This window comes from Bradyrhizobium sp. LTSPM299, from assembly GCF_000938235.1.
Classification (GTDB): Bacteria; Pseudomonadota; Alphaproteobacteria; order Rhizobiales; family Xanthobacteraceae; genus Bradyrhizobium.
In genome coordinates this window covers 1-115,343 of the sequence record NZ_JYMU01000059.1, presented here as the reverse complement: position 1 = coordinate 115,343, position 115,343 = coordinate 1, and the positions used below count along the sequence as shown (strand labels likewise).

The 115,343-nt window shown below is 63.4% G+C and carries 98 protein-coding genes (1 of these 98 running past the window's edge); 19 read left to right on the top strand and 79 right to left on the bottom strand.

The features are described 5' to 3' along the window. The 15 genes from UP10_RS30925 to UP10_RS30855 form a co-directional block, all read right to left on the bottom strand. Positions 1-563 carry the start of a nitric oxide reductase activation protein NorD gene (locus UP10_RS30925; RefSeq protein WP_050043855.1) on the bottom strand. Its footprint begins 1,729 nt before the window's first position, so 563 of the gene's 2,292 nt are visible here — the first part of the coding sequence; the start codon lies at positions 561-563; its stop codon lies beyond the left edge, outside the window. Positions 564-577: 14 nt separating this feature from the next. Further along, positions 578-1,390 (bottom strand): CbbQ/NirQ/NorQ/GpvN family protein, encoded by an 813-nt coding sequence (locus tag UP10_RS30920; protein WP_197086927.1) that lies wholly within the window; start codon positions 1,388-1,390, stop codon positions 578-580. 49 nt (positions 1,391-1,439) lie between these two features. Next, a complete protein-coding gene (locus tag UP10_RS30915; RefSeq protein WP_044590983.1) occupies positions 1,440-2,459 on the bottom strand; it encodes an alpha/beta fold hydrolase in 1,020 nt (339 codons plus the stop codon). A 34-nt stretch (positions 2,460-2,493) separates the two neighbouring features. Then, a complete protein-coding gene (locus UP10_RS30910) occupies positions 2,494-3,828 on the bottom strand; it encodes a purine-cytosine permease family protein (protein ID WP_044590982.1) in 1,335 nt (444 codons plus the stop codon). Between the two features lie 84 nt (positions 3,829-3,912). Then, positions 3,913-4,950, bottom strand: a complete 1,038-nt coding sequence (locus tag UP10_RS30905; protein WP_044591026.1) for an aliphatic amidase — start codon at positions 4,948-4,950, stop codon at positions 3,913-3,915. 80 nt (positions 4,951-5,030) lie between these two features. Continuing rightward, on the bottom strand, positions 5,031-5,726 hold the full coding sequence (urtE, locus tag UP10_RS30900) for an urea ABC transporter ATP-binding subunit UrtE (RefSeq protein ID WP_044590981.1): 696 nt from the start codon (positions 5,724-5,726) through the stop codon (positions 5,031-5,033). Continuing rightward, positions 5,726-6,475, bottom strand: a complete 750-nt coding sequence (urtD, locus tag UP10_RS30895; protein WP_044590980.1) for an urea ABC transporter ATP-binding protein UrtD — start codon at positions 6,473-6,475, stop codon at positions 5,726-5,728. The genes urtE and urtD overlap by 1 nt, the downstream gene beginning before the upstream one ends. Positions 6,476-6,478: 3 nt before the next feature. Then, the gene (urtC, locus tag UP10_RS30890; RefSeq protein WP_156164679.1) at positions 6,479-7,570 is read right to left on the bottom strand and encodes an urea ABC transporter permease subunit UrtC; all 1,092 of its coding nucleotides are present in this window, start codon (positions 7,568-7,570) and stop codon (positions 6,479-6,481) included. Positions 7,571-7,632: 62 nt separating this feature from the next. After that, positions 7,633-8,526 (bottom strand): urea ABC transporter permease subunit UrtB, encoded by an 894-nt coding sequence (gene urtB, locus UP10_RS30885; RefSeq protein ID WP_044539784.1) that lies wholly within the window; start codon positions 8,524-8,526, stop codon positions 7,633-7,635. Between the two features lie 58 nt (positions 8,527-8,584). After that, entirely contained in the window at positions 8,585-9,856 is a 1,272-nt protein-coding gene (locus tag UP10_RS30880; RefSeq protein ID WP_044590979.1) for an ABC transporter substrate-binding protein, read from the bottom strand. A 126-nt stretch (positions 9,857-9,982) separates the two neighbouring features. After that, positions 9,983-10,624 carry an ANTAR domain-containing response regulator gene (locus tag UP10_RS30875; RefSeq protein WP_044590978.1) on the bottom strand — a complete coding sequence of 214 codons (642 nt, stop codon included), beginning with the start codon at positions 10,622-10,624 and terminating at the stop codon, positions 9,983-9,985. Continuing rightward, the gene (locus UP10_RS30870) at positions 10,621-11,775 is read right to left on the bottom strand and encodes a transporter substrate-binding domain-containing protein (RefSeq protein WP_044590977.1); all 1,155 of its coding nucleotides are present in this window, start codon (positions 11,773-11,775) and stop codon (positions 10,621-10,623) included. Before UP10_RS30870 ends, UP10_RS30875 begins: the two co-directional genes overlap by 4 nt. A gap of 342 nt (positions 11,776-12,117) precedes the next feature. After that, a complete protein-coding gene (locus UP10_RS30865; protein ID WP_044590976.1) occupies positions 12,118-13,137 on the bottom strand; it encodes a glycoside hydrolase family 5 protein in 1,020 nt (339 codons plus the stop codon). Beyond that, entirely contained in the window at positions 13,134-14,435 is a 1,302-nt protein-coding gene (locus UP10_RS30860; RefSeq protein WP_044590975.1) for an O-antigen ligase family protein, read from the bottom strand. Before UP10_RS30860 ends, UP10_RS30865 begins: the two co-directional genes overlap by 4 nt. A gap of 91 nt (positions 14,436-14,526) precedes the next feature. Then, a complete protein-coding gene (locus UP10_RS30855; protein WP_044591024.1) occupies positions 14,527-15,342 on the bottom strand; it encodes a WecB/TagA/CpsF family glycosyltransferase in 816 nt (271 codons plus the stop codon). A gap of 532 nt (positions 15,343-15,874) precedes the next feature. On the opposite strand from UP10_RS30855, the gene UP10_RS30850 reads away from it, so the two are divergent. Beyond that, entirely contained in the window at positions 15,875-17,011 is a 1,137-nt protein-coding gene (locus UP10_RS30850) for a GNAT family N-acetyltransferase (protein WP_044590974.1), read from the top strand. 29 nt (positions 17,012-17,040) lie between these two features. Here UP10_RS30850 and UP10_RS30845 read toward each other — a convergent pair whose 3' ends face one another. Next, positions 17,041-18,261 carry an FAD-dependent oxidoreductase gene (locus tag UP10_RS30845; RefSeq protein WP_044591023.1) on the bottom strand — a complete coding sequence of 407 codons (1,221 nt, stop codon included), beginning with the start codon at positions 18,259-18,261 and terminating at the stop codon, positions 17,041-17,043. 536 nt (positions 18,262-18,797) lie between these two features. Between UP10_RS30845 and UP10_RS30840 the strand changes: the two genes are divergently transcribed. Then, positions 18,798-20,144, top strand: a complete 1,347-nt coding sequence (locus UP10_RS30840) for a lipopolysaccharide biosynthesis protein (RefSeq protein WP_044590973.1) — start codon at positions 18,798-18,800, stop codon at positions 20,142-20,144. Between the two features lie 6 nt (positions 20,145-20,150). Here UP10_RS30840 and UP10_RS30835 read toward each other — a convergent pair whose 3' ends face one another. After that, positions 20,151-22,238 carry a GumC family protein gene (locus UP10_RS30835; protein WP_044590972.1) on the bottom strand — a complete coding sequence of 696 codons (2,088 nt, stop codon included), beginning with the start codon at positions 22,236-22,238 and terminating at the stop codon, positions 20,151-20,153. Positions 22,239-22,422: 184 nt separating this feature from the next. On the opposite strand from UP10_RS30835, the gene UP10_RS30830 reads away from it, so the two are divergent. Beyond that, positions 22,423-23,736 (top strand): glycosyltransferase family 4 protein, encoded by a 1,314-nt coding sequence (locus tag UP10_RS30830; RefSeq protein WP_245321964.1) that lies wholly within the window; start codon positions 22,423-22,425, stop codon positions 23,734-23,736. Between the two features lie 15 nt (positions 23,737-23,751). Then, positions 23,752-25,317 carry a glucosamine inositolphosphorylceramide transferase family protein gene (locus UP10_RS30825; RefSeq protein ID WP_044590970.1) on the top strand — a complete coding sequence of 522 codons (1,566 nt, stop codon included), beginning with the start codon at positions 23,752-23,754 and terminating at the stop codon, positions 25,315-25,317. Positions 25,318-25,352: 35 nt separating this feature from the next. On the opposite strand, the gene UP10_RS30820 is transcribed toward UP10_RS30825, so the two are convergent. The 10 genes from UP10_RS30820 to UP10_RS30775 all read right to left on the bottom strand — a co-directional run bounded on the left by UP10_RS30820 (position 25,353) and on the right by UP10_RS30775 (position 35,787). Continuing rightward, positions 25,353-26,054, bottom strand: coding sequence for an SDR family NAD(P)-dependent oxidoreductase (locus tag UP10_RS30820; protein WP_044590969.1), 702 nt, complete (start codon positions 26,052-26,054; stop codon positions 25,353-25,355). Positions 26,055-26,093: 39 nt separating this feature from the next. After that, positions 26,094-26,900 (bottom strand): glutathione S-transferase family protein, encoded by an 807-nt coding sequence (locus UP10_RS30815; protein WP_044590968.1) that lies wholly within the window; start codon positions 26,898-26,900, stop codon positions 26,094-26,096. A gap of 28 nt (positions 26,901-26,928) precedes the next feature. Then, entirely contained in the window at positions 26,929-28,089 is a 1,161-nt protein-coding gene (locus tag UP10_RS30810; RefSeq protein ID WP_044590967.1) for an iron-containing alcohol dehydrogenase, read from the bottom strand. Between the two features lie 83 nt (positions 28,090-28,172). After that, the gene (locus UP10_RS30805) at positions 28,173-29,183 is read right to left on the bottom strand and encodes an NAD(P)H-dependent flavin oxidoreductase (RefSeq protein ID WP_044590966.1); all 1,011 of its coding nucleotides are present in this window, start codon (positions 29,181-29,183) and stop codon (positions 28,173-28,175) included. A 21-nt stretch (positions 29,184-29,204) separates the two neighbouring features. Beyond that, positions 29,205-30,392 carry an acetyl-CoA C-acyltransferase gene (locus UP10_RS30800; protein WP_044590965.1) on the bottom strand — a complete coding sequence of 396 codons (1,188 nt, stop codon included), beginning with the start codon at positions 30,390-30,392 and terminating at the stop codon, positions 29,205-29,207. Between the two features lie 15 nt (positions 30,393-30,407). After that, complete coding sequence (locus tag UP10_RS30795) at positions 30,408-31,538, bottom strand: acyl-CoA dehydrogenase family protein (protein ID WP_044590964.1); 1,131 nt, start codon at positions 31,536-31,538, stop codon at positions 30,408-30,410. Positions 31,539-31,561: 23 nt separating this feature from the next. Beyond that, positions 31,562-32,743: an acyl-CoA dehydrogenase family protein gene (locus UP10_RS30790; RefSeq protein ID WP_044590963.1), complete on the bottom strand. Its 1,182-nt coding sequence runs from the start codon at positions 32,741-32,743 to the stop codon at positions 31,562-31,564. A 12-nt stretch (positions 32,744-32,755) separates the two neighbouring features. Further along, a complete protein-coding gene (locus tag UP10_RS30785; RefSeq protein ID WP_044590962.1) occupies positions 32,756-33,493 on the bottom strand; it encodes an SDR family oxidoreductase in 738 nt (245 codons plus the stop codon). Positions 33,494-33,542: 49 nt separating this feature from the next. After that, positions 33,543-35,093, bottom strand: coding sequence for a class I adenylate-forming enzyme family protein (locus tag UP10_RS30780; protein ID WP_044590961.1), 1,551 nt, complete (start codon positions 35,091-35,093; stop codon positions 33,543-33,545). A 55-nt stretch (positions 35,094-35,148) separates the two neighbouring features. Next, complete coding sequence (locus UP10_RS30775) at positions 35,149-35,787, bottom strand: 2-hydroxychromene-2-carboxylate isomerase (protein WP_044590960.1); 639 nt, start codon at positions 35,785-35,787, stop codon at positions 35,149-35,151. A gap of 196 nt (positions 35,788-35,983) precedes the next feature. Between UP10_RS30775 and UP10_RS30770 the strand changes: the two genes are divergently transcribed. After that, complete coding sequence (locus tag UP10_RS30770; protein ID WP_044590959.1) at positions 35,984-36,478, top strand: winged helix-turn-helix transcriptional regulator; 495 nt, start codon at positions 35,984-35,986, stop codon at positions 36,476-36,478. Between the two features lie 44 nt (positions 36,479-36,522). Here UP10_RS30770 and UP10_RS30765 read toward each other — a convergent pair whose 3' ends face one another. The 8 genes from UP10_RS30765 to deoC all read right to left on the bottom strand — a co-directional run bounded on the left by UP10_RS30765 (position 36,523) and on the right by deoC (position 45,885). Next, entirely contained in the window at positions 36,523-37,620 is a 1,098-nt protein-coding gene (locus UP10_RS30765; RefSeq protein ID WP_044590958.1) for an ABC transporter ATP-binding protein, read from the bottom strand. 81 nt (positions 37,621-37,701) lie between these two features. After that, positions 37,702-39,141: an extracellular solute-binding protein gene (locus UP10_RS30760; protein WP_502692275.1), complete on the bottom strand. Its 1,440-nt coding sequence runs from the start codon at positions 39,139-39,141 to the stop codon at positions 37,702-37,704. A 48-nt stretch (positions 39,142-39,189) separates the two neighbouring features. Further along, on the bottom strand, positions 39,190-40,227 hold the full coding sequence (locus tag UP10_RS30755; RefSeq protein WP_044590956.1) for a carbohydrate ABC transporter permease: 1,038 nt from the start codon (positions 40,225-40,227) through the stop codon (positions 39,190-39,192). Beyond that, positions 40,224-41,099, bottom strand: coding sequence for a carbohydrate ABC transporter permease (locus UP10_RS30750; RefSeq protein WP_044590955.1), 876 nt, complete (start codon positions 41,097-41,099; stop codon positions 40,224-40,226). The genes UP10_RS30755 and UP10_RS30750 overlap by 4 nt, the downstream gene beginning before the upstream one ends. After that, positions 41,096-42,031 (bottom strand): ribokinase, encoded by a 936-nt coding sequence (gene rbsK, locus UP10_RS30745; RefSeq protein WP_044590954.1) that lies wholly within the window; start codon positions 42,029-42,031, stop codon positions 41,096-41,098. The genes UP10_RS30750 and rbsK overlap by 4 nt, the downstream gene beginning before the upstream one ends. A gap of 5 nt (positions 42,032-42,036) precedes the next feature. Then, positions 42,037-42,492 (bottom strand): RbsD/FucU family protein, encoded by a 456-nt coding sequence (locus UP10_RS30740; RefSeq protein ID WP_044590953.1) that lies wholly within the window; start codon positions 42,490-42,492, stop codon positions 42,037-42,039. An 81-nt stretch (positions 42,493-42,573) separates the two neighbouring features. Beyond that, positions 42,574-44,961, bottom strand: coding sequence for an aldehyde dehydrogenase family protein (locus tag UP10_RS30735; protein WP_044590952.1), 2,388 nt, complete (start codon positions 44,959-44,961; stop codon positions 42,574-42,576). 6 nt (positions 44,962-44,967) lie between these two features. Further along, positions 44,968-45,885 (bottom strand): deoxyribose-phosphate aldolase, encoded by a 918-nt coding sequence (gene deoC, locus UP10_RS30730; protein WP_197086928.1) that lies wholly within the window; start codon positions 45,883-45,885, stop codon positions 44,968-44,970. Positions 45,886-46,214: 329 nt separating this feature from the next. Here deoC and UP10_RS30725 point away from each other — a divergent pair, with 329 nt between their 5' ends. After that, positions 46,215-47,009 carry a DeoR/GlpR family DNA-binding transcription regulator gene (locus tag UP10_RS30725; protein WP_044590951.1) on the top strand — a complete coding sequence of 265 codons (795 nt, stop codon included), beginning with the start codon at positions 46,215-46,217 and terminating at the stop codon, positions 47,007-47,009. Between the two features lie 82 nt (positions 47,010-47,091). Here the strand turns inward: UP10_RS30725 and UP10_RS30720 are convergent, their stop codons facing one another. The 7 genes from UP10_RS30720 to UP10_RS30690 all read right to left on the bottom strand — a co-directional run bounded on the left by UP10_RS30720 (position 47,092) and on the right by UP10_RS30690 (position 55,588). Then, the gene (locus UP10_RS30720) at positions 47,092-48,243 is read right to left on the bottom strand and encodes a substrate-binding domain-containing protein (protein WP_044590950.1); all 1,152 of its coding nucleotides are present in this window, start codon (positions 48,241-48,243) and stop codon (positions 47,092-47,094) included. Between the two features lie 67 nt (positions 48,244-48,310). After that, the gene (locus tag UP10_RS30715) at positions 48,311-49,303 is read right to left on the bottom strand and encodes an ABC transporter permease (protein ID WP_044539814.1); all 993 of its coding nucleotides are present in this window, start codon (positions 49,301-49,303) and stop codon (positions 48,311-48,313) included. Beyond that, positions 49,300-50,892, bottom strand: coding sequence for a sugar ABC transporter ATP-binding protein (locus UP10_RS30710; RefSeq protein ID WP_156180382.1), 1,593 nt, complete (start codon positions 50,890-50,892; stop codon positions 49,300-49,302). The genes UP10_RS30715 and UP10_RS30710 overlap by 4 nt, the downstream gene beginning before the upstream one ends. 258 nt (positions 50,893-51,150) lie before the next feature. Continuing rightward, positions 51,151-51,921, bottom strand: coding sequence for an SDR family NAD(P)-dependent oxidoreductase (locus UP10_RS30705; protein WP_044590948.1), 771 nt, complete (start codon positions 51,919-51,921; stop codon positions 51,151-51,153). Next, positions 51,922-52,719, bottom strand: coding sequence for an SDR family oxidoreductase (locus UP10_RS30700; protein WP_044590947.1), 798 nt, complete (start codon positions 52,717-52,719; stop codon positions 51,922-51,924). After that, on the bottom strand, positions 52,719-54,107 hold the full coding sequence (locus UP10_RS30695; protein WP_044590946.1) for a transaminase: 1,389 nt from the start codon (positions 54,105-54,107) through the stop codon (positions 52,719-52,721). Before UP10_RS30695 ends, UP10_RS30700 begins: the two co-directional genes overlap by 1 nt. Continuing rightward, positions 54,104-55,588: an aldehyde dehydrogenase gene (locus UP10_RS30690; RefSeq protein ID WP_044590945.1), complete on the bottom strand. Its 1,485-nt coding sequence runs from the start codon at positions 55,586-55,588 to the stop codon at positions 54,104-54,106. The genes UP10_RS30695 and UP10_RS30690 overlap by 4 nt, the downstream gene beginning before the upstream one ends. Before the next feature lie 223 nt (positions 55,589-55,811). Here UP10_RS30690 and UP10_RS30685 point away from each other — a divergent pair, with 223 nt between their 5' ends. From UP10_RS30685 to UP10_RS30675, 3 genes are read left to right on the top strand one after another with little or no spacing between them, the layout of a single operon-like run. Then, positions 55,812-57,074 (top strand): Tm-1-like ATP-binding domain-containing protein, encoded by a 1,263-nt coding sequence (locus tag UP10_RS30685; protein ID WP_044590944.1) that lies wholly within the window; start codon positions 55,812-55,814, stop codon positions 57,072-57,074. 8 nt (positions 57,075-57,082) lie between these two features. Further along, positions 57,083-57,736, top strand: coding sequence for an HAD family hydrolase (locus tag UP10_RS30680; protein WP_044590943.1), 654 nt, complete (start codon positions 57,083-57,085; stop codon positions 57,734-57,736). A gap of 17 nt (positions 57,737-57,753) precedes the next feature. Then, entirely contained in the window at positions 57,754-59,106 is a 1,353-nt protein-coding gene (locus tag UP10_RS30675; RefSeq protein ID WP_044590942.1) for an aminotransferase class III-fold pyridoxal phosphate-dependent enzyme, read from the top strand. Here the strand turns inward: UP10_RS30675 and UP10_RS30670 are convergent. From UP10_RS30670 to UP10_RS30620, 11 genes are all read right to left on the bottom strand, one after another. After that, complete coding sequence (locus UP10_RS30670; protein WP_044590941.1) at positions 59,092-59,412, bottom strand: hypothetical protein; 321 nt, start codon at positions 59,410-59,412, stop codon at positions 59,092-59,094. The genes UP10_RS30675 and UP10_RS30670 overlap by 15 nt on opposite strands. Further along, complete coding sequence (locus tag UP10_RS30665; RefSeq protein WP_082077317.1) at positions 59,409-61,421, bottom strand: copper amine oxidase; 2,013 nt, start codon at positions 61,419-61,421, stop codon at positions 59,409-59,411. Before UP10_RS30665 ends, UP10_RS30670 begins: the two co-directional genes overlap by 4 nt. 76 nt (positions 61,422-61,497) lie before the next feature. Further along, positions 61,498-62,520, bottom strand: a complete 1,023-nt coding sequence (locus tag UP10_RS30660) for a branched-chain amino acid ABC transporter permease (protein WP_044590940.1) — start codon at positions 62,518-62,520, stop codon at positions 61,498-61,500. Then, complete coding sequence (locus tag UP10_RS30655) at positions 62,517-63,383, bottom strand: branched-chain amino acid ABC transporter permease (RefSeq protein ID WP_044590939.1); 867 nt, start codon at positions 63,381-63,383, stop codon at positions 62,517-62,519. Before UP10_RS30655 ends, UP10_RS30660 begins: the two co-directional genes overlap by 4 nt. A 20-nt stretch (positions 63,384-63,403) precedes the next feature. Next, entirely contained in the window at positions 63,404-64,102 is a 699-nt protein-coding gene (locus tag UP10_RS30650; protein ID WP_044590938.1) for an ABC transporter ATP-binding protein, read from the bottom strand. Continuing rightward, the gene (locus UP10_RS30645; RefSeq protein ID WP_044590937.1) at positions 64,089-64,820 is read right to left on the bottom strand and encodes an ABC transporter ATP-binding protein; all 732 of its coding nucleotides are present in this window, start codon (positions 64,818-64,820) and stop codon (positions 64,089-64,091) included. Before UP10_RS30645 ends, UP10_RS30650 begins: the two co-directional genes overlap by 14 nt. 1 nt (position 64,821) lies before the next feature. Then, positions 64,822-66,138, bottom strand: a complete 1,317-nt coding sequence (locus UP10_RS30640; RefSeq protein ID WP_044590936.1) for an ABC transporter substrate-binding protein — start codon at positions 66,136-66,138, stop codon at positions 64,822-64,824. A gap of 44 nt (positions 66,139-66,182) precedes the next feature. Next, entirely contained in the window at positions 66,183-67,274 is a 1,092-nt protein-coding gene (locus UP10_RS30635; RefSeq protein WP_044590935.1) for a CobW family GTP-binding protein, read from the bottom strand. Positions 67,275-67,277: 3 nt separating this feature from the next. Further along, positions 67,278-68,942: an amidohydrolase gene (locus UP10_RS30630; protein WP_044591020.1), complete on the bottom strand. Its 1,665-nt coding sequence runs from the start codon at positions 68,940-68,942 to the stop codon at positions 67,278-67,280. A gap of 186 nt (positions 68,943-69,128) precedes the next feature. Next, positions 69,129-70,709, bottom strand: a complete 1,581-nt coding sequence (locus tag UP10_RS30625; RefSeq protein ID WP_044590934.1) for a gamma-glutamyltransferase family protein — start codon at positions 70,707-70,709, stop codon at positions 69,129-69,131. Between the two features lie 223 nt (positions 70,710-70,932). Further along, positions 70,933-71,607, bottom strand: coding sequence for a helix-turn-helix transcriptional regulator (locus UP10_RS30620; RefSeq protein ID WP_044590933.1), 675 nt, complete (start codon positions 71,605-71,607; stop codon positions 70,933-70,935). A gap of 238 nt (positions 71,608-71,845) precedes the next feature. On the opposite strand from UP10_RS30620, the gene UP10_RS30615 reads away from it, so the two are divergent. Then, on the top strand, positions 71,846-73,048 hold the full coding sequence (locus tag UP10_RS30615; protein WP_044590932.1) for a serine hydrolase domain-containing protein: 1,203 nt from the start codon (positions 71,846-71,848) through the stop codon (positions 73,046-73,048). Positions 73,049-73,060: 12 nt separating this feature from the next. On the opposite strand, the gene UP10_RS30610 is transcribed toward UP10_RS30615, so the two are convergent. Beyond that, positions 73,061-73,888, bottom strand: a complete 828-nt coding sequence (locus UP10_RS30610; protein ID WP_044590931.1) for a dienelactone hydrolase family protein — start codon at positions 73,886-73,888, stop codon at positions 73,061-73,063. A 105-nt stretch (positions 73,889-73,993) separates the two neighbouring features. On the opposite strand from UP10_RS30610, the gene UP10_RS30605 reads away from it, so the two are divergent. Both UP10_RS30605 and UP10_RS30600 read left to right on the top strand, forming a co-directional pair. Beyond that, the gene (locus tag UP10_RS30605; RefSeq protein ID WP_044590930.1) at positions 73,994-74,920 is read left to right on the top strand and encodes a GlxA family transcriptional regulator; all 927 of its coding nucleotides are present in this window, start codon (positions 73,994-73,996) and stop codon (positions 74,918-74,920) included. A 75-nt stretch (positions 74,921-74,995) separates the two neighbouring features. Further along, the gene (locus tag UP10_RS30600; RefSeq protein ID WP_044590929.1) at positions 74,996-76,039 is read left to right on the top strand and encodes a LacI family DNA-binding transcriptional regulator; all 1,044 of its coding nucleotides are present in this window, start codon (positions 74,996-74,998) and stop codon (positions 76,037-76,039) included. A gap of 218 nt (positions 76,040-76,257) precedes the next feature. Here UP10_RS30600 and UP10_RS30590 read toward each other — a convergent pair whose 3' ends face one another. Continuing rightward, positions 76,258-77,898 carry a flavin-containing monooxygenase gene (locus UP10_RS30590; protein ID WP_044590927.1) on the bottom strand — a complete coding sequence of 547 codons (1,641 nt, stop codon included), beginning with the start codon at positions 77,896-77,898 and terminating at the stop codon, positions 76,258-76,260. 174 nt (positions 77,899-78,072) lie between these two features. On the opposite strand from UP10_RS30590, the gene UP10_RS30585 reads away from it, so the two are divergent. Beyond that, entirely contained in the window at positions 78,073-79,302 is a 1,230-nt protein-coding gene (locus tag UP10_RS30585) for an ABC transporter substrate-binding protein (RefSeq protein ID WP_044590926.1), read from the top strand. A 317-nt stretch (positions 79,303-79,619) separates the two neighbouring features. Here UP10_RS30585 and UP10_RS30580 read toward each other — a convergent pair whose 3' ends face one another. The 12 genes from UP10_RS30580 to UP10_RS30525 form a co-directional block, all read right to left on the bottom strand. After that, positions 79,620-80,453 carry an inositol monophosphatase family protein gene (locus UP10_RS30580; RefSeq protein WP_044590925.1) on the bottom strand — a complete coding sequence of 278 codons (834 nt, stop codon included), beginning with the start codon at positions 80,451-80,453 and terminating at the stop codon, positions 79,620-79,622. A gap of 57 nt (positions 80,454-80,510) precedes the next feature. Next, positions 80,511-81,701, bottom strand: coding sequence for a multiple monosaccharide ABC transporter permease (gene mmsB, locus UP10_RS30575; RefSeq protein ID WP_044590924.1), 1,191 nt, complete (start codon positions 81,699-81,701; stop codon positions 80,511-80,513). After that, the gene (gene mmsA / locus UP10_RS30570) at positions 81,698-83,293 is read right to left on the bottom strand and encodes a multiple monosaccharide ABC transporter ATP-binding protein (RefSeq protein ID WP_044590923.1); all 1,596 of its coding nucleotides are present in this window, start codon (positions 83,291-83,293) and stop codon (positions 81,698-81,700) included. Before mmsA ends, mmsB begins: the two co-directional genes overlap by 4 nt. Positions 83,294-83,359: 66 nt before the next feature. After that, entirely contained in the window at positions 83,360-84,433 is a 1,074-nt protein-coding gene (gene chvE, locus UP10_RS30565; RefSeq protein ID WP_044590922.1) for a multiple monosaccharide ABC transporter substrate-binding protein, read from the bottom strand. 453 nt (positions 84,434-84,886) lie between these two features. Next, a complete protein-coding gene (locus UP10_RS30560; protein ID WP_044590921.1) occupies positions 84,887-85,603 on the bottom strand; it encodes an HAD family hydrolase in 717 nt (238 codons plus the stop codon). Continuing rightward, positions 85,603-86,541: a CbbX protein gene (gene cbbX / locus UP10_RS30555; protein WP_044590920.1), complete on the bottom strand. Its 939-nt coding sequence runs from the start codon at positions 86,539-86,541 to the stop codon at positions 85,603-85,605. The genes UP10_RS30560 and cbbX overlap by 1 nt, the downstream gene beginning before the upstream one ends. 111 nt (positions 86,542-86,652) lie before the next feature. Next, a complete protein-coding gene (locus tag UP10_RS30550) occupies positions 86,653-87,078 on the bottom strand; it encodes a ribulose bisphosphate carboxylase small subunit (protein WP_044590919.1) in 426 nt (141 codons plus the stop codon). Between the two features lie 12 nt (positions 87,079-87,090). Continuing rightward, positions 87,091-88,554, bottom strand: a complete 1,464-nt coding sequence (locus UP10_RS30545) for a form I ribulose bisphosphate carboxylase large subunit (RefSeq protein WP_044590918.1) — start codon at positions 88,552-88,554, stop codon at positions 87,091-87,093. 33 nt (positions 88,555-88,587) lie between these two features. Further along, positions 88,588-89,670 (bottom strand): class II fructose-bisphosphate aldolase, encoded by a 1,083-nt coding sequence (fba, locus tag UP10_RS30540; RefSeq protein WP_044590917.1) that lies wholly within the window; start codon positions 89,668-89,670, stop codon positions 88,588-88,590. 15 nt (positions 89,671-89,685) lie between these two features. Then, complete coding sequence (gene tkt / locus UP10_RS30535) at positions 89,686-91,701, bottom strand: transketolase (RefSeq protein ID WP_044590916.1); 2,016 nt, start codon at positions 91,699-91,701, stop codon at positions 89,686-89,688. After that, positions 91,698-92,573 (bottom strand): phosphoribulokinase, encoded by an 876-nt coding sequence (locus tag UP10_RS30530; protein ID WP_044590915.1) that lies wholly within the window; start codon positions 92,571-92,573, stop codon positions 91,698-91,700. The genes tkt and UP10_RS30530 overlap by 4 nt, the downstream gene beginning before the upstream one ends. 11 nt (positions 92,574-92,584) lie before the next feature. Beyond that, positions 92,585-93,565 carry a class 1 fructose-bisphosphatase gene (locus UP10_RS30525; RefSeq protein WP_044591019.1) on the bottom strand — a complete coding sequence of 327 codons (981 nt, stop codon included), beginning with the start codon at positions 93,563-93,565 and terminating at the stop codon, positions 92,585-92,587. A 211-nt stretch (positions 93,566-93,776) separates the two neighbouring features. Here UP10_RS30525 and UP10_RS30520 point away from each other — a divergent pair, with 211 nt between their 5' ends. Further along, positions 93,777-94,703, top strand: coding sequence for a LysR family transcriptional regulator (locus UP10_RS30520; RefSeq protein ID WP_044591018.1), 927 nt, complete (start codon positions 93,777-93,779; stop codon positions 94,701-94,703). Here the strand turns inward: UP10_RS30520 and UP10_RS30515 are convergent. The 3 genes from UP10_RS30515 to UP10_RS30505 form a co-directional block, all read right to left on the bottom strand. Then, positions 94,682-94,894: a hypothetical protein gene (locus UP10_RS30515; RefSeq protein WP_044590914.1), complete on the bottom strand. Its 213-nt coding sequence runs from the start codon at positions 94,892-94,894 to the stop codon at positions 94,682-94,684. The two genes, UP10_RS30520 and UP10_RS30515, sit on opposite strands and share 22 nt — an antisense overlap. Then, entirely contained in the window at positions 94,891-95,946 is a 1,056-nt protein-coding gene (locus UP10_RS30510) for a PepSY-associated TM helix domain-containing protein (RefSeq protein WP_245321962.1), read from the bottom strand. Before UP10_RS30510 ends, UP10_RS30515 begins: the two co-directional genes overlap by 4 nt. Positions 95,947-96,048: 102 nt before the next feature. After that, positions 96,049-98,250 carry a TonB-dependent siderophore receptor gene (locus UP10_RS30505; RefSeq protein WP_245321961.1) on the bottom strand — a complete coding sequence of 734 codons (2,202 nt, stop codon included), beginning with the start codon at positions 98,248-98,250 and terminating at the stop codon, positions 96,049-96,051. Between the two features lie 662 nt (positions 98,251-98,912). Between UP10_RS30505 and UP10_RS30500 the strand changes: the two genes are divergently transcribed. Beyond that, positions 98,913-100,607, top strand: a complete 1,695-nt coding sequence (locus UP10_RS30500; RefSeq protein WP_156180378.1) for an ATP-binding protein — start codon at positions 98,913-98,915, stop codon at positions 100,605-100,607. Positions 100,608-100,623: 16 nt separating this feature from the next. Here the strand turns inward: UP10_RS30500 and UP10_RS30495 are convergent, their stop codons facing one another. Together UP10_RS30495 and UP10_RS30490 are read right to left on the bottom strand one after the other, a co-directional pair. Beyond that, positions 100,624-101,046, bottom strand: coding sequence for a DUF6841 family protein (locus UP10_RS30495; RefSeq protein ID WP_044590911.1), 423 nt, complete (start codon positions 101,044-101,046; stop codon positions 100,624-100,626). Continuing rightward, positions 101,046-101,759 (bottom strand): TetR/AcrR family transcriptional regulator, encoded by a 714-nt coding sequence (locus UP10_RS30490; RefSeq protein WP_044590910.1) that lies wholly within the window; start codon positions 101,757-101,759, stop codon positions 101,046-101,048. Before UP10_RS30490 ends, UP10_RS30495 begins: the two co-directional genes overlap by 1 nt. A 162-nt stretch (positions 101,760-101,921) precedes the next feature. Here UP10_RS30490 and UP10_RS30485 point away from each other — a divergent pair, with 162 nt between their 5' ends. Continuing rightward, positions 101,922-103,112: an HlyD family secretion protein gene (locus UP10_RS30485; protein WP_044590909.1), complete on the top strand. Its 1,191-nt coding sequence runs from the start codon at positions 101,922-101,924 to the stop codon at positions 103,110-103,112. A gap of 22 nt (positions 103,113-103,134) precedes the next feature. Then, positions 103,135-104,748, top strand: a complete 1,614-nt coding sequence (locus tag UP10_RS30480; protein ID WP_044590908.1) for a DHA2 family efflux MFS transporter permease subunit — start codon at positions 103,135-103,137, stop codon at positions 104,746-104,748. Positions 104,749-104,757: 9 nt separating this feature from the next. Here the strand turns inward: UP10_RS30480 and UP10_RS30475 are convergent, their stop codons facing one another. Continuing rightward, complete coding sequence (locus UP10_RS30475) at positions 104,758-106,401, bottom strand: AMP-binding protein (protein ID WP_044590907.1); 1,644 nt, start codon at positions 106,399-106,401, stop codon at positions 104,758-104,760. A gap of 159 nt (positions 106,402-106,560) precedes the next feature. Further along, positions 106,561-107,055, bottom strand: a complete 495-nt coding sequence (locus UP10_RS30470; RefSeq protein ID WP_044539854.1) for a MarR family winged helix-turn-helix transcriptional regulator — start codon at positions 107,053-107,055, stop codon at positions 106,561-106,563. A 275-nt stretch (positions 107,056-107,330) separates the two neighbouring features. Between UP10_RS30470 and UP10_RS30465 the strand changes: the two genes are divergently transcribed. Both UP10_RS30465 and UP10_RS30460 read left to right on the top strand, forming a co-directional pair. Then, complete coding sequence (locus UP10_RS30465) at positions 107,331-108,497, top strand: ABC transporter substrate-binding protein (protein ID WP_044590906.1); 1,167 nt, start codon at positions 107,331-107,333, stop codon at positions 108,495-108,497. A gap of 84 nt (positions 108,498-108,581) precedes the next feature. Then, positions 108,582-109,034, top strand: coding sequence for a cupin domain-containing protein (locus UP10_RS30460; RefSeq protein WP_044539961.1), 453 nt, complete (start codon positions 108,582-108,584; stop codon positions 109,032-109,034). A gap of 158 nt (positions 109,035-109,192) precedes the next feature. On the opposite strand, the gene UP10_RS30455 is transcribed toward UP10_RS30460, so the two are convergent. From UP10_RS30455 to UP10_RS30435, 5 genes are all read right to left on the bottom strand, one after another. Beyond that, the gene (locus UP10_RS30455; protein WP_044590905.1) at positions 109,193-110,434 is read right to left on the bottom strand and encodes a flavin-dependent oxidoreductase; all 1,242 of its coding nucleotides are present in this window, start codon (positions 110,432-110,434) and stop codon (positions 109,193-109,195) included. Between the two features lie 147 nt (positions 110,435-110,581). Beyond that, positions 110,582-110,977, bottom strand: a complete 396-nt coding sequence (locus UP10_RS30450; protein ID WP_044590904.1) for a RidA family protein — start codon at positions 110,975-110,977, stop codon at positions 110,582-110,584. A 1-nt stretch (position 110,978) separates the two neighbouring features. Further along, positions 110,979-111,818, bottom strand: a complete 840-nt coding sequence (locus tag UP10_RS30445; RefSeq protein ID WP_044590903.1) for an enoyl-CoA hydratase family protein — start codon at positions 111,816-111,818, stop codon at positions 110,979-110,981. 10 nt (positions 111,819-111,828) lie between these two features. Next, a complete protein-coding gene (locus UP10_RS30440; protein WP_044590902.1) occupies positions 111,829-112,608 on the bottom strand; it encodes an SDR family NAD(P)-dependent oxidoreductase in 780 nt (259 codons plus the stop codon). Then, complete coding sequence (locus tag UP10_RS30435; RefSeq protein WP_044590901.1) at positions 112,605-114,917, bottom strand: bifunctional salicylyl-CoA 5-hydroxylase/oxidoreductase; 2,313 nt, start codon at positions 114,915-114,917, stop codon at positions 112,605-112,607. Before UP10_RS30435 ends, UP10_RS30440 begins: the two co-directional genes overlap by 4 nt. Between the last annotated feature and the right edge of the window lie 426 nt (positions 114,918-115,343).

The following is a 115,343-nucleotide window of genomic DNA, read 5'->3' as shown; positions in this document are numbered from 1 at the left end:
AGCGCGAAATAAGCCCGCCGCCGCACGGCACGGCCGCCGGTCGCGCGCAGGCCGGCGGAAATCCAGGCTGAAAAATCCTCGGCACCGGAGTGTGCCAGCAGCTGCTCCAGCCGGCCGATGGCGAGACCGACAGATTCGGGTCCTGCGTCGGCGAGTTGGCACAGCGCGGCAAGAACGGCCGTCAAGTCTCCCGCGCCCGCGAGCCGCGGCAGCACCTTGGACAATTCGGTCAGCAACGCATGCGCGACGCGGCTTCCGGCGCTGCGGCCGATGTCCCTGACGCCACACCCGATCGCGATCAGATCTTCGGCTGATCGCTGCGCCGGCCATTGCTCCGATAGCCGTAGAAAGCCCAGGACCACGACCTCGCCGAGATTGGCCTCGAACAGGCCGTGCACGGTCTCGTCCCAGGCCGCGATGCGATCGAAGGGCGCAGGCCGGCGCTGCAATGCAGCCCGCACCGCCTGCACGGCCGAACCTACATCGTCGTGGCCGCGCAACAGCGCCGCAAGCCGGTGGCCGGATCTGATACTATCGAGCGAACTGATTTGCGCGACCGCCACAAGGAAGCATCCATTTACGCACAGGCCGAAATCACATCCCGCAACGTGTTCCTGGTGTCCGCATCATCGGTCAGGGGAACGACGATCGTGGTCTCGCAGGCTTTTTCGAGGCTGATACCGTTCCCGATCAGCCGGCCGGCATTGACCAGCATCCGGGTCGATGCCCCCTCGTCCAGCCCTTGCCCTTTCAGGTTGCGGCTATGCTGCGCGATCTTCACCAGCAGATCAGCAATCCTGGGATCGATGCTGGCCTCTCGCGATACCACCTCGGTTTCCGCCGAATGGTCGGGATAATCGAAATCGAGCGCCGCGAAGCGCTGCTTGGTGGATTCCTTGAGATCCTTGATCGCGCTCTGGTAGCCCGGATTGTAGGAGATCACGAGCTGGAAATCGGAATGGGCGTGGATCAACTCGCCGCGCTTTTCCAGCGGCAGCACGCGACGGTCGTCGGTCAGCGGATGGATCACAACGGTCGTATCCTGACGTGCTTCCACGATCTCATCCAGATAGCAAATCGCACCAAAGCGGACCGCCGTGGTGAGCGGCCCGTCACTCCACACCGTGCCCTGGGCATCGAGCAGCCAGCGTCCGACCAGATCCGCCGCCGTCATGTCCTCGTGACAGGCCACCGTGATGAGCGGACGCCCGAGCCGCCAGGCCATGTACTCGATGAAACGAGTCTTGCCACAGCCGGTGGGCCCCTTCAGCATCACCGGCATACGGCTGACATAGGCCGCGCCGAACAATTCGACCTCATCCCTGAGCGGCCGGTAGTATGGCTCATCAGGGATGCGGTATTGGTCGAGCAGCAGAGCGGGGTTGGACAAGCTCACGCCCCCCTTGATCGCGCAGGCAGCCATTCGCAACCGATCGACATCACGATGCGAGCAGCTCCTTGAGCTTGGCATCGATGAAGGCGACGTCAACCGGATTCGTCCCCGGCCCGCCGGCGAAATGCCCCCAGATCGACGGCACGGGCTCGAACTTTGCGTTCGGCATGTTCGCGACCTCGAACTTGCTGTCCTCGGGCGGGAAATAGAGATCGGTCTGTCCCGGCATGACATAGGCCTTGGCCTTGATGGCGCCGAGCGCCGCCTTGAAATTGCGGTTGTAGATCTCGTTGTCGCTGATGTCGCCGTTCTGCCAGGTCCACAGCATCGTCAGGAGGTTGTTGGGATCCTTCGGCAGGAAGAAGCCCTCCCAGAAGGCGACCAGAAAATCCTCCAGTGAGGAATAGCCCAGCGTCTTGATGTCGAGCTGCTCGCGGTAGAATGCCTGCGAGAAGCCCCAGCCGGCATAGACGCGTGCAGCGGCACGCAAGCCGCGCGCCGGCTTCTCGGTGTACCAGCCCTCCTTCCACGCCGCATCCGCGGTCAGCGCCGCCTTGACGCCTTCGAGGAACACGAAGTTGTGGCGCGAGCATTTGGCCGAACCGCAGAACGGCGCCAAGAGGTCCATCATATCAGGATAGAGCGCGCCCCAATGGAAGCTTTGCAGTGCGCCCATCGACCATCCGACCACCATGCGGATATGCTTGATGCCGAATTTTTCGGTGACCAGCCGATGCTGGGCGCGCACATTGTCGGTGGCCGTCACTTGCGGAAAGCGCGGCCCGTTATAGGGCTCCGGCGTATTGCTCGGCGACGACGACAGGCCGTTGCCGAACATATTGGGGATGATAATGAAGTATTTCGCGGGATCGAGCGCCATGCCCGGCCCGATCAGCCATTCATTGTCGTAGTGCTGACCGGAATACCAGGTCGGATAGACGATCACATTGTCCTTGGCCGCATTGAGCTGACCGAAGGTCTTGTAGGCGAGCTTGCAGTCACGAATGGTGGCGCCGCGCTGCAAGGCCAAATTACCGAGATCATAGATCTGATAGTCGACGCTCATCGATGCATCCCTCTTGCTTGATCGCAGCAGCTGCTCATGCGGCCCTCGCCACTTTCTCCGTCGAGCTGTCCACCCGTGCGATCGCGAGATAAACGACACCCGCGACCAGCGCCGCCGAAATCGCAGTGGAGAGCCCCGGCATCAGATTTTCAACCGCAAGCGCGCATAGCGATCCAATGCCCCAGGCAATGAATGGCTTCGCCCGCCAATCCACGTCCGCCCGTGCGTTGGTGCGCAACAGGTATTGATCGACCAGGATGATCGCCCCGATCGGCGGCACCAGCACGCCGAGCAGCGACAACCACTGGATAAAGAACGCCCAGACGTTGCCCGCTGCGACAACGATGCCGATGGCGCCGAGCACGACAGCCATCAACCGCATGTTGGTGCCGAGGATGCGCGACCAGCCGGTCGCCGCGTTGTACAGGCAGTGCGAGCAGACCGAGCCGAGATTGGCGTAAAGGAAGATGAACGCGAGAATGCTGAGCCAGGTCAGCTGCTTGCCGTTCATGTAGCCGAACATGTTGTCGACCCCGAACGGATTGGCGTTCGGCACGGCAAGTGCGGCGGTCATCACGCCACCCACCAGCATCGCAACCAGATTGGCGAACGGAAATGCGCTGAAGGTGGCGGCAAGCGAGGCCTGCGAACTCGGCGCCCAGCGATTGAAGTCCGCCGTCACCGTACCGGCGTCGATGAACAGCGCGAGCACCACCGTGAGCCCGACGCCCATCGACATCGTCGCGACGCCATTATTGCCGGCATAGCCGAACACCGCGGAAGCAGTCGTGGTCGAAGCCGCGTCGGCCGCGACCCAGATTCCCAGCACGACGAACAGCGGCACCGACGCCAACCCGATCCAGTGCAATCCCCTCACCCCGACAAAGGTGATCCCGATATAGAGCACGCCCGCGACGATGGTCATCGCCACGTAGTTCAGGCCGTAGGTCGAGGAGATCAGGGCCCCGGTGATACCGGTCTGCACCGCGTACCAGCCGAGCAGCAGGGTCGACAGCAGGCCGGACGCCAGCACATAGCCTTTCCTGCCGAACACGATGCTCGCGATCAGCGCGAAGTTCATGCCGCGCCTTGAACCGATCAGGCCGAGCGCGCCGACATAGGCGAACATGATCAAATTGCCGATGATCATCGCCGCGAGCGCGTTCTTGAAGCCCATGCCCAGCACCAGCAGCGATCCGGTCATCGCGCCGGTGATGATCATGGGAAAGCCCAGCCACACCATGGTGACCGAGAAGGCACTGCGCCGGGCACTGATCGGCACCGGCTCGTGTTCGAACTCATGGCCGAGAAGTTCCTCGATCTGCCCCTCGGCCTGGTGAACGATACTGCTGTTCGCTTCGCTGCTCATGGTAATCCCCAATTCCCCGTGTGTGAAATCATCCAGGCTGCGCCGACGCGGCACAACGCGTCGGCGCAGGTCGCCCCTTTCGGATCAGCGATGCGCGGCTTTCTGGTTCGGAATGCCCTCGATCGGACATTCGTCGGTTCCGACGGTCGGACGGGTCATGGCTTCGACCATTTCCCGCGTGCCCTCGGGGTCCGCGATCCAGTTCTTGTAGAAGGTGTAGGGACAGACGGCATGGCCGCGATCCCCTTCGCCGGAGTTGATCAGGCCGGTGTAGCCGCGATGGACCAGCTTGAAGAGATGGTTCTGCGATTGCATGTTGCGGCGCGCGTCGCGGATCAGCGACACCGAGAGCTGCGCATACTGGATGCCGTTGTCCTCCGTGCCGCACTCGCCGAGCGTCCGGCCGTCGAAGCCGATGATCGCCGAGTGGCCGAAGTAGGAATAGACACCGTCGAAGCCTGAGGCGTTGGCAACCGCCACATAGCAATTGTTCGCCCACGCCATCGACTTCGATATCTGGATCTGCTGCTCCTTGGCCGGATACATGTAGCCCTGGCAGCGGACGATCAGCTCGGCGCCGCGCATTGCGCAGTCACGCCAGATCTCCGGATAGTTGCCGTCGTCGCAGATGATCAGGCTGATCTTCAGGCCCTTCGGCCCCTCCGAGACATAGGTGCAATCGCCGGGATACCAGCCCTCGATCGGCACCCAGGGCATGATCTTGCGATACTTCTGGACGATCTCACCCTTGTCGTTCATCAGGATCAGCGTGTTGTACGGCGCCTTGTTGGGGTGCTCCTCGTGACGCTCGCCGGTCAGCGAGAACACGCCCCAGACCCGTGACTTGCGGCAGGCGTCGGCGAAGATGCGGGTCTCCTCACCCGGCACCGACGACGCCGTCTCGTACATCTCCTTGGAGTCGTACATGATGCCATGGGTCGAGTATTCCGGGAAGATCACGAGATCCATGCCCGGCAGGCCGAGCTTCATGCCCTCGACCATCTTGGCGATGTTGCGCGCATTATCCAGCACCTCGGCCTTGGTGTGCAGGCGCGGCATCTTGTAATTGACCACGGCAACGCCGACCGTGTCCTTGCTGGAAGAAATATCACCGTGCAGCATATCGCTCTCCTTGTTTTTCGTCACAAACTCCCGGTGCCACTCCTCATGCACCGCTACTTACTGCTCTTCGATGCCGTTGGTCACACCGCCATGTGACGATGAACCAGCGCATCGCTGAGCTCGCCAATATCCCCCGATGCCACGACGCGTCCCTTCTCCATCATGGCGAAGCGATGAGCTGCACGGCGAACAAACGAGACATTTTGCTCGACCAGAATAACGGTGATCCCGAAATCGCGGTTGAGCCGAATGATGACGTTCTCGATATCCTCGACGATCGACGGCTGGATGCCTTCGTTCGGCTCGTCGAGCAGGACGATCTTCGGATCCGCGGCAAGTGCCCGGGCAATCGCCAGCTGCTGCTGCTGGCCGCCGGAGAGCACGCCACCATTGCGGTTGAGATTGTTCATCAAATACGGGAACAGCTCGGCGACCAGAGGCGGAATCTCGCGCCCGCCGTCGGCCCGCGCGAACGAGCCCATCAGGATGTTCTCGCGAATCGAGAAATCCGGGATGATCTCGCGCCCCTGCGGCACATAGGCGATACCGGCCCGCGCGCGCCGGAACGTCGGCAGCTCGCCGAGATCCATCGCGTCGAGGCGGATCTCGCCCTTCATGCGGTCGGTCAAGCCCATCAACGTCTTGAGCAGCGTCGTCTTACCGGTGCCGTTACGACCGAGCACCGCGGTGATCCTGCCTTCAGGCACGTCGAGACAGACGTCGTGAAGGATGTGGCTGCGGTCATAGAAGCTGTCGACATGCGCGAAGGCCAGCATCAGGAAATCCCCTTCGATCCCAGATAGGCCTCACGGACCTTTGGATTCTTCTCGATCTCCTCGACATTGCCCTCAGCCAACACCTGTCCGAGATGCAGAACCGTGATCCGCTCGGCGATTTCGCGCACGAAGGCCATGTCGTGCTCAACCACCACGATGGTGTGCCGGCCCTTGAGGTTGTTGACGATCAGCGAGGTCTTGTGCGTCTCGGCCTGCGTCATCCCGGCGGTCGGCTCATCAAGCAGGATGATCTTCGGGTTCTGAGTAATCAGCAGCCCAAGCTCGAGCCACTGAGTCTGGCCATGGCTGAGATAGGCTGCAACATGGTCGGCCTCCTCGGTCAGACCGACCAGCTCGATCACCTCGTCAACGATGCATTCGGCTTCCGCGCCGAAGCCGAAGCGCAGATTGGCGAACACCCCCGGATTCCTGCAGCTCGCGACCTCGAGATTGCGGCGAACCGTGAGCTCCTTGAACACGCTCGGAATCTGGAACTTGCGGCCGATTCCCGCACGCGCGATCTTGTGCTCTTCCCAGTTGGTGATGTCGGTATCGTGCAGGAATACGCGACCGGAGGTCGACCTGGTCTTGCCTGAAATCAGATCCATCAGCGTGGTCTTGCCGGCGCCATTGGCGCCGAGCAACACGCGCAATTCGCCTTCGTCGATCGTCATGGTCACGCCATTGACGGCCTTGAAACCTTCGAAATCGACGCCAAGTCCATCGACCGTGAGAGCTACCTGTCCCATCGCCTACTCCGCCAACTGCGAGGACGTATCGCCCACCCGCGTCGGGTTGGGCGAAGTCCTGGACTTCCACGCCAGCACACGATCGACCAGGTCGTGGGCGAGGCCGCCGAGGCCCCGGGGCAGGTAAAGCACGACCAGCACGAAGATCAGGCCGATGATGGCCTTCCAGGCTTCGGCGAATCCTTCGGTTTCGCTGACAGTCGCGGAGATGGTGTTGATCAGGATCGCGCCAATGCAGGCGCCGAGAATCGAGGAGCGTCCGCCAACCGCAGCCCAAACCACCATGGTGATGGAGAAGGAGAGGTCCATGAAGGTCGGCGAGGCGAACTCCGACACGATCACGTAGAGCATGCCGGCAAACCCCGTGATCGCCGCCGAGACCGCGAAGAAGAAGGTCTGGTAGGCTGTCACGTCGAAGCCGAGGTAGCGCGCCCGGTTCTGATCGTCCCGCACCGCCTGCAGGATCAGGCCTGCGCGGGTGTCGATCAGGAGCCGTGCGCCGATAAGCACGAGGCTGAGCGACACCGCGACGAGGTAATAGGTGGGAACGATATAGGGGTCGAATTCGAAGCCCGCGACCTTGAACCAGCCGAGGTCCGTCAGGCCATTGAAACCGTTGGTGACCGGCTGGGCATCGATCACAACAAGACGCACGAGCAGTACCAGCGCCAGCGTGATGATGGACACGAACACGCCGGAGATCCGCTTGCGGAACACGATGGTGCCAAGGAGCAGCGCAAGCAGCACCGGAAGGATCAGGCCCATCGCTACGCCGAACCACTGGCTCTGGAACGGCAGCCAGAGGAAGGACGCCTTGGTGATGCAGCACAGTTCGGTTCGCGCGCCCGGCTCGGCGTTCCACAGCATGAAATCGGGCACCGGCTTGTCGGAACCTTGCTGCAGACTGGTGGGGCTCGCAAGCTTCAGCGACATCGCGAGCATGTAGGCGCCGGCGCCGAAGAACAGCCCCTGCCCCAGATTGAGAATGCCGGCATAACCCCAGGACAGCGCCACCGCGACGCCGACTATCCCGTACACGAGATATTTGGCGGCGCGATTGAGCCAGAACGCATCCATGACAAGCGGCAGGATCATCAACAGAACGACGAACGTAGCGTAGATCGCCCAGTCGATACGGCGCCTCGGTGTCAGCCTCATCACCGGCCTTTCAGGGCGAACAGGCCCTTCGGCCTGAGTACGATGATGGCGATGACGACGCCGAAGACCACGGCACGCGCCAGGATGTCGTTGGTCGCCGCGGCGACCAGTCCGTTGATCTCGCCGAGGATGCCGGCGGAGAGCACCGACCCGAGCAGACTGCCGACGCCGCCCATCACGACGACCAGGAAGCCGTCAACCACCATCGACGTGCCCATGTCGGGAAACACCGTCTTGAAGCCGGACATCATGACGCCGGCAACCCCGGCAAGCCCCGAGCCGAACGCAAAGGTTAGCGCGTTGACGCGGCTTACATCGATGCCGCAGGCCGCTGCCATCTTCGGATTTCGGATGATCGCGCGCACCTGCATGCCGATCGCGGTTCGGTAGATGATAAACCACGTCATGAGCGCAAGGATCGCGGTGACCAGAATGATGAAGGTGCGGTAGCGGTTGATATCGGCGCCGAGGATCGAAAACGTACCCTGGAGGAACGACGGTACGCTGACGTTCTGCAGGCCGGGACCGAGGCCCTGAACGTGGATGCCGAGGAAGGACAGGCCGAATTCGAGCCGCACCGCCTGCTGGATCAGGATCGCGATCCCCCACGTCGCCAGCAACGTGTCGAGCAGGCGGCCGTACAGCTTGCGTACCACCACGCGCTCGATCAGGAGTCCGAGCAGAGCCGTGACAATGAACGCCAGCGGAATAGCGACGAAGATGTTGGTGCCGAGCCAGATGCCCGAGAGCACCGTGACATAGGCGCCGACCATCACCATCTCGCCATGCGCCATGTTGATGACGCCCATGGCACCATAGGTGATCGCAAGACCAAGGGCGACCAGAAGGAGGATCGACCCCAGGCTTAAACCGATGAATAGGACTTCGAGCATGATGTCGTCCCGTCATCCACCGCGCGGGAGATGGCGCGGTGGATGATCTTTGCCGCCGTCAGGTTTTCAGCTTGACCGTATCGAGCCCCTTGCCTGTGCAGAACAGGTTGGTCGGGGTCTCGCCATAGGCGACATAGGGCAACGGGATCGTCGGCTCCTTGTAGGCGTCGATGATCTTGCCTTGCCCATCGGGGAGCCACTGCGCGATGCGAGGCGTCAGGTAGGTGTGGAGGTTGTCCGGATCGATCTTGACGTGGCCGTTCGGGGCGTCGAATTCCTGCCCTTTCACCGCATCGCGGATCGCAACCGGCGTGATCTCGGCCGCCTTCTCTACCGCCTGTTTCCAGAGGAATACCTGGAAGTAGGACGATTCCAGCGCGTGATGGGTGACGGCCTTCGGGTCCTTGACGAAGGCGCGGTAACGCTCGACGAAGGCCCTGTTACGGTCGGTGTCGATCGCCTGGAAGTATGGGAACGAAGTGTAGCTGCCGACGGCATATTCAGCGCCCATCGCGGCAATTTCGATCTCGGAGGTCACAGTCGCGCAGATCGGCAGCTTGTCGTGGGTCAGGCCCTGGTTTTTATATTCGCGGTAGAACGCCACCACGGAGTCGCCGACCACGTTAGACAACACGACATCGCAACCGGAGCCCTTGATCTTGTTGACCATCGAGCCCCACTCGGAATGGCCAAGTTCGAGATACTCGTCAGCGATCCATTCGCCGCCGTTCTTCTCGATCAGGATCTTCGACACCTTGGCCATCTCGCGCGGATAGATGTAGTTCGATCCGACGATGAAGAACTTCTTCTTGCCCAGCGTCTTGATGATCCACGGGATGAAGTTGGAAAGCTGCTGGTTCGGAACGGCACCGGTGTAGACGACGTTCTTGGAACACTCGAAGCCTTCGTAATAGGTTGGATAGAAATAGAGATTGTTGCGCTTCTCGAACACCGGCAGCACCGCCTTGCGGCTCGCCGACGTGTAGGAGCCAAACACGGTCGGCACCTTGTCCTGGATGACGAGTTTCGATGCCTTTTCGTTGTAGGTCTTCGGATCGGACGCGCCGTCCTCGGCGATCGCGGAGATCTTCATCCCTTTGACGCCGCCGGCGGCGTTGATCTCGCTGATCGCCATCATGGTGGCGTCGTGCAGCGATTTCTCGATGATCGAGAGACCGCCAGTCAGCGAGAACAGTACGCCGACCTTGATGTCACCGCCGGCGGCATAAGTGAGATCGGCGTTCTTGTTCCAGATGTGCGGCAATCCGGCGCCGGCAAAAGCGCCAAACGCTGCCGTATTCCTCAGCAAAGTCCGCCTCGATATGCTCATCCCTTAGTCCTCCAGGATCAGAAAAACAAAAAGCCCTCCCGATGCGCGCTGACGCGAGCATTGGGAGGGCTTTGTTGCCGGTTATGTCGTAGGCGGCTCTGTCGCCGCCGGCCCCGCTATTGGGGCTTACTGTTGATGATCGTAACCAAGCAATTCAAACGAGTCAACAATCGCCGCGGCGACTGCACTCGCCGACACCCGGCGGTCCATCGCTTGCCGCCGGATAAAACCATAGGCTTCGGTTTCCGGCATCTGCCGCGTCGCCATCAGGATGGCCTTGGCGCGCTCCACCGTGCGCATCGAGCGCAGATTGTCATCAAGCTTTTCGATCTTGCTGCGAAGCCGCCGCTCGTAGCCGAACTGGCTGCGCGCCAACACGAGGCTCGACAGCACCGCGTTAGGCGTGAACGGCCGCGGCAGGATCGCGTTCGGTGTCGCATGACACAGCGCGTCGGCGTGCACGGGCTCCGTCGCCGGCAGGATGATGACAAGCGCCGAACGCGCGTCGCCGGGAATCCACGGCAGGCGGCGCGCCAGATCCGGCGAATACTCGCAGTACACCACGTCCGCATCGGCAGGTACGCTTTCCGGCATTGGCCAGACCTGCCGAACGCGCATCCTGAACCGCTGCAATTCGCGGAGCAACATGCCGACCTGATCGTCGACCGGGGCGACCACGACAGCCGACAGATCGGCGAGCTCCTGCACCATGGACTTGCGTCCGCCGAGGTCCCGGTTGACGGACGGTTTACGCGACATTTCGTTCATTGGACGCTTCCTGTTTGCGTTGCGCGACCATACCCGATCAGGAACGGATCCGCATGCACCGGCGCTTTCGACTGGCTGACAACATCGAACTGTCCATGGTGGTTGGCACAGCCGATGCGGCTCCACAGGTCGGTGTGGCCCGACGTCGGGTTGACCGTGACCGCGCCCTGGGGCGCGTCGAAGCTGCTGCCGAACACCATTGAGCGAAGGATTTCCGTATCGAGCGTATTGACCTGCTCGAGCGCTTTCGCAAAAAGATGCAGTTGAAAATATGAGGCCTCGGCGCACATGTTGGTCGAGATATCAGAGCCGAATCGCTTCTTGAAGCGCTGCACGAACGCGTTGTTGGCGCTGCCCTCGACGCCCTGAAAGTAGGATGCCGCCGTGATGTGCCCCTCGCCGACGTCGAATCCCATGGCCGCGATCTCGGCTTCAGTCGTCGTCAGGCTCGCAATCGGCATCTGCTTCGGATCGAGCCCGACATTCGCATAGGCCTGATAGAGAAAGGATGTCCCTTCTCCGACGACGGTCGAAAAGATCACGTCGGGCTTGACTCGCTTGATGTCCTGAATGATCGGCAGGAAATCCTGCCAGCGCGCATGAACATTGACATAGCGCTCGCCGACCACAGAACCCGCATTGGCCTTGAGCAATTCGCGCATCACGCGATTGGACTCGCGCGGGTAGATATAGTCCGACCCGACGAAGTAGAACCGCGTCCCAAACGTATCCATCAGGTAACGGCACAGCGCGAGGCTGTTCTGGTTGGGCGATGCACCGGTATAGATGACGTTTGGCGACGCCTCGAAACCTTCGTAGAGCGTCGGATACCAGAGCAGGCCGTTCAGCCGCTCGACGACCGGCAGCACCGCCTTGCGGCTCGACGAGGTGTAGCAGCCGAAGATCGTGCTGACCTGATCCTCGATCATCAGCCGCTTGGCGTAATGGCCATACGCGACCGAATCCGAACCCGGATCGTAGGCGACAGGAACCAGCTCACGGCCGCAGACCCCGCCCGCGCCATTGACCTCCTCGATCGCGAGCTGCGTGCCCTGATATTGGGTTTCTTCGATGACCGACATGAAGCCGGTCCGCGAAAACAACACCCCGATCCGCCACGGGGCAGAAGTTGTTTGCTTAAGGTTCGACATGATCTAGCCCTCAACACCGCAGGAGGGACGAGAGTGATTGTTGTTCTTGTTGCTCTCGAACAGGATTGCCGGCGGCACAGAATTGCATGTCATCTGCCACGAGACAAGGACTGAGGCAACCAATGTCGGTGACGAAATTGATGCAACCGAACGAAATATAGGCAACGACCAGGTCACGCCCACAGCGCTTCACAAACTGCCCATCGCCTTTAGACGAGCCATTCGTTTCCCGTACCGAGAGCATACCCGGCTGCCAAATCTACTTCAGATGGCGCCCGAGACGGAGATAGCGCTTGGCGTTCTACCGACGCTCGGACGCCCCGTGCAAACTCGACAACAGCCTCAGTGCAAAGGAACTATCGCTTGCAGGACGTCCCGCTTCCACGTTTGACGGGCACTGTCGAAAGCTGCGAAATCATGGTCGAACTGCCAGTAGGCCCACGCCCAGCCAAATTTGTCGGCGCAACGCGTCACGAAAGACAGGTATCTCAGACGGCTGTCGGCTGGAGCACGCTCATAAACCCCGAACTCACCAAGGTAAACCGGACGCTTCTCCCGCTCCGACCAGAGGCGGATTCTGCTGAAATCAGCGATCACTTTCGCCTCATCCTCCGGCGTGCCCCAATCCAGCGGCCCGATCTTCGAGAACGTCGAAGACCACGGCGCACCTTGATGGGTAAACCGTATGGGCGCGTAGTAGTGAAATGTCACGATGAGCCTTCTGTCGTCGGTCGGCAACGTCAGATCGTCGATCGATGCAACCTCTGTGTTGAGCGCGGCGACAATGACAGGCCGTTCGGGATTCGTGTTCCGGATGATACCAAGACATTCACTGAGCAGTGAATTCCACTCAGCCGAGGTCATATGCCCTCCTGGTTCATTAAGAATCTCAAACACCAGCGCAGGATATTTCCCCGCATAGCGTGACGCGACCTGCCTCCAGAACGATCTGAGCTTCTCCATGCACCCTGGAACATCGCGTTGGCAAAGATCCGTATCATGCTCATCGAGGATGGGAGTGAGGCGCCGCACGAGAGCCGCCTCGATAATCGCATCGAGGCGCTTCAGAACGGCTTCGTCCAGAACGTTCTCGGCATTCATGAACTTGAAGCCGAAGAAATTGATCCTGACATGCGAGAAGCCGGCATTCCGGATTGCGGTCAGGTTGTCGAGGCGGAACGGCGCATTCGCGGCGCCTTCCCAAATGCCGTCGTATCCGAGAATGTTGATGCCGCGACCCAATGCCGCCACGTCCCGGGACGGGCGCAGCTCAGCCCCCTGAACCGGAGAGACCAGCACGGCAACGAGGAACGTCAGAACCAGATTGAACGCTCTTGGCCAGCCGGCGTGGACCGTCTTCATTGCGGCTCCAACTCCCGACCTGCCGACGGCACCGGCCTGCAAACCGCGAGGAAGAAAGCGACGAACAGCACCGATGTAAACATCGTCGACCGGAGAAATGTCGTCTCGGTAAAGTTCGTCTGACAGACAAGAAAGACAAACCCGATGATGAGAGCACAGTGGGCACGGTCAATTGCCCGCGTGGAAATCAGGTAGAGCACCTTGTTCGAAAAGAGAACGACGCTTGCCGTGAAGATGAGATAACCCAGAAACCCCGTTTCGACGAGAATGGCGATGTAGCCATTGTGGTAGTTATCGAGCACCCAACCATGGTTCTGTTCGAAATAATCGTAGATCGCCGGGTTCGTCCAGAATCCGTTGATTCCGAAGCCGAGCAAGGGCGCATCGTCGAAATGGCCGATTGCGTACTGCCAGATGTAGGTTCTCTCGGTGAAGTCGATCGTCGCGTCAAACAGATGAATCGCGTCGTATCCGGTCGCGTAAAAATACAGGATCAGGAGGCCCGCCATGACGCACATGACGACCGGCAACACCGCATAGACCTTCATGCACCTGATCGACCACAGGGACGTGAAGAGCAGGCAGCAAGCGACCAATGCCAGGGCGCCAGCGCCTCGCGATTCCGACGCGATGACGCAGGCCGAGGCGAGCAGGAAGGTAAAGAGAAAGGCCAACCAGCCCTGTCCGGTTAGCTTTCGATAACACGAAAAGAACATCAGATACGCCCCGGCAAAGCCCAGCGTTTGTTTAGATTCGAAGACGCCTTGCCATTGGCCATTGTGCATCCAGCTCTGGTCGACTCCGATATCGGGCACGAACACTGCACAAAGAGCAGATGCGGCAACCAGCACAAACAGGCCCTGCGTGGTCGATTTGACGATGTCATCGATATCGGCGCGGGTGATAAGGCAGAACGCGCCGAAGGTCGTTACCGCAAGCGCCGCAGCTTTCATGATCGCGGCAAGGCCGAGGTTGGTCCAAAGCACGGAAATCGTGGCAAGGACGTAGAATGCAACGACCGCGATCGAGTCAGGGTTGAAGGCCAGCCGCAGCCCGGGCCGCACAAACGCGCTTGCGTAGATCAGCAAGCCCCACATCAACATGGCAACGGCTTGCTGCAGATAGGTCTGCTCCGCCGGAAGCAGCGCGGCGTTGAAGGTCCCCATCGACATGATCACGTTGATGGTGATCGAGCAATTGATGAGAGCCTTTGCGACGCGTTGCGTTTCGATCCCGCGCGTTGGCGAGGTCGCGCCGTCAAAGGCGCCCCAATCCGTCTCGGTCTGTGTTCTGGTCATTGAACGAGCTTCGTGAAGTACGGTTTGATCTTACTGACACTCCGGCCAGTTGGACCGGGGTGCGTACCTCGCACTCAACCCCACGCGGCGCTCAGTCCCGCTTGGTCAGCGAGGGCCGGGTTCGGTTGAACAGCAGATAGAGGGCACGCGGATTTGTGGTCAGGTAGCGCCAGAGCAACCGGCGCGGTTCGAGCCAGACGCGCCAGGCCCATTCCAGTCCGACGTTCTGCATCCAGTTCGGCGCGCGCGGCCGGCTGCCCGACAGGAAGTTGAACAATCCTCCCGAGGTCTTGATGACGCCGACATTGCAGAGCCGCGGCATGAACTCCTCGACGAAGGCCTGCTCGTAGGGCACGCCAAGCGCGACCCAGAGATAGTCCGGCGCCAGCGCGTTGATTTCGTCCACCTTGGACCGCAGCGCCTCGCCGCGGAGATAGCCATGTGAATAGCCGACGATCTTCAGCTTCGGATACAGGCTGCGGACATTGGCGACCGCCGCTTCGTTTTCTGCCTCGTCGGCGCCAAACATGTAGAAGGTCAGCCCGACGGCTTGCGCCTTGCGCGCCACGATGTGGAACAGATCGGTGGTCGCGACACGTTCTGGAAGCGGCTCCAGCAATTTGAGCTTCGACATCGTGACCAGCGGCTGGCCATCGGCGTTGATCAGATCGGCGGTGCGAAACAGCCGGTCGGTCCGCGGCTCGGTCGAGCAGCGCGACAGCACTTCGCCATTGGCCGAGGTCAAGTAGAGCGGCCGACTGATGCGCCGGCGCGGATACACCACGTCGATCATGAAGTCCGCCGTCTGCTCGAGATCGAGCACGGCGAGCCGCAGCCCGCCCACGGTCGCCCGGGAAACTCCGGCGGTAGCGGCTCTGCCGAGAGGATTGGCGCGACGTTCGTGGATGTCGGCGGCACCAACCGGCGTTGACGACGGTGCGGTGGTCTCCGGCGCTGATGTCGGCGGCGTGCCACGCGATGTGTCGTAAATCCGGACAGGTGGAACAGCCGTGTCGGAATCGAGACGCCGAATGCGTGCGCCGTCGTGTCCCGGCAGCGAAATCGGGTCGGAAACGCGGGCTTTTTGACGATGGCTCAACATGTTCACCAGAATTCCAATGTTACGCATCTCAAATTGCAATATCCGGTCCAGATCCGGCGTCGGTTCTTGCCGCAACAATTAGCTTGCGGCTGTAAGAGTTCCTTAACCATCGCGATGTCGGTCCCCCCTGTCGAATTCAAATCGAACGACATGTCAGGCTGGTACCCACGGCAACCCATCTCGGCTCGACGCGGGAGTTATGGGGATTCGTGGAGCATTGGAGGAAATGCGTTAATCCAAATCCCATTCCGCCGCTGCCGCAACCGGCCCGCCTCTGCTACAAGAGTGCCGCGCCGGCTTGACCGGCGCTCCGAAACTGCCCGGTTGTTGGTTTCAAATGAACAAGAATGATGACGCGTTCGATGTCAGCATCGACGACGCATTCGATTTTCTGTCACAAGAATACGCGGAATTGTTCGATGGCTCGGACGCGACCGCGTTTCAGCATCCGCTGTGGCTCGACAGTCTCTATCGCAGGCTCGCTCCGTCAGTGGCGGCGAAACCTCTGGTCATCGTCGTCCGCAATCGCGCAACCGGAGCGCTTGCGGCGGTACTGCCCTTGCTGCGGGTGCGACGCGGACCGATGCGGACGATTGAATTCGCGGATCTCCGTGTTTCCGACTACCTTGCGCCCGTCTGTACCGCCAAAACATTTGCTGACCTGCTTCAGGATGAGGATGCCTGTCTGAAGCTGCGGCAGCTGGTCAGGCCGTTCGATCTGTTGCGGATACCCAAGCTGCTCGACGCAAGGATGCCGATCGAGAGCCTTCTGGCCGCGTCGCGCCGTGCCTCCATGAATACGAATGCGTACGCGACGGTCCTGACCTCGCCGTTTGAGCAATGGCAGGCCAATGCGCTGGGACGGTCCTATCAAAAGGAACTCGCAAAGAAGTGGCGCCAGATTCAAAAAAAGGGCGCGCTGACGTTTTCATGTTGCGACGACAGCACGTCCATCCGCGAGGCAATGGAGGTGATGAAGAAGTTTCGCGGCCCGCGGTTTGAGGCGCAAGGCGACGGCGATCTGCTGCAGCGCCCCGAATATTTCGATTTTTACTCTGATGTCGCGCTCCGCGGTCTCGGTTCCTTCGTGCGGCTCTATGCCATGAAGATGGACGGCGATGTGATCGCGACCGTGCTGGGACTACACCAGCGTGACAGTCTCCTCGTCGTCATGACCGGGTTCGACATCGCGGGATACAAGAGCCAGTCGATCGGCGCGCTGATGTTTGAACGGGTTGCCAGGGATTGTATCGAGCGTGGCGATCAGGTCCTGGATTTCACCATTGGCGACGAGCCGTACAAGATGGCGTTCGGAGCACAGCCCACGCCGATGTCGAGCGTGACACAAGCCGGCAGCGCGGCAGGCTCGATCGCCTTGTTCGCTCTGAATCAGGCGCCCTGGATCAAACAGGCGGCCAAGCGGGTGGCCGACTTCAGGCTTCCGCCGATCCGCACCTCAACCGGCGCGCGCTAGCCGCGGAGCTCGACGGGGCTTCCACCAAGCTATCTGAGCGCACCACGGAAGCGCGCGATCCATCCCGGATGAATCCGGTCTACCCGGTAAGTGACGCTGCGGCGCAGGAAGTGCAGCCTACGTCGGACCGTCCACTCCACGTCGTTGCTCGATGTCAGGGCTCGACGAAAGCGCGCCATACGCAGCGAACGTTGGTCGGCTGCGATTTTGTCTCGATCGGAATAGAACTGGGATATCTTTTCGACACCCATGCCTTCGGTTTCGAGCCAGTGTGGCGCGTAATGTGTGCAAAGACGCTCGACATCCACCAGCAGGCGGCTCACGCCGGTTCCGGCGGCGGGACAGTTGGTTTGAAACGCGTCACCGATCAGCACGACCCCCGGCTGCAGATGTCCTTCGACCACGGACAGGTCCATCACCCAGTTCTGCACGCGATCGACAATTCTGAAATCATCGAGATAAGGCCGCAATCCGGGCATCAGGCGAAGCAGCGTCGATTTCGTGTCCCGGCGCAGCTCACGCATGATCGGATCGGTCGGATCACGGAACATGAACAGGTTTGCCCGCATGCCGGCCGGCACGGGAAACAGGCTGAGATAATCGACGCCATCGGTGGTCCGTTCGCCGTAGCAGGTCAACGCCTCGAAATCGAACGGCGCATTATCCGGACGTGCGATCGTGAAGCCGAATGTCACCGAATGACGCGCGGCGAGCACCCGACGCTTCATTCCAAGATTGTAGCCAAGAGCTCCCGCCATACCCGTCGCTAGGACGACCAGGCGCGAAATGACGCGCCTTCCGGAAGCCAGCACCAGATGTTGGCGGTCATCGCTGCTGTCTATGCCGGTCACCTGATCGACCATGAAGCTGGAAGGGTCGGGCATCAGGCGTCGGGCCATCGCAACGAGGTCCGCATAGGGAAGTCCGTACGCCTGGCCGATACTGATATCGACCAATCTGCCATCCCTGATATTGAGGACGCGATCGTAAGAGGACGCGACAGCTTCGACTTCGCCGATGAAGCCCAGCCGGCGAAGAATTTCGACCTGTTGACCGGCAATCTTCTCGACGCGAAATTCGTCCGGCTGGATCGCACGTTTCTCGATCACGACAACCCGGTACCCTGCCCGCGCGAGCACAGCCCCTGCCAATGAGCCCGCCAGCCCGCCGCCGACGATGGCGATATCGGCTTCGATTGCTTGAGGCTCGCTTGCCGCAACCGGTCTTGTCACGCTCTCGTTGACGATCATGATGTCCACTCCGACGGCCACTGGCACCGGAACTGCAATATTCTTGCCTGTTATGCGCTTCCCCGAGCCGGCACGGTTCATTCCGGAATTGAGGTTAACCGCAGCAACCGGAACCCAACCGGCGACATCCCGGCACATGCCTTGCACTATCAACGTTATGAAAACCCGTTTTCCGGTCGCCCGGCGGCAGAATGGGTGGTTGATGACTGCCCGATCGATGGCTCAAGACCAATTCCCGGAGCACCACTCCAACGCGAACGTGTTGTTGATGCGCAGATGCAGCTTCCACAAGCCTTGGTCACGCGGTCACGTCGACGGCGGGGAAAAGCCCGCGCCTGCCCCGTTTAGGGACAGTGAGGACGGCACCGTTCCAGGTTGGAGCAAGGCGGCGGGTTCGGCTGACTCGCATTTTCGCGGAACTGAAGCCGGCCAGGACGAACGAAATCTTAGCAACGGATCATTAACATTTCCGACGCGAACGAATCCGGCACCCGAACGGACTGCACTAACCTGACAAGAGAGAGTTCCCTCGTTTCATGCTTGGCTCCATTCTCCAATTGATGCGGCGTGATGTGACGCGCGGCGTTGCCGGGACCATTCTTCTCAAGGTCGGCAGCGGCGGGCTTGCGTTCGTGCTGTTCTCGTTGGCTGCGCGAGCAATGTCGCCTGAGGCGTTTGGAGATTTTGCGACATGGCTGTCCGTCGCCCAGATCGCTTCCGTCGTGGGGTTGGCCGGCCAGGAGCTGCTTCTTGTTCGGTTCCTCAACGAGTACCAGGTGCGAGGTCAGGCCGACCTCACCAAGGGTGTCCTGTTTTCCAGCCTGAAGATCTGCGCAGTCGCCATGCTGATTTCAATCGCAGCGATCGCAGCGATCGCGGGCATTCGCGGCGAGTGGTGGCTCCTGATCGTATCCGTCGCTGCCTTCACGGCCGTGAACGCCGGCCTCATGCTCGGCAGCCAGATCGCACGATCGCTGGTCAGTATTCTGATGGGAGAAGGCAATCGGGAGCTCTTCTGGCGGGTCGCAGTTGTCCTGTTCTTGATCGCGGCGCTGTTCGGTCACTGGCAGCTCGATCCCGCCGAGCTTTTCACTGTGATGACGGTCGCCATGGCCCTCGGCCTGGTCGTGCAGGTCGTTTCAATCGCGCGCGTGCTTCCGATTCTGCGCAGCGTATCGGCCCGCTCCGAGACATCCCGCTGGAGGTCGAGTGCGCTCCGCTTCTGGCTTGCCTCCATTCTTGAAGCCGCAAACCAGTATTTCGACGTCATTCTCGTCTACTGGATGCTCGATCCGGTAACCGCCGGCGTCTATTTCGCGGCTTCGCGTCTTGCGAACATCTTCGCCATGCTCTCGGCCGCCCTGTATACGTTCGGGGCGCGCCGGCTCCCCTCGCTGTACTTCAGCAAGAATCGCCGGGAATTCGAGCACACGCTGCAGCTCATGGCGGAGGTAACCGCGCTTTGCGTCCTCGGCGGGCTCGTCCTTGTCTGGATCGGCGCGCCCTATCTTCTCGGCCTGTTCGGGCCGCATTTCGCCGCGCAACAGTGGGTACTGATCGTGCTCGCGCTCGGGACGGCCATTCAGGCGGCGGGAGGCCCGGCTGCCGCCATATTGCAGCTCACCGGCCATGAGGGCGAGTATGTTCCCGTGATCGCGGCGAACGTGGTGTTGCGGCTGGTCGGGTTTCTCGTTCTGATCCCGTGGCTGGGCGTGCTCGGCGCAGCCATTTCTGCCACCGCTTCGCTGACACTCGCGACCATCGCACTCAACGTGCTTTGCCGTCGGCGTGCCGGCGTTGACCCATCAATTCTGGCGCTCTCTCGCCTCCTGTCGCCCAAGGCCGGCGCTTACGCGGTTCGCGCCACCGAATCGAAGGAGTAAGCGAGTTCAACTCGCCAATCCCAGCACTTCGCCTCGAGAACCACGAACCACGGAATTGGCGGGTACCCGATTGACGATGAACGTCACCGGAGCGGCACCGAACTTCGCCAGCGCCGTCCTTGCCTTGTGTACCGCGGATGGCTGGGCCATGCCGTCGCGAACCACAAGGATGACCAGATCGGCAACGCCGGCCAGCGCCGCCGCGTCCGGTTGCGCGTCAAGGGATGACGCGTCGACGATGATCAGATCAAATTCAGAACGAATATCGTCGTCGGGCAACGGATGGGTTTTCCTGCTGGCCCTCAGCAGTTCATCGATGGAATGAAGGTCTGCCTTGATGGTCCCGGCGCCTTGCTCCGCAGGCGTGGCATCAGCGGCCTTCGATTCCAGCTCGATCAGGACACTGAGCATTCCGTTCTTCACGATCGACCGATTCAGCGAGCGTGCAACGGTGCTGCCGCCTGCACCGGCCTCAACCGACATCAGCAGCACGACCTTGCCATGAGGTCCCGGGATCCGCTTGATCTTCTCGATCAGCGGGCGCAGATGCGGACCCAAATCTGGCTCCGCCGCTGCGGGAATCGGATTCTGCCAGACGCTTCTGACGGAACCCGGTGACGCCAGGTTGGGAATGCGGGCCAGGACCGGCAAATCCGGCGGCGACTCGGGCTGCAGCGAAGGCGAATCCGTATCACGAAGCTCCGGACCGACCTTGGTTGGACTCCACGCCATGCCGGGTATGGCAACAATAGCGGTCGATATCAGCATTGAGGCGATCGCGAGCGCGACAAGGAGCAAAGGAAGCGGCGGGAGGGTCGAGCGAACCGGTGGAGTGGCTGATGACGCGACCTTGGTCTGCGAGCTTTGCAGAAGGCGCTGCTCATCGGTCGTCTTGTACCGTGACAGAAACTGTTCGTAGATATTCTTGTTGGCATCCGCGTCGCGCTGCAATTCCTGCAGTTTGACCAGCGCCTGACCGTCGACCAGTATTTGCGACTCGGCCGCCTTCAACTGGTCTTCCAGCGATTTCTGCTGCTCGCGCTGGGCCTCGTATTCCGACTTCGCGGTCTCGATGTTCTTCTTCCGCTCGAGCTCGATCTGCCGGTTGAGATCGTTCAACTGGCTATACGACATAACGAGGTCGGGGTGGCGGTCGCCAAGCACCGCACGTTTCTGCGCGATCTGGTCGTTGAGTGCCGAGCGCTGGGCTCGCAACGTGCTCAGGAGATCCTGCTTGACCGGTCCGTCGACATTCGTCTTCAGGTCGCGCTGCGCCTGCTCATAACGTGCCCTTGCCTCCTCGATACGCGCACGAGCGGCGGAGACTTGCTGCGTCAGGTCGGTGACGCGCAACTGCTGCGTCGTTGCATCCTTGCCGGCATTCACGATCCGGTGCTCGAGTCTGAAGGCGGCAACGGCATCCTCAGATGCCCTCAACCGATCGTTCATGCTCTTGAGTCGGCTCTTGAGCCAATCGGCCGCTTCATCGGTTGCGACGCTGCGGGTGCCACGCTGGCCGGCAACGAATGACTCGGCCACGGCGTTGGCGTAGAACGCGGCGCGCTGCGGATTGTTGGACGTGAACTTGACGGCGATAACATAGGTCAATCCACGCCGCGAAATATCGAGCCGATTGCGAAATCGCTCGAGCAGGCGCTCGGTATCGGTTTTGCCACCGGCGATGTCGTCATCCTCGGCGACCTTAAGCTGCTCGATCAGCGGCCGGAGAAACCCGTCGGATTTGGCGATCTCAACAACGCTCTGAAGTGCGGCGGCATCCTGGCCGATCCCCGGCAACACGTCCTGGTCCGTCGTCACGCGCTGCTCACGCGGGTCGACGACGACCAGCGCGGTCGCCGCGTATCGAGCCGGAATCAGCAACAGGACGATGATACCGATCGCGAAGATCAACGACGCGAGCGCTAAAATCCGTCGGCCGTTGTCGCGCAGGAAAGAAACCGTGCCGGAGAGGGTCAGTGTTCCCTTGACGGATTCGGCAGTGGACTGACCGGTTGGCACAGCGGGAACCTCCCACGACGCCGCGGGTTCCGTCGGACCGGACCTTCTCGGGCCTGCGCGGCCACCGAACAACATGGGTTCTGACTCGAATTCAACGACTGGCAGACACAGTTTCAGTGCCTGCTCCAACGTAAATATCTATGGTTAATTGGCAGTTACCCTCTCTTTGCAGGGCCGTAACCAATTAGTTAACGAGCCGCCTGTACCCTGTTCATGAGACAATGGCTCTCGTCGTCCAAGAAACGTCCGGTCGCACTAAATGGGCAGTAACCTCAACACGCACTACGCGATGTACGAGCGATCCTCGCGTGATAAGTACAAGCGCAAAAATGAAGGACACGAATCCCCTCCTTCAGCGGGTGAGGAATCCGTGCTCCGTTACACGTCAGCCACAGAATTGCATGCGGCACCGCTCCCGTCATCGACCGCGCCACAGGACCGACCGAGCCAGATCAAGCCTAAGCTGCGCGTCGTCCTGGTGCAGACCCAGGCGGAGAATGCCGGCGCTCAGGAGATATCTAGGTTGCTCGGCGCCGGCCTGACCGCGCGCGGCTATGACGTCTCCAATCTGTTCTTCTTCCGCAAGTCGGACTCTTTCGACGAGCCACCCAATACGTTTTATTGCGCGCCGAGCCGTCCAGGAAGTCCGTTGGCACTGTTGCGGATGCTGCGAAAGCTCGCCAGCCATTTGGGGAACATCAGGCCCGATGTTGTCCTGACATTTCAGCATTTCGGCAATGTCATCGGCGGCGGCGTGTCTCGCTTCGTCAGTCCCGCCCCTGTTATCGCCAACCAGGTGTCTTCGGCGATGTCCATGAGCTGGCCGGTCCGCGCCGCCGACATCATCATGGGCAGCCTCGGCTTCTTCAAATGCATCACGTTGAATTCGCAGGCCATGGAGCGCGAATATGCGCGGTATCCAGCGCCCTATCGATCGCGAATGAAGCATGTCCCGCACGGCTTCGACGACAAATCGCACAGCCTGCCGAAGGAGATTGCGCGGCAACAGTTCGAGCTGCCGCCGGATCGCATCCTGCTCGGTTGCGCTGCAAGGTTGCACCCTCACAAGCGGCTAGATGCGGCGATCCGCCTGCTGGTCCGCGATCCGTCCTGGCACCTTGCGCTCGCCGGCCAAGGGGCGGACGAGGAACGGCTGCGGCTCCTGGCAGATGAGCTGAAAGTATCCGACCGGCTGCACTTCATCGGCGAGATTCCGCCGCGGCGGATGGCGGATTTTCTGGCCTGCCTGGACGTGTTCGTGTTCCCCTCGCAGGCCGAAACGTTCGGTCTTGCCGCCGTCGAAGCCGCAAGCGCGGGCGTTCCTTGCGTCGTGACCGATCTCCCGGTTCTGCGGGAGGTATTGTCATTCGAAGGAAAGCCGACCGCTCTCTTTGTCGATGCTTCGGATGATGCCGAACTGTCAGCCGCGGTATCCAGAATCCTGACGGATACGACCCTGAGCGACGAACTGCGACAAAGCGCCAGAGGTCTGAGGTCGCGCTATTCGGTAGATACCATGGTGGAGGAATACGTCCACATCCTCAGCGAGGCCGCACAAGCGAGCGGGCGTTAAACAGATGGGCCGGACATGATCATCGAGTTTCGCTGCGAACGTGAGCCTGCCCGGCTCTGGATGTGCCGCGAGACGCTGCCCGTCAACGGCAAGGATGTTCCAATTCGAATCACGTGGATCCCGACGGCGGAGCCTCGACCTGCGGGCCTGGAGGCACTGTTCGAGCTTGAACGGATGGTGCTGCGCCATGGCCAAAGCGGCGGCGCCGACAGGCTGAAGGACATCCCGGAGCACTCACAGGCCCCCGCAGGCGACGCCGACGTGATCGTCGATTTTACGCGCGCCGAACGAAATCCGGACTGTTCTGCGCGGCTCTATCTCCGTCCGCTATTCAACGGGGCAGCAGGAGAAAACGCCGCGCTCGCGGCCATTCGCGCCGGTGACTTGCCGGTTGTCGAAATCGTCAATGAGCTCGACGGTACGGTCATCGACCGCGGTCATCCGTCCGGAGAGATTGCAACCGGCCTGAGCGGTGCGCTCGAAGCGGTCATGACGCGAACCCTGACCATGCTGACGGCGATTCTGTCGGGAGCACCAAGGATACTGCCGCAGCTGACGCCGGCGGCCAGCGGCGGCACCGCGCGAGGTTCCGCCGCATATGTCGCGCACGGCCTGGCCGCTTCGATCGCGAAGGAAATCTATCGCCTCTGCTGCTACGCGCCCCATTGGCACGTCGGGTGGCGCTACAGCGAAACCGCGGATGTCTGGCGGACCGGTGATTTATCCGGGCCGGACTGGAAAGTGCTGAGAGATCCCGGATACCGCTTCTACGCCGATCCCTTCCCGATCAAATGGCAGGGAAGAACCTTCGTCTTCTTTGAAGAGCTCGACCACCGGGTCGGCAAGGGCATCATTTCCGCCGTCGAATTCGACTGCAATGGGCCGGTCGGAAACGTCCAACCCGTGCTCGAGGAGCCCTGGCATCTGTCCTATCCATTTCTGATCGAAGACAATGGCGAACTCTGGATGATCCCGGAGAGCACCGCGCAGCGGGACGTCGCCATCTACAAATGCATTCGGTTTCCAGACAAATGGGAGCGTCACTACACGCTGTTCTCGGGGTTCGAACTCGCCGACGTGACCATCACGCAGCACAACGGCCTATACTATCTGTTCGGAGCCTGGCGCGACGGGACCGGCGGTTATTCCGATACATTGGCGATATTTTACGCCGAGAATCTATTCGGCCCCTGGCTGCCCCACGCGAGCAATCCGGTACTGATCGATCGCGCAAGTGCACGGCCGGCGGGCAACTTCGTGACCATCAATGGAAAGCTGTGGCGGCCTGTCCAGGACTGCTCCAACGGATATGGCGCGGCACTCGGACTTGCGGAAGTTCTCGAACTGTCTCCGACGACGTTCAGGCAAGTCGTTCGACACTTGCTCAAGCCTGGGCCGGCGTGGACCGGACGGAAACTGCACACGCTCAACCGCTGCGGCCAGCTCGAGGTGATCGACGGGTCGCGGGTTCAACCGAAGACAACGCCTTTCCTGAGCAGACTTTTGTCGACCGCCGGGTCGCCACAGTGGGAATGGCACAACGCAGCGGCGGCGAAGCCGATCGCAAGGCGCGTCCAATAGCGCGCTCTGCAGCGTCACCAGCGAGAATGCTACGACTACCAGGCTTCTCCGAACGGCCGCAGCTCAATGTTGAATGACCAGGCGCTACGGTCCTGGTGAACGGCATGCCAAATCTCGCCAGCGATCGCGCGAGGCTTGATGAAGAAATCGTCCGGCCGCTCCGGCCACCGCTTCCGCGTCCATTCCAGATCGATCACGGCATCGATGACGACATAGGCGACGTGAACGCCTTGCGGCCCGAGGTCGCGCGCCATTGCTTCCGCCAGGATCCGTTGCGCCGCTTTGGTCGGCGCAAAACCGGCGAAGCCGGCCTTGCCGCGCAGCGCGGACGTGTTGCCGGTCGCAACGATGGCACCCTTGCCTGCACTCACCATCGCCGGTGCAAATCGCCGGGCCAGGTGCAACAGCCCCATCGTGTTGACCTGGAAGTTACGATTAAGCATGGCAGGATCGATCTCCCGGAACGTGCCGAATCCGCCGCCGACAGCATTGTGAATCACGACGCCGGGGCTGCCGAGATCACGCTCGACGGCAGACGCGACCGCCTCGATCTGCGCGGCGTCAGACACATCGCATCGATAGCCCTTGGCGTTCGGCAGCTCCTTTTCGAGCGCGGCCAGCCGCTCCTCGTTCCTGGCGAGCATGGCGACGCGATACCCGCCCTCGGAAAATCTTCTCGCGAGTGCCGAGCCCGTGCCGGGTCCGACACCAGTGATCAGGCAAACCTGCGCGCTCATGCGATCAATCCTCCGGGTTGAGAGAGGCTGCCCTGACGGTCAGGCCGCCGCCTTTGACAACAATTTCTCGACATATGGCTTGAGGTCCGGCTTGAAGTGTTCGTGCGCGATCAGCCGGGCAAAATGCGCGAACACCAGCGGGTAGTCGTTCTCGACGCCGGTGTGCAGAATCTTGTCCAGGCCACGCTCCTTCAGCAGCGCCGCCCGCGCATGCTCGTTCATGAACAGCGCGAGCTCGGCGGCAAAGCAGATGTCGGCGAGCGAGAGCCGGTCTCCCACCAGCACCTCGCGCCGCGGCGACAGTGCCTGCTCCAGTCCCGAGGCATAGATCGCGAAGGCCTGTTTGGCCTGGGCGTGAATCGCCGCGTCGACCGTACCGTCCGAGAGCGCGAGCAGGTAGATCTGCGAATCCCGCGCAAACACCAGGCTGACATCCAGGAAGCTGTCGATGCGGGACGCCTCGTAGGCGTCACGTCCGTAAAGCCGATATGTCGCTTCGCCCAGCCGCGCCACCGCACGCATGATGCTGTTCGACTCGAAGATCCCGATATGACCGTCCGGTCCGAACGCGGCGGGCACGTTGCCGAACGGCTGGGCTTCGAGAAAAGCATCGGTCTTGAAGAGTTGTGCGCCGGTCAATCCGACGCGCCCGGTCCGCGCGAGGCCCGACAGCGATTGATGCTCACCTTCGGCGAGCGGGCGCGCGTCGTAATCCCACAACCAGTCCCGCAATTCCTTGCCGGAGGCGCCTCTGACCTCGACAGCGACGCCGCAGAAGCGGGCAGCAATGGTCGCCTTCCACACGCGCGGATTCGGCAGGTAGGAGAATATTCGCAAGCCAGCCATCGTGGAACACTCCGGATACGGGCGCGCCTCAAGCCGCCAGCTTGAGGATCTTGACGACGTCATCAGCCTCACGGATCGGCTGCGGGTTTGCCCTTGTAAAGATCGAGAGCATTGCGTTTTTGCCGATCAGTTCAAAGCGGTCCTCGGCGACGCCGACGTCGGCGAGCCGTCGCGGCAGGCCGAGCTCCGCGATAAACGCTGCGAAGGCCTCGCTGGCGTCGCGCTCCGGTGCACCGAGCGCGGCTGCGATCGATTTCTGGGCGGTTTCGGTGGCGGGACGATTGTAGCGAAGCACGCTCGGCATCATCACGGCCGTGCAGAAATAATGCGGGACATCGCAGGTGCCGCCGAGCACATGGCCGATGGCGTGGCTCGCGCCCATCGGTACCCGCGACTGCAATCCGAAGGCCGAAAGCCACGAGCCCAACTGGCAATTCAGCCGCGCCGCCTCGTCGTCAGGATTATCCCTGGTGCGCAGCAGGCCGTCATGCAAATAGCGTAGCCCCTGCTGGCACACGGCGTCGACCAGCACGTTGGGACGGCTGGAGCAAATCGCTTCGATACCGTGATCCATCGCGCGCGTGCCGGAGCCCAGCCAGAGTTTCTCCGGCGTATATCTGGTGATCGCAGGATCGAGGATGATGCTGCGCGGCATCATCATCGGGTGATTGAAAATCTGCTTCAGCTTGCGGCTGGTGTCGGTAACCAGCGCGCCGGAATTGTACTCGCCGCCGGAAAGCGTGCTCGGGATGGCGATCATCCGCACCTTTGGCGTCCGGAATTGCCCGAAGCGGCGCTCCGGCGTGGTCTCGAAGCCATCGAGCCCCGCCGGTTCAAAGATCTCATGCTCCATGCACATCAGCACGATCTTCGCCGCATCGACCACCGAGCCGCCGCCGATAGCGACCACCAGATCGGCCTTGGCCTCGCTGGCCTGCCGCGCAATCCGTGTCACCACGTCACGCGTCGTGTGCTGCGGCACGCCATCGAAGGTCGCGGCATGACGCTCGCCGAGCGCTTTGCGGATCTTCTCGATCTCGTCGGTTGTGGTGTTCAGCGTGCGGCTGGCGATCAAATAGACCCGTTTGGCACCCAGCCGTTCGGTCTCGTCGCGCAGCGCGTCGGCCGCCGGCTTACCGTAGATCACGGATTCCATGGTGGGGTATTGATGGCTGCCCGCGATGCCCATGCTCTTCACTCCCTTGATGTGTCCGTGAATAACCCAAGCCAATCGCGCCGGCGGTTTGGAAAAGTTCGGTGGCGCACTCTCCGTCAGGCGACCGCGCGGGCCGGTTTGGTCTCGAAGGTGCCGTCGAGGAAGCCGGTCAGCCGCTGCCGGATGATCTGCTCGGCCTCCCCCATGATGCGGTCGACCAGTTCCTTGACCGTCGGGATGTCGTGGATCAGGCCGACCACCATGCCGCAGCTCCACGCGCCGGCATCCATCTCGCCATCCAGCATCACCTTGGGGTAGACCCCGGCGACCTGCTCGAGGATGTCCTCGATCTTCATGGTGGCGCCCTTCTCCCGCTCGATCTCAAGCAGCTGGTCGACGCCCTTGTTCTTCAGCACGCGCTCGGTGTTGCGCAGCGCGCGCATCACCAGACGGGTGTCGAGCTCATTCGCCTCCACCAGCGCTTGCTTCACATTGGGATGAACCGGCGCTTCCTTTGTGGCAATGAAGCGGGTGCCCATGTTCATGCCCGCCGCGCCCATCGCGAGTGCTGCGACCAGACTGCGCGCATCCGCCATGCCCCCGGAGGCCACGAACGGGATCTTCAACTCGTCCGCCGCGCGCGGCAGCAGGATCATGTTCGGGATATCGTCCTCGCCGGGATGGCCGCCGCATTCGAAGCCGTCGACGCTGACCGCATCGCAGCCAATCTTCTCGGCCTTCAGCGAATGCCGCACCGAGGTGCATTTGTGGATCACCTTGATGCTGGCAGCCTTCAGCGCCGGCATGTACTGCTCGGGGCTGCGGCCTGCGGTCTCGACAGCCTTGACGCCGCCTTCCTTGATGGCCGCGATATACTCGGGATACGGCGGCGCGGTGAAGCTCGGCAGGAAGGTGAGGTTCACGCCGAACGGCTTGTCGGTCATGTCGCGGCACCGCGCGATTTCCTTTGCCAGCAATTCAGGCGTCTTCTGCGTCAGCCCCGTGATGATGCCGAGTCCACCGGCGTTCGATACCGCCGCGGCGAGTTCGGCGAAGCCGACATAATGCATGCCGCCCTGGATGATCGGATGCTGGATACTGAACAGTTCAGTGATCGCTGTCTTCACGAATCTCTCCTGCGTTTCCGATCAGTGGACGATTTCAAACAGGCCCGCCGCGCCCATGCCGCCACCGATGCACATGGTCACCACGCCGTATTTCGCCTTGCGCCGCCGGCCCTCGATCAGGAGGTGGCCGGTCAGCCGCGCGCCGGTCATGCCGTAGGGATGGCCGATCGCGATCGAGCCACCATTGACGTTCAGCCTGTCTGGATCGATGCCGAGCTTGTCGCGGCAATAGATCACCTGCACCGCGTAGGCTTCATTGAGCTCCCAGAGATCGATGTCGTCAATCCGCAGGTTGTGGCGCTTCAGGAGCCGCGGGATCGCGGCGACCGGGCCGACACCCATCTCGTCCGGCTCGACGCCGGCGGCGACGAAGCCGCGGAAGATGCCGAGCGGCTTCACGCCTTTTTGCGCGGCGATCCTGTCGCTCATGATCACGCAGGCCGAGGCGCCGTCCGAGAGTTGGCTGGCGTTGCCGGCGCTGATCGACCTGCCCTCGAACACCGGCTTGATCTTCGCAAGTCGCTCAGCCGTGGTGTCGGGACGTGGACCTTCGTCCTTGGTCAGCGTCACCTGCTGATAGCTGACCTCTTTGGTATCCTCGTCGAGCACGGCCATTTTGGTCGTGAACGGCACGATCTCGTCATTGAAGCGGCCGCCTTGCAACGCGGCACCGACGCGGCGCTGGCACTCCAGGCTGTATTCATCCTGTTTGTCGCGGCCAATCTTGTAGCGCTCGGCGACGATTTCGGCCGTCTCCAGCATCGACATGTACATCTCCGGCTTCAACGCCATCAATTCATCGTCGACGGCATGGAACCTGTTCATGTGCTCGTTTTGAACCAGGCTGATCGATTCGATGCCGCCACCGATCGCAATCTCGACACCGTCATGCATCACCGAGCGCGCGGCCACCGCGATCGCCTGCAGGCCAGAGGCGCATTGCCGGTCGATGGTGGTACCAGCAACCGTAACCGGCAGGCCGGCGCGGATCGCGCCCTTGCGCGCGACATTCATCACCATGGTGCCCTGCTGCATCGCGCAACCCATCACCACATCCTCGACCTCGCCAGGCGCGATGCCGGCGCGCTTGACCGCCTCGGCCATGACGTGACCGGCCAGGGTCGGGCCGTCGGTGTTGTTAAGCGCGCCGCGATAGGCCTTGCCGACGCCGGTGCGCGCGGTGGATACGATGACTGCTTCGGTTGTCATGCTGGCCTCTCTGCCTTAAGCGGCGGTATCGAGCTGCGCAAAGCGCAGCACGTGGTAGGCGGGATCGCCGAACTGGATGTTGATAGAGGAAATCCGCTTGAAGTAGTGGCCGACATTGAGCTCGTCGGTCATGCCCATGCCGCCATGAAGCTGCACGGCCTGGTCGGCCACGAACTTGCCGGCATAGCCGATCCTGGACTTGGCGCCGGAAGCAAGCCGGGAGAGGCCGGCCTCGGTCGACTCAAGACTAAGGCTCAGATGCTGCATCAAGGACAGCGCCTCCTGATGGGCGATGAACATGTCGACCATCCGGTGCTGCAGCACCTGGAAGCTGCCGATCGTGGTGCCGAACTGCTTTCGCGTCTTGGAATATTCCAGCGTCGCCGCGTTCAATTCACCCATCGCACCGACCGTTTCGGCGCAGAGCGCCCCGATGGCCCGGTCGCGGCAAGATTCGAGCGCACCTACGCCCTCGCCTTCCTTGCCCAAGAGCTGCCCGCGAACCTCGCGCAGGCTGATTTCGGCGGCGCGGCGGCCATCGATCGTCCTGAAGCTTTGCAGATCGAGGTTGGCAGCATGGCGATCGACCACGAACAGGCTGACGCCGCCGCGATCGTGGCGATGGCCCGAGGTGCGGGCGGAGACGATCAGATAGTCCGCCCACGGTGTAGCGATCACCGCTGTCTTCTCGCCGGTGAGGATATAATCGTTGCCGCCCCGACGCGCGGTGGTGGTGACCGTGGCGGGATCGAAGCGCGAGCCTTTTTCTGTCCAGGCCAGCGCCCAGATCTTGGTTCCCGCGACGATGTCAGGGATGAAGGACTGCTTCTGCTGGTCGGACCCTATCTGCTCGATCAGGCCGCCGGCAACGACCACCGTTTCCACGAATGGCTCGACGACGAGATGGCGGCCGAACTCCTGCATGATGATCATCGTCGACAACGGCCCGCCACCGAGCCCACCGACGGCTTCAGTGAACGGTGCAGCAAGCAGACCCAACTCGGCGAAGGCTGCCCATTGCTTACGGCTAAAACCCTCTTCGTTCGCGACGATCTTGCGGCGGGCGTCGAAATCATACTGATCGCGCAGCAGCCGCTGGATGCTGGATCGCAACAATTCCTGCTCTTCCGTGAACTGGATATCCATCCGATCCTCTCGTGCCGCGCGTGCTAGAGACCAAGCACCGCTTTGGCGATGATGTTGCGCTGGATCTCGTTCGACCCGCCATAGATCGAGAGCTTGCGCGAGTTCAGGTATTTTTCCGACGCCGTGTGGCCGTAGTCAGGGCCCGGCATGAAATGGTTGGCGCTGACGGGATGCTCGCGGATCGCGAGCCCATAATTGCCGATCGCGCGATGGGTCAGCTCGGTGATATCCTGGAATATCTCGGTGCCGCGGATCTTGAACAGCGACGCTGCCGGCCCCGGATCGATGCCGCGTGCCATCTGGGCGACGACGCGAAGCTCGGTCGCTTCCAGCGCCAGCACGTCGAGCTCGACACGGGCGATATCCCTGATGAACTCCAGATGTGTCGGATCGTCCTCCGGGATCTCCGCCTTCACGATTGTCTTCAACCGCGCAATGTACCGCGTGGAGCGGCCGATTCCGGCCATGCTGGTGCGCTCATTGCCGAGCAGGAATTTCGCGTAGGTCCAGCCCTTGTTCTCCTCGCCGATCAGGTTCTCGACGGGCACGCGGACGTCCTCGAGGAAGACGTCGTTGACCTCGTGGGAACCGTCGATCGTGATGATCGGTCGCACGGTGACGCCGGGCGATTTCATGTCGATCAGCAGGAACGAGATGCCAGACTGCGGCTTGGCCGCCGGATCGGTCCGGACCAGGCAGAAGATCCAGTCGGCATGCTGCGCCAGCGTGGTCCAGGTCTTGTGACCGTTGACGATGTAATGGTCGCCATCGCGCACCGCCTTGGTACGCACGGTGGCGAGATCGGAACCGGAGCCGGGCTCGGAATAGCCCTGGCACCACCAATCTTCGCCGGACAGGATCCGCGGCAAGAACGTCTTCTTCTGCACGTCGTTGCCAAACGTGTAGATGACGGGGCCGACCATGGTGACGCTGAACGCCAGAGGCGGTAGCGTGCCGGCGCGCGCCGTCTCCTGCTCGAAGATGAAGCGGCGGGTGATCGACCAGCCGGGCCCGCCATAATCCTTCGGCCACAGCGGCGCGATCCAGCCCTTCTTGGCGAGGATGCGATGCCACAGCAGCATCTGCGCCTTGGAGAGGTCGGTCTCCGGATTGGGGACGCGCATCTCCGCCGGATAGTTGCCCTTGATGAAGGCGCGGACCTCGTCGCGAAACGCCGCATCTTCAGGGGACAGCGCGAGCTCCATCGGACCAGCTCCCTACCACTTCTCGCCGAAGGGCCGGATTTCCAACTCGAACGTCCAGGCGCTCTTCGGCTGCTGGTAGAGTTGCCAGTAGGACGAGGCGACCGATGCCGGCGGCATCAGCAAGTCCGGATTGTCGAGCGCATCCGGGCCAAGCGCCTCGATGCGGCGCTGCCGCACCCATTCGGTGTCGACGCCGGAATCAATAATAAGGTGCGCGACATGGATGTTCTTCGGTCCAAGTTCGCGCGCCATCGCCTGCGCCACCGCGCGCAAGCCGAACTTGGCGCTGGCAAACGCCGCATAGCCGCTGCCGCCGCGCAAGGAAGCGGTGGCGCCGGTGAAGAAGATGTTGCCGCCACCGCGCGGCAGCATCAGCCGTGTTGCTTCGCGCCCTGCCAGGAAGCCGGAGTAGCAGGCCATCTCCCAGACCTTGCGGAACACACGCTCCGTGGTCTCGAGGATCGGGAAGTTGACGTTGGCGCCGATGTTGAAGATGCACACTTCAAGCGGCGCGTGCTTGTCGGCGTCGTTGAGGAAGGCGGTGATCTCCTCTTCCTTGCGCGCATCGAGCGAGCGGGCGTGGATTTCACCGCCGGCCGCCTCGATGTCCTTGACCAGCGGCGCGAGCTTGTCGCCGTTGCGGCGGCCGGCAAATACCGTAAAGCCTTCGGAGGCGAACTTCTTGGCGATCTCACCGCCGATGAAATCACCGGCACCAATGACGGCGACCGTCTTGTTTCTCTTCTGCATGGTGTTCTCCGGCCTCTGCTTGAGTGAACGTTCTGCTGACGATGCGTCACTATTGAGTGCGCAACGACTCCGCCAGCTTGTGCTTCAGGAGCTTGCCCGTCGATGTCGCGGGCAGAGCGTCCATGAGGATAATCTCTGACGGACGCTTGTACGAGGTGAGTTGTGGGGCAACATGGGCCATCAGGTCCTGCGCGGTCGCGGTCGAACCCTTGATCAGCTGCACAAAGGCCACAACCTCTTCATTGCCCACAACCTGCCGCCCGACCACGGCACACTGGACCACCGCGTCATGCGTGCTCAGCACCGCCTCGATCTCGGCGGGATAGACATTGAATCCGGAGCGGATAATCATTTCCTTGGTCCGCCCGACGATATAGAGGGCGTCATCCTCGAAACGGGCCAGATCGCCGGTGTTGAACCATCCGTCGGGATCGATCACCTTCGCGGTCAAGTCGGGCGCGCGGTAATAGCCGAGCATCACGTTCGGGCCACGAACATGAAGCTCGCCAACCTCGCCGTCACCAACCGGTTTGCCGTCGTGGCCGACCAGCTTAGCTTCAAGACCCGGCATGACCGACCCGACCGCATGATCGGCTCTCGGCGCGTCGGGCCGGACCCCGGAGATTCCCGGCGAACATTCGGTGATGCCATAGCCATTGAGCAGCGGCAGGCCGAGCTCCTCCTCGACCCGCGACTTGAGTTCGAGGTCGAGCGGCGCGCCGGCCACCGAGATGACACGAAGCCTGCCGCGATCGAACTTCGGCAGGCCGGCGTTGCGCCGGTATTCGAGCAGGCGCTGATAGGTCGCGGGCACCCCATTGAGAATGGTGATGCCCTCGTCCGCCATCGCCTTTACGAGAGCGGCCGGATCATATTTCGCGACCAGGCGCACGGTGGCACCGACCATCAGCGTCATCGTGAGCAGCGAGATGCCGACAATGTGCGAGACCGGCAACACGCAATACTGCACATCATCCGGGGTCATCTTGCGAAACTCGGCAGTCCCCCGAGCGCTGAACAACAGATTGCGGTGGGTCAGCATCACGCCTTTCGGCGTCCCCGTGGTGCCCGACGTATAGATGAGAACGACGACTTGTTTGGCGCTGTCCGCCTCGACCGGCTCCGCCAAAGTATCCTCGTTCAGTGCGGTGACGCCGATGCCGTGGAGCGGCCCGACATCCTGCACGGTCGCGCCATAGCGGGCGGTATGAGCGGCTGCCTCCGGCGAGACATCAGCAGTCAGGAACACGCGGCGAGCGCCGCTGTGATCCTTGATCTGATCGACCTCGCGCGGCGACAACCGCGGATTGACCACAATCGCCCAGACGTCCAGCCGGCTTGCCGCCAGCAGCAGACAAGCGAGCGGAATGGAGTTCTCGCTCACGATCACCATGCGATCCCCGGCGCGGATACTCAACGCTTGGAGCACCTCGGCAACGCGGCCGACCGTTCGATCGAGCTCGCGATAGGTCAGGCTCGTCTTGTCGTCGATCAGCGCCAGATGATCCGGCGTCGCCTCGACATGCCGATCCATCACCTCGTGGAGGCGGCCCGGTAAGCCTTCAACACTTCCTTCGGTCACCTGCGTCGACGCCTGCACTGAAACCTCCCTGTGGCAGCCCTTAGGGCTTGATTATTTCTTGAGAATTTCCCGGTCAGGCAATCATGCGCCGCCCGGCAGCCAGCTGAGCGACGATCTCTTCCTCGACCTCACGCACGCGGTCTTTGCCGAAGAATATCTCATCGCCGACATAGAACGTCGGCGATCCGAACGAGCCTCGGGACACCGCATTGCCTGTGTTCTCGATCAGCTTCTTCTTCACCTCATCCTGCTGCGCGCGGGCGATGATGCGATCGATATCGAGTCCGGAGGACAGGAACGCATCGCGAAATACCTGCGAATCGTCCATCTTCTTCGGCTCGACCCACATATGATGATAGGCGGCACGGAAATAGGGTTCGAACAGCCCCTCGAATTGAGCAGCGACAACGCCCCGCATCAGCGTCAGCGTGTTGACCGGAAAGAACGGGTTCGATTTGAATTTCGTGATGTTGTGGCGGCGCAGGAAGCGCTCGGTCTCGAGCGCGTTGTATTCGGGCTTGTTCCTGATCCCGTGCAGGGATTCGGCGGGTGAAAGATTACCGGTCGCCTTGTAGACGCCGCCTAGCAGCACCGGAACGTAATCGAACTTGACGCCGGTGCGCTGTTCGATCTCCGGCAACACGAGTTCGGCGAGATAGGCGTTGGGACTCCCGAAATCGAAGTGAAATTCGACCTTGAGCGGAGCAACCATGGAACGCCCTCCCCTTCGATTGTCGGCGGCCGTTTACCGCCGGGTTGATCGTCGCCGACGACCATAAGTTCTATTTTAGTACTGTCAATATGATAATTATCATGCAATAGCTTTGCTAATGCCATCCTGTTGAAATATTGTTAGTTCTGATTTAGAATTAAGTCCGTATTTTCGTCGCAGACCGCTGGAGACGTTGATGAAATGGGATGCTCTCGAGGAGGAGCCGTGCTCGGTGGCCCGCACCGTCGCGGTGATTGGTGACCGCTGGAGCCTCTTGATCCTGCGCGAATGCTTCCTTCGCATTCGCAGATTCGACGAATTCCAGGCGTCGCTTGGAATCACCCGCCATCTGCTTGCCGATCGGCTCAAGAAGCTGGTGCGCTTCGGCGTGCTGCGCAAGATTCCCTATCAGGAAGCGCCGAAGCGCTACGAATATATCCTGACGCAGAAGGGCCTCGATCTTTATCCGATCATCATGTCGATTGTGCACTGGGGCAACATCCACATGGTCGACTCGCGTGGCCGGCCGATGCTGCATGAGCACAAGAACTGCAAGAAGATGTTCGACCCCGTCATGGTCTGTTCGGAATGCGGTGAGCCGTTGTCGGCCAAGGCTGTCCACGTACATCGGGGCCCCGGCGCGCGACAATCCTCGCCGGTGCATGCGAGGGCGCAAGCGCGCGCCAAGTGATTCGGGTGCCGATAGGCCAAACGTCGGGATAACCGGACGACAAATCAGGCGGCGCGGATCGCCTGTCCTGACGCACGGTCGAACAGATGCGCGCGCTCCAGATCGAGACTCACGTCAAAGGGCAGATCCGGTTGCGCAGCAACGCCGACCGGCATCTGCGCGGTGAACGGAAACGCCCCGACGCTGCCGATCACCAGCGTGTGCGGCCCGAGCGGCTCGACGTCCTTCACGATCATGCGGATGGAGCTGCCCGCAGGCGCCCCCTGGTGCAGGACATGATCCGGCCGCACACCAAGCACCGCCGGTTTGCCGACGCTGCCGGCATAGATGGCCTCGCGGGATTTCGGCAACGTCAACGCCGCGCCCGACGGTTCCGTGAAGACCAGCGCGCCGTCGCGAGCGGCAATCTCGCCATGGATGAAATTCATGCTGGGCGCGCCGATGAAGCCCGCGACAAAGAGATTGCTGGGCTTCTCGTAGATCGTGATCGGATCGGCCGCCTGCTCGATCCGGCCGCGGTTCATCACCACGACGCGGTCGGCCATGGTCATGGCCTCGACCTGATCGTGCGTCACATAGACGATCGTCTTGGCGAGCCGACGATGCAACGCCTTGATCTCGGTACGCATCTCGATCCGGAGCTTGGCATCGAGATTGGACAGCGGCTCGTCGAACAGGAAAACATCAGGACTGCGCACGATGGCACGGCCGATCGCCACCCGCTGGCGCTGACCGCCCGACAGCTGCTTGGGGCGGCGGTCGAGATATGGCTCGAGGTCGAGAATCTTTGCCACGTCTTTGACGGCTTTCTCGATCGTGGCGCGCGATTCACCCCGCACCTTCATGCCATAGCCGATGTTTTCGCCGACCGTCATATGCGGATAAAGCGCGTAGTTCTGGAACACCATCGCGCAATTGCGCAGGCCCGGACGCAGCTGCGTCACGTCGCGGTCGCCGATCCGGATCGTGCCGCTGCTGACGCTCTCCAATCCCGCGATCATCCGCAATGTCGTCGTCTTGCCGCAGCCGGACGGGCCGACAAGCACGACGAACTCCTCGTCGGCCACGTTGAGATCGAGCCCCTCGATGATCTTGTAAGGCCCGTATGCCTTGCTGACGTTCTCGATCTCGACGTGCGCCATAAAATTCCGTTCCGTCCCTGGCCAGAGGCCATCAAGCACCGGATGACGCTCACGCGTCATCCGGTGAGTGTCGTTAGTATGCTAGTTCTTGGGCGGCAGGCCCATTGCCGCACGATAGGCGGCAAGCTGCTTGGCACGGCCGAACTCGTCGGTCAGCCGGTTCCACTCCTTCGCCACCGCATCGAGCGCCGCTTGCGGCGTGGTCTGGCCGGCAACCGCCTTGCCGAGCTCGATCTCCACGACCTCGGTGTAGGAGAAATAGCCGGGCAGACGCATGTCGAGCGCGACGTTCTTGGCATTGATGGAGTCGGCCTGTGCGCCAAGATATTCCTTGGCCTCCTCAGGCGTGAAGATCTTGCTCCACAGTTGCAGATTGGCGGTGTGCGATTTGCGGTAGGGATTGACGCCGCTGCCACCGGTGATCGCCGCCTGGCCTGATACCTCCGGGCCAGTCAGCGTCTTGACGAAGTCCCAGGCCGCCTGCTGGTTCTTGCCGGCTTTCGGCACCGCGACCTGCCAGCCACCGAACGCCATGAACGGGCCCGGCAGGACGGACGGGAATTTGTCCCATGTCTTGGTCTTTGCATTCCAGATCGCATCCGAACCGGGGAGCATCGCCGAGCCGACCTTGCCCGAGATCTTCGACTGCTTGGGATCGGCCGCGATGACACCGGTATCGCCCCAGCCGATCGACTCCGCGACCTGGCCGCCGGCCACCGCCGCGTTCACCTCGCCGAACGAGAAGTTCAACGCATTGGGCGGACCGAGCTTCGACGCCCGAATGTATTCCTCCAGTCCCTTCACCCAGCCCGGATTGTTGATCTGGGCGTCCATCGTCTCGGGGTCGAAGAACATCGCGCCCGGATAGTTCGGGTTGTTGGTATAGGCCGCTGCATGACTGAAGAAGAACCAGAACTGCTGGCCGCCGCGGCGGAAGGCTTCCGCCGTTCCCCACAGTCCCTTGTCCGGACGCTGGAAGAACTCCGCGATGTCGAGATACTGCTTCCAGGTCTTCGGCGGCGCGAGGTCGTAGCCATATTTGGCCTTGAAGGCGTCCTTCTCCTTGGGATCGCTGAACAGGTCCATGCGGTAGGTGTAGGTGTGGACGTCGCCGTCCATCGACTGCGAATAGATCTTGCCCTCCCAGACCATCAGGCGCTCGCGATAGGCGGGCTCGATATCGTCCCAATCCTTGCCGGACTGCATCTCCTTCGGCATTTCGCTGAGATAGGGTACGAAATCCGGCAGCCAAGCCGGCGCGAAGCTGACCAGATCGAACGTCGCATCGGACTGCGTGAGCGACGTCGCGATCTTCGGATAGAGCTCCGACCACGGAAACTCGACGACGTTGACCTTGCCGCAGGTCTTCTTCGTCCATTCGTCCGCACCGAGCTTGAGCGCGGATGCGATATAGGGCCCGGTCTGCGACGCCACCGTGAGCGTGACGCCGGTATAGTCCGGACTGCAGGCAGCGTTGACCTGGCTCGCGGCACAGGCCGTCGCGAGTGAGGTGGCAAGCATCAGGAACGTTCGTCGCAGCATGGTCTAGTCCTCCCTTTCAACGTTTTCTTACTTGATGGCTCCGAGCAGCAGGCCTGACCGCATCATCCGGCTGAGCAGGCCTGCCATGATCATCATGGGAACGATGGCAACGAGGGCCGCGGCCGAAATCGCCCACCATTCGTCACCGCGCTGGCTGTTCTGTCCCGCCACCAGAATGGGAAGCGTCTGCCACCTGGAATTGGTCAGGAACAGCGCAAACAGAAACTCATTCCAGACAAAGGCCAGCGTGATCATGAAGGTCGCCAACAGGCCGTTCATCGACATCGGCACCACGATGCCGAGGAAGATGCGCCAGCTCGGCACGTTGTCGACCATCGCCGCCTCTTCGACCTCGATCGGCACGGCCTCGAAGAAATCCCGCATCAGCCAGACCACGATCGGCAGCGAGAACGCGACGTAGCACAGCGTCAGGCCGACAAAGCTGTCGATCAGCTGGAAACCGAGGCGGCCGATCTCGCTGTAGAGCAGATACAGCGCAAAGGCCGTGACGATCGGCGGGAACATGCGCTGGCTGACGAACCAGAACAGGATGTCCTCATTGCCGAGGATCGGCCCCGGCAATGGCAGACGATTGGCGAGGATCGCAGCCGCGAGCGCGACGGGGAACGCGAGCAGCAGCGCCTGCGGCCGGGTAAATCCGAGCGTGACGTTGAAAAGCAGGTAGCCACCGAGTGCAAGCAGGAAGAAGGCGAGGCCCGCCCCCAGGCGCACCCTGAATTCGAAGCGCACCAGCGCATAGGCGGCCATTGCACCGATCGCGGTCGCGATGGCCGCCGCCGACAGCCCCACGATGGTTGAGTTCAGGAACGTGTGGAAGAATGCGCCGCGGATCCCCTGATAGAGATCGATGAAGGGCTGCAAGGTCGGCGTGAAGTCGATGAACGGCAGATAGGTCGGGCCGCCGACGACGCCTGGCGGCGTCTTGAACGCCGTCACGATCACCCAATAGAGCGGAAATATGCTGATCAGGCACCAGACGAGACAGGCAGCGGTCACCAGGCGGCGGCCCCAGGGCGACAGTCCGGTCAAGCCGCGGCCGCTCATCGGAGCTTCTCCAGATGCGGTCGCAGCAGCGCCAGATAAGTCACGCCGATAATCGTGATCGCAATCAGGAACAGAAAGCTGAGCGCCGATGTGTAGCCGAGATTGAACTTCTTGAAGCCCTCCTGATAGGCGAACAACGTCAGGGTCTCCGTGTCCACACCCGGTCCGCCGCCCGTCATCACGAAGACGGTGTCCATGATCTTGTAGCTCTCGATCAGCCGGATGAAGACGACCGCAGCCGAGATCGGCAGCAGCATCGGAAACGTGATCCCCCAGAATTGCTGCCACGCGCTGGCATTCTCGAGCTCCGCCGCCTCGTAGACATCTTCGGGCAGCGTCTGCAGGCCGGCGAGCATCATCAGAACCACGAACGGCGTCCATTGCCAGATTTCGACCGCGATGATGCAGCCGAGCGCCCAATGGCCATTGGTGAGGAACGGCAGGTTGACCAGACCGAACTTCCCCAGAAGCTGGTTGAGCGGTCCCATGGTCGGGTTGAAGATCATGCGCGCCACGAGTGCAACAGCGACCGGCGCAAGCAGCATCGGCAACAGCAAGGCGACGCGAAACAGCCGCTCGCCCGGCACCCGCGCGTTCAGCGCCAGGGCCACCGCGAATCCGATGGCGTATTGCAGCCCGACAGCGATGAAGGCGATCAGCGTCGTCGTGTAGATCGCATTCCAGAAGCGCGGCTCCTGCAGCAGCGATACGTAATTGCCGAACCAGACGACCCGGGGTGGGATCGGGGGAATCAGGCGATAGCTGAGGAAGCTTGTGGTCAACGAATAGATCAGCGGAAAGATCGAGATCGCCAGCACGACGAGCACCGCCGGCCAGATAAAGACATGCTTGATCGGATCATTCCGCATCATGGAGCGGATTGCTCCCTCAAGAGCGCCTCGATCTCCGCGCGACGCGGCATGGAAGGGGCGGTCCCGGGCCGCGTCACCGAAATCCCCGCCGTCGCCGAACCGAAGCGCGCTGCCTCGAGCGGGTCCGAGCCGTCGGCCAGCGCCGCCGCGAAGCCGCCGACGAATGCATCGCCCGCACCTGTGGTTTCGACCACCTTGCCGGCGGCAAACGGCGGCACATGCAGCGAGCGATCCCGCGTATGGAACAGCGCCCCGCGCTCGCCGAGCGTGATCAGCGCCGTCCCGGCCCCCTTGGCTAATAGCGCGTCGCCGGCGCGGCGGGCGCCCGCAAGATCGCTCACGGCGATCCCGGTCAACGCCTCGGCCTCGGTCTCATTCGGGACGACATAGTCGCAGAGCGCAAACAGGCCAGAATCGAACTTGATCGCCGGCGCAGGGTTGAACACCGTGATGCTTCCAGCGGCGCGCGCGATCTCGAGCCCTCGCATCGCGGCATCGACCGGCTGCTCGAGCTGGGTCACGAACACGCGGCTGGTGCGAATGGCGTCCGCCGCTGCGTCGATGTCAGCCGGGCTGATACCTCCGGCTGCCCCAGGCACCACAATGATCGCGTTGTCACCCCGCGTCTCGTGAACATAGATGAACGCCGCACCGGTCGGCGCCTCCGTGGTCCTGGCGACGCGCGGCCGGATCCCCTCGGCTTCCCAAGTCTTGATCGCGAGTTCGCCAAAGGCATCGCTGCCGATCCGGGAGATGAAGATCACGCTGGCACCCGCGCGCGCGGCGGCCACGGCCTGGTTCGATCCCTTGCCGCCGGGACCCATCGCGAATCCGGAGCCTGCGATCGTCTCGCCGATCGCAGGCATTTTGCCGGCGCGGAAGGCGAGATCGACGACGAAGACGCCAAGAACGGCGACGCCACTCTTGCTCATGGCCGTCACTCTCCGTCCGGCGCGATGACGCCCTTGGAGAACAGGAAGCAGCCGTAGAAGCGGCGCTCGCCGGTCGCGATCACGCAATAGGCCGTCTTGGCTTTTTCATAGAAGGCGTGGCGTTCGACGCCGACCAGCGGCCAGGAACGTCCCTCCGCGCGATCGATCGCGGTTTGCACCTCGCGCTGCACCGGCGGCACTTCCTGCGGCTGGCCGACGATCTCCATGCGAATAGCCGCATCGTCGATAAACGTATCGAGCGGCATGACCGAGAGAATGGCCTCAATCGCCTTTGCGGTGCTGACATTGTCGATGCGCAGCAACCGGCCAAGCACCGTCTGGCGCGCGATCGAGTCGGCCGGAAAATTGGTATCGCAGACCACCAAGCGATCCCCGTGCCCCATCGCCCGCAAGGCATAGAGCACGTCGGCATTGAGCAGTGGGTTGATGCTCTTGAGCATGTTGCGTCCCTCCCTTGTCTTCAAAATTGCCCGGACTCTGACGGTCCGGATCCCTATCCGTATCACCCCAAGATGACGGCTCTAGTCTCCATAGGGGATCCAGATGTTCTTCACCTGCACGGCATGGCGGAGCAGGATCGGGCCTTCACATGCAGACTTGTCGTACCAATCCAGTAGCAGGCCATGATCGACCAGTGTGCGCTTGAGATTGCCTGTCGACAGCCGTTCCGCGACCGCTGAAGCCTCCTGCGAGCCGAAAGCCCAGAGTGCGTCGACGTCGTCATGCTCGGCAAGGACCTTCACAAGATCGTCGCGGCCGCCGGTGACGATATTGACGACGCCTGCCGGCACGTCCGACGTCTCCAGCACCTGGTAGAAATCGGTCGCAGCGAGCGGGTGCTTCTCGCTCGGTACGGCCACCACCCGGTTGCCCATCGCAATCAAAGGTGCGACCAGGCTGACGAAGCCAAGCAGCGGCGCCTCGTCGGGACAGGCAACACCGACCACACCGATCGGCTCATGCATCGCAAGCGCGACGCCGCGCAATGGTGGCGCATGGATGGTCCCCTCGAATTTGTCGGCCCAGGCCCCATAGCTGAACAGCCGTTCGATACTCGCATCGACCTCCGCGCGTGCCTTGGCACCCGAGACGCCCGTCATCTCGGCGATGCGCCCAGCGAACTCGTCACCACGCGCGGAGAGATTCTCGGCAAGATAATAGAGGATTTGGGCGCGATTATGCGCCGTCGCCCGCGCCCATCCTTCGGCGGAGCGCGCGGCGGCCACGGCATTGCGGATGTCCTTGCGGTTGCCCTCGCCGGCCTCGCCGAGGTGCCGGCCCTTTGGCGACAGCACGGCGCGCGAATAATTGCCGTCGGGGCGAACCTGCTTGCCACCGACGAACAGTTTTGCTGTCCGGTCGATTGGCGGCACGCCGAATCCGCTATTGTTGGCGACTGGGGCTGGCGGCGGCGAAGCCTTCGCGCGCGCCTTGCGCCCGCTCCATGCCTTGGGTTTCAGGTATTCGTACATGCCTTCACGGCCGCCCTCGCGGCCGAACCCGGACTCGCGATAGCCGCCAAAGCCGACACTGGCGTCGAACAGATTGGTCGCGTTGATCCAGACCACACCGGCCAGCAGTTTCGGCGCGATATCCAGCGCAAGCCCGATCGTCTCGCTCCACACGCTGGCGGCGAGCCCATAACGTGTATTATTGGCGAGCATCACGGCCTCGTCAGGCGTGCGGAAGGTCATCGCCACCGCCACGGGGCCGAAGATCTCCTCGATCGCCACCGTCGACGACGGATGCACGTTCCAGAGCAGGGTCGGCGGATAGAAGCACCCCTCCGTCGGGATCGCGCCGGGCGCCTGGTATTTCTCGGCGCCCTCCTTCACTCCGATTTCGACCAGCGCCTTGATCCGTTCGAGCTGGACCGGTGCAACCACCGCACCCATGTCGATCGCCTTGTCGAGCGGCGGGCCGACGCGCAGCGTTTCCATGCGGCGGATCAGGCGCCTGCGGAAGGTTTCCGCGATCCCCTCCTGAAGCAGCAGGCGCGAGCCGGCGCAGCAAACCTGGCCTTGATTGAACCAGATGGCATCGACCACGCCTTCCACGGCACCGTCGATGTCGGCATCGTCGAACACGATGAACGGCGATTTGCCGCCGAGCTCGAGCGTCAGCGACTTGCCGGTGCCTGCGGTCGACTGCCGGATCAGCCGCCCGACCTCCGTCGATCCCGTGAAGGCGATCTTGTCGACGCCTTGATTCTCAACCAGCAGCGCCCCGGTCGTACCATCGCCCGTGAGCACATTCAACACGCCCGGCGGCAAACCTGCCTCCGTGGCAAGCTCGGCGAACAGCAACGCGGTGAGCGAGGTGTATTCGGCCGGCTTCAGCACCACCGTATTGCCTGCGGCCAGTGCGGGCGCGATCTTCCATGCCAGCATCAGCAGTGGGAAATTCCAGGGGATGATCTGCCCGATGACGCCGATCGGCACCTGATCGGCGAATTCGCGCTCCTGCAATTGCGCCCAGCCGGCGTGATACAGGAAATGCCGCGCGGCCAACGGCACGTCGAGATCGCGGGTCTCGCGGATCGGCTTGCCGTTGTCGATCGCTTCCAGCACCGCAAACAACCGCGCGTGACGCTGCAGCATCCGCGCCAGTGCGTAGAGATGCCGCGCGCGGCCATGACCGCCGAGCTTTGCCCACAGCGGCTGCGCGGTGCGCGCGGCGTTGACCGCCGCCTCCACGTCGGTGGAAGAACCCTGCGCGATCTTCGCCAGCGCCTTGCCGGTCGCAGGCTCGCTTGTCGTGAGGTGCTTACCGGAATGCGGCGCGACGAACTTGCCGCCGATGAAGTGCCCGAACACGGCGCCGTACTGCTTCAGCCAGGCGCGCGCCTCGCCGTCCGCTTCGGGAGCGGGACCGTACTCCATGGTTTCAAAGTAGTGTGCGACGGTCACAGAATCTCATCCCACAGGGTGGCGGTTGAAGGCCGAGTAGCGGCCGGTGACATGATGCTCGAGCTGGCGCTCGATGTCGGCGAGCAGGCTCGAGGCGCCGATCCGGAACAGGCCCGGCTCGAGCCAGTCGCGTCCCAATTCCTCCTTCATCAGGAATTGATAGTTGAGCACGTCCTTGGCCGTCGAGATTCCGCCGGCCGGCTTGAAGCCGATCTGGTAGCCGGTGCGCTCCTGATACACCCTGATCATCCGCAGCATCGCCAGCGTCACCGGCAGCGTCGCATTGACGCCCTCCTTGCCGGTGGAGGTCTTGATGAAGTCGGCACCGGCCATCATGCAGACCATCGATGCCTTGGCGACGTTGCGCAGCGTCTTGAGATCGCCGGTCGCCAGAATCGTTTTCAGATGCGCGTTGCCGCAGGCGGCACGGAAATCCCTGACCTCGGCGTAAAGCGCGCGCCAATCGCCGGTCAGCACATGCTCGCGGGTGATGACGATGTCGATCTCCTGCGCGCCGTCCCTGACGGACGCCTCGATCTCCTTGAGCTTGAGGTCGTGAGGTATCAGGCCCGCCGGAAATCCGGTCGAGACCGCGGCAACCGGAATATCGGATCCATCGAGCGCTTCGACTGCGGTTGCAACGAAGCGGTGATAGACGCAGATCGCACCGGTGTGCAGCCGACGCCCGGCAAAGCCGAGCGCCTCGAGAATGTCAGCGCGTACGGGGGCCTTCGCCTTGGCGCAGAGGCGCTTTACCCGCTCGGTGGTGTCGTCGCCGTTGAGCGTCGTCAGGTCGATGCAAGTGACTGCCTTGAGAAGCCACGCCGCCTGCGCATCCTTCTTGACCGTTCGCCGGCCCGGCAAGCTCGCAACCCGTCGCTCGGCGGCCGACAGATTGATCCTGATCTCGTCGACCCAATCCATCTCGAGCGCGCGACCGCTGTTGCGCGAGACCGGATGGGTGTCGCGGGCAAGAGGCTGCACCGGCACGGCCGATGGATTCGATATCAAGACACTCTGCGTCATCGAAACGCCACCCGTCCTAGCGAATCGACGCGAGCGCCGGATAGACTGAATGTGTCGATTGCAACATGTGATCCTCCCAGCCGGAGTTTGCTGCCTTCCGACGCACGCATCGCAAGGCACCGGGTTGTCTCTTTGGGCCAGATGTTATTATTATAACACAATGCCGTTGATAAACTCACAACATTGTAAGATCATTGTCAACCGGATAAGCAGGCGCGGTGAGCAAAATGGTTGAAACACCGAACGCACGACCAAGCGAGACCCGCGTCCAACGCCTGCAGCGGCTGCGCCGCGCCGTCGAGAGCAGCGGCGCGCTGCACCTGAAGGATGCCGCCGAGCTGCTCAAGGTTTCCGAAATGACGGTGCGGCGTGACCTTGCCGGTCCCGAGGCCGCGCTCGCTTTGCTCGGCGGTTATGTCGTGAACGCGGCGTCGCCAACCGGAATCAAATACGCGTTCGAACAGGAGATCGACCAGCACACCCAGGACAAGCGTCTCGCCTGCCGGTCCGCGGCCGCCTCGATTGGGGAAGGCGATACGATCTTCATCGATTGCGGCACCACGATGCAATCGCTGGCGGACTGTTTGCCCGAGGATATGCCGCTCTCGGTGATCTGCTATTCGATGAACGTGGCGTCGATCGTCACGCGACGACCGGCCACGCAGGTGATGCTGATGGGCGGGCTCTACCATCCGTCATCGCAGTCGTTCTCATCTGACGACGGCCTGTCCTATCTGCGGCGCCTCGGCGTCAACAAGGCCTTCATATCCGCCGGCGGTGTGCACTGGACCCGCGGCGCGAGCTGCTCCAACTTTCACGAGGTTGCGATCAAGCAGGCCGTCATTGCGTCAGCGATGGAGAGCATCCTGGTGGTCGACGCGAGTAAGCTCGGCAGTCTCAAGCCGGCGTTCTTCGGAGATATCGGCGCGTTCTCGCGGATCATCGTCGGCGGCGCGGCGACGTCAGACATGCGCAAGCACTTCCGCAGTCTTCCCGTGGAATACGTCACCAGCGCAACCTGATCCGGACGGGGGCTGGCGCGCCCGGATCAGGCTTGCTGAACAATGCGCGGCCTTGTGAGACCGCGCATCGCAGGCCGAGAGCTCAGTTGCAGGCAGGCTTCGCCTTGTTGCAGGCATCCACCAGCTCGGCCGGCGGCTCCTTCTTGAACACGGTTTTGTAGGACTCCAGCACGTTCGACTGCGTCACCGGCAGCGACTGCACACCGATCCAGCCCGGCGTTTCCTTGCCGAGAAGCGCGTTCATCATCGCCAACGCTTCCGCGACGCCCTGGTCATAGGGACGCTGCGAGCCCGTCGCCTTCAACGGACCGCCCTTGGCGATCTCGATCGCCGATTGCAGCCCGAGATCGACCGTAGTGACGGGGATGTCGATGCCCTGCGCCCGCATCGAGCTCAGCGTGTCCAGCGCCGGCTGATCCCACACCGCGTACAGTCCCTTAATATCGGGATTTCCGGTGAGGAAATCACCCGCGATCTGCGAGACCTTCGGCGGGTCGGTGAAATCGACCTGCTTCATCTTGATATCGGGCCGGTTCTTCGCCATCCACTCGCGCACGCCCTTGGTACGCTCGTTGGTGCTGAAATAGTCGACGCCGAAATTGACCAGGCCGATGGTGCCGCCCTGCGCAACGCAGGACGCAAGGATCTGCGCCGCGATCTGGCCGTTACCCTGACTGTCCGCCGAGACCATCGTCGCATATTCCTCAGGATGCTTCAGGCCGGTCGGGATGCTGTCCATCAGCACCAACTTGATGCCGGCCTTGGCGACCTTCTTGTAGGTCGGCGCAGTCGCGGTGAAATCGACCGGGATCGAGATGATGCCGTCCGGATGCTGCTGGATCGTGTTCTCGATATCGGCGATCTGCTTGTCGACCTGATACTCGGCAGATGCGACGCCCGTCACCGTCACGCCGTACTTCTTCAGCGTATCGGTGATGCCCTGGATCTGCAGCTGGGCCCAGTCGAGGTTGACGGTCTGCATGGAGATGCCGACCTTGAAATGCTTCTCCTTGATCGTGGCGGCATCTGCGTCCGAAAGTGCGACCACCTCCGGCGAGGCGGCCTTTTCGCCATGGGGTCCCTGACCGACAATCGATTTCGGTCCAAGCGTCGCGAGATCGACGCCCTTGACGCAGGTGGCGGGCACCTCGGCACGAGCCGAAGGAAAGATAAAGACCGCTGTCGCCGCAATCAGCGCGGTCAGCGGCAAGGTTTGTCGCAAGAATGGCTTCATTGTTGTTCTCCTCCCATTTTGGTCGCCGATTGACCGAGGCCGGCAACCTTGCCCCTACTGATCTCGATTAGCGTTTGGTGAAAGCGACGGCCGCCACGATGATCGCGCCCTTGATCACGAGCTGCATCGGCGAGCTGACACCGAGCAGCACGAGGCCGTTGTTGAGCGTGCCGATGATCAGGCTGCCGAACAGCGTTCCCAGGATGTAGCCGCGCCCGCCGAACAGGCTGCAGCCGCCGAGGATGACAGCGGCGATGACGTCGAGCTCCATGCCTTGCACGACGTCGGGCCGCGCCGCATGCGAGCGCGCCGACAGCACCAGCGCTGCGAGGCCGGCCAGCGTGCCGGTCAGCACAAAGGCCGCCGTCGTCACCCATTTGGTGTTGATGCCGGAATAAAGCGCTGCGGTCGGATTGCCGCCGACCGCGTAGATCCGCCGGCCGAACACGTTGTAGTGCAGCAGCAGGATGCCGACGATCATGGCCGCAAGCGTCCAGGCGATCGGCACCGGCATGCCCAAGAACGTCCCCTCGCCGAAGATCGCAAAATACGTCTCGTTGGTGATGATCACAGGCTTGGTATTGGTGACCATCATCGCCAGCCCCCGCGCCATGCTCAGCGTGCCCAGCGTCACCAGAAAGGACGGGATCGAGAGCTGCGTGGTCAGGATGCCGTTCAGCAATCCGACTAGCGCGCCGGTGCCGAGCCCGGCCACGGCGCCCACGACCCAGCTGTTGTTGACCTGGCTCATCGCGAGCGCGGCGGCCATGCCCGACAGCGCCAGTGTCGACGCCACCGAAAGATCGATCTGGCGCGCGATGATGACGAAGGTCATGCCGACCGCGATGATCGATACCAGCGTGGTCTGTCGGCCGATGTTCAGAAAATTATCGACCGACAGAAACCACGGCGACGACAGGCTGAACACGACGAGCAGGATCACGAAGGCGATGTAGAGCATATAGGGCCGCTCGCCGCGCAACAGGTTCTGCAGCAGCTTGCGGCGGCGGTCGGATGATGTCGGCGAGGCGACGACATTGGGCGCGGTCAGTTCGGTCATGCTGGCAACTCTTGCAATGCGTCCTTTGCTGCGCTTTGCCCGGACGCCTGGAGCATTTGAAGCAGATGGTGGAGTTCCTCGGCGTCATCGATCTCGCCGCGCACTAGGGTTCTGACGACGCGGCCGTCGACGATCACGGAGATGCGGTCGCAGAGCTCGATCAGTTCGACGAGGTCGGACGAGACGAGGAGGACACCGGTGCCATCGCGGACGGCCTGGCGGATCACGCCGTAGATTTCCTCACGCGCGCCGACGTCGACGCCGACGGTGGGCTCGTCCAGTAGCAGCACACGCGGTCTCGGATCATTCCATTTTCCGAACACGACCTTCTGCTGGTTGCCGCCGGAGAGCGTCGTGACGAGGCTCGACGCGCCCTGCGCCTTCACCGCGAGCTTGCTGATTGCAGTCTCCGCGCGCCTGCTGGCGGCGCCTTGCTGCATCCAGCCCCATCGCGAGAAATAGGGAAGCCGCGACAGCGTGACGTTGCGTTCGATCGAATGGTCCAGCACCAAGCCTTGCACGTGACGATCTTCCGGCACCAGCGCGATGCCCTGATCGATCGCATCAGCCGGGTTCCTCGGCGACCATCGCCGTCCGTCGATTTCGAATGTGCCGCTCTCGACCGATCGGAGGCCGAACACGGTCTCCAAAATCTCGGTGCGCCCGCTTCCGATCAACCCCGCGAGACCGTGGATTTCGCCCTTCAGGACTGACAGCTCGACCGCGTGCAGCCGGTCGTTGGATACGTTCGACAAGGACAGGACCGGCGACGCATCGACCGAGCGCGGAGCCTGCGGCTGGGCCCGAACCGCAGCCGGCGCCAGTCGATCCGATCCGACGATCGCATTTACCAGGCGTTTCATGTCGGTGTCGGCGGTAACGAATGTGCCGGCATTTGCGCCATCACGGAGCACGGTGACACGCTGCGAGATCTCGAACACTTCATTCAGCCGGTGAGTCACATAGATCACACCGACGCCGCGGCGCGTCACCTTGCCGATCGCATCGAATAGAATCCGCACCTCGTCCGACGTCAGCGACGACGTCGGCTCATCGAGGATCAGCAGCCGCACCTCGCCCATCAGCGCCTTTGCGATCTCCGTCATCTGGCGGTAGGCGAAGGGCAATGAGCCCACGGTGGCCTTGATATCGAGGGGAATGCCGAGCTGCGTGAGGAACGCGCCAGCCTGCGCCATCAGCTCGCGCTTTCTGACGAAACCAAAACGGCCGCGCGGCTCGCGGCCGAGCAACAGATTGTCGGCGACGCTCAGCGATTCAACGAGGCTCAAATCCTGGTAGACGACGGCGATCCCCGCCTCGCGCGACTTTGCCGGGCTGTCGAACGCCACCGGTCGGCCCGCGATCTCGATCGTGCCGCTGTCAAAGGCATGCACGCCGCTGAGGATCTTGATCAGCGTGGATTTTCCGGCGCCGTTCTCGCCGAGCAGCGCGTGCACCTCGCCGGCCCGCACCTCGAGGTTCACGTCACGCAGCGCACGCACACCGCCAAAGCGCTTGTTGATGGCGTTGACCATCACAAGCGGCGTCGGCGGCCGGGGCTGTGCTGCAACCGAACCAGACGGCTCCAAATTCTCCTCCCGCCTGCCCCACCGCTGCTACGATGGTGACATTTTGTTATTATCGCAACTTACTGTGTTATAATTCTATCATATTAACCAACCTGTCAATGGGAGATCGCGCCGGAAACCGAGCGTGACGTGCCGAAGGGTGGAGTTGAGGCGCACGAATTCTAGCCGCGCGGCATGAACGGCATCGTCCAGGTGCCGAGGGATGTTGCTGAAGCAGTCTGAAGCGGCGCGGGGCCGATGGTCTCGGAACGGCCGTCGCTAGACGGCGCGATTCTGGGTCGGCGAGCGGCCGCCGCCATCGGCGACGAGAACGGTGCCGGTCACGAAGGACGCCTCATCCGAGACGAGGAACAGACAGCAGGCGGCGATCTCCGCGGGCTCGGCCATCCGGCCGAGCGCGATCCGCCGTTCCACCGCCTGGAATTCCGCATCCGGCGTGGTGCCGTTCTGCTCGGCGAGCAATCGCATTTCATAGGCGCTCATCGGCGTCCGCACCCAACCCGGCGCCACCGCATTGGCACGGATGCCATCGGCGCCATGGGCATAAGCCAGCGAGCGGGTGTAGGCGACGACGGCGGCCTTGCTTGCCGCATAGCTTGCACCATCCGGGCTGGCGTTAAACGCCGCAACGGAGGCGATATTCACGATGGCGCCGCCGCCCTGCCTGAGCAGCGGCAGGGACGCGCGACAGACGCGCATGGTCCCGGTCAGGTTGACATCAAGGGTCTTCGCCCAGACTTCGTCGGTGACCGTCGAGGGTTGATCGGGGATGATCAGACCGGCGGCATTGACGAGGATGTCGAGTTGCGCGCCACACGCCGCAACCGCCTTCGCGATGTCGGCCGACTGGGTCACGTCACCATGGATCGCTTGCCCGCCGGCTTCCGCCGCAGCCGCCTCAAGCTCGGCTTCGCCAAGGCCAAACAGTACGACGCGTGCGCCGTTGCGGGCCAGCAGCAACGCGGTCGCGCGGCCGATTCCGGTCGCAGCTCCGGTGACCAGCGCGGTCTTTCCATCGAGCCGCGACATCTACAGTCCCCATTGCCGTTCGACGGCAAATCCGGTCTCCGGCAGCGTCGAGCCGCCATCCACGACGATGGTTTGCCCGGTGACATATTTGGCCTCGGCGGAGGCGAGATAGAGCATCGCGCAGGCGATATCGTCGGCGCTGCCCATCTGCCCAACCGGAATGAAGCGCTCCAGCTTTGCCTTGGTCTCCGGCGCGCTCATGGTGCCGCGGCCCGGCTTTTCGATAAAGCCGGCCTCGACGCCGTTGACCGTGATGCCGTCGCGCGCCAGTTCAAACGCCGCGCCGCGAATGAACGCATTGACGCCGGCCTTCGCCGCCGAGTAGTGCGCGCCGCCGCCCATCGCAACGCGGGCGGAGACGGACGAGGTCACAAGGATCCGCCCGAAGCCGATAGCGCGCATGTGCGGGATCGCGGCCTGCGCCAGCCAGAAACTCGCATTCAGGTTCAGCGCCAACGTGTCGTCAAGCTTCGCCTCGTCGAGGTCCTCCAGCGACGACCACGGGCAGCCGCCGGCATTGTGCACGACGATGTCGAGCCGGCCGTATTGCCGGGCGATGTCGTCGACCATGACACGAAGACCGTTGCGGTCGAGTTTGTCGAAGGGCACGCAATGCACGGCGAGCCCCTCGACCGCCAGCTCCCGCGCCAGCGCTTCGGCGACATCAAGCGTCCGGTTGGCAATCACCACGGTGGCGCCGGCCTGCGCGAGCCGCGTGACGATGGCGGCGCCGATGCCCCTGCCGCCGCCCGTGACGATGGCTACTCTCCCGGCGAGATCGAACGGAGGTTTTGGCATCAGATCACTCCGGCCCGTCGTATCAAATCGATGAACTGCGCGAAGACGGCGGTGTGTCGTTCCACGTCGCTCGCCGAGGTCGCCGGACACATCAGCAGCATGGTGTGGAACGGCGTCACCAGAATGCCCTCGTTCATGTAGAACGTATGCAGCAGGGTTTCGAGGTCGGGCTGGCGTCCCGCGATCACGTCCGCACCGCTGCGCGGCGGCTCGCGCATGAACATGATCTCGGCCCGCGCGCCGATCTGTGCGACATGCCAGGGCAGATGATTGGCCTCGATCAGTCGGCTGATATCGCTTGCGAGCCGCGTTGCGGTGGCGATCATGCGTTCGTAGTTCGCCGGTGTCAGGACCTTCTCCAGCACCGCACGCATGGTCGCAATCGTCAGCGCGTTCCCTGCGAGCGTGCCGCCAAATCCGAGATGCGCGGATTGTCGCTCGCGCGGATTGACGTGGGGCACGAGCGTCCAGAGCCGCTCGGCGATCTCCGGGCTCAGGCCGAAGATACCCGCAGGAATGCCGCCGGCGATCGCCTTGCCGGCCACGAAGATATCCGGCTCCAGCCCGTTATCCCCAGTGTAACCGCCCGGTCCGCAGGACAGCGTATGCGTCTCGTCGATGATCAGGATTGTGCCGGCGCGGCGGGTCAGGTCGCGCAACGCCTGATGAAAGCAGGAAACAACCGGGATCATGCCGAAATTCGTCATCAGCGGCTCGGCCAACACGCAGGCGACGTCGCCATGCGCCAGCGCCGCTTCGAGCGCGGCCACATCGTTGAACTCGACGACCCGCGAGACCGCATCATGATCGATGCCGTTCGGATGGATCATGTTGCGCAGGCCGACGCGACCGTCGCGGATCTCGACATGCGCCTCCTCGACACCGCCATGATAGCAGCCGGAGAACACCAGCACCTTGCGGCGCCCTGTGATCATCCGCGAAATCCGGATCGCGGCGCGGTTGGCATCAGTCGCCGACGTCGTCAGCGTCCAGTATTTTGGGCCGAAGCGGCGCGAGAGCTCAGCGCCGACCCAGAGACTGTCCTCAGTCGGCAGCATCATCGTCGCGCCGCGCTTGAGCTGGCGCGTTGCGGCCTCCGTCACGGCCTCGGGCGCGTGTCCACACATGCCGCCGGTATCACCGAGGCAGAAATCGATGTAGTCACGGCCGTCGATATCCCGGATATGCGCGCCGCTGGCCTCATCCGCATAAATCGGGAAACCACCGGCCCAGCGCCGCATCCAGTGCGACGGACCGCCATAGAGGAAATGTTGCTTGCCCTCTTGCCAGGCCTCTGCCGAGCGCGGATGCAGCCCTAGAAAGCGCTCCTGCTCGGTCTCGATCAGTCGGTTCAGAACGCCCTGGCGCTCGGCGGTTGCTGTTGTCATAGCGCGATCCAGGTGGTCTTGAGGTCGGTATAGGCATCGAGCGCGTGGAGCGATTTGTCGCGCCCGAAGCCGGATTGCTTGAAGCCGCCGAGCGGCACCGTGATGTCGGCGCCGCCATAGGTGTTGACGTGCACGACGCCGGCATGAAGCGCGCGCACCATGCGATGCGCCGTCGACAGCCGGCTGGTCCACACCGCGGAGGCCAGACCATAAGGCGTCGCATTGGCAAGCACGATCGCGTCCTCCTCGCGCTCGAACCGCGTGACGGCGAGCACGGGACCGAACACCTCCTCGCGCCACAGCTCCATCGACGGCGTGACCTCTGCCATGATCGCCGGCGACATGAAGTTGCCGCCGCTCTCGGTACGAATCTGTTCGCCGCCAACCAGCCGCTGCGCGCCCTGCTCCTCCGCGCGCGCAACAGCGTCCAGATTCTTGCGCAACTGCGCCTGGCTCGAGATCGCGCCGATATCCGAGGTCAGCTCGAGCGGGTCGCCGACGCTGAGCTTCGCAGTGGCTTCAAGCAGCTCGTCCATGAAGCGGTCATAAATCGAGGACTGCACGAGCAGCCGCGAGCCGGCGACGCAGACCTGACCGGAATTGCGGAAGATGCCGTTCGCCGACACTTTTGCCGCCTGCTTGATGTCGGGCACATCGGCAAACACGATGTTGGGCGATTTTCCACCAAGCTCAAGATGGACGCGTTTCAGGTTCGATCGCGCCGAGCATTCCAGCAGCCGCCGGCCGACCGCGCCGGAACCAGTGAAGGCGAGCACGTCGACATCCATGTGAAGGGCAAGCGCCTCGCCGGCCGACGCGCCACGGCCGGTCACGACATTGAGTACGCCGTCCGGCAACCCTGCCTCGCTCGCCAGCTCGGCAAGTCGCAGCAATGTCAGCGACGCCAGTTCCGGCGGCTTCACCACGACAGAGTTTCCGGCGGCGAGCGCCGGACCAATTTTCCACGCCGCGATCATCAGCGGGAAATTCCAGGGCACGATCACGCCGACGACACCGAGCGGCTCGCGATGCACGAGGCCGAGAACATCACCACCGGTCGGCGCGATCTCGCCATAGACCTTGTCGGTCGCCTCGGCGTAGTAGCGGATGGTTCCGGCCGCCGACAGCGGCTCGGCCTTGTAGGCCATGCCGATCTCGGTGCCGTTGTCGCGCACGCCAAGCACCGCGATCTCGAGCGCGTGCTGCTCGATCAGCTCGGCGAACCGCAGCAGCACCTTCTTGCGTTGTGCCGGCGCCGCGCGCGACCAGCTTCCCTGCTCGAACACCCGCCGTGCCCGCGTCGCCGCAAGATCGATATCGGCCGCATCGCCATCGGCGATCGTCGTCAACACCTTGCCGTCGATTGGCGACACGACATCGAGCCGCGCCTCCCCGATCGCTGCCGTTGGCCGGCCGCCGACAAAAAACTGCTGGGCCGGAATGGCTGATGACCTGAACCGATCGATCTGGGCTTGCTGCATGTGAGACAATTGTGGTGGTGGCGGAGCTGACACCGACGGGGTCGCTAACATCCGCAATTTCAGCCAGTTCAAGGCCTTGGCAGCAATCCACCGATAGGTTGATGTCGTCGCGGACGCCGTCCCCATAGCGTGACTCTCACGATGGCCGAACGCTCTCCCTGCTCGGTGCTATCGGTCGTTCGTTCAAATCCTCTCCCAGCCTACCGGCGAGCCCCGACGCGCAATGTCCGAAATCACGCAGCCCCGAATCCTCCTGATCGGAACCGGCGATACCAAGGCCGACGAACTCAATTTCATGAGCGAGTGCATCGCCAAAGCCGGCGGCACGACGATCATGATGGATATCAGCGTGCTCGGCGATCCGCCCTACCAGCCCGCGCATGACAAGCATGCGGTGGCTGCGGCTGCACACACGACGATCGATGTGATCGCATCCAGCGGCGACGAGAATTCGGCGATGTCCCTGATGGCCGTCGGCGCCGCCAATCTCGCGCGCGACCTCGCAGACCGCGACGCCATCGACGGCGTGATCGCGATCGGCGGCACGATGGGAACCGATCTCGCGCTCGATGTTGCGCAGGCGCTGCCGCTCGGCCTGCCGAAGCTGATCGTCTCGACGGTCGCATTCTCGCATCTGATCCCGCCGCACCGTGTCGCGGCCGATCTGATAATGATCCTGTGGGCCGGCGGACTTTACGGCCTCAACGGCACCTGCACGGCGGTGCTGTCGCAGGCCTGCGGTGCGATCGTCGGCGCGGCGAAGAGCGCGATCAGGCCGCGCAAGGAGCGGCCAGTGGTCGCGATCACCTCGCTCGGCAAGAGCTGCCTGCGCTACATGGTCGAGCTCAAGCCGCAGTTGGAGAAGCGCGGCTACGAGGTCGTGGTCTTCCACACCACAGGCATGGGCGGCCGTGCGATGGAATCGATCGCGGCCCAAGGCGGTTTCGCCGCGGTGCTGGATCTCAGCCTGCAGGAGGTCGCCAACCAGCTCACCGGCTCGGTGGTAAATTCCGGTGCCGACCGGTTGGAGAATGCAGGCAGAGCCGGCATTCCGCAGATCGTTGCCCCCGGCGCCATCGACATGATCGACTTTCCGGCGTGGCTGCCGGTGCCGAACGAATTGAGCGACCGTTCCTTCCACGCGCATAACCGCCTGCTGGCATCGGCAACTTCCAAGCCCATCGACCGCCGCCGGATCGCCCGCGCGATCGCCGACAAACTCTCGCGGGCCAGCGCACCAGTCGCTTTCGTGCTGCCCACTGGCGGCATCCAGCAATGGGACCGCGCGGGCGAAGCGCTGCACGATCCCGATGCGCTGGCCGCCTTTGTCGACGCGATGCGGTCGGCGATCGCGCCGCCGGTCGAGCTGCACGAGATCAAGGACCACATCAACAGCACGCTCTTCAACGAGACAGTGCTCGGCATCTTCGACCGCTGGGTCGAGGCTGGTATCGTGCCGGCTGGCCGGATCACGGTTGCGGCGTGAGCACATCGATGGCCCAGGCACTCGTGCTCGATTTCGGCGGGGTCATCTCGAAAACCTTGTTCGAGACCCACGATCTGACCGAACGCGCGCTCGACCTCGCCCCCCGCACACTGAAATGGCTCGGCCCGTTCGCGCCCGACAGCGACCCGCTCTGGACGTCCATGCAGCGCGGCGAGATTTCCGAGCGCGATTACTGGCTGACGCGGAGCCGCGAGGTCGGCCGCATGCTCGGCGAAGACTGGCGCGACATGGAGACCTTCGTGAAGCGCGCGCGCGGCGCCAATCCTGACACGGTGATCCGTCCCGAGGCGGAACGCGCGATCCGGATCGCGGCCGATGCCGGCGTCAGGCTCGCGATCCTCTCAAACGAGCTCGATTTGTTTTACGGCGCGGATTTCCGCGCCCGCCTTCCGGTGCTCGCGCGCTTTGAGACGATCGTGGACGCGACCCATACCGGAATCCTGAAGCCCGATCCGCGCGCCTATCAGAGCGTGTTCGACGCGCTGTCGTTGGAGCCGCAGGATTGTGTCTTCGTCGATGACCAGCGCCGCAACATTGCGGGCGCGGTCGCATGCGACATGCGGACGGTGCTGTTCGACGTGCGGACGCCCGCCGCGTCGTACCGCGAGGCCTTGCACCATTTCGGACTGCAATTCGACTGAGCCGATAGAGAACCATCATGCGCGACAGAAATTTCCTGATCGAGAACAATGCCAAGCCGATCTGGCATCCGATGGCCCATCCCGCCGAGATGCGGGCGCAGCCGCCGCGGATCGTGATGAAGGGCGAAGGCGTCCACGTCACCGATATCGACGGCAACACCGTGATCGATGCGGTCGGCGGCCTCTGGAACGTCAATCTCGGCTATAGCTGCGATCCCATCAAGAAGGCGATCGCGGACCAGCTCAGCGCATTACCCTATTATTCCAGCTTTCGCGGCACCTCGACCGGCCCGTCGATCGAGCTCGCCTATGAGCTCACCGAATGGTTCAAGCCGGAAGGCATGGTCCGCGCCTTCTTCACCTCGGGTGGTTCCGACTCGGTCGAGACCGCGCTGCGGCTCGCGCGGCAATACTGGAAGATCAAGGGCCAGGCCGACCGCACCAAATTCCTGTCGCTGAAGAAGGGTTATCACGGCACCCATTTCGGCGGCGCCTCGGTCAATGGCAACGCCAACTTTCGTCGCAACTACGAGCCGCTGCTGCCGGGCGTGTTCCACATCCCCGCGCCCTCGACCTACCGCAATCCCTTCAACGAGACCGATGCTACAAAACTCGCGCAGCTCTGCGCGGCGGCGATGGAGGACGAGATCGCGTTCCAGGGCGGTGACACCATCGCCGCCTTCATCATGGAGCCGGTGCTGGGCGCCGGCGGCGTGATCGTGCCGCCGGACAATTTCATGAGACTGGCGCGCGAGATCTGCGACCGCCACGGCATCCTGATGATAGCGGACGAGGTCGTGACCGGGTTTGGCCGCACCGGCGCATGGTCGGGCTCGCGTCTCTGGGGCGTGAAGCCCGACATGATGACGATGGCGAAAGCAATCACCTCAGGCTATTTCCCGCTCGGCGCGACGCTGATCGGTGAATCCGTTGCGGAATCTTTTGAGACCGACACGACGTCCTTCGGGTCGATCGGCCATGGCTACACTTATTCGGGGCATCCGGTCGGCTGTGCCGCGGGCCTGGCGGCGCTGGCCGAGACGCGCCGTCTCAAGCTCGACGAAAACGCCGCCGCACGCGGCATCGATCTCGCCGGTGCGCTCGAGCAGCTCAAGGCCAGCCATCCGCTGGTCGGCGACGTCAGGAGCAAGGGGCTGATGGCCGCGCTCGAGCTGGTGGCCGATCGCGACAGCAAGAAGCCGGCGGACAAGAAGACGATGGCCAAAGTCGCCGACGCCGCCTACGAGGCCGGCGTGATGCTGCGGGTCTCCGGTAACACCATCATCCTGTCGCCGCCGCTGATCCTCACCGCAGCCGATGTGACCAGGATCGCCGAAGGCATCGATGCCGGCCTCTCAGCGGCCGGCTGAAATCGCGCTCGCACAGGCGATGGCGCGCTCGAACAGCGCCCCATTGGCCTTGTCGCGGTCGAGACAGTCGGCCAGCGACGCCGGCGTCATGGTCTGGTCGGTGCAAAATATCCGCATAAAGTCGGCCGCGAGCGCAATCTTGCGCGGCGCCGGCTGCTTCTCCCAATCCGCAGGGCTCAGATAGAGCAAGGACGTGTCCTCACTGACATCGGGCGAAGCCGTCGCGCCGTGCGCAACCGGCAACGTCGCCAGCAGCGGCAGCAGCGCGCAGGCCACCGCACCGAATCGATACGCGCAGCGGATCATTTCGCGCCCTTGGCATCGACCACCGGCGGCACGTCCAGCGCCGGATTGCGATCGAAGAAGTTGAACGGGCGCAATCGAAAACCGTGCCAAAGGCCCGGCATCACCGGCCAATCCTCGGCGCGCGGCACGTGACGGAAACCGACTGTGTACCACAACACGAGATCGCGATCCTCGATCGACCGCCTAGCGGCGGTCCATCTCAGCAGGCCATCGACCTCGGCATTTTCGTTGGGATAGAGGCCGGCGGCGTATTTCTCGTCTCTCGCGTAGGCCGAGGCCCACAGCGTGTAGGCGCTGAAGCCGGCGCGCAACTGGATCGGATCGTCCTTGGCGAGCAGCGAGACGTCGGAATGGCCGGGCATCAACTGGTAGCTGGTGCGATAACCCTGCTTGTTGGTTTTATCGGTGCTCTCGACCCTGAACTGGGCCGCGTTCAGCGGCATGGTGATCGGCCCTTCGGTCGCGACCGGGCTCGTCTCAATTTGCCAGAGGCTCTTGCGCTGGCCCTCATCGATCCGGCGAACGCTGAAGCGATCCTCGACCAGCCGGTTCGAGGCGCCGTCGACATCCATGTCGATCCGGAACGTCATGTAGTGATCGTGGTTAACCGCCAGCAGCCGCTCGTCGACCAGCGTGCCGTAGGCGGTATCCTGCGCGGCCGTCGGATCGCTCAGGGTCCGACTCGCCACGCCCTTGGTGGCGTCGATCCCGTAAGCGCCGAGTCGCACGTCGATGTTTCCGGCGCGGTCAAACACATAGTCGACGAGGTAGTCGTAATTGCCAACCACCGGCGCCATCCGCACCACCAGCTCATTGTTCGGCCGTACCTCTGACGTGTTGTTGAACAGCTCGCTGTGACGCCAGATCGGATCGCCGGTGGGGCGCTCGAAAATGCACACCGCGCCCTTGGAAGCGGCCGGCATGCCCTTGGTGTCCGAGATCGTCAGATCGAGGTAATGCGCGCCATCCGGGCAATCCTCGCCGGGCCGCAACTCGCTAGACAGCACGCCAAAGCCGTATTCGCCGATGTCCATATAGGCGCGGAACGACCAGGTCAGTGCCGGATCCATGTAGGGCACGAACATCTCGCTCGCCGACATCTGGTAGGCAATGTCGCGCAGCGTGCCATGGTCGTCGTAGCGGATCAGCGACAACACCGCGCCGAGGCGCGGCTCGAGGCGCACATGGAACGACCAATTGTCCCAGTGCACCTGCCCACCCTCCACCTTGACATTGCTGCCTTGCGGCGCCGAGATCTCGATCGGCTTCGGCGGCTTGCGATATTTCCCTGAATCGCCATAGGCGTGTGACGGCGTCGATGGCGGCGGCGGCACCACGCCGAGATCGGTCACCGACAGCACCGATTTGGTCGTAAGGTCCACCTGTGCCATCAGGTTCTCGATCGGTTTTCCCCACAGATTGTTGGCCGCTCCCGACGCGTCGAGGCAGGGAACGTTGAGCAGGCGATGCCCTTGCAACGTCGGATCGGTCACCGGGCCAACCGTCAGCGGCAGGCACACAACATTGCTGAAATCGGTGATGCCTCGCTTGGCCATCGCGGCGATCCAGCGCGAGTCCTGCTTCGGAAGGTCGCCCGCCGATATCAGTTCGTCGATCGTCAGTGCGGCCTGCCTGTCCTTGACCTCGTTCCAGCCAAGCAAGCTGCGTGCGGCGAGATCAATCCGCGCCTCGTAGAGATGCTGATCGCTAAGCAGCGTCGCAACCGCACGCCGCGCGAACGGTTGTCCAGGCTGCCACGCCCGCACCTCGTCCTTGGGGTCCTCGTCCAGCGCCATCGAGACGACGCGCGTCGTGCCATCGAACTTCCCGGCACTACGGAGGATATCCGTGACGGAATTGATTTCGTCCGCAGTCAGCCCATCCATTGGGTGCATTGCCGCCACATGCGGCCACATCCGGTGCTCGGCCCGCGCCGGTAACGGCGCAGCCAGCGCCGCGACGACCAAACCGGTCAACGCCCATCCGCCACGTCGGTATACCAGAGCCATTCCGCCAACTCCTCAAGCTGTTGCCGCGAGCATACAGGCAAAGGTGGCGCCAAGAAGCCCCTCGCCTAGCCCCCGCCTATCCCGCAATCTGCTCCGATGCGCTCGGCAAGACTACGGCTGGACGCGGCGAGGTACGCTGCACGTCGAGCAGGCGGATGCCGAGGCGATCGCGCAGTGCCGGCCAGATGCCCCGCGGAGCCACCATCATGACGATGACCGCGATGACGCCGAGCCCGACCAGGTACCAGCCGCCGGAGAGCCCGAGCGGTCCGGTCATCAGCTCGCGCAGGCCGAAGAAGATGATGACGCCGAGGATCGGACCTTCGAGCGTGCCGATGCCGCCGATGATAACGATGAACATCATGTAGACTGACCAGTTGACGTCGAACGCCGCGAGCGGCGCGATGAAAAGATTGCCCATGAAGCTGAGCGCACCGGCCAGCCCACATCCCGCCGCCGACAGCACGAAGGCGACGAAGCGGTTGCGCCGGACATCGACGCCGACGCTCATCGCGGCCAGATCATTGTCGCGCACGCTCATCAGCCCGAGCCCGAAGCTCGAAATCATCAGTTTGTACAGCGCCGCGATGGTTCCGAGCGTCAAGGCGCCGGCCAGCCAGAACATGGTCGTTTCGAACCAGTCGAAATCGATCAGCTTGCCGGTTGGCAGCGGCAACCCCGACGTGCCACCGACGGCCTGCGACTTCATCGTGAACGCGCCAATGATCTCGGCGAACACCCACATCGCGATCGAGAAATAGGCCTCGCGCAGCCGGAACAGCGGAACCGCGATGATGGCGGCGACGACAGCGGCAACGACCGGCGCCACCGGCAGCACCCAGATCGGGGTGACCTCGAGCCAGCCCGAGGTCAGGAACAGCGCATAGGCGCCGAATGCGATGAAGACCTGGTGGCCGAGCGAGACCAGGCCGGCATAGCCCGCCAGCAAATTCCACATCTGCGCCATCGTGAGCAGCAGCAGGCATTCCGTCGCGAGCCGCAAAATGCCCTCGTTCAGCACGAAGGGGGCGCCGGCTATCACGGCTGCCAGAACCAGGCCGGATGCTGCGAGGATCGTCCGTGTCGGCATCGGCGTCATACCTTGCTCGACACCAGACCGGACGGCCTGATCAGCAACATGATGAAGAACAGCAAATGCGCATAGAGCAATCCGGCATTGGGATCGATCTTCAGCCCGATCAGCTGAGCCATGCCGAGCGCAATGCCGCCGAGCAGCGCGCCCCAGAACGAGCCGAGGCCGCCGAGCACGACGACCTCGAACGCGATCAACAGCCGCTCCGCACCTGAGAACGGCGTGAAGCTCGACCGCACTGCCAGCAGCACGCCGCCGATCGCACCGAGCGCGAGCGACAGGCCCATGACATAATTGTAGACCCGGTCGGGCTTGACCCCGGACAGCCGGACGATGTCGCGTCGGTCGGCGGTCGCCCGCACGATCCGTCCGAATTCGGTATGACGCAAGATGAGCTGCAGCGCCATGAACAGCAGCGCCGCCAGCACCAGCGTGAGCAACGGCATGATGCCGATGTTCAGTCCGGCAATCTCAAGGCTGGCGCGAGAGAGTTCGCCGACCTGAAGGCTGCGCACGTCGGCGCCAAACATTTCGACCATCACATTGCGCAGGATCACCGAGACGCCGAAAGTCAGCAGCAGCGGCGCGAGTGGATCGGGCGACTTGATGACGCGGTTGACGACGACGGCCTGATAGATCCATCCGACCGCAAAGGACAAGGCAATCACCGGGATCATCATCAACAGCGGCGGCACCGACGGAAACAGATTGGCCAGCAATACCGCGCAGAACGCGCTCAGCACCATGAATTCGCCATGCGCGATGTTGACAACGCGCACGACGCCGAACACCAGCGTCAGGCCAATGCCAAGCAGGGCATAGAGCCCGCCCAGCAAGGCTCCGTTGATCAACGTCTCAACCCAGATCATGTCTCACCGGTCCGTGTTGGCTAATTGCCGAAATAGGCATGTGTCAGTTGCTCGGGTTGCATCTCGCGCGCCGGCCCGGTCAGCGAGACCCGACCCTTCAGCAGGCAATACACTCGCTCACATGCGGCGAGCGCACGCTTGACGTCCTGCTCCACCAGCACCACGGCAGTGCCCTCGCCGCGAATATCCGCAAACGAGCGATAGATCTGCTCGACCACGACAGGGGCGAGCCCGAGCGAAATCTCGTCGCATAGCAAAAGGCGCGGATTCGACATCAGGGCGCGGCCGATCGCGGCCATCTGCTGCTGGCCGCCGGAGAGCTGCCCGGGCACCATCCGCCGCCTCTCCCCGAGAATCGGAAACAGGTCGAACACGCGCCGCAACGTCCAGCTTCCGGAGCGCCGGTTGACGGTGCCCATCAGCAGGTTTTCCTCGACGGTCAGCGAGTCGAACAATAGTCGCCCCTCCGGCACCATGATGAGGCCGAGCCGCGACACCTCTTCGGCCGGCATGCGCGAGATGTCGATGCCGTCGAAATGCACCGTCCCCGACCGCTCCTCGTTCAACCCGACGAGCGCCTTCAGGAAGGTGGATTTGCCCGCGCCGTTGGCGCCGACCAGCGCCACCGCCTCGCCGTTTCCGACGGTGAAATTCATGTCGAAGACGGCCTGGAGGTCGCCGTAGAAGATCTGCAGGCCAGTTACGTCAAGCAACGCCATCGGCCTTCAATCCCATGTAGATTTCGCGCACCACGGCGCTGTCCATGACATCGGCCGGCGGTCCCTCCAGGACCTTGCGGCCGAAATTGAGCACGAGGATACGATCCGACACCGCCCGTAGCGCGTGCGGAATGTGCTCGATCCAGATGATCGCGTGATCCGTCTTGACCGTCCGGATGATCGCAACCAGGCGTTCGACCTCCGGCTCGGTCAGCCCTGCGGCGATCTCATCGAGCAGAATCAGCGCGGGCTTCGAGGCCAGCGCCTTGGCGAATTCGAGCCGCTTGCGGTCGATCAGTGGCAACGCGCCGGCAAGCTTGTCTGCCTTGGCCTCGAGCCCGGTCCGCTGCAGCACCTCCATGGTCCAGGAGGACGCCGCCTCACCATGCAAGCCCGCGCCGTAGGATGCCGCCACCAGCGCGTTCTCGTAGACCGACAGATGCGGGAACGGCTGCGGGATCTGGAACGCCCGTCCGAGGCCCATGCGGGCACGGCGATGCGGCGGCAGGCTTGATATCTCCTCGCCGTCGAGCATGATCGAACCGCCGTCGGCCGTGACGAGGCCGACGATCAGGTTCAACAGCGAGCTCTTGCCCGCGCCGTTCGGACCGATCACGCCGAGGCACTCTCCGCGCGCCAGATCGAAGCTGACGGCGTCGGCGACGACGATTTCGCCGAAGCGCTTGGACAGTCCGTTGACGCGCAGCAGCGGTGCCATCTCAGCTCAGCTTGGAGAGCAGCGCGAGATCGGCCTGCTTGGGGATGAACGGCGCTGTGCCGTTATGGACGATCAAGAGCTCGTATTTCGACTTGCCTCCCTTGGCCTTGCGCCACTGTCCGCCCGCCAGCGATGTCACCGCGACATTCTTGATCGGCGTCCCCTTGAACTTCACCGGCCCGACCACTGTCTCCATGTCGAGGCCCGCGATGGCGTCGCGCAACGAGTTCTTGTCCTTCGGATCGCTGTTTTGGAGCGCCGCGATCGCGACCTCCCACAGCGCATGAGCATAGCCGATCGGCTGGGTCCATTGCTTGCCCGTGGTCTTCTCCCATTCCGCGGCAAGCTCGGCAGCGCTCTGCCCGGTCAGCGACGATTTGAACGGATAGGCCGGCGTCCACCACACTTCGGTCGACATGCCGTCGCCGCGATCGCCGAGCGCATTCACCGCGCTCGGGAACAGGAACGCCGCCGCGACCGTGCAGATCTGCGGCTTGAAGCCGGCCTGCGCCGCCTGGTTCCACAGCGTCACCCAGTGATTGCCATAGGCAAAGCCGGAGACGATATCGACGCCGTTGCTCTTGAACGACGACACCTGGTTGGTGAAATCGTCGGTCGCGATCTGGAACTTGCCGGCGGAGAGTTCCTGATAACCCGCCTGCGCAATGCCACCGGGCAGCCCGACCTTCGGGTCGGAGAACGCCTGGCCCGCGGGATTGTCGATATAGAATGTGCCGACCTTCTTGTTGGTCTCGACCGACTGCCACATGCCCATGAAGTTCTTCACGACGTCGTCGGCGCCCCAGAAGAAATGGTAGCTGTAGGGGAAACCCTTGTCCGGCGTCGACTTGCGCGGAAACATCCAGCCCTGCCATGGCACCATGGTCGAGATCGAAGGGATGCCGCGGGCGTCGGACAGCTCCTGCACCGGCGCCTGCGCGTCGCCGTCCTCGATCAGGATCAGGTCGCATTTCTCGCGCAGCACCAGCTCGCTCGCGACCACCGACGAGCGATTCGGATCGGACTGATTGTCCTTGAACACGAGCTCGACCTGGTAGGTCTTGCCGCCGATCTTCAGCCCGTCCTTGAGATGGGCCTTGATCCGCTCGTGGATCCAGGTGTCCGGCTCGGCGAATGGTGCGCGAACGCCCGAGAGGCATCCGACCCAGCCGATCTTGACCGTGGTGCCGGCCGCGCGCGCGATGTTGACCAGCGGCACGTTCATCGCGGACGCAAGCCCGGTGGCGCCGGCTGCTTTCAGCAATGTGCGCCGGTTGAGCCGGCTGGAAGGCGTCTCGATGTTCCTGGTCTCAGTCATGTCCCTCTCCCTCAATAACCCTGATGGAATCACCCGGCCGCAGGTCATGCGGCTGATCGCTGGATTGCTGTGCGGCTGACGGCCGCGAATTTGCAGAGCGTGTTTTCGATGATGTCGCGCGGGATGCCGCGCACGATGAAAACGAGCCGCGAGCGGCGGTCCGCGGACGGCCAGCCGGCAAGCGTGATCGGCGGATGGAAGACGTGCTGCACGCCATGCACCACCATTGGCGCGTCAGGCTGCTCCGCGATGTTCACAATTGCCTTGAAGCGCAGCAGGTCCTCGCCCCTGAGTGCCGCGACATACTCGAGCCAGCGCGCGAACGCTTCACCCTGGATCGGCTCATCGATAATCAGGCTGTAGGACGACAACACGCCCGTATCGTGCGCGTGATGGCCGTGGTGATCGCAGTGCTGGTCTTCGCAATGATGATGCGCGTGATCATGGGGCGCGTTCGCGGCCTGCGACGCCGTCTCGAACCAGCGCACGACGTCCGCGGATCGCGCCGCCGGATCGAACAGTCCGGCGTCGAGCACTTTTGCCGGATCGACGGCGCCGTTCCGGACATGGCCGCGAAACGCAATCGGGTTGATCGCGGCCAGCCGCGCATCGAGCCGCGCCAGTGCATCGTCGGAGGCAAGGTCGGTCTTGGTCACCAGCAGCCGGTCGGCGACCGCGATCTGCCTGACCGCCTCCGCGTGCGCATCAAGCGTGTGCGCGCCGTTGACCGCATCGACGGTCGCGACCACGCCATCGATCCGGTAGCGGTCGACAATATCAGGCGCCGTCATCAGCGTGTGCAGCACCGGCACGGGATCGGCGAGGCCCGTGGTTTCGACCAGCACGCGGTGAAACGGCGGAATGGTGCCCGCGGCGCGGCGCGAGGCGAGATTGGCAAGCGTCTCGATCAAATCCTCGCGCACCGAGCAGCAGATACAGCCATTGTCGAGCAGCGCCAGGCGGTCCTCGCTGCTCTCGACCAGCAGATGATCGAGCGCCACTTCGCCGAATTCATTGATGATGGCGACAACGCCGTTGAGCTCCGGCTGGCGCAACAGATGGTTCAGCACCGTGGTCTTGCCGCTGCCGAGGAAGCCGGTGAGAACCGTGACCGGGATATGATCCGCTGCGTCCATCGTTCATCCCCGCTCGTAGACCTTGCGGCCGGCGAAGAAGGTCATCTCGACCCGTGTGTCGGCGAGCTGGTCCGCGGGGATGTCGAAGATCATCTGGTCGAGCACGATCAAATCGGCCGATTTGCCGACCTCGATCGAGCCGACAGTCTGACCGAGCCCGGCAGCGCGCGCAGCATCGATGGTGTAGATGTCGATCACGGTGGCGAGGTCGAGCGCCTGCTCGGCCCACAGCGACTTGCCGGGAAAATCGCCGGTCGGATTTTGCCGCGTCACCATGCCCTCGATGCCCTGCCAAGGATCCGGGATCGGGATCACCGGCCAGTCCGAGCCGCCGGCCATCAGCGCGCCGGCGTCTTTCAGGTCCTTGTTCGGCCAGAAGCGCTGCGCGCGCTCGTCGCCCATCGCAGCCTTGTGCGCCTCGAGGAAAATGGTCGGATACCAGATGATCGGCGACAGATCGGCGGCGACGCCGAGCTCGGCGAAGCGCGGGATGTCGTCGGGCGTGATATAGCTCGCATGCGCGATCTGGTGGACCAGATCGGTCGGGCCGTTGAAGCTGCGGACGACGTCGATCGCGTCAAGCGCCTGCGTCACCGCGGCATCGCCGGCGCAATGGATTTTTGCGGCGAGCCCGAGCTTCTCGCAGCGCCCGAGCCAGCGGATCAAGTCCGGCACCGTCAGCATGGTCGAGCCGCGGAAGCAGCAGCCGCGCACGGGATCGGCCAGATACGGCTCGTGGAACGCCGCGGTCTTGGCGCCGGGGACGCCATCGAGGAACACTTTTACATAATCCGGCTTCACATGGGCGCCGCGATACTGCTCGCGCAGCGCAAACAGCTCCTCGCCAGCCTTGCCGAACATGAAGCCGGGCTCGACCACCGGCATCGCGCAGACCGCCCACGCGGTGAGCTCTCCGCGATCGTCGAGCCCCTTCAGCGCCGCCATGATCGGCTGCATACTGGCAGCGTCGATGAAGGCGGTGACGCCATAGGTGTTCAGTAGCGAGATCGAACGCGCCACCGCCGCGCGGTCCATCTGGGCGGTGTAGTGCCCGGAGGCCGCGAGCGCCCGCTCGACGAGGCCCGATGCGGCCTCGATCATGATCCCGGTCAGTGTGCCGCTCTTGAGGTCGCGGCCAATCTCGCCGTCGGTCGGGTTTGGCGAATCGGCCTGCACACCGGCGAGCAGCAGCGCCGCCGAGCTGGCCCAGCGGTTGTGATAGCTGTCGTCGCGCAGCACCACGGGATGGTCGAGGCTTGCCGCATCGAGCAGCGCGCAGGATTCCGCGGTGTTGAGATCACCGAGCAGATTGTTGCCGAACTGGCCGCCGACAATCCAGGCACCCGGCGCGGCGGCTGAGGCCGCCTTGTGGATGGTTTCCGCAATCTTCGCAATGCTGTCGCTGGACGAGAAGCGCAGCTCGTAGAGATCGGCCTGCCCGCCCATCATGATGTGGTTGTGGATGTCGACGATACCAGGCATCGCCATCCGCCCGCCGAGATCGATCGTGACGGTACCCTCGCCGATCAGCGGCGCGACGTCGCGCTCCTCGCCGACCGCCACGAACCGGCCGGCCTTGACGGCCGCGCTCGCGGCCCAGGGCTGCTGCCGGTTCGACGTATAAATCCGGCCGTTGCGGAAAATCGTATCGGCGAAAGTCTTGTCCATCGGCATCAACGTCCCGCTGGGAGGGCCTCGAAGCGCACCGTCCTTGCGCACGGTGCCGGGCGCACGTCACGGAACCACGGACGAGGCCGGCATATTCAGACAAAGGTTCGGCATGTCGGGTTTACGGGCAATCAACCGTCCGGTGGATGATGCTTCGCCATCGCAACGCGAACGGCAGGCCGCATCTCAAAAGCCCAACGCCGGCCCGTCCTTGCGGTGGTCGGAGGCGCCGAATAGCACGCCGCGGGCGTGATCGATGCGGATCGCCTGGCAGCCGCCGATCGGCTCTTCGGAGGATCGCGCATCGTGTCCCCGCGCGCGCAAATCGTCGCGGATCGCGGATGGAGTCGTCGTCTCCAGCGACAGTACGCCGTCGAACGCAAAGGAGCGTGGCGCCTCGGCCGCAGCCTGGATGTCCATCTTCACATCGAAAATGTTCGACAGCAGATTGGCGTGGCCCGCCGCCTGGTAATGCCCGCCCATCACGCCGAACGACATCACGGTCCTGCCGTCCTTGCGCAACAGGCCCGGGATGATCGTGTGCATCGGGCGCTTGCGCGGCCCGAGCGAATTGACGTGGCCGGGTCGGCTGCGAAAGCTCCAGCCGCGATTGTGCAGCAGCACACCCGATTTCGGCGCATAGATGCCGCTGCCGAATGGATAGAACAGCGAGTTGATCAGCGAGACCGCGTTGAGGTCGCGATCGACCACGGTGACGTAGACGGTGTCGCGACGCTCGATATCGTCCCAGGCTGCGGGCTCCGACGCGCGGCTCATGTCGATCCGCCCACGGATCATCCCGATATAGTCCTCGGCAAGGAACGCAGCGGGATCCACATCGCTGGTCGCGGGATCGCAGAAGAAGGCGTCGCGCGCGCGGTAGGCTGCCTTGGTCGCCTCGGCGAGCAGATGGATGCGGTCGGCCTGCGACAGCGCGCCGACGACGTCGAAGCCGGCCAATGTGCGCAGGATTATCAGAGCGGCGAGGCCCTGCCCGTTCGGCGGACATTCGACCACGTCGTGATCATGATAGCGCGCGGAGATCGGGCGCACATAGTCCGAGGTCTGCGCCGCAAAATCATCCAGTGCGTGCGCGCCGCCCAGGCCGCGGAGGATGCCGACCATCTCGTCGGCTGTCTCGCCCGCGTAAAAGGCGTCGCGGCCGTCCTGCGCAATCCTGCGCAGCGTTACGCCCAGCGCCGGCTGCGTGCGGATGTCGCCGACCGCAGGCGCCACGCTGCCGGGCAAGAATTGCGCCTTGGCATTGGCGTCGATCTCGATCCGTGCGCGGAAGCGGTGCCAATCCTCGGCGACGCGCGGCGTGATGCAAAAGCCCTGCTCGGCGGCCGTGATCGCCGGCCGAAAGATTTCCGCGAGTGATTTGCTGCCGTGATCGGCGGCGAGCCGGCACCAGGCATCGATCGCGCCTGGTACAGTGACCGCTTCGGGCGCAGTCGGCGGAATGTCGCGCCCCCGGCCGCCAGCATATTTGGCCACATCGGTCCCGGCGGGCGTGCGGCCCGAACCGTTCAGCGCGATCGGGTCGCCAGCCTTCGGCGAAACCAACGCAAAGCAGTCGCCGCCGATCCCGGTCATCTGCGGTTCGACGACGCCCTGCACCGCCTCCGCAGCAATGGCGGCGTCGACGGCGTTGCCGCCGGCCTTCAGCATCTCGACCGCGGCGAGCGTCGCCTGCGGATGCGAGGTTGCGGTCATGCCTTTTTCCGCAACCGCCACCGAGCGGCCGATAGCCATGAAATTACGCATGCAGTATCCTTCAATGTCAGCGGCAGCCGCTCGCCAACATTGTCGAAGACGACACCGATTTTTGGGATTCTCGGACTCCTGCAGTGGCGGCGGCAATCAACCAAATGGTGGAAATTCCACCGTGATTGCGAGAAGCGAAAGCGACGAAGCAATCCATCGTCCCGCATACGCGGGCCGATGGATTGCTTCGCTTCGCTCGCAATGACTGGAAAGACCTACCGCCTCAGTGCGGCCGCGACATCAGCGCCACGACGGCAGAGCGCGTCTCGACGCCGAGCTTTTCGAAGATGTGGATCAGGTGCGTCTTCACGGTGGCAAGACCAATGCTGAGGCACTCGCCGATCTCGCGGTTGGTCCGGCCGCAGCACAACAACTCGACGACCTCCACCTCACGCGCGGTGAGGCCATAGCGCGGCGGTTCGTCGACCGCCGGCGACAGGCGGCTGGTCAGGTTGAACTCGAGATAGTCATGGATCTTCTCGGCAATGTTCATGCTGCCGTCGGGAACCTTGCACCCCGGCGACCACAGCACGCTCATCCCGGCCACGATCCGGTCATTACGGCGGAAGAAGAACTCGATCATGTCGGCGACGCCGCATTGGCCGGCGAAGCTGCGGTACATGGCCGCCTCCGCCGTGGCGCATTGGTCGAGCGCGGCGCTCAGCCGGGCAATCGGCTGATTGGTCGCCGAGCGCGGGTGCAAGGGATCGAGCCGGTTCATGCCAGCCAGGTACTGGTCGTGGAAACTCGGCGGGACATTGCTCGAGAGCACAAAGCGGTTGAGATTGAGGCTGCCATCGACCTCGTAAAACGCGGTCGCCGAGCCTTCGAGAATCCCCCTCGCGAAGTGGATGGCCTGCGTGGTCGCCGGATCCGAGCGGCCCAAAAGCGCAATCATGACCTGCCCTCTCGATGTTCCCCGATGGCGGACGTCTGCGCGCCGCATATGGCCCCGCACGCTGGGGCAGACGCCCGGCGTAGTCAAGCAATTTACGGGCCAGAACCTGACGTCGCACAATTCCAAAATGGTTACGCCGAAGGTACCCGCAGCCCACCTCCACCATCCGGTTGATTGCGCGCCGTGCGGCGCGTACTGGATTTTGATCCGTCTCCCAAACGCCTTGGCTGGAACACGAATGAATTCACGTCGCATCATGGCCGCCTTCCCTCCGGCGGCCAACGAACAAGTCACGCTCGCCAACTGGCGCCAGCATCCCTTCAGCGAGTGGGCCTTCCGCAACGTGCGCGAATTGCTACCCACCGCGAACATCGCGCGGGCGCCGGAGCCAGCACCGCTGTCCTTTGCGCCAGGCTATCTCGAGGATATCAGCTTTGCGAATCCACGCGGCGAGACCGTCAGTGTCGCCGAAGCGCTGCGCACCAGCCATACCGACGGCATCGTGGTGTCGCATCGCGGACGGATCGTGTCCGAATGGTATGCCCACGGCCTGACGCCTGAGACGCCGCATTTGATCTTCTCGGTCAGCAAGTCGGTCGCCGGCACGCTCGGCGGCATCCTGGCCGATCTCGGCAAACTCGATCCCGACGCGCCTGTCGTGAGCTACATCCCGGAGATGGAGGGATCGGTCTATGGCGGCGGCTGCACGGTACGGCATTTGCTCGACATGAGCGTCGGCATCCGCTTCGACGAGGACTACATGGCACGCGACGGCGACGTCATGAACTACCGGCGCTCGACCGGTTGGGAGCCGCCGGATCCCAGCGTTCCCGCAACCAATCTGCGCGACTATCTCAAGACGTTGCGGCCAAATGGCACGCCGCACGGCCACACCTTCCACTACGTCTCGACCAACACCGACGTGCTCGGCTGGGTCTATGAGCGGGCCTGCGGCATCTCCTACGCCAAAATCCTGTCGCAATATCTCTGGCAGCCGATGGGCGCCGAGCACGACGCCTACATCGCGGTCGATTCCCACGGCGCCGCGCGCGTTGCCGGCGGCATCTGCGCGACCTTGCGCGACCTCACCCGGTTCGGCGAGATGATGCGCAATCACGGCGTCAGCAACGGCCGTCAGGTGGTGCCGAACTGGTGGATCGACGACATCAGGCGCAACGGCAATGCCGAAGCGTGGTCGCGCGGCGACCTCACAAAAGTGTTCCCGAACGGGAATTACCGCAGCAAATGGTACACGATCGAACGCGGCGAAACGCCGTTCGCCGCAGTCGGCATCCATGGCCAGTGGATCTATATCGATCCGGCCAACGAAATGGTGATCGCGCGGGTCTCCTCGCAGCCGCTGCCGCTGGACCTCGATCTCGATCACATGTGGCTGCGCGGCTATCGCGCGATCGCGGCAGGACTGAGCGGCGAATCCTGACGCGGCCGACGTTCATCCCTTCGCGGCTGACAGCCTCCGTTTGAAGAATGCCAAGATCTCATCGCGCGCCGCGATCGTCGGCTGACCGGCCTCGTCGATCAGATGCGCGGTGACGACGCTGTGCGGCGTCGTCACGAAGGTCTGGAAGAACGGCGGAACATCGCGGTTGGCCGCGCTGTCAGGAAGCACCCGCCCGACAAAATGATCACCGAGCGCCTCGGCATAGGCCGCGAAACGTTGCGCCATGCAGAATTTGTCGCCGGCGAAGCGATAGGCCAGCACGGTCAGGTCCTCGCGCTCCAGCCGCGCGCGGACCGCCTTGACCTCGTCAGGCGCGATCTCGATGCCATCAGGATCGTTCAGCGGCAATGACGGCTGCGACAGCACCGGCGCCAGCATCGACGGCTCCAGCATCATGGTGAGCGCAAAATTCCCCGTAAAACACATTCCGATGGCGCCGACGCCGGGACCGCCGCATTCGCGGTGGGCAAATCGTGCGAGCGAGCGCAGCCACTGCGTCATGGGACTGGATTGATTGGCGGCCATCGCACGAAACTCGGCGCTCACGCAGGCGCGCTGAAACACCGCGGCGCCCTCCCCCGCACCGGCAATTGCGCCGTCGCGGCCGAACAGCGACGGCATGTAGACGGTGAACCCGGCATCGCGAACCCAGCGGGCGAAGCGGGCGACGTGCGGGCTGATGCCCGGCATCTCCGCCATCACGATAACAGCGGGACCAACGCCAGCGACATGGACGGCCTTGCTGACGCCATCGAGCGCGATGTCGCGGCGCTCGAAATCCTCGAGCGGATCGTCCTGCGTCATGGGCCGGTTCGGCATCGGCGTAACTCCCCGTCGTCTTCCTTGTCATCTTCCTTGCCATCGTTGCGATTTGGCGGCCGAGTTGCTAGTGTCAAAAATGACATTAATCGTGGATTTTTTGACATGACCAAAGTTGCCGTTGTCGAGATCGACGGCTGCCTGGCGTCGAGTGCCGCCATCACTTACGACGTGCTGGCCACCGCCAACCGGATCAGCGCGACGAAGCGCGCGCGCTTCGAGGTGACGACGCTGCGTTACGGCCCGAGGCGGAGCAGCGGTCACCTGCGAGGCGTCGATCTCGTGATCGTGCCCGGCCTCGGATCGGCGTCGGCCGATGAGCTGGAGCTGAAGTTGAGCAGTCCTGCATGCCGGCGCGCGCGCGACATGCTCGCCGCCGCGTTCGAGGACGGCGCCATGCTCGCCGCTTCCTGCGCCAGCAGCTTCCTGCTGGCCGAGACCGGACTGCTCGACGGCAAGCGGGCGACCACGACATGGTGGTTTGCGCCGCTGTTCCGGCAGCGCTATCCGAACGTCAACCTGATGACCGAACGGATGGTGGTGGCCGATTGGCCGATCGCAACCGCAGGTGCCGCGATGGCGCAGATGGACCTGATGCTCGCGGTGGTCGCCCGCTTCGCCGGCCCTGATATCGCGAAGGGTTGTGCCAACTATTTGCTGCTGGACGAGCGGCGTTCCCAGGCTCCCTTCATGGCGATCAACTATCTCGCGAGCCAGGACCCGAAGGTCGCCAGGGCCGAGAAATGGGTGCGCAACAACATCGCGCGCGATTTCGCGATCGAGGACGTCGCCGCCGCGGTCGGACTGGCGCCGCGGACCTTCGCCAGGCGGATCGCCTCGGTCTGCGGCGTCTCGCCGATCCAGTTCGTGCAACGGATCAGGATCGAGACGGCGCGATCACTACTTGAGACCACACGGCTCTCGGTCGAGCAGATCGCGCGCGAGGTCGGCTATGCCGAGCCTTCGACGCTGCGCCGGCTGATCCGGCGCGCGACCCGGCATTCGCCGCGGCACTTTCGCTCCGCCGGGTGAACAGGAATCATTTGAGATTCGGGGCGGGGCCTGATTAGGTTCAACGACAAGGCAATCGGCGAGGCGAAGACAACAATGACCAGAACGCGACGGACACGACCGACGATTCGTGACGTCGCCGCCGAGGCCGGCGTGTCGGTCAGCAGCGTCAGCCGCACGCTCAATGGCGGCATCTACACCAGCGCCGAACTGCACGCCCGCATCATGCGCGCGGTGAAGCGCCTGGGCTTCGAGCCTGACCAGGCCGCGCAGGCGCTGCGCTCGCGGGCATCGAACACGATCGGCTGCATGGTGGCCGACTTCTCCAACCCGCACTACACCGACATGGTGGGTGCGGCCGAGGAGGAGTTCCAGCGCGCCGGCTTCCTGCTGATGCTGGCCGCGACCAAGCATGAGGAGGCGCGCGAAGCCGCGTTCCTGTCAGCGGTGCGCCGCCGCCAGATGGATGGGCTCTTGCTGTTCGCGGGCGACAATTCCCACACGGATTTCATGAAGGGGTTGGCGACGCTCGACCTGCCCTGCGTCACCGTCGACCGCGAGGTGCCTGATAGCGCCGCGGTTCGCGTCGATCACCGCGGCGGGGCACTGGAGGTGACGCGCTATCTGATCGGGCTCGGCCATCGTCGCATCGCACTCCTGACCGGAAGCGCTGCGGTAATGCCGAGCGCGGAGCGGCTCGCCGGCTACCGGCAGGCGCATCTCGACACCAAAATCGAGGTCGATCCGACCCTGATACGCCCGCATATGCAAGGCGCCAACACGGCATTCAGCTCGGTCTGCCAGTTGCTGCAACTGGCCGCGCCGCCGACCGCGATCATCTCGCTCGGAACCAGCATGCTGGCGGAAGTGCTGGAGGCGGTCACGAGCAAGGGGCTGCGCTATCCGCAGGACGTCTCGATCGTGTGCAGCGGCGACACCGATCTCGCGCGACATGCGACGCCCGCGATCTCGGCGCTGAGCTGGGACATGAACGAGGTCGGCCGCACCGCCGCGCGGCTGCTGCTGGAGCAGATCCGCGACGGCGACAAGGCCGCTATCGGCGAGCCGATCTACCTGCCGACGCGATTCATCCTGCGCCACTCCTGCGCCGCACCGCCGACGGCGCGCGGACGGAAGTAGGTCCACAGACGTTCGTGCTCTCGTCGATCTGGAAACGGTTCCAGCTCCTCCTCCTCCTCCTCCTCCTCCTCCTCCTTCTCCTCCTCCTCCTTCGTCATTGCGAGCGAAGCGAAGCAATCCATCGTTCAGCATATGCGGGACAATGGATTGCTTCGTCGCTGTCGCTCCTCGCAATGACGGCTGGTTAGTTTAGGTGTGAGTGACCAGCGAGGACTCCCTCAACGCCTGATAAACCCTTCGTAATCACGCTGCGCGATCTGTGCGATCCGATGCCGGTAGCCCTGGCCGACATAGGGCATGAACACCCGCGGCTTGCCGGTGATGTTAGCGCCCTGGTACCAGGAGTTGGCCTTCGGATAGAGCGTGCGGCTCGCGGCGTCGGCAACATGTGCCATCCAGCCGCGTTCGGCGTCGTGCTCCGGCTCGATGCGGGTCAATCCTTTGGCGCGCATGCTCTCGAGGCAGGCCGTGATCCACTCGACATGGTTCTCGCAGGCGTGGATCACATTGCCGATCACCGATGGGCTTCCAGGCCCGGTGACGACGAACAGATTGGGAAAGCCCGACACCATCAGGCCGAGATAGGCGCTGGGCCCATCGGCCCATGCCGCCTTCAGGCTGGTGCCATCGCGCCCGCGAATCTCCATCGCGGCCAGCGCACCGGTCATCGCGTCGTATCCGGTCGCCAGTACCAACGCGTCCAGCGCAAAGGAGCGCGTCGCGGTCGCCACGCCAGTCTCCGTGACCGCCTCGAGCGGTTCTTCGCGAAGATCGACCAGTTCGACATGCGGCAGATTGTAGGTCGCGAAATAATCGCTATCGATGCAGATGCGCTTGACGCCGAGCGGATAGTCCTTCGGCGACAGCGCCTCCGCCGTGGTCTCGTCCTTGACGATGCCGCGGATCTTGTCGCGCACGAACTCGCAGGCGACGTCGTTGACGGCCTCATTGGTCAGGATGTTCGGGAACGCGGTGAGGATGCCGCCGCCGCCCTGTTCCCAGAGCTCCTCATAGCGCGTCCATTGCACGTCGCGCTCGGGCACCGGCGCGTCGAACGCATTCGCGGGCACCCGCCCGAACTCCGGCGTCTCGAGGCTCTCGCGGTATTTCGCGATCACAGGTTCGGCGGCCGCCACGTCAGCGTCCGAGAGCGGCGCGTTGCGCGACGGCACCGAGTAGTTCGGCGTACGCTGAAACACGGTCAGCCGGCGCGCTACCTTGGCGATCAGCGGGATCGTCTGCACGCCCGACGAGCCGGTGCCGATCACAGCGACGCGCTGTCCGGAAAAATCGATCTCGCCATGCGGCCACTGGCCGGTGTGATAGACAGGCCCACCAAAACGCTCCAGTCCCCGCAGCTTCGGCTTGTTGGGGACCGAGAGATTGCCGGTCGCCATCACGCAGTAGGACGCCACGATGCTGTCACCGCGATCGGTGCGCAGCGTCCAGCTCCGGCTCGCCTCATCCCAGTCCGCCGTCGTCACGCGCGTGTCGAAGCGGATCGCAGCGCGCAGATGGAAGCGGTCGGCGACACGCCGCGCATAATCAAGGATTTCCGGCTGCGCTGCGTATTTCTCGCTCCAGCGCCACTCCTGCCGCAGCTCCGGCGACCAGGTGTAGGAATAGAACAGGCTCGGGATGTCGCAACGCGCACCCGGATAGCGGTTCCAGTACCAGGTGCCGCCGACATCAGCTCCCGCCTCGATGCCGATCACCCTCAGGCCGAGTTGTCGCAGCCGATAGATCGCATAGATCCCGCCGAAGCCGGCGCCGACCACAACGGCGTCACATTCGGCGACCGCTGGCGGCCTCGCGCCGTTGACGCGATCGGCCGCGCTTGCCTGCTCCAGTCCAGTCATCTCTCGACTCTCTCCCGATCGCAGAAATATTGCCATTTGCCGGAACACGCGCTAATCTGGAAACGTTTCCAGATGGAAGCGCATAAAACAATCTTCGCCGCACGTCAACGCGCCGGCCCCTCACCCGGGCTTGGCGGACGCAACGAGGGCGGACAAGCAGGGAGTGGTTCGGGGATGTTGAACGGATTTTGCCTTCGCGCGTGGGGTGTAGCTGTTGTCGCTGCGATCGGTGCGCTGTCGCCTGCGCACGCGCAGAAGAATTACGGCCCGGGCGTTTCGGACACCGAGATCAAAATCGGCAACATCATGCCCTATAGCGGGCCGGCCTCCGCCTTTGGCATCATCGGCAAGACCGAGGCGGCCTATTTCACGATGATCAACGAACAGGGCGGCATCAACGGCCGCAAGATCAACTTCATCTCCTATGATGACGGCTTCTCGCCGCCGAAATCGGTCGAACAGGCGCGCAAGCTGGTCGAGGGCGACGAGGTTTTCGTGGTGTTCCAACCGCTCGGCACCGCGCCCAATGTCGCGATCCAGAAATATCTCAACGCGAAAAAGGTCCCGCACCTCTTCATTGCCTCGGGTGCGACACGCTTCGGCGACCCGAAGAACTTTCCGTGGACGATGGGCTGGCAGCCGAACTACCAGAGCGAGGGACGGATCTACGCCAGGTACATTCTCGACCATTTCCCGAACGGCAAGATCGCGGTGCTCTGGCAGAACGACGATGCCGGCAAGGACGCGCTGAAGGGCATGCGCGACGGTCTCGGCGACAAAGCGAGCAGCATGATCATCGCCGACAAGTCCTACGAGCTGACCGATCCGACGCTGGATTCGCAGATCGTGGCGCTGCGCGCCTCGGGCGCCGATATCCTGTTCGCCTGGGCGGCACCGAAGGGCGCGGCGCAGACGATCAAGAAGGTCGCGGAAATCGGCTGGAAGCCGACCATCTTCCTGACCAGCACGGCAACTTCGGTCGCCTCGGTGATGCGGGCCGCGGGCGTCGAGAATTCGCAAGGTGTCATCTCGGTCGCCTATCTGAAGGACCCGACCGATGCGACCTGGAACGACGACCCGGAAACGAAGGAATGGCGCGCCTTCATGGACAAGTACATCCCTGACGGCGACAAGACCAACGGCAATCACGTCTACGGCTACGTGGCCGCAGGGACGCTGGCGCAGGCGCTCAAGCAGTGCGGCGACGATCTCACGCGCGAGAACGTCATGAAGCAGGCGGCCAATTTGAAGAACTTTGCGCCAAAGATGATCCTGCCCGGCATCAAGATCAATACCAGCCCGACTGACTTCCGTCCGATCGAGCAGGAGCAGCTGATGCGTTTCGAAGGCGAAAGCTGGAAGCTGTTCGGCGACATCATCACCGGCGAGGTCGGCAGCGAATAGGCGAACAGGCGCAAGCGCCTCTCCTCGTCATGCCCGGGACACGTGCGGTGGGATGCGCTGCGCCCTCTTCAAAGTGAGAAGGCGAAACGAGACGCAAACCTCGGACAAATCATGTCGCGAGAGCGCTGACGTATGACTCGCAAGCCGCGCCGCACCCTCGCTGTCGTCCCGGCGCAGGCCGGGACCCATAACCACAAGTCCCAATTATTGCGCGACGCTGGAATGACGAGTTCCTGTCACGACACCCGCCGCGGAGTATGGGTCCCGGCCTGCGCCGGGACGACGCTGTGGATGCAGTTGTCGCGGCGCGCGCAGACCTATCCACTCGCCGTCAGGATCGCCTGCTTCGCGGCATGCCAGCTCGCTTCGTCCGGCGCGCAGAGCAACCCACCCGTCAGATTGACGGGCTTGTAAGGTGAGCCGTCGAAATGCGCGCTGTAGCCGCCGGCCTCGCGATGCAGCAGCCAGCCGGCGGCGTGATCCCACGGCATCAGCTTGTTGTAGAACAGCAGGTGGCAATGTCCCGACGCCGCCATCCGGTATTCATGCGCGGCGCAGCGCAGCCACGAGCTCATGCCGAGCTTTGCGAGATTGCCGGCCACCACAGCCCGCAGCTCCTCGGGAAGAAAGTTGACGCCGATCACGGCATCCATCTGCTTGATCGGAGCGGCCGCCGCGACCTTCAGGTCGAAGCGCTTGCCGTCCGGCGCCTCGAGCCAGGCGCCCTCGCCGCGCAGCGCGTAGGCGGTGTCGTTGCAGACGGGATCATGGATCGCGCCGAGCACGATCTCGCCGCGCATGGTCGCCGCGACCATGGTCCCGAACAGCGGCAGGCTGGAGGTGAAGTTCCGGGTCCCATCGATCGGATCGATGATGAAGGCCAACTCCGCGGTCCCGATCTGGTCGAGCGCGGCCGGATCCTTCGCCGTGCCCTCCTCGCCGATGATGACGGCGCCCGGAAAGGCGCGCGACAGCGCCGCCGATATCACCTGCTCGGCAATTTCGTCGGCTTCCGTGACCACGTCGAAGGCGGAGGTCTTGGTGCGGACCTCGATCTCCCTGATGCGGCGGAACCGCGGCATGATCTCGGTGCGGCCGACCTCGGCCAGGATATTTCCGATGTTGAGCGCATCGGCATGGGACAATTTCACGCGGCATTCTCCTGCGTTGCACCGGCATCCTACCGCAGAAAGATGACCGCGTGGCCCTCAGCGCCGCTGGTTGTAGACATCAATGCAGACGGCGCCGAGCAAAACGAGGCCCTTGATCACTTGCTGATAATCGATGCCGACACCGAGGATCGACATGCCGTTGTTCATGACGCCCATGATCATGGCGCCGACCACCGCGCCGCCGACCCGGCCGACGCCGCCATAGGCCGAGGCGCCGCCGATGAAGCAGGCGGCGATGACGTCGAGCTCGAAGCCGAGGCCAGCCTTGGGCGTCGCCGTGTTGAGCCGCGCGGCAAAGACGAGCCCGGCCAGCGCCGCCAGCGCGCCCATGTTGACGAAGGTGAAGAAGGTCAGCCGCTCGGTCTTGATGCCCGACAGCTTCGCGGCCTTGGCGTTGCCGCCCACCGCATAGATCTGCCGCCCGATCACCGTGCGCCGCGTGACGAAGCCGTAGGCCGCAATCAGGACCGTCATGATGACGAGCACGTTCGGCAGGCCGCGATGCGAGGCGATCAGATAGGTGAAGTAGAGCACCGCGCCCGCCAGCGCGATGCTCTTGGCGACGAAGAAAGCGTAAGGCTCGACGGTAATGCCGTGCGCCTGCTCGCGCGTCCGGCCCTTGGCGCTCGCCAGCACCAGCGCGAATGCCAGCACGACGCCGATCAGGAGCGACGTCGGATAGAACGTACCGGCATTCGGGAACAGTTCCGGGATGAAGCCGGACGACAATTTCTGGAAGGTCGGCGGAAACGGCCCGACCGACTGTCCCTGCAACACCGCCAGCGCCAGGCCCTTGAACACCAGCATCCCCGCCAGCGTGACGATGAAGGACGGAATTTTGAAATAGGCCACCCAATAGCCCTGCGCCGCGCCGATCGCGGCACCGACCAGCAGGCAGGCGACGAACGCGATCGGATAGTCGACATGGTAGCGCACCATCAAGACCGCCGCGACCGCGCCGACGAAGCCCGCGACCGAACCGACCGAGAGGTCGATATGCCCGGTGACGATCACCAGCAGCATGCCGAGCGCCATGATCACGATGTAGCTGTTCTGCAGCACGAGGTTGGTGAGGTTGACCGGCTGCAGCAGGGTGCCGTCGGTCACGATCTGGAAGAACAGCATGATCGCAAGCAGCGACAGCAGCATGCCGTAGCTGCGCAGATTGTTCTTGATGAACCCGGAATGCCGCGGCGTCTCGGGAAGCGAAACCGTCTTGTCGGTCATTGCATTGCCTCTCTTGGCCCTGCCTCTCCTGCTCGCACGACACCGTCATGAGCGCCGTTTCCGGACACGCTGACATTGCGCATGATAGCGCGCATGATCTTCTCCTGCGTTGCGTCGGCCTTCGCGAACTCGCCGACGAAGGCGCCGTCATTCATCACGCAGATCCGGTCGCAGATGCCGAGCAGCTCGGGCATTTCCGACGAGATCACCACGACGCCCTTGCCGGCCTCAGCCAGCTCGTTGATGATACAATAAATCTCGTATTTCGCCCCAACGTCGATCCCGCGGGTCGGTTCGTCGAGCATCAGGACCTTCGGGTCGGTCATCAGCCATTTCGACAGCACCACCTTCTGCTGGTTCCCGCCCGAGAGCTGGCCGGCCTCCTGATAGACATCGGAGCAGCGGATCCGCATCCGGTTGCGGTAGTTGCTGGCGGCCTTCAGCTCGACGACGTCGTCGATCACGCCACGTTCCGAGATCTGGCCGAGGCTCGCCAACGTGACGTTCTTGCGGACGTCGTCGGCCAGGATAAGCCCGAGCAGTTTGCGGTCCTCGGTGACATAGGCAAGGCCGGCATCGATCGCGGCCGGCACGCTGGAAAGATCAGGCGCGCCGCCATCGAGGCGGACCTTGCCGGAGATGTTGTAGCCCCAGGCCCGGCCGAAAAGGCTCATGGCAAACTCGGTCCGGCCGGCGCCCATCAGGCCGGCGATACCGACCACCTCGCCGCGACGCACCGTGAAGTCGACATTCTTGATCACCCGCCGCTCGGTATGCAGCGGATGATGCACCGACCAGTTCTCCACCGTCATCACGGGTTCGCCGATATCGACCTTCCGCTCGGGAAAGCGATGCGCGAGGTCGCGGTTGACCATGCTGCGGATGATGCGGTCTTCCTCGACCTGCTCCGTCAGGCAATCGAGGCTGTCGACGGTGCGGCCGTCGCGCAGCACGGTGATGCGGTCGGCGACGCGCGCGACCTCATTCAGCTTGTGCGAGATCAGGATCGAGGCGATGCCCTGCGCGCGGAATGCGAGCAGGCGCTCGAGCAGGGCCGCGCTGTCGGCCTCGTTGAGGCTCGCGGTCGGCTCGTCGAGGATCAGGAGCCGTACCTTCTTGGACAACGCCTTCGCGATCTCGACGAGTTGCTGCTTGCCGACACCCAGATCGGTGACCAGCGTATCCGGCGACTCGCGCAACCCCACCAGCGCCAGCAACTCTGCGGAGCGACGGTACACCGCGTCGCGGTCGATGACGCCGAACCGCGACGGCGGGTGCGACAGGAAGATGTTCTCGGCAATCGACATCTGAGGGATCAGCGCCAGCTCCTGGTGGATGATGATGATCCCCAGCGCCTCGGAGTCGTTGATGTCGCGGAACCGCCGCTCCTCGCCGTCGAACAAGATAGACCCTTCATAGCTGCCGGCGGGATAGACCCCGCTCAACACCTTCATCAGGGTCGACTTGCCGGCACCGTTTTCGCCGACCAGAGCGTGAATCTGCCCGGCCTCCACGGTGAAGTTGACGTCGCGCAACGCCTGCACGCCGGCAAAGCTCTTGCTGACGTCGCGCATCTCAAGCATTGCCGTCATCAGATCACGTCCCACGGCGCCGGTCGCGTCCGGCGCTATCAGCCACGGCCCACCTGCCCACCCGTCCTAGTCGAATTGCGAGCGCTTGTAGTAGCCGCTGTCAATCAGGATTTTCTCCCAATTGGTCTTGTCCACCACGACCGGCTTGAGCAGATACGATGGAACCACCTTGACCCCGTTGTTGTAAGTCTTGGTGTCGTTGACACTGACCTCTTTCTTGCTCAGCACGGCATCGACCATGTCGGCCGTGACCTTGGCGAGATCGCGGGTGTCCTTGAAGATGGTCGAATATTGATCGCCGCGCAGCATGGCCTTGATCGAGGGCACCTCCGCATCCTGGCCGCTGACGAACGGCATCGGCTGATCCTTGCTGCCGTAGCCGACGCCCTTCAGCGAGGAGATGATGCCGATCGACAGGCCGTCATAGGGCGACAGCACCGCATCGATGCGCTTCTTGCCGTAGAAGGCGCTGAGCAGATTGTCCATGCGCGCCTGCGCGGTCGCGCCGTCCCAGCGCAGGGTCGCGACCTTGCCCATGCCCATCTGGCCGCTGGCGACCACAAGCTTGCCACTGTCGATGTAGGGCTTCAGCACCGACATCGCCCCGTCGTAGAAGAAATAGGCATTGTTGTCGTCAGGCGAGCCGCCGAACAACTCGATGTTGAAGGGCCCCTTGCCCTCCTTCAGCCCAAGCGCCTTCTCGATCGACTGTGCCTGCAGCACGCCGACCTGGAAATTGTCGAAGGTCGCGTAATAGTCGACATTGGGGGTGTCGCGGATCAGGCGGTCATAGGCGATCACGGTGATGCCCTGGGCCTTGGCCTGCTTCAGCACGTCAGACAGCGTGGTGCCGTCGATCGCCGCGATGACCAGGACCTTGGCGCCCTTGGTCACCATGTTCTCGACCTGGGAGAGCTGGTTCGGGATATCATCGTCGGCATATTGCAGGTCGGTGCCGTAACCGCGTTCTTTCAGCACCTTGACCATGTTGTTGCCGTCGTCGATCCAGCGTGCCGAGGATTTGGTCGGCATCGCGACGCCAACGGTCGGTTTACCCTGGGCCATGGCGAAGCGACCGGACACCGACGCGGCGAGGCCGGCCAGCGCGAGCGCAAACAAGGTGGTCTTCGACTTGAACATGCTTCACTCCCTTTGTTTTTTGAATTGAGCCAGCGTTGCCGTCGACAGTGTCAGTCGTCGGCCACCGCCAATAAGCCTGCCGTAGATTTTCGGCGGTGTCGCGTCCACGCTGACGGCGTCACGATCCGAAATCGCGGAATGTCGATTGAGCCAATGAACAGCGTCATGCTCGCTCCGCCCCTTTGTCCGCGCCGATCCGAAAACGCCGTGGGGTTACCCGCGCGTCACGGCGTGGGTTGAGGGAGGCGCGGGAATGGCGTGGGGGATCATGAGGCGCTGTCTCCCGGCATTGTTGGCAAGCGCCATCCACCAGAACTTCTGGCGTAATGGCACCTTTTCAGCGACCCTTGGTGGATCACACCCTACTATTCCACGGATAACCGGCGCCGACTAGTCATATTATTTGACTATTGGGTTCATTCGGTGACGCTGGTCGGCCAGCTGGGTCGGGCATCAATAGTCGATGTCAGAGAGATCATCGACGACACGGAGGGCCCCGGTCCAATCATCGTCGCTGAAATACGCACTTCGGCTGATGATCACGGGAATGCCGGCTCGCGATGCCGACATCAGGCCGTTGCCGGAATCCTCGATGGCGATGCAGTCCCCCGGCCCGAGCGCCAGACGCGAGAGCACCTCGACATAGACGTCGGGCGCCGGCTTCTTCCTCGGAACATCGTCGCCGGCCACGATCGTCTCGAACAGACTGGCCCAATCGGGGCCGAGCGCCACCGAGAGCAGCGCATCGATATTGCCATGCGACGTCGTCGTGGCGATCGCCAGGCGCTGGCCGCAGCTGCGTGCGCCGGCGAGCCACGCGTCTACGCCCGGCCGCAGCGGGCAGTTGCCCGTCGCGATCAACTCGGCGTAGCGCGCGGTCTTGATGCGATGCAGGTCGGCGACATCAGCGAAAGACAGCAGCGGGACGACGCTGCGCTGGTCGAACGCGCGGATGCGTTCCTTACCTCCCGCGACGCGCAGCAGGCGGCCGTAGGTGGCACGATCCCAATGCCAGCCGAGGCCGGCTGCGGCAAAGGCGTCGTTGAACGCTCGGCGATGCACCTCCTCGGTTTCGGCCAAGGTGCCGTCGACATCGAAGATCAGCGCGCGGGCGTTCGCAATGATATCCCGCATCCCGACCGTTCGGATGGCCGCGAGCGCCTGGTTCATCACCCCTGCTCCGTCGCGCCGGTGTCCTTTGCGAACACGCGGCTCGCCAGGACATCGCCGGCTTCGATCAACATCACGTCGGCGGCGGTGAGGGTACGGTCGAGCTTCGCCACGATCCGGTTGGCCTGCCGCAGCCGGATACGATCGAGCGCGTTGCGGATCGAGCGGGCGTTGGAGAACAGCGGCTGCGCCTTGCGCGCGGCGATGTAACGGATGAAGGCCTCGCGTGCTTCCGGCGAGAAACGATAATTCTGCTGCTGCAACATCAGCTCGGCGATCCAAAGCAGCTCCGCATCCAGATAGTCGGGGAAGTTGATGTGGTGCGCGATGCGCGACCGGAAGCCGGGGTTGCTCTGGAAGAATTTTTCCATCCGATCGCCATAGCCGGCCAGGATCACGACCAGATCCTCGCGCTGGGACTCCATCACCTGCAGCAGGATCTCGATGGACTCCTGGCCATAGTCGCGCTCGTTCTCGGGCCGGTAGAGATAATAGGCCTCGTCGATGAACAGCACGCCACCCATCGCCTTCTTCAGGATCTCCTTGGTCTTCGGCGCGGTGTGGCCGATATATTGCCCGACCAGGTCGTCGCGCGTGACGCTGATGACGTGGCCGCGGCGCACGAAACCGAGCTTGTGCAGGATGCCGGCCATCCGCAGCGCCACGGTGGTCTTGCCGGTGCCGGGATTTCCGGTGAACGACATATGCAGGGTCGGAAATGTCGTGGCGAGCGCCATCTTCCGCCTGATACGCTCGACGAGCAGCAGCGAGGCGATCTCCCTGATCCGCGTCTTCACCGGCTTGAGCCCGATCAATTCGGAATCGAGCTGGTCGAGCACATCGCCGATGCCGAGGTTGGCGAATTCATCTCGGAGGTCGACGGTCTCAGCCGGAGTTTCGCGCGGAGTTTCGCGGGGCTGCTCTTGCGGTCTCATCATGGTCCTCTCGACAATCGAAAAGCTCCGTCGCCGCGGGGCCGCGACGACGGAGAAGTGCATCCGGACCAAGGCGGTCGAGGGAGCAACCCGCCTGGCTTCAACCGGACGCGGTCAACGATTTCGGTAGCGCTCACCCTCCGGCCGCGTCGCCGCATAGGCGTGCGTCGAATAGCGAATGTTGCGCCCGACGGATTCCTGCCGGTCGAGCCGGAAGCCGGGTTCTTCGGTCGGCCGATTGACGATGAAGGAGATGCGGACGGATTCCCAGCCAGAGCTGGAATCGAAACCGGAGATCCGGATGTAACTGTTACCATAGACGCGCCGGCAATCGGCCAGCTCCTTCATGATCCCTGCGGCATCGCGCAGGTCGAACATCGGCAGCCCCCACATCTCCCAATAGGTATTGCGGGGATGCGGATCGTCGGTGAACTCGACGTTCACCGCCCAACCCTTGTCGAGGCAATATTGCACCTGCGCACCGATCTGTTCGTCGGTGAGATCGGGCAGGAACGAGAAGCAGCCTTGGGTCATGCGCATGAGAACCTCCTGTCAGACGGCCATGTTTGGCGTGGGAACGAAGTCGGGTGCGTCCGTCGACTCGTAATTGAAGGTGACGTCCTTCCAGATCTCGAGTGCCTCGCGGAGCGGCGTGCAGGTCAGCGCGGCCTTCGCGAGGATCTCCGGCCCTTCATGGACGTAGTCGCGCCCCTCGTTGCGAGCGAGGATCATGGCTTCCAGCGCAACCCGGTTGGCGATGGCGCCGGCCTGGATGCCGCGGGGATGTCCGATGGTGCCGCCGCCGAACTGCAGCACGACGTCCTCGCCGAGCAGATCGAGCAGCTGGTGCATCTGGCCGGCATGGATGCCGCCGGACGCCACCGGCATCAATTTGTTGAGGCTCGCCCAGTTCTGATCGAAGAACACGCCATGTTCGAGCTGCATCGGGTTGAAGTCCTCGCGGCAGATGTCGTAGTAGCCGCGCGTCGTGTTCGGATCGCCCTCGAGCTTGCCGACCACCGTGCCGGCATGGATGTGATCGACGCCGGCCAGCCGCATCCACTTCGCGATGACGCGGAACGAGACGCCGTGGCTGCGCTGCCGCGTATAGGTCGAATGACCGGCGCGGTGCAGATGCAGGATCATGTTGTTGCGGCGCGCCCACTTCGCCATCGACTGGATCGCGGTGTAGCCGATCACGAGATCGATCATCACGATGGAGGAGCCGAGCTCGTGCGCGAACTCGGCGCGTTCATACATGTCCTCCATCGTGGCCGCCGTCACATTGAGATACGTTCCCTTGATCTCGCCGGTCGCGGCCTGTGCGCGGTTGACCGCCTCCATGCAATAGAGGAAGCGTTCGCGCCAATGCATGAAGGGCTGCGAGTTGATGTTCTCGTCGTCCTTGGTGAAGTCGAGTCCACCTTTCAGCGCCTCGTAGACGACGCGGCCATAGTTGCGGCCGGACAGGCCGAGCTTCGGCTTCACGGTGGCGCCAAGCAACGGACGGCCGAACTTGTCGAGCCGCTCGCGCTCGACGACGATGCCGGTCGCCGGGCCCTGGAAGGTCTTCACATAGGCCACCGGCAGCCGCATGTCCTCGAGCCGCAGCGCCTTCAGCGGCTTGAAGCCGAACACGTTGCCGATGATCGACGCCGTCAGGTTCGCAATCGAGCCCGGCTCGAACAGATCGAGGTCGTAGGCGATATAAGCAAAGTAGCTGCCCGGCGAATTCGGCACCGGATCGACGCGATAGCACTTCGCGCGGTACTTTTCCGCGGCCGTCAGGCGGTCGGTCCACACCACCGTCCAGGTCGCGGTCGAGGACTCGCCGGCCACCGCGGCGCAGGCCTCGGTCGGATCGACACCATCCTGCGGCGTGACGCGGAACAGCGCGATGACGTCGGTGTCCTTGGGCTCATAATGCGGCTCCCAATAGCCCATCCGCTTGTATTCCATCACGCCGGACTTGTAGCGATCCTTGCCGCGCACCGTGATCGATTGCTGGATATTCATGTGATCCTCCTGAGAATGTCGTCGCCGTGTCGCTCACGCGGCCTGAGTTATGCTTCCAATTTGTGGGTCGAGCGCGCCGGCACGGTAACGCCGCGCCATCTCCGACAGCGGAACCACCTTGATCTTTCCGGCATTGCCGCCCGTGCCGAACTGCTCGAAGCGGTCGCGGCACAGCTCGCGCAATGCGTCCATCGCCGGCTTGAGGAACTTGCGCGGGTCGAACTCGCTCTTCGACTGAACCGCGACCTTGCGGAACGCCGCAGCCATCGCGAGCCGGCAATCGGTATCGATGTTGACCTTGCGCACGCCGTGCCTGATGCCGCGGACGATCTCCTCGACCGGCACGCCCCAGGTCTGCGGCATCTCGCCGCCGAACGCGTTGAACATATCCTGCAACGGCTGCGGCACCGACGACGAGCCGTGCATCACCAGATGGGTGTTGGGCAGCCGTGCGTGGATCTCCTCGACGACGCGCATCGCGAGGATCTCGCCGTCGGGCCTGCGGGTGAATTTGTAGGCGCCGTGCGAGGTGCCCATCGCGATCGCCAGCGCATCGACCTTGGTGGCACGGACGAAGTCGACAGCCTGGTCGGGGTCGGTCAGCAACTGGTCGTGGCTGAGCTGCCCTTCGGCACCGTGACCGTCCTCCTGCTCGCCCCCGCCATGCTCGAGCGAGCCGAGCACGCCGAGCTCGCCCTCGACCGATGCGCCGACCCAGTGCGCCATGTCGACGACGCGGCGGGTGATGTCGACGTTGTAGTCGTAATCCGCAGCGGTCTTGGCGTCGGCCTTGAGCGAGCCGTCCATCATGACCGAGGTAAAACCGTAGCGGATCGCGGTGGCGCAACTCGACTCCTCGTTGCCGTGGTCGAGATGCAGGCAGAGCGGGATCTGCGGATACATCTCCTCCAGCGCATCGATCATCTTCGCCAGCATGATGTCGCCCGTGTAAGCGCGCGCACCGCGCGAGGCCTGCATGATGACCGGCGCATCGCAGGCCGCCGCCGCCTCCATGATGGCGAGGCCCTGTTCCATGTTGTTGATGTTGAAGGCCGGCACGCCGTAGCCGCGCTCGGCGGCATGATCCAGCAATTGCCTCAGGGTTATCCGCGCCATGACTGCTTGCTCCTTTCAGATCGATCGACGGGTCACACGCTTCGCGGCCGCTGCGACGGCCGCGGGCGTGATGGCGAATTCGCGGTAGAGCACGTCAGCCGGCGCCGAGGCGCCGAAGCCGGTCATGCCGATGAACTCGCCGTCGTCGCCGAGCCAGCGCGCCCATTCGCCTTCGACCGCAGCCTCGACGCCGACGCGCGGGGCTGCGCCAAGCACCCTGGCGCGATAGTCGCGTGGTTGCTGGCGGAACAGGTCGAAGCACGGCGCGGAGACGACCGCGGCCCGTATGCTGTCCTCGGCCAGCATTTGTGCGGCCGCCAGCGCGATGGACACTTCCGACCCGCTGGCGACCAGCGTGACGTCGCGCCCTCCCTCCGGCTCGATGACGACATAGGCGCCGAGCGCAACCTGATTGACCTGAGTCGCGCCGTCACGGAACGTCGGCAGCGCCTGCCGCGACAGGCAGAGGATCGACGGCGCGGTCTCGCTCTTCAGCGCGCAGTCCCAGGCTTCCGCCGTCTCGACCGCATCGGCCGGACGAAACACCAGCAGATTCGGGATCGCTCGCAGCGCAGCCAGATGCTCGACCGGCTGATGCGTCGGCCCGTCTTCTCCGAGCCCGATCGAGTCATGCGTCATGACGTGGATCACGCGAATGCCCATCAGCGCCGCGAGCCGGATCGCCGGACGGCTGTAGTCGGCGAAGGTCAGGAATGTTCCGCCGTAGGGGATGAACCCGCCATGCAGGGCAACGCCGTTCATCGCCGCGGCCATGCCGTGCTCGCGGATGCCATAGTGGATATAGCTGCCGTCGAGCGTCCCCGGACGCACCGGGACTTGCGTCTTCGCCAGCGTCAGGTTGGAGTGCGTGAGGTCGGCCGAGCCACCGAGCAGGTTCGGCAACACCTCTGCAATCACATCAATGACCTGCTGCGAGGCCTGACGCGTTGCGAGCTTCGGCCGTTCGGTCGCGAAACGCGCCCTCAGCCTCGCCATCGCCTCGGCATAGGCACAGGGCAGTTTTCGGTTCAGCGCATCATGGAACGGAGATCGCTCGCCGTTGCACGTCCGTCGCGAACGTTCGATCCAGCTGCGGCGTGCCTCGCGGCCGCGCGCGCCGATTTCGCGCCATTCGGCGAGCACTGGATCCGGCACAGCGAAAGCCGGATACGGCCAGCCAAGCGCAGCGCGGGTCTTCTGAATCTCGTCGGCCCCGAGCGGAGCGCCATGGACCTTCTCGCTCCCTTGCCTGTTCGGCGCACCGAACCCGATCACGGTGCGGCAGGCGATCAGCGACGGACGATCGCTCGCCTTGGCCTGCCTGATCGCCGCGGTGATGGCTTGCGGATCGTGGCCGTCGATGCAGTGCACGTTCCAGCCGCTTGCCTTGAACCGCGACGCCTGGTCGTCCGAGCACGACAGCGACGTGGCGCCATCGATCGAGATGTGATTGTCGTCGAACAGCACAATCAGACGGTTGAGCCGCAGATGGCCGGCAAGCGAGATCGCCTCGTGGCTGAGACCTTCCATCAGGCAGCCATCGCCAGCAATCACGTAAGTAAAGTGATCGACGAGGTTGTCGCCGAATCGCGCATTCATCAGCTGCTCGGCGAGCGCCATGCCGACCGCCGTTGCAATCCCCTGCCCGAGCGGCCCGGTCGTCGTCTCCACGCCCGGCGTATGGCCGTATTCGGGATGCCCGGGGGTCTTCGATCCCCACTGCCTGAACGCCTTGAGCTGATCGAGCGTCATGGCCTCGTAACCGGTCAGATGGAGCAGCGCGTAGAGCAGCATCGAGCCGTGGCCGGCCGAGAGCACGAAGCGGTCGCGGTCCGGCCAGGCCGGATCGGCCGGATCGAACTTCAGGAAACGCGAGAACAGAACGGTCGCGACATCGGCCATGCCCAAGGGCATTCCGGGATGGCCGGATTTGGCCTGTTCCACCGCATCGATGACAAGAAAGCGGATGGCATTGGCCATCTCGGCATGGCCGACGTCGGTGCGGCTGGCCAGGGACGCAAGTGCGGTCATATCGTTCGCCTCTTTCGTTCGATCAGTTGCAGGATCAGCGGGGTCAGGATGAGTTGCATCGCCAGATCGAGCTTCGCGCCATGAACCACGATCGAATTGGCGCGCGACATGAAGCTGTGCGGGATCATCGACAGCAGATATGGATAATCGATGCCGCGCGGGTTCTTCAGCCGGATCACCACCATCGATTCATCAGGGGTCGGGATCCAGCGCGCGATGAACGGATTCGATGTGTCGACGGTCGGAACGCGCTGGAAATTGATGTCGGTCTCGCTGAACTGGGGACAGATGTAGTTCACGTAATCGGGCATGCGCCGCAGGATGGTGTCGGTCACCGCCTCGGTGGAATAGCCGCGATGACTGCGGTCGCGATGCAGCTTCTGGATCCATTCGAGATTGATCACCGGCACGACACCGATCTTGAGATCAGCATGCTGGGCGACGTTCACCGTGTCGGTGACGACGGCGCCGTGCAGGCCTTCGTAGAACAGGAGATCGGAGGCCTCCGGTAACGCGTCCCATTCGGTGAAGGTGCCGGGCTTCGCGCCGTAGAGCCGCGACTCCTCCTCATCGTGCACATAGTGCCGCGTCGTTCCGGTGCCGGTCTCGGCATAATCGCGGAACAGCCGCTCGAGCTCCTCGAGCAGATTGGTCTCGGGGCTGAAATGGCTGAAATGCTTGTTGCCGCGCTCGGCCTTCTCCGACATCTTGCTGCGCATCTCGGCGCGGTCGTAGCGATGAAACGCATCGCCCTCGATATAGGCCGCAACCACGTTCTCGCGGCGGAAGATGTTCTCAAACGTCTTCTTCACCGACGTCGTGCCGGCGCCGGAAGAGCCCGTGATGGATATGATGGGATGTCGGCGTGACATACGATTCCCTCTCAGCGGAACAGGCCGCGCCGCGCGAACAGCGGGGCATCGCTGCTCTCGAACAACGGCTCGACGGTCTGGTGGATCGCATCGACATCGCGCACGGCGCGCATCGATCCCATGATCAGGGGCACGCGCTGATGCGGTGTGCGTGCCGACAATTCGAGAATCCGCGTCCGGCCATTCGAGGCCGCGCCGCCGGCCCATTCCATGATCAGCGCGATCGGATGGGCCTCGTACAGCAACCGCAACCGGCCTTCGCGATAGCCCTGGCGCGCATCTGCCGGATACAGGAACACGCCGCCGCGGATCAGAATGCGATAGGCTTCGGCCACCAGCGAACCGATCCAGCGCATGTTGAAATCCTGCCCACGCTCGCCATTGACGCCGGCAAGGCACTCGTCGACGTAGCCCCGCACCGCGCCGCTCCAGTGCCGGCGGTTGGAGGCATTGATCGCGAACTCCGGCGTATCCGACGGCACCTGCAGATCGCGCCCGGTCAGGACGAATTCGCCCGTTCGCGGATCGAGCGTGAAGCAATCGACGCACTGGTCGAGCGCCAGCACCAGGATGGTCTGCGGGCCATAGATGAAGCAGCCGGCCGCGCACTGCGCCGTGCCGGGCTCGAAGAATGTCGAAATGACGTCGTACGCTTTCGGCCGGATCGAGAAGATCGTGCCGATAGAGATGTTGTTCTCGAGATTGGCGGAGCCATCGAGCGGATCGATCGCAACGCAGAGCGGTGCATCGGCGTCGAGCGTCTCGGGAAGTTCCGCCTCCTCGGACAGCAGGGCGGCAACCGGCGCGGTCCGCAGCGCCTCGCGCATCAGGCGGTCGGCGATGATGTCGATCGTCTTCTGCCGGTCGCCGTCAGGGTTGATGCCGCCGCTTTCAGCGCCAATGCCGGCAAGCGAACCGGCGGCGATGATGCGCGCGAGTTCCACCGCCGCGCGGGCAAGCGCCTCGATCACCGCAACGGTCGCCGCACGCATCGGGTTGTGCTGCGTCGGCCATTCCAGATAGGCATGCAATGCAGGACTGACGTCCACGGGCCTCTCCCTTTGATCACGCCCTCTTTGCCGAGGCTTCGATCGACGACCCAACCGGGAGTCGCCGTCGTCGCCAGCATCAACACCCGAATTGCATAATTAGGGAAATTTCATTATCTTTGGTCTCGCCAAAGTATTTCTTATGGGGCTTTCCATGGCCGGCCACTTCTCGCGGGACCTCACCATCCGTCAGCTGCGCGCGCTGTCCGCGGTGCACGAGGCCGGCTCGGTTACCTCGGCGGCCAATCGCCTCAACCTCACCCAGCCGGCGGTGACGTTGCAGCTCCGCAATCTGCAGGCGCTCGCAGGGCTTCCGTTGATCCAGCGCACCGGCGACGGCATGGCATTGACGGATGCCGGCGCCCACGTGCTGGCACTGGTCGAGCGGATCGAGGCGGCGCTGAAGGATTGCGAGCAATCGCTCGACCTGATCGCGGGCCGCAGCGGCGGGCGCGTCTCGATGGGCGCGGTCTCTACAGCAAAGTATTTCGTGCCGTTCGCGATCGCGGCGTTCTCACGCCGCTTCCCCAAGATCGAGGTCATGCTCAGGATCGGCAACCGTGAGGAGATCCGCGACGCGCTGCGCGACTACGATCTCGATATTGCCGTGATGGGTGCGCCGCCAGCCGACGTCGAAGTCGAGATGCGGCCGCTCGGCCGGCATCCGCACTACATCGTCGCGGCGGCCGATCACCGGCTGGCGCGGCGCCGGCACGTCGAGATATCCGACCTTGCGGGTGAGACCTTCATTACCCGCGAGCAGGGCTCCGGCACCCGGATGCTGATGGAGCAGTTCTTCCAGCGGGTCAGGCTGACGCCGAAGATCGGCATGGCGATGGACAGCAACGAGACCATCAAGCAGGCTGTCATGGCCGGGCTCGGCATCGCCTTCATCTCCCAGCACACCGTGTTTCACGAACTGGAGGACGGCCGTCTCGTGGTGCTCAAGGTGAAAGGATTGCCCATCGTCCGGCAGTGGCACGCGATCCGACGTGCCGACAAGGTCCTGCTGCCTCCGGCGCAGGCCATGCTGGATTTCCTCGGCAAGGAAGGCTGGCGCTATCTGCCGAATACGCGTTGACGAAGCCGCAGGCGCAACCAGGCCCACGCGACGATCGCCACGGGTGCCGCGACCGCCAGCCAGGAGAAATAGCGGCCGACATCGCCAAGCAGCAGCGCAGCGAGCAGACCGCACAGGGTCAGCACGGCAACGACGATCGGCGCACCGAACACATCGGGCCAGCGCTGCGGCCGGTCGGCGCCCGGCTTCATCGCGCCAACGCGACCTGGCTGGTCGCAGCCACACGCCCGCGCTTCCGCCGTCGCGCCAGCCAGAGATAGAGCCCGCTGCCGATCACGGTGATCGTGAGAACGTCAAGGATCGCCCAGATGATCTTGAGCGGGATGCCGCCATAGTCTCCGAAATGCAGCGGCTGCGAGATCAAAAGCGCCTGCAGATAGGTCGGCAACGCGCGAGTGTCGGACACCTCGCCGGTCTCGCCGTCGAGCAGCACCGGCTTGAGCAGCCGCGACGTCAGCGGCGTGTCGCCGCGCATGAAGGCCGCATAGTGATGCGACGAGGTGAACGGCGTTCCCGGATAGGCCACGAAGGCCACGTCCATGCCGGGCGCGGCTTGCTTTGCCTGCGCCACGACCTGATCGAGCGGCGCCAGCTTCACCGGCGGCGGCTTGCCGGCATAGGGCTTCACCATCTCGGCGAGCTCGGTCGCCTTCCATTGGTTCAGCATCAGCTCGGCCCAGGTGTTGATCACACCGGTGAGGCCGACCACCAGCATCCAGACGATCGTGACCACGCCGATCAGATTGTGCCAGTCGAGCCACGCCACGCGGCGTGCCGAGTGGTCGCGGATGGTGGCAAAGCGTAGCCGGCGGGTGAATGGCCAGTACAGCACCACGCCCGACACGATCGCGACCACGAACAGGAGACCCATCGCACCGAGGAACAGCTTGCCGGCTTGCCCTGCGAACATGTCGGTGTGCAGCTTCAGTACGATCAGCATCGGTCCGACGCCGACCAGCCCGAGCGGCTTCGCCGTCACCGCATCGAAGGCGCGCACCGTCGTGTCGTCGGGCTTGCCGTCTGGCGCATTGTTGGTGAAGCCGAAGACGATTCCGGGCTCGTCCTTATCCCAGGACACGTATTGCATCACCCGCCCCGGATCGGCAGCGAGCGCGGCCTGCACGATCTGCTGCGCCGGTAGCGGCGGCCGTCCGGTAGCGGCCTCCGGTAGCGGCGCATAGCCGAGCGCCTCGTCGATCTCGTGATGGAAGATCAGCGGCAGCCCGGTGAGGCAGAGCAGCAACAGGAATACGGTCGAGATCAGGCTGGTCCAGGTATGGACCAGCGACCAGACCCTGACAGTCCGCGCCTTCAGCCGTGCCTCCCGGTCATCCGTACCGCCCCGTCACCACTTGTAACCAAGGCTGGCGGTGACACGACGACGATCGCCGTAGAAGCATGCCGTCGTCCCCGCGCAGCTCGCAACATAGATGGTGTCAGCGATGTTGATCACATTCAACGCCGCACGCCAGCCCTGCCATTCGTAGTGGATGGCGGCGTCTCCGAGCACCACCGAAGGCACCTCCAGCGTATTCGCCTGGTCGGCGAAGGATGAGCCGATGTAGCGCACGCCGCCGCCGAAGCCGAAGCCGGTCAGCGGGCCCTGCTGGAAAGTGTAGTCGCCCCAGATCGATGCCATCTGCTGCGGCGTGTTGGTCGGCGTCAATCCGACCAGGGCCGGGTTGAGGTCCTTGCTGGTGAACAGACTATAGGCCGTGAGGGCGCCAATGACCTTCAACCCGGGCAAGGGATTCGCAACCCCTTCGACCTCGAAGCCGCGCGAGGTGACCTCGCCGGTCTGGTTCTGCAGCAGCGGATTGTTCGGATCGGTCGTCAGCGCGTTCTGACGTTTCAGATCGAACCAGGCAAAGGTGATATGGCCATCGAAGCCATTCGGCTGGACCTTGACGCCGACCTCGGACTGCTGCCCGGTCTCGGGCAACAACAACTGGTTCGCAGCATTAAGGCCGATCACCGGATTGTAACTCGTCGCATAGGAGACGTAGGGCGCGACGCCGTTGTCGAAATTGTAGATCAGCCCGGCGCGGCTGCTGAACTTGCTGTCTTCGCGATTGGTGAGCGTGACGCCGCTTGGCCGATCATCCTGGCTGGTCGACACCCAATCGTTGCGACCGCTCAGCACCAGCGTAAAGCGTCCCAGCTTCATCTGGTCCTGCACGTAAGTGCCAAGCTGCTCCTGCTTGATCACGAAGTTGCGGAAAGGCGTGGTCGTGAACGGCAGGCTTCCCAGGCCATAAACCGGATTGAACGCGTTGATCGACGGCGTCGTGCCGAACTGGAAGATCTGGTAATCGTCGATCCGGTAATCCTTCAGGTCGACGCCGAACACCATCGTGTGTTTGACCGGACCGGTATCGAATCGATATTCGAGTTGACTGTCGAGATCGGCCTGATTGGCCGTGTCCTTTGCATACCAATTGTAGCGCCCGAGGTCACCGGTGGCCAAGTTGGTGTAGCCGTTGCCGATCAGGCCTCGATAGGTGACGTCGACATGGGCGAAGCGGGCATTCTGGCGGAAGGTGACGTTGTCGGAGAGATTGCGCTCGAACTGATAACCGAGCATCTCCTGCTCGCGCGTGAAGGTGTCGATCGAGGGATCGCCGACGAACAGGCTGGTCGGGATCCGCCCGAATGGCGCGTTCGTGACGGTGCCGACATAGGGCAGGAAATTGATGCCACGCGTCTCGTTCCGCGACGCGGACGCGAGCATCGTAAAGGTGGTGTCGATATCCGGCTTGTAGGTCACCGACGGCGCGATGGCGTAATTGTTGTTGGGCGTGAAATCGACCTGGGTGCCACCATTCTGGACCTGTCCGACCACGCGATAGAACAGCTTGCCATCCTGCCCGGGCGCAGCTACCGGCCCGCCGACGTCAAACCCGACATAGGCATTGCCGAAATTGTTGACGCCGGCCTCGATGTAGCGGATCGGCTCCTCCGGTGGCATCTTGCTGATGGCGTTGACGATGCCGCTCGGGCTGGAGCCGCCATACAGCACCGCCGAAGGACCGCGTAGCACCTCGACACGCTCGAGATCGAACGGCTGCAACTTCCAGCTCGCATAGGACGTGTAGAAAAGCTGGAGTCCGTCGAGGAAGAGGCCGACGTCGTCGGACTTGAAGCCGCGGATCAGGAACCAGTCGTTGCGGGTGTCGGCGCCGAAGGTGCCGGCGAGCACGCCCGGCGCGTAGCGCAGGATCTCGTCGAACTTACCGGGCTTCTGATCGCGGATCTGCTCACTGCCAACCACCGACACCGACTGCGGCGTCTCCATGATCGGCGTGTTGGTCTTGGTTCCAGACGAACTGCGGTTCGCGACATAGCCCTGGATCGGACCGCGCGGGCTCTCGACAAAGCCGACATTGCGAACCAGCGGAGGTTTTCGCGACGAGGCCGGCTGCGCGGTCCGCTGGACGCGCCGCTGCGGCGCAGTGGTCGCCCGCCGCCGCGCCTCGGGAGACGCAACCACCACCGGCGGCAACGCCTGGGCGCCCGACTGCGGCGGCGACGTCGTCGTCTGGGCCAAGGATGAATGCGGCAGCAATGCCAACGCGGAAGCGGTCGCCGACGCGGCGATTCGCAATAGACGTAGATGATTCAACGCGCCCTACCCCAATTGCAACGGAGTCCCTGTCACGCCGCTCTTGTGCACGACGACGTGCCGTTGCCGGGACGCTTACGCGAGGGATGAAGATTTCTCTAATAGAAGCCCTCTTAGAGATGCTCTTAGAGAGATTCGACTTCTGCGCGCATGCCGCGCCGTAGCGCACATGTTCTCGCATCGCGGCTGCTGCGCAGGACAACGTGCCGGAATTCCTCCCGATCGAATGTACACGGAGACACAAACAGCAACACCGGTCTTCGATGACCACCCATCGACGCGACTCTATGTCACCCTCACGCGAACGTTGCAGGAAGCGATTCGCCTCGAGATGGCGACGGCGAAAGATCCGAACGCCATGGTTGGCCCGTTGTCGTCGCGTGTGCCCAGTGGCATTCGCGGAGAACTTGTCCGCGGGGTAGCCGTTAACCTTTCCAAATCGTGTGAGAAAAGCCTGCGAGACCGCGCGTTGATACATGGCAACCATTGCGCTTCGTCAAGACGCGTGCCACATTTTTGGCAACGATCAACGCGCCGTCGGACATGCTCCTGCGAAGGAGGATCAACTGCACAGCCCAACCCCGCCCATGCCTGACTTCAAGGCGTTGTTCGAGGCGGCCCCTGGCCTCTATCTGGTGCTGACGGCGCCCGAGTTTCGCATCGTGGCGGTGAGCGACGCCTATCTGCGCGCCACCAAGACCGAGCGCGCCGCGATCCTCGGGCACGGACTGTTCGAGATATTCCCTGACAATCCCGACGATCCGGCTGCCGACGGGGTGCGGAACCTGCGGGCCTCGCTTGAACGCGTCGTCCAGTTCCGGCGGCCCGATACGATGCCGGTCCAGAAGTACGACATCCGTAAGCCCGAAGCCGAGGGCGGCGGCTTCGAGGAGCGCTTCTGGAGCCCGCGCAATTCGCCGGTCTTGGGACCGGGCGGGCAGTTCAGCTACATCATTCACCGCGTCGAGGACGTCACCGAATTCATCCAGCTGAAACAGCGAGGCGCCGAACAGGACAGGCTGGCAGACCGGCTGCGCGAGCGCACCGAGCAGATGGAAGCCGAAATCTTCATGCGCGCCCGCGAGGTCGAGGTTGCCCGTGAGCAGCTCGAAGCCGAGCAGAAGCTGCGCCAGGTGCAGAAGATGGAAGCGGTCGGACACCTCACCGGCGGCATCGCGCACGACTTCAACAACATCCTGACGGTGATTACCGGCCTGATCGACATCCTCGCCGACGCGGTCGCGCACGATCCGAATTTGACGTCCGTCACCAACATGATCGGCGATGCGGCCGCACGCGGCGCCGAGGTCACAAAACACCTGCTTGCCTTCTCGCGACAGCAGCCGCTGCAACCGCGCGAGGCTGATCTCAACACGCTGGTCACCGACACCGCGCGGCTGCTGCGCCCCTCGCTCGGCGAGCAGATCGAGATCGAAACGTCGCTCGAGGGCGATGCATGGCCGGCTTTCATCGATCCCAACCACCTGTCGACGGCGCTGCTCAATCTCGCGCTCAACGCGCGCGACGCGATGCCGGACGGCGGCAAGCTGATGCTCGAGACCAGCAACGTCATCCTCGACGAGACCTATGCCGCCGCCAATGTGGATGTGAGGCCGGGTGAATATGTCATGGTCGCGGTCAGCGACACCGGCGCCGGAATCCCCGAGGCCATCAGAGAAAAGGTGTTCGAGCCGTTCTTCACCACCAAGGACACCGGCAAGGGCACCGGCCTTGGCCTCAGCATGGTCTACGGCTTCGTCAAGCAGTCCAACGGGCACCTCAAGATCTATTCTGAAGAGGGCCACGGTACCTCGATCAAGCTTTATCTGCCGCGCAGCAGCGGCGACATCATTGATGTCGAGCCGCCGCCCCTCGTCGACGCCCGCGGCGGCAACGAATCGATCCTGGTCGTCGAGGACGACTCGCTGGTGCGCAACTACGTCAGCGCCCAGCTCGCGCAGCTCGGCTACCACGCCATGGTTACCGCCAACGGCCCCGAGGCATTGGCCGCGGTCGACAAGGGATTTGTCTGCGACGTCCTGTTCACGGACGTCATCATGTCCGGCGGCATGAACGGCCGGCAGCTGGCGGACGCGATTCTGGCGAAGCACCCCTCGGTGCGCGTGCTCTTCACGTCAGGCTATACCGAAGACGCGATCTTCCATCACGGCCGTCTCGATCCCGGCGTGACGCTGCTGCCAAAACCCTATCGCAAATCCGACCTGGCCCGGATGATCCGCCAGGTCCTGGCCCAGCCTGCCGCACCACTGTCGGGCAACTAACGGCTCTCGCCCTGGCCTAGGGTCCGAAGCTCGAGCGGCTCTGGATTTTCCAGGCGCCGCCGAGCAGGCTCAGCACGTAAAGGGAATCATAGACGCCGATCACAGAGCCATCCTCGCGATAGCGCGTGTAACGGAGCGCATAGTGCGCCTTCACCGGTGAGGACTGGACGAGCTTCGTCTCATTCCATGCGCTGTGATGCCAGCCGTCCTGCTTCCGCAGCCGCTCGAACAGGTCCATCGGATTGTTGCCGGCTTGCTGATAGACGGTGACCGCGCCGCCGGCGATCCGCACATGCGGGAAGTGCATCAGCGTGTCCATGGCTGACGCGTCGTAGCGATTGAGCGCTGCCATCCAGCGCGTCAGCACGTCCTCGCATTTGGCTTTGTCGTCGCGCGAGATCTCCGCCTCGATCGTGTAGGTCGTATCAGGTTCAGCCATTATGGGCCTTCGCTCCTCTTGGTGACCTGATCGGAACGCACCGCACATCCCCACAGGAAGAGCGCCGCACATTTCTTGGCGCGTGCTTCGAGTTCATCGTGCTGCGGCAGCGGCCTGTGCCCGTACCACACATCGCGCTGCGGCTGGAACACGAGCATGCCGAGAAGCATGCCGGCCGCGGACTCGGCGTCGTCGAGCACGATCCGTCCGCGCTTCTGCTGGATGCCCAGCCACGCCGCCAGCGAGCTGACGCTGCGTCGCATCGCCTTCTCGTAGAACATCTCGGCGACCGCAGGGAATTTGTCGCTCTCGGCCAGGATGATGCGTTGCATGGCGATGACGTCGCCATCGAGCACGAGGTCGGCGCAGGCCAACAGCGCCGCCTGCAATGCGGCTTCGATATCGCGGCCGTCGCAGGCGCCCAGATTCACCTTGGAGACGAACCAGTCCATCCGGTCCGTCACCATGGCCTCGAACAGCGCCATCTTGTTTGGGACGAGGCGATAGAGCGTCTTGGTCGAGACACCCGCGCGGCAGGCCACGTCGGCGATGTTGGCCGCAGCGAAACCGCGGGCCGCGAACTCCTGCCGCGCAGCATCATAGATGACGGCGCGCGTCTCCTCGTCCGAGCGCAGCTGTGGCCGACCGCGCCCGCGCCGCCCCGTATCAGGAGCGTCGTCTCCGCCGGACTGCTCTTTGCCCTTCACGCCCATGCCGTCTTCCGAGCCATGCTTTTAAATGATGCCTGTCATTCTATTGACAGTCCCAACATAGGGTCTATTTTGGAAAATATCAAGTTTCCAAATTATCCCGCGTGACCATTGGCCGAGATTGGCGAGATTTTACAGCGGGATAGAGCAATCGGGAGCGCCGCCATGAGCCACCATTCGACGTCATTCAAGGCCGAAAGCCAGGTTCCAGCCGAGACCGCCAAGCAAATAGTCGCGAATCCGGAAGCGACTCCCACACCTCCCGCCAATGCGAAAGGCAAGCTTCGCAGGGTCCTTCTGGCCGGCGCCGCGGTCGCGGCGCTCGCGGGTGCAACCTGGTACGGCTGGGACTACTGGACCGTGGGCCGCTTCCTCGTGTCCACCGACGACGCTTATGTGAAGGCCGACAACACGACGATCGCGCCAAAAGTCTCCGGCTATCTCAGTGACGTGCTGGTCGGTGACAACGAGCACGTGCACGCCGGCGAGGTGCTGGCGCGGATCGACGACCGCGATTTCAAGGTCGCACTCGATCAGGCCAAGGCCGACGTCGCCGCGGCTGAGGCCGCGATCACCAGCAAGCGCGCCCAGCTCGACGTGCAACACTCCGTGATCGAGGCCGCCCGGGCGACGCTCGCGGTCGACACCGCGACTCAGACTTTCGCCGAACAGGAAAACAAGCGCTACACCGACCTTGCCGGCACCGGCTACGGAAGCGTCCAGAATGCACAGCAGGCGCAGTCGCGCTACGCCAGCGCACAGGCCGGGATTGCCCGTGATACCGCTAACCTCGCTTCGGCCCTGCGGCAGGTCGAACTGCTCAAGGCCGATATCGTCCAGGCCGAGGCGGCGTCCGCACGTGCGTCAGCGCTACAGCATCAGGCCGAGCTCAATCTTGGCTACACCACGATATCAGCGCCGATCGACGGCGTCGTCGGCAACCGCACGCTGCGCACCGGCCAGTTCGTGCAGGCCGGCACGCAATTGATGTCGCTGGTGCCGGCCACCGGCGCCTATGTGATCGCCAATTTCAAGGAGACCCAGCTGACCGACGTCCGCAAGGGCCAGTCGGTAGAGATCGCGGTCGATATGTTCCCCGGCCAGGTCGTGCGCGGTCATGTCGACAGTCTTGCACCGGCGAGCGGCCAGGAATTCGCGCTGCTGCCGCCGGACAACGCAACCGGCAACTTCACCAAGGTGGTGCAGCGCATTCCCGTGAAGATCGCACTCGACGCCACCCCCGTCGAATTGCGGCCCGGCATGTCCGTGATCCCAACCATCGCGACGCTGTCGCGCCCTGCTGACGCGCCGCGCTCGAACACCGCGCCGAAGGTTGCTGTCGCCTCGTTCAAATAGGTAATGCCAAATAGGTGATGCCATGTCAGATATTGCCCTCTCATCCCCTGCTGCCTTGCCCCGCGCCACCGCCGTAGCAGTCGATCCCAACCGCGCCAGCCCGGTGGTCTGGATTTCGGTGTTCGCGGCCATGATCGGCGCGTTCATGGCGATCCTCAACATCCAGATCACCAACGCCTCGCTGCTCAATATCGAGGGCGGCATCGGCACTGGCGTCGACAACGGCTCCTGGATCTCGACGTCGTATTTGATCGGCGAGATCGTGGTGATCCCGCTCACCGACTACCTCACCCGGGTGTTCTCCTTCCGCAAGATCATTCTGGTCCACGCCACGCTGTTTGCGATCTTCTCGGTGGCCTGTGCCTTCACCCACGATTTGCCGTCGATGATCGCGATGCGCGGCCTGCAGGGCTTTTTCGGCGGCGTGCTGATCCCGATGGCCTTCACGCTGGTGTTCACCAAGCTGCCGAAGCCGCAGCAGCCGATCGGGCTTGCGATGTTCGCGCTGGCCGTGACCTTTGCCCCGGCCATCGGCCCGACCATCGGCGGCTATCTCACGGAGAACTACGGCTGGCAGACCATCTTCTTCGTCAACGTGATCCCGACCGCGGTGATGGTCGCGACGCTCTATTTCACGATCGAGCGGCAGCCGATGCAACTCAAGCTGCTCCGCGAGGGCGACTGGCTCGGCATCGTGACGATGGCGATCGGGCTCTCGGCGCTGCAGTCGGTGCTGGAAGAGGGCAACAAGGACGACTGGTTTGGCTCGCCCTTCATTGTCAAGCTTGCTGTCACCGCTGCCGTCAGTCTGTCACTGTTCGTCTGGATCGAGCTGGTCGTGGAGAAGCCGCTGATCCGGCTCCGGCTCCTCACCCAGCGCAGCTTCGGCTTCGGCACCCTCGCGTCAGTGTTCGTCGGCTTCGCGCTGTTCGGCTCGGTCTACCTGCTGCCCGCCTATCTCGGCCAGGTGCAGCGCTACAACGCCGAGCAGATCGGCCAGGTGCTGGCCTGGACCGGGCTGCCGCAGTTGATCCTGATCCCGCTGGTCCCGAAGCTGATGCAGCGCTTCGATGCCCGCTTCATCGCCTTTGTCGGCATGATGCTGTTCGCGGTCTCATCCTTCATGAACATCTCGATGTCGCTCGACTATTCCGGCGACCAGTTCTTCGTCCCGAACATCGTCCGCGCCATCGGCCAGGCGCTGATGCTGGCGCCGCTGTCCGCCGTCAGCCTCGGCAGTGTCGCGCCGCAGGATGCCGCAGCGGCCTCCGGCATCTCCAACATGATGCGTAACCTCGGCGGTGCGATCGGCACCGCGCTGCTCGCCACCATCGTCACCAAGCGCGAGCAGTTCCACTCCAACATCATCGGCCAGTCCGTCGACCTCGGCCGCGAGGAGGTGCGCAGCCGGATCACCGAGATCACCAATTACTTCCTCAGCCACGGCATCTCCGACCCCGCCACCGCGCATCAGCAGGCGATCGTAGCCCTTGGCGGTATCGTTAAGCGCCAGGCGCTGGTGCTTGGCTTCAGCGACACCTTCGCTGTGATCGGCATCGTGCTGGTCTTTGCCGCAATCGCGATCCTGCTGACGGGAAAACCCAAGGGCACCGCGGGCGGTGGCGCCGCGCACTGATCCAGGGTCTCAACTCGCCTCACGCAGCCTGAAGCGCTGGATCTTTCCGGTCTGCGTCTTCGGAAGCGCATCGACGAAGGCGATCGCGCGAGGATATTTGTACGGCGCGATCGTTGCCTTGACGTGATCCTGCAGCAGCTTGACCTCGACATCGTCGTTGCGCGCACCCGGCTTCAGCACGACGAAGGCCGAGACGACCTGCCCGCGCTCCACATCAGGCGCACCGATCACAGCGCATTCTGCGACGTCGGGATGCCCGAGCAGCGCGGCCTCGACCTCGGGCCCGGCGATGTTGTAGCCGGCCGAGATGATCATGTCGTCGGCGCGGGCGACGAACGACAGCCGGCCGTTCTCGTCGCTGACGAAGGCATCACCGGTGATATTCCAGCCATCGCGCACATATTTCGTCTGCCTGTTGTCGGCCAGATAGCGGCAGCCGGTCGGGCCGCGGACCGCCAACCTGCCGACCGTGCCCGGCGGCAACTCGTTCATGTCCTCATCGACGATCCTGGCCTCATAGCCGGAGACCGGATTCCCGGTTGTCCCGCCGACGGCGCTGCCGACCCGGTTGGTGATGAAGATGTGCAGTAATTCGGTGCTGCCGATGCCGTCGAGGATCGGCTTGCCGGTCTTCGCCGTCCAGCTTTCGAACACCGGCGCCGGCAGCGTCTCGCCCGCCGAGATCGCAAGCCGCAGCGACGACAGATCGGCGCCCTTGTCCATCGCGGCCATCATCGCCCGATAGGCGGTCGGCGCGGTGAAGCAGATCGTCGCCTTGTGGGTTTCGATGATCCTGATCATCTCGCTCGGCGCCGCGTTCTCCAGCAACGTCGCGGTCGCGCCGTAGCGCAGCGGAAAGATCGCGAGACCACCGAGGCCGAAGGTGAAGGCAAGCGGCGGCGAGCCGACGAAGACGTCGTCCGGCGTTACTTTGAGCACTTCCTTCGCGTAACCGTCCGCGACGATCAGGAGATCGCGGTGGAAATGCATCGTCGCCTTCGGCTCTCCGGTGGTGCCTGAGGTGAAGCCGAGCAGCGCGACGTCGTCGCGGCCGGTCTTCACCGCATCGAACTTCACCGGCTTGTTCAGCGCAATCCGATCAAGCTCGGCATCGTGGTTCTGGGTGCCGTCGAAATTGACGACCTGCTTGAGGAATTTGCTGGTCTTGGCGCAAGCGACCAGTTCATCCGCGATGCGGCTGTCGGTCAGCGCCAGCGCGATTTCGGCCTTATCGATGATTTTTGCGAGCTCACCTGCGCGCAGCATCGGCATGGTGTTGACGACGACCGCGCCGGCCTTGGACGCGGCAAGCCACGCCGCCACCAGCGCCGGATTGTTGCCCGAGCGGATCAGCACGCGGTTGCCGGGTTTGACGCCGTAGTTCTCCACCAGCGCATGCGCCAGGCGGTTCGACCAGTCGGTCAATTCCTTGTAGGTGCGCTGGCGGCCGTTGCCGATCAGCGCGATGCGATCGCCCATGCCCTGCTCGACGATCCGATCGGTCAATTCGACCGCGGCGTTGAGATAGTCGGGATATTTGAATTCCGGCCGGTCGAGCAGCAGCTGCGGCCATTGATCCGCCGGCGGCAGATTGCGCCGTGCGAAATCGTCGACATGCCCCGATGGGCCAAGCCCGGGAAATTCACCTGACATTCGATTGCCCCTTGCTTTCCATCCAGAAAGGCCAAGACCAAAATCGAGAACACCAATATCGAGGACGCCCGGCAGCGTTCCGATCGAAAATCATTTTATACTTAAAATAATTTGGCGCAAGAGTGGAAATCGGAAAATCCTATCGCTTGCTCGATCTGCTTAAGTCGTCCTCGCCTTGGCGGACCGCTGCGCCGAGCCCTTGGCCTTGGCGAGCAACTTCATCAGCTCGCGGATATCCTTCGGCGAAAGGTCACCGAAGATATCGGCGATCCATTTCTCGTGCTCGGCCGCCATCTTGCGGAACTCGGCGCGGCCGAGCTTGGTCAACCGGATGAATTGCACGCGGCGGTCGGTTTCCGAGGTGCGGCGATCGAGATGGCCGGATTCAACCAGGCGGTCGACCAGGCCGGTGACGTTACCGTTGGAGACCATCATCCGCCGGGACAAGTCCGACAGCGTCATGCCGTCCTGCACCTTGTCGAGCTGCGCCATCAGGTCGAAGCGTGGCAGCGTGACATCGAAACGCTCGCGCAGCCGGCCGCGGACCTCGCTTTCGATCAGCGTGGTGCAGGTCAGGAGGCGGAGCCACAGGCGCAGCTCGGTGCCGTGGTCATCGGGCAGTTCGACGGCTTTAGTTTCGGAATCGAGGATCATGCGGCAATCGTGCCTTTGCGGCTGTTCCTGGTCGGGTTGATTGCTTTGAGCTTCAAGCAATTTACGGCGCGCGGCAAGGACAATTGCGAATCGAACTAATGTTGCGGACCGGTTTTGGCAGTTTCTTTAACCTTCAAGCAATTGGCGCGACGCTTGCATGGCTGGCGCCTGCACGGCGCGCAAGCTTCGTCCTGATGCAATGCCACATCGCTTGCGGCGGTCACGGTCGTCAGAATAAGCTGAGCCGAGGACATAGCGGTGGTTGGGGGAGTCACATGAAACGATTGACGAAGTTTGCGGGATTGGCGGCAGTGCTTGGCGTCGCGATCACGCCGGCGGCCGCGCAGGAGAAGATCAAGATCGGCGTGATCGTCACGACGTCGGGACCGGCCGCGGCGCTCGGTCAGCAGGTGCGTGACGGTTTTGCGCTCGCGATCAAGGACCTCGGCGGCAAGATGGCCGGCCGCGACGTCGAAATCGTCAACGCCGACGACGAACTTAAGCCGGACGGCGCGGTGACGAAGGTGCGCGGGCTGCTGGAGCGCGACAAGGTCGACTTCGTGGTCGGCCCGATCTTCTCCAACATCCTGCAGGCGATCCATCGCCCGGTCACCGAGAACAAGACCTTCCTGATCAGCCCGAATGCCGGGCCGTCGAGCTACGCCGGCAAGGAATGCAACCCGTTCTTCTATGTCACGTCGTACCAGAACGACCAGGTCCACGAGGTCCTCGGCAAGGTCGCGCAGGACCGCGGCTACAAGCGCGTCTATCTGCTGTTGCCGAATTACCAGGCCGGGCGCGACTCCGCCGCCGGCTTCAAGCTCGACTACAAGGGCGAGATCGTCGAGGAGTCCTACACGCCGTTGGGCACGCTGGATTTCCAGCCCGAACTCTCCAAGATCGCCTCGCTGAAGCCGGACGCGCTGTTCACCTTCATGCCGGGCGGCATGGGCGTGAACCTCGTCAAGCAGTACAAGCAGGCCGGCGCCACCCTGCCGGTGCTGTCCGCCTTCACCGTCGACGAATCCACCCTGCCCGCGCAGCAGGACGCCGCGGTCGGCATGTTCGGCGGCGCGAACTGGGCGCCGAACCTCGACAATCCCCAAAGCAAGAAATTCGTCGCGGCCTATGAGGCCGCCTATAACGGCGTGCCCGGCACCTACGCCATGCAGGCCTATGACGCGGCGATGCTGATCGACAGCGCCGTCAAGGCCGTGAAGGGCGACCTCTCCAACAAGGACGCGGTCGCGGCCGCGCTAAAGAAGGCCGACTTCACCTCGCTGCGCGGTAACTTCAAATTCAGCGCCAACGGCTATCCGATCCAGGATTTCTATCTCACCAAGGTCGCGAAGCGGCCGGACGGCAAGTTCCAGACCGAGATCGTCGAAAAGGTGTTTTCGGATTACGGCGATCGCTACGCCAAGGACTGCGTCGCTAAGTAAATCACTCAAAGCGTTTTCAAGCGAAGTGGGCACCGGTTCGCGTGAAGAAAACGCGTCAAACAGAATCGAGGAGGAAACACGATCATGAAAGACGAGATCGCCGGCATCACCCGCGCCAATGAGGGCATCCAGGGCATTTCCTGGAACATCCTCGGCCAGACCTATGTGCCGAAGACCCGCAGCGAGCATTCCTTCTCGTGGCACGCGACGTTTCCGCCGGGCACCTTCGTTCCACCGCATATCCATCCCGACCAGGACGAGTACCTCTATATCCTCGAGGGCAAACTCGATTTCTTTCTCGATGGCGCCGACGAGTCCGCAACTCCGGGAGACCTCGTGCGCCTGCCGATGGGCAAGCCGCACGGCATCTTCAACAAGTCGCAGCAGCCTGCGAAGACACTGTTCTGGGTGTCGCCGACCAGGAGGCTCTACGACCTGTTCTGGGCGATCCACAACATGAAGGAGCAGACCCCGGATGACGTGGTGCGGCTCGCCGCCGAACACAACATCCACTTCCTGCCGCCGCCGCCGGCGTAATTTTCCAATCGCATCTCAGCCCCGTCATTGCGAGGAGCTCGCGACAAAATTGTAAAGCAATTTTGCGCTGAAGCGATGAAGCAATCCATCCCTCCACACGCGCGGGGAGATGGATTGCTTCGCTTCGCTCGCAATGACGCGGATGGGCCCCTACCCTCCTACTGCCGCGCCACCACGCGCGCGGCAAAGCCGGCCTTCGCCGCATAGCCACGCACAATCGCCTCGCGCGCCTCGTAATTCAGGATGGTATCGACGTCGGTGAATCCCTGCGGTGCGAGCTGCTCGACCGCATCGATCACGCCCTCCGGTCCGCCGCGGCGGTTGGAGGCAACGATGTCGGCGGTCATCGGCAGGCGCTGTCGCTCATAGGAAACCAGCGCCTGGCGCGGATGTTCCGACCGCGCCAGCGCATCCGCCAGGCATCGCGCATCCAGAATGGCCTGCGACGCGCCGTTCGAGCCCACCGGATACATCGGATGCGCGGCGTCGCCGAGCAGCGTGACGCGGCCGCTCGACCAGTAGGGCAAGGAATCGCGGTCGCAGCACGGATACTCCCAGAACTCCGGCGTAGCCCCGATCAATCCGGCGAAATCAACCTGCGGAATCGTGAAACCAGTGACATAGGGCATCATCTCCTCGCGCCGGCCGAGGACAGACCAGCCCTCACGGCGCGGCGGTGGTGACGAGCCGTCGCCGATCCGCACCAGCACCGCCCAATTGGTGAGGCGACTGGCCGGGCTCGACCCCGGCGCGATCGGATAGATCACCGCCTTCGCATTCAGTCCGCCGGCGATGATCATCGAGCGCCCGGTCAGGAACGCCGGCCAATCTGTAGCACCGCGCCACAGCATCAACCCGTTCCAGCACGGCCCGCCCTCGCCCGGAAACAGCGTCTGCCGCACCTTGGAGTGAATGCCGTCGGCACCTATGAGAATATCGCCGCGCGCGGTGTGCACATGCGCGCCACTGCGATCGAAGAAATAGGCCGACACGCCGCCTTCGTCCTGCGTGAACGAGCCGAGCCGGCAGCCGGTGCGGATCGCGTCCGCGCAGAGACGGTCGATCACCGCCTGGTGGATCACGCCCTGCAGCCGGCCGCGATGGATCGAGAATTGTGGAACGTCATGGCCGGCATCAAGCCCGCGCTTCTCGTGCCAGACCTGCTGGCCATGGCGCGTCAGATAGAACAGCTCCGAGGTGCGGATCGCGACCTCGTCGAGCTTGTCCAGCAGGCCAAGCCCCGCCAGCTCGCGGATCGCATGCGGCAGGGTGTTGATGCCGACGCCGAGCTCGCGGATGGTGTCGGACTGCTCGTAAAGCTCGCAACTGATGCCGCGTGCGCGCAGCATCAGCGCGGTGGTGAGGCCTCCTACTCCGCCTCCGACGATAATCGCCTTCATCGTCCCTTACTCCACTGACAACACGACGTTTTTACACTGCGCCTAGGGTCGCATGGCCCCTCGCCCCGCCGCAAGCCAGTTTGTCGCCTTCGTTTCCCCTCGTGCGGCCATCCGCCCCTTAGGTTAATGTCCCTGTTTCCGAAATGCTTAATCCGGCACCACCGCGATCGCCTGAATTTCCACCTTGGCGCGGTCCTCGATCAGGCCCGACACCTGGATCGCCGTCATCGCCGGAAAGCACCGGCCCATCACGTCGCGATAGACGCCGCCGATCTCCCTCAGCCGCGCGGAGTATTCCTTGCGGTCGAGCAGGAACCAGGTCATCGACACGATGTGCTCAGGCCCGGCGCCACCGGCGGCAGCGACCGCGGCGATGTTGCGCAGGGTCTGCCCGATCTGCGCGACCAGATCGTCGGTCTCGAACACGCATTGCCCGTTCCAGCCGATCTGGCCGGCGATGAAGATGGATTTGCCGCGTGCGGCCACACCGTTGGCGTAGCCGCTCGGCTTCGCCCAACCGTCCGGTTGCAGGATCTCGCTCATCTCAATTGCCCTCGAAGACTGGTTTCTGCTTGGCGGCGAACGCCTCGAAGGCGCGGCGGAAATCACCCGTGACCATACAGATCGCCTGCGCCTGCGCTTCGGACTCGATCATCTCGTCGACGCCCATCGCCCATTCCTGGTTGAACATGGTTTTCGTCACCCCATGCGCGAACCAGGGACCATCAGCGAGCGAGCGCGCCAACTCATGCGCGGCGCTCGAAAGTTCGGCCGCCGGCACAAGGCGATTGTGGAAGCCCCACGAGAAACCTTCCTCGGCGCTCATGGCGCGGCCGGTGTAGAGCAGGTCGGCAGCACGGCCCTGCCCGATCACGCGCGGCAGCAGGCCGCAGGCGCCCATGTCGGCCCCGGCGAGGCCGACGCGGGTGAACAGGAATGCGGTCTTGGCCTGCGGCGTCGCAAGGCGAAGGTCGGACGCGAGCGCCAGCATCGCCCCGGCGCCGGCGCAGATGCCGTCGATCGCGGAAACGATGATCTGCGGACATTTGCGCATCGCGCGCACCACCTCGCCGGTCATGCGGGTGAAGGCGAGCAGATCCGGCATCGCCATCCGCGTCAGCGGCTCGATAATCTCGAACACGTCGCCGCCGGAGCAGAAATTGCCGTCAGCGCCGGACAGCACGATCGCGCGGACATCGGATGCGGATCTGAGATTGGTGAAGAGGTCGCGCAGCTCCTCATAGGATTCGAAGGTCAGCGGGTTCTTCTTGTCCGGGCGGTTCAGCGTGATGGTCGCGACGCGGCCGGTCTCGTCGGTCGCCCAGCGGAAATGCTTTGCGGGATAATCCCTGAACGGCCGGAGCTTTGCTTTCATCTCGGACATGATGTTTCCTTTACCCGGTGAGGACTTCGCCGCCGGCAACAGCGACGGCTTGTCCGTTGATTGACGATGCGCTCTCGGATGCAAGCCAGAGGATGGCGTCGGCCACCTCCTCCGGCGTCACCAGTCGCTGCATCGGATTGACCTTTGCCAGCGCCGCGCGCGCCTCGTCTTCGCTGCGCCCGGTCTTTGCGACGATGTTGGCGGCGGCATCCGCCACCAGCGGCGTGTCGGTGTAACCCGGACACACCGCATTCACGGTGACGCCGCGCCGCGCATATTCCAATGCCAGCGACCGCGTGAGCCCGACCACGCCATGTTTCGCCGCAACATAGGCCGAGACATAGGCGTAGCCGGTGAGGCCCGCGGTCGAGGCAACGTTGATGACGCGCCCGCGTCCACGCTGCGCCATGCCCGGGAGCACCGCATGCGTCACCAGGAACACGCTGGTGAGGTTGCTTGCGAGCATGTCCGCCCACAGCGCTGCGTTGGTCTTGTCGAACGGCGCGCTGGCGGCCTTGCCGGCATTGTTGACGAGGATATCGATCGGGCCTGCCTCGGATTCGATCCGTGCAACGCCGGCGGCCACCGCGGCTTCGTCGGTCACATCGATCGCGACGACGGCGCCCGTGCGGTCCCCGAGCAATGCGGCGGTGGCCTTCAGCGCCTCGATCCGGCGCCCGGCCACGCTGACACGCACGCCGGCCTTTGCCAGCGCGATCGCCGTTGCGGCGCCGATGCCGGAACCGGCGCCGGTCACAAGCGCATGGGCGTTGGGCCAGAACCGTGTCATGGCTTCGCTCCCGCGGCGCGTTTGAGATTGGCCTCGTATTGCGGCTTGCCCGACAGATACTGCTTCGGCCAGACGATCGACTTGACGCCGATCTTGGCAGCCTCATGCAGCGTCCAGGCCGGATCGGCGAGATGCGGCCGGGCGATGGCGCAGAGATCGGCGCGGCCGGCGGCGATGATCGAATTGGCGTGATCGGCCTCCGAGATCGCGCCGACGGCGATGGTGGCGATGCCGACCTCGTTGCGGATCTTGTCGGCGAAGGGTGTCTGGTACAGCCGGCCATAGACCGGATGGTCGTCGGCCCAGACCTGCCCCGATGAGCAGTCGATCAGGTCGGCGCCGGCGTCCTTGAACAGCTTTGCGAAGGCGAGCGCATCCTCGGGCGTGTTGCCGCCCTCCGCCCAATCGTGACAGGACAGCCGGACCGACATCGGCTTGTCCTCGGGCCACACCGCACGGATGGCGCGGAACAGCTCCAGCGGATAGCGCGCGCGGTTCTCGATCGATCCGCCATACGCGTCAGTGCGGTGGTTGGTCAGCGGCGAGAGGAAGCTCGACAGCAGATAGCCGTGAGCGCAGTGCAGCTCCAGGAGATCGAAGCCGGCCTTCGCCGCGCGCCTGGCGGCCGCGACGAACTGCTCGCGCACCTCATCCATCTCGGCACGGGTCATCGGCTCCGGCACCTGGCCGTCGGGCAGATAGGGAACGGCTGAGGCCGATACCAGCGGCCAGTTACCGTCAGGCAGCGGCTCGTCCATGCCCTCCCAGGCCACCCGGGTCGAGCCCTTGCGGCCGGCATGGCCGAGCTGGATCCCGATCCGCGCTTGCGAATTGCCGTGCACGAAATCGACGATCCGCTTGTAGGCTGATGCCTGCGCGTCGTTCCACAGGCCGCAGCAACCGGGCGTGATCCGCGCTTCCGGCGACACGCAGGTCATCTCGGTGAACAGCAGCCCGGCGCCGCCGAGCGCACGCGAGCCGAAATGCACCAGATGGAAATCGGTCGGCACACCCTCCTCGGCCGAATACATCGCCATCGGCGAAACGATGATGCGGTTATGCAGCGACAGCCCGCGAATCCGGAACGGCGTCAGCATCGGCGGCGTGACCCGGTCGTTGGTCTCGGGCAATCCGCTTTGCCCGGCAAACCAGCGCTCATAGCCTTCGAGCCAGGTTTTGTCGCGCAGCCGCAGATTCTCGTGGCTGATGCGCTGCGAGCGCGTCAGCAGCGAATACATGAACTGTTCCGGCTCCAGCGTATCGGCATAGCGCGAGCCGACCACCTCGAACCATTCCATCGCGTTGCGCGCCGCGTTCTGGATCCGCGCCACATCAACCCGGCGCAGCTCCTCATAGGCGGCGAGAACGGTGGGAATGCTCCCCTTGCTCGCGCCATGGGTCTTGAACTGGTTGGTCAGTTCGATCGCGTCTTCCAGCGCCAGTTTTGTCCCCGAGCCGATCGCGAAATGCGCGGTGTGCGCGGCATCGCCCATCAGCACGACATGGCTGTTGCCATTGAACGCGGTCCATTTGCCGCAGATCAGCCGCGGGAACGACAGCCAGGCCGAGCCGCGCAGATGGCGCGCATTGGAGACCAGCGAATGCCCCTCGAGAATTTCGGAAAACACTTTTTCGCAGAAATCGATCGAGGCGTCCGGGTCCATCCGGTCGAGGCCGTGGGCGAGATAGGCCTCTTCGGTGGTCTCGACGATGAAGGTCGCCGCGCCGTCCTCGAACTTGTAGATATGTGCCTGGAACCAGCCGTGCTCGGTCTTGCGGAAGTCGAAGGTGAAGGCGTCGAACGGCCGGTTGGTCCCGAGCCAGATATAGCGGTTCGGCCGCATCACCATGTCGGGCCGGAATTCTTCCGCATATTTGGTGCGGATCTTCGAGTTGACGCCGTCGGCAGCGACGATCAGGTCGGCATCGGGGAAATCCAGGTCGGAATTCACGTCGCGCTCGAAGACCAGCTCGACGCTAAGTTCCTCGGCCCGCGCCTGCAGGATGTTGAGCAGCCGCTTGCGGCCGATGCCGACAAAACCGTGGCCCGACGTGCGCATCCGCCGGCCCTTGATCAGGACCTCGATGTCGTCCCAATGGTTGAAGGCCTGCTCGATCGTATCAGCGGTGACCGGATCCCATTTGCGCATGTTGTCCATGGTCGCATCCGAGAATACCACGCCGAAACCGAACGTGTCGTAGGGCCGGTTGCGCTCGACCACGGAAATCTCGTGCGCGGGATCCAGCATCTTCATCAGGATGCCGAAATAAAGCCCGGCCGGCCCGCCTCCGATGCAAACGATACGCATGGCGATCTCCCGTTATTGGCTGCCGGGGCCCTTGGCTCGGACGGCGCATTTCCCGGCGAGCCGATGCCGGATATTATTTTATACTTAAAACAATTGTCAAGGGGATTGCGCCATACCCACAGCCGTCGTCCCGGCGAAGGCCGGGACCCATATGTGGACGGCCCCCGTGGCACAAGAGCTTTGTGAGTAGATCGGAACGCTTGCATCCATATGTCCGGCCTGTTGATGCGACGCACATTGATCGCTGGCCAAGATGGGTTGCGCGACGCGAGCTCCAAACAACCCCGCGACCTGTTGACGGCCAATGGGTCCCACGGACTGTCTCGCATCGTTGATCGACCGATTGCTCCATCTGCTCTTGCAGCTTCCGGGTCGGCCGGTGGGCGAACCCGCCGGCCGGCCAATCTGTTAGGCGACGGCTCCCAT

Coding starts and splice junctions, on each gene's coding strand:
- UP10_RS30915 (WP_044590983.1), bottom strand. CDS start 2,459: ATGAGCGTCGACTATCAGATCTATGATCTCGGTAATTTGGCCTTGCAG.
- UP10_RS30910 (WP_044590982.1), bottom strand. CDS start 3,828: ATGAGCAGCGAAGCGAACAGCAGTATCGTTCACCAGGCCGAGGGGCAG.
- UP10_RS30905 (WP_044591026.1), bottom strand. CDS start 4,950: ATGCTGCACGGTGATATTTCTTCCAGCAAGGACACGGTCGGCGTTGCC.
- urtE (WP_044590981.1), bottom strand. CDS start 5,726: ATGCTGGCCTTCGCGCATGTCGACAGCTTCTATGACCGCAGCCACATC.
- urtD (WP_044590980.1), bottom strand. CDS start 6,475: ATGGGACAGGTAGCTCTCACGGTCGATGGACTTGGCGTCGATTTCGAA.
- urtC (WP_156164679.1), bottom strand. CDS start 7,570: ATGATCCTGCCGCTTGTCATGGATGCGTTCTGGCTCAATCGCGCCGCC.
- urtB (WP_044539784.1), bottom strand. CDS start 8,526: ATGCTCGAAGTCCTATTCATCGGTTTAAGCCTGGGGTCGATCCTCCTT.
- UP10_RS30880 (WP_044590979.1), bottom strand. CDS start 9,856: ATGAGCATATCGAGGCGGACTTTGCTGAGGAATACGGCAGCGTTTGGC.
- UP10_RS30875 (WP_044590978.1), bottom strand. CDS start 10,624: ATGAACGAAATGTCGCGTAAACCGTCCGTCAACCGGGACCTCGGCGGA.
- UP10_RS30870 (WP_044590977.1), bottom strand. CDS start 11,775: ATGTCGAACCTTAAGCAAACAACTTCTGCCCCGTGGCGGATCGGGGTG.
- UP10_RS30865 (WP_044590976.1), bottom strand. CDS start 13,137: ATGAAGACGGTCCACGCCGGCTGGCCAAGAGCGTTCAATCTGGTTCTG.
- UP10_RS30860 (WP_044590975.1), bottom strand. CDS start 14,435: ATGACCAGAACACAGACCGAGACGGATTGGGGCGCCTTTGACGGCGCG.
- UP10_RS30850 (WP_044590974.1), top strand. CDS start 15,875: ATGAACAAGAATGATGACGCGTTCGATGTCAGCATCGACGACGCATTC.
- UP10_RS30845 (WP_044591023.1), bottom strand. CDS start 18,261: ATGATCGTCAACGAGAGCGTGACAAGACCGGTTGCGGCAAGCGAGCCT.
- UP10_RS30840 (WP_044590973.1), top strand. CDS start 18,798: ATGCTTGGCTCCATTCTCCAATTGATGCGGCGTGATGTGACGCGCGGC.
- UP10_RS30835 (WP_044590972.1), bottom strand. CDS start 22,238: ATGTTGTTCGGTGGCCGCGCAGGCCCGAGAAGGTCCGGTCCGACGGAA.
- UP10_RS30830 (WP_245321964.1), top strand. CDS start 22,423: ATGGGCAGTAACCTCAACACGCACTACGCGATGTACGAGCGATCCTCG.
- UP10_RS30825 (WP_044590970.1), top strand. CDS start 23,752: ATGATCATCGAGTTTCGCTGCGAACGTGAGCCTGCCCGGCTCTGGATG.
- UP10_RS30820 (WP_044590969.1), bottom strand. CDS start 26,054: ATGAGCGCGCAGGTTTGCCTGATCACTGGTGTCGGACCCGGCACGGGC.
- UP10_RS30815 (WP_044590968.1), bottom strand. CDS start 26,900: ATGGCTGGCTTGCGAATATTCTCCTACCTGCCGAATCCGCGCGTGTGG.
- UP10_RS30810 (WP_044590967.1), bottom strand. CDS start 28,089: ATGGGCATCGCGGGCAGCCATCAATACCCCACCATGGAATCCGTGATC.
- UP10_RS30800 (WP_044590965.1), bottom strand. CDS start 30,392: ATGACAACCGAAGCAGTCATCGTATCCACCGCGCGCACCGGCGTCGGC.
- UP10_RS30795 (WP_044590964.1), bottom strand. CDS start 31,538: ATGGATATCCAGTTCACGGAAGAGCAGGAATTGTTGCGATCCAGCATC.
- UP10_RS30790 (WP_044590963.1), bottom strand. CDS start 32,743: ATGGAGCTCGCGCTGTCCCCTGAAGATGCGGCGTTTCGCGACGAGGTC.
- UP10_RS30785 (WP_044590962.1), bottom strand. CDS start 33,493: ATGCAGAAGAGAAACAAGACGGTCGCCGTCATTGGTGCCGGTGATTTC.
- UP10_RS30775 (WP_044590960.1), bottom strand. CDS start 35,787: ATGGTTGCTCCGCTCAAGGTCGAATTTCACTTCGATTTCGGGAGTCCC.
- UP10_RS30770 (WP_044590959.1), top strand. CDS start 35,984: ATGAAATGGGATGCTCTCGAGGAGGAGCCGTGCTCGGTGGCCCGCACC.
- UP10_RS30765 (WP_044590958.1), bottom strand. CDS start 37,620: ATGGCGCACGTCGAGATCGAGAACGTCAGCAAGGCATACGGGCCTTAC.
- UP10_RS30760 (WP_502692275.1), bottom strand. CDS start 39,141: ATGCTTGCCACCTCACTCGCGACGGCCTGTGCCGCGAGCCAGGTCAAC.
- UP10_RS30755 (WP_044590956.1), bottom strand. CDS start 40,227: ATGAGCGGCCGCGGCTTGACCGGACTGTCGCCCTGGGGCCGCCGCCTG.
- UP10_RS30750 (WP_044590955.1), bottom strand. CDS start 41,099: ATGATGCGGAATGATCCGATCAAGCATGTCTTTATCTGGCCGGCGGTG.
- rbsK (WP_044590954.1), bottom strand. CDS start 42,031: ATGAGCAAGAGTGGCGTCGCCGTTCTTGGCGTCTTCGTCGTCGATCTC.
- UP10_RS30740 (WP_044590953.1), bottom strand. CDS start 42,492: ATGCTCAAGAGCATCAACCCACTGCTCAATGCCGACGTGCTCTATGCC.
- deoC (WP_197086928.1), bottom strand. CDS start 45,885: ATGGATTGGGTCGACGAGATCAGGATCAATCTGTCGGCCGCCGAGCGA.
- UP10_RS30725 (WP_044590951.1), top strand. CDS start 46,215: ATGGTTGAAACACCGAACGCACGACCAAGCGAGACCCGCGTCCAACGC.
- UP10_RS30720 (WP_044590950.1), bottom strand. CDS start 48,243: ATGAAGCCATTCTTGCGACAAACCTTGCCGCTGACCGCGCTGATTGCG.
- UP10_RS30715 (WP_044539814.1), bottom strand. CDS start 49,303: ATGACCGAACTGACCGCGCCCAATGTCGTCGCCTCGCCGACATCATCC.
- UP10_RS30705 (WP_044590948.1), bottom strand. CDS start 51,921: ATGTCGCGGCTCGATGGAAAGACCGCGCTGGTCACCGGAGCTGCGACC.
- UP10_RS30700 (WP_044590947.1), bottom strand. CDS start 52,719: ATGCCAAAACCTCCGTTCGATCTCGCCGGGAGAGTAGCCATCGTCACG.
- UP10_RS30695 (WP_044590946.1), bottom strand. CDS start 54,107: ATGACAACAGCAACCGCCGAGCGCCAGGGCGTTCTGAACCGACTGATC.
- UP10_RS30690 (WP_044590945.1), bottom strand. CDS start 55,588: ATGCAGCAAGCCCAGATCGATCGGTTCAGGTCATCAGCCATTCCGGCC.
- UP10_RS30685 (WP_044590944.1), top strand. CDS start 55,812: ATGTCCGAAATCACGCAGCCCCGAATCCTCCTGATCGGAACCGGCGAT.
- UP10_RS30680 (WP_044590943.1), top strand. CDS start 57,083: ATGGCCCAGGCACTCGTGCTCGATTTCGGCGGGGTCATCTCGAAAACC.
- UP10_RS30675 (WP_044590942.1), top strand. CDS start 57,754: ATGCGCGACAGAAATTTCCTGATCGAGAACAATGCCAAGCCGATCTGG.
- UP10_RS30670 (WP_044590941.1), bottom strand. CDS start 59,412: ATGATCCGCTGCGCGTATCGATTCGGTGCGGTGGCCTGCGCGCTGCTG.
- UP10_RS30665 (WP_082077317.1), bottom strand. CDS start 61,421: ATGGCTCTGGTATACCGACGTGGCGGATGGGCGTTGACCGGTTTGGTC.
- UP10_RS30660 (WP_044590940.1), bottom strand. CDS start 62,520: ATGACGCCGATGCCGACACGGACGATCCTCGCAGCATCCGGCCTGGTT.
- UP10_RS30655 (WP_044590939.1), bottom strand. CDS start 63,383: ATGATCTGGGTTGAGACGTTGATCAACGGAGCCTTGCTGGGCGGGCTC.
- UP10_RS30650 (WP_044590938.1), bottom strand. CDS start 64,102: ATGGCGTTGCTTGACGTAACTGGCCTGCAGATCTTCTACGGCGACCTC.
- UP10_RS30645 (WP_044590937.1), bottom strand. CDS start 64,820: ATGGCACCGCTGCTGCGCGTCAACGGACTGTCCAAGCGCTTCGGCGAA.
- UP10_RS30640 (WP_044590936.1), bottom strand. CDS start 66,138: ATGACTGAGACCAGGAACATCGAGACGCCTTCCAGCCGGCTCAACCGG.
- UP10_RS30635 (WP_044590935.1), bottom strand. CDS start 67,274: ATGGACGCAGCGGATCATATCCCGGTCACGGTTCTCACCGGCTTCCTC.
- UP10_RS30630 (WP_044591020.1), bottom strand. CDS start 68,942: ATGGACAAGACTTTCGCCGATACGATTTTCCGCAACGGCCGGATTTAT.
- UP10_RS30625 (WP_044590934.1), bottom strand. CDS start 70,709: ATGCGTAATTTCATGGCTATCGGCCGCTCGGTGGCGGTTGCGGAAAAA.
- UP10_RS30620 (WP_044590933.1), bottom strand. CDS start 71,607: ATGATTGCGCTTTTGGGCCGCTCGGATCCGGCGACCACGCAGGCCATC.
- UP10_RS30615 (WP_044590932.1), top strand. CDS start 71,846: ATGAATTCACGTCGCATCATGGCCGCCTTCCCTCCGGCGGCCAACGAA.
- UP10_RS30610 (WP_044590931.1), bottom strand. CDS start 73,888: ATGCCGAACCGGCCCATGACGCAGGACGATCCGCTCGAGGATTTCGAG.
- UP10_RS30605 (WP_044590930.1), top strand. CDS start 73,994: ATGACCAAAGTTGCCGTTGTCGAGATCGACGGCTGCCTGGCGTCGAGT.
- UP10_RS30600 (WP_044590929.1), top strand. CDS start 74,996: ATGACCAGAACGCGACGGACACGACCGACGATTCGTGACGTCGCCGCC.
- UP10_RS30590 (WP_044590927.1), bottom strand. CDS start 77,898: ATGACTGGACTGGAGCAGGCAAGCGCGGCCGATCGCGTCAACGGCGCG.
- UP10_RS30585 (WP_044590926.1), top strand. CDS start 78,073: ATGTTGAACGGATTTTGCCTTCGCGCGTGGGGTGTAGCTGTTGTCGCT.
- mmsB (WP_044590924.1), bottom strand. CDS start 81,701: ATGACCGACAAGACGGTTTCGCTTCCCGAGACGCCGCGGCATTCCGGG.
- mmsA (WP_044590923.1), bottom strand. CDS start 83,293: ATGACGGCAATGCTTGAGATGCGCGACGTCAGCAAGAGCTTTGCCGGC.
- chvE (WP_044590922.1), bottom strand. CDS start 84,433: ATGTTCAAGTCGAAGACCACCTTGTTTGCGCTCGCGCTGGCCGGCCTC.
- UP10_RS30560 (WP_044590921.1), bottom strand. CDS start 85,603: ATGAACCAGGCGCTCGCGGCCATCCGAACGGTCGGGATGCGGGATATC.
- cbbX (WP_044590920.1), bottom strand. CDS start 86,541: ATGATGAGACCGCAAGAGCAGCCCCGCGAAACTCCGCGCGAAACTCCG.
- UP10_RS30550 (WP_044590919.1), bottom strand. CDS start 87,078: ATGCGCATGACCCAAGGCTGCTTCTCGTTCCTGCCCGATCTCACCGAC.
- UP10_RS30545 (WP_044590918.1), bottom strand. CDS start 88,554: ATGAATATCCAGCAATCGATCACGGTGCGCGGCAAGGATCGCTACAAG.
- fba (WP_044590917.1), bottom strand. CDS start 89,670: ATGGCGCGGATAACCCTGAGGCAATTGCTGGATCATGCCGCCGAGCGC.
- tkt (WP_044590916.1), bottom strand. CDS start 91,701: ATGACCGCACTTGCGTCCCTGGCCAGCCGCACCGACGTCGGCCATGCC.
- UP10_RS30530 (WP_044590915.1), bottom strand. CDS start 92,573: ATGTCACGCCGACATCCCATCATATCCATCACGGGCTCTTCCGGCGCC.
- UP10_RS30525 (WP_044591019.1), bottom strand. CDS start 93,565: ATGCGTGCGGCGACCGTTGCGGTGATCGAGGCGCTTGCCCGCGCGGCG.
- UP10_RS30520 (WP_044591018.1), top strand. CDS start 93,777: ATGGCCGGCCACTTCTCGCGGGACCTCACCATCCGTCAGCTGCGCGCG.
- UP10_RS30515 (WP_044590914.1), bottom strand. CDS start 94,894: ATGAAGCCGGGCGCCGACCGGCCGCAGCGCTGGCCCGATGTGTTCGGT.
- UP10_RS30500 (WP_156180378.1), top strand. CDS start 98,913: ATGCCTGACTTCAAGGCGTTGTTCGAGGCGGCCCCTGGCCTCTATCTG.
- UP10_RS30495 (WP_044590911.1), bottom strand. CDS start 101,046: ATGGCTGAACCTGATACGACCTACACGATCGAGGCGGAGATCTCGCGC.
- UP10_RS30490 (WP_044590910.1), bottom strand. CDS start 101,759: ATGGGCGTGAAGGGCAAAGAGCAGTCCGGCGGAGACGACGCTCCTGAT.
- UP10_RS30485 (WP_044590909.1), top strand. CDS start 101,922: ATGAGCCACCATTCGACGTCATTCAAGGCCGAAAGCCAGGTTCCAGCC.
- UP10_RS30480 (WP_044590908.1), top strand. CDS start 103,135: ATGTCAGATATTGCCCTCTCATCCCCTGCTGCCTTGCCCCGCGCCACC.
- UP10_RS30475 (WP_044590907.1), bottom strand. CDS start 106,401: ATGTCAGGTGAATTTCCCGGGCTTGGCCCATCGGGGCATGTCGACGAT.
- UP10_RS30470 (WP_044539854.1), bottom strand. CDS start 107,055: ATGATCCTCGATTCCGAAACTAAAGCCGTCGAACTGCCCGATGACCAC.
- UP10_RS30465 (WP_044590906.1), top strand. CDS start 107,331: ATGAAACGATTGACGAAGTTTGCGGGATTGGCGGCAGTGCTTGGCGTC.
- UP10_RS30460 (WP_044539961.1), top strand. CDS start 108,582: ATGAAAGACGAGATCGCCGGCATCACCCGCGCCAATGAGGGCATCCAG.
- UP10_RS30455 (WP_044590905.1), bottom strand. CDS start 110,434: ATGAAGGCGATTATCGTCGGAGGCGGAGTAGGAGGCCTCACCACCGCG.
- UP10_RS30450 (WP_044590904.1), bottom strand. CDS start 110,977: ATGAGCGAGATCCTGCAACCGGACGGTTGGGCGAAGCCGAGCGGCTAC.
- UP10_RS30445 (WP_044590903.1), bottom strand. CDS start 111,818: ATGTCCGAGATGAAAGCAAAGCTCCGGCCGTTCAGGGATTATCCCGCA.
- UP10_RS30440 (WP_044590902.1), bottom strand. CDS start 112,608: ATGACACGGTTCTGGCCCAACGCCCATGCGCTTGTGACCGGCGCCGGT.
- UP10_RS30435 (WP_044590901.1), bottom strand. CDS start 114,917: ATGCGTATCGTTTGCATCGGAGGCGGGCCGGCCGGGCTTTATTTCGGC.